Origin of the sequence: Hydrogenophaga sp., from assembly GCF_011390835.1 — a bacterium.
Lineage (GTDB): Bacteria > Pseudomonadota > Gammaproteobacteria > Burkholderiales > Burkholderiaceae_C > Hydrogenophaga.
Genome location: NZ_JAABRQ010000009.1, coordinates 1 through 113312, shown reverse-complemented (window position 1 = coordinate 113312; position 113312 = coordinate 1). Strand labels below are relative to the sequence as shown.

The window sequence follows — 113312 nt, the reverse complement described above, 5'->3', positions numbered from 1 at the left end:
AAGGCGAGGTTCAGCTTACCGGCTTCGTCAACGACCAGAGCCAGATCGACCTGGCCACCCAGCTTGCCGGTGCTGTCGAGGGCGCCAGCAGCGTGAAGAACGAACTCATGATCAAGCAATAGGCCTTATTTCTTACAGGAGCCGTTCATGACTACCTCTCACAAACTCACTCCGGTGAAGACCCTGCGCAGCCAGGCCCGAAAGCACCTTGAAAAGGGCGCGGTGACCGCGGGGTACAACGCCGACCGACCCAAGGTCTTGAAGATGCTCAACGAAGCATTGGCCACCGAGATCGTGTGCGTACTGCGTTACCGCCGCCACCATTTCATGGCGCGCGGTATTCATGGCCAAAGCGTAGGTGCTGAATTTCTCGTGCACTCCAATGAAGAGCAAGGCCACGCTGACCTGCTTGCCGCGCGCATCGTGCAGCTCGGCGGAGAGCCCGACTTCTCGCCCGAAAGCCTGAGCGAACGTAGCCACGCCGAGTACCTGCCCGGCAAGACGCTGCCCGACATGATCCGCGAGAACCTCGTGGCCGAACGAATCGCCATCGACAGCTACCGGGACATGGTGCGCTACCTCGGTGATCATGATCCGACCACCAGCGACCTGCTCAAGAAGATCCTGGCGGTGGAAGAGGAGCACGCGGACGAATTGGCCGATCTGCTGGAAGGTCTGCCAGAGGATGAGGGTGCGCCTTGACTGCGGCTCCTTGATCCCAGGAGCGTGCGTACGAAGCCTGAAAGGGGCATATCGATCGGGTCTCCGCGGTCGGCGGTGTTGGCTGCGCGGGACGGGTGTGCCACTGTTCGATACCGAACAGACGGCATCACGCGAGTGGTGCAAACTATGGGCATGTTGAAAGTGTCTGATCCTGCAGCGTCTGGCGCGCCGCAGAGCGCGGTCGGCAGCGCCGGAGTCCCGCCGGCTGAATCGGGGAATGCCCGAATGAGCCGAGAAACCAACGCTCCGCAGGCTGGCACCGTCGTAGCGGTTCGCGGTAGCGTCGTGGATGTGCGCTTTGAAGGTCCATTGCCGGCTATCCACACCTTGCTGCGCGCTGGCAACGGCGGCCAGGTGGCCATCGAGGTTCTGGCCCAGCGCGACGCCCGGCACGTGCGCGGCATCGCACTGACCCCAACCCAGGGGTTGGCGCGCGGCATGGCTGTCGAGGACACGGGGGCCCCTCTGCAGGCGCCGGTCGGCAAGCCGATCCTGTCACGCATGTTCGACGTCTTCGGCGAGACCATCGACCGAGGGCCGGTGCTGGCTGGCGTGGCGTGGCGCTCGGTGCACCACCAGCCGCCGCCACTGGTACGCCGATCGACGAAATCCGAGGTGTTCGAGACCGGTATCAAGGTCATCGACGTGCTCACGCCGCTGGAGCGCGGTGGCAAGGCGGGCCTGTTCGGTGGCGCCGGCGTCGGCAAGACGGTGTTGCTGACCGAGATGATCCACAACATGATCGGCCATCAGGAGGGCGTGAGCATCTTCTGCGGCATCGGCGAGCGTTCGCGTGAGGGCGAGGAGTTGTATCGCGAGATGGAGGCCGCCGGCGTGCTGCCCCACATGGTGATGATCTTTGCGCAGATGAACGAGCCGCCAGGCGCGCGCTTTCGCGTCGGCCATGCTGCGCTGACGATGGCCGAATACTTTCGCGACGACGAGCACCGCGACGTGCTGCTGCTGGTCGACAACATCTTCCGCTTCATCCAGGCCGGCGCTGAGGTCTCCGGTTTGATGGGCAAGATGCCGTCGCGTCTTGGGTACCAGCCGACCATGGGCACCGAGCTGTCGGCGCTGGAAGAGCGCATCGCCAACACCGACAGCGGCGCCATCACTTCGATCCAGGCGGTGTACGTGCCGGCCGATGACTTCACCGACCCAGCCGCAGTGCACACCTTCTCGCACCTGTCGGCGTCCATCGTGCTGTCGCGCAAGCGCGCCAGCGAAGGCCTGTTTCCTGCCATCGATCCGCTGCAGTCCAGCTCGAAAATGGTCACGCCGGGGATTGTCGGCGAGCGGCACTACGCCCTGGCGCAGGCCATTCGCCGCACGCTGGCCCAATACGCCGAATTGAAGGACATCATTGCGATGCTCGGGCTGGAGCAGCTATCTCCAGACGACCGCAAGGTGGTCGCCCGCGCGCGTCGACTGGAGCGTTTCCTTACCCAGCCTTTCTTCACCACCGAGCAGTTCACCGGCCTGACCGGCAAGCTCGTGAGCCTGGAGGATGCCCTGGACGGCTGCGAACGGATCCTGGACGACGAGTTCAAGGATCTGCCCGAGAGCGCGCTGTACATGATTGGCTCGGTTGATGAAGCCAAGGCCAAGGCAAAGGAGAAAACCAAATCCGAGCCTGAACCGGAGTCCGAGTCCAAATCCGAACCAATGCCACAGCCGGCAAAGGAGGCCGCGCGTGCCGTCGATGACGCTTAAGGTGTTGCTGCCCTTCGAGATCTTCGTCGAAGAGACCGATGTGTCCAGCATCGTCGTGGAAACTCCGCAAGGTTCGTTCGGCCTGCTGCCGCTGCGGCTGGACTGTGTGGCGGCCCTGGTGCCCGGCATCCTGAGTTTTGAAGCCGCTGGCCAGGGCGAAGTGTTCCTGGCTGTGGACGAAGGCGTGATTGTAAAGACCGGCCCGGCGGTCGTGGTGTCGGTGCGGCGTGCGCTGCGCGGCGACGATCTGTCCCGCCTGCGCAAAGCCGTCGAGCAAGAGTTTCTGACACTGGACGCGCAAGAAGAAGAGATGCGCACAGCCATGGACAAGCTGGAGACCGGCTTCATGCAGCGGTTCGCGATGCTAGAGGATCGTTCGTCATGAGTCAGGACCCCAAGCGCACGCCACCGGCCCATGCCCCGGCCGACCCGACGCTGGCCGACCAGGTCGGCGCCAAAGCCACGCGCAAGCTCAAGGCGCGCCGCAGCGGCACGCCAGGGGTCTGGTTTGGCCTCGGTATGATGGGTTTAATCGGCTGGTCGGTGGCGGTGCCCACGCTGCTGGGCGCTGCACTCGGCCTGTGGTTGGACCAGCGCTATCCCGGTGGACGCTCGTGGACGCTGGCGCTGCTGGCGGCGGGGTTGGCCGTCGGTTGCCTGAATGCTTGGCATTGGGTGGCTCGCGAAGACCAGGCGATGCATGACGAACGGGAGGATGCCGATGTCTGACGCTTTCAATTGGGCCGCGACCATTCTGGCAGGCGCTGTCCTGGGGGTGGTCTTCTTCGGCGGGCTGTGGTGGACCGTGCAGCGGGGAGCCACCTCACCCACACCCGCGCGCTGGTTTTTCGGCAGCATCATCCTGCGCACAGCCATCGTCCTGGCCGGGTTTCACTTGGTCGGAGGGGGGCAGATGGTGCGGCTGGGGCTTTGTCTGCTCGGCTTTGTGCTGGCGCGCGCCATCGTTCTTCGTGTCACACGACCGACTCCTGCCGCCGTGACACCGCCGTCGTCGAGGGTACCGCCATGCGCCTGACACCCGATGCCTGGATCTTCTGGCAATACGGCTTCATCAAACTGAACGCCACCATTGTGTTCACCTGGGCACTGATGGCGGTGCTGGTGGTGGGCGCCGCGCTCATCACGCGCCGCCTCACCACCGGTCATGAGCGCTCTCGCTGGCAGAACCTGCTGGAGATTGTGGTGACCGCGATCCTGGGGCAAATCGAAGACGTTGGCCTGAAGGAGCCGAAACGCTACCTCGGGTTTCTCGGCACGCTGTTCCTGTTCGTCGCTGCGGCGGCGCTGGCCACCGTGGTGCCCGGCTACGAGCCGCCGACCGCGTCGCTGTCGACAACGGTGGCGCTGGCATTGTGCGTGCTGGTGGCGGTGCCGCTGTTCGGCATCTCTGGCCAGGGTCTGGGTGCCTACCTGAAGTCGTATATGAAGCCCACGCCGATCATGCTGCCTTTCAATCTGATCAGCGAAGCCTCGCGCACGCTGGCGTTGGCCGTGCGCCTGTTCGGCAACATGATGAGCGGCGCCATGATCATCGCCATTCTTCTGTCGATCACGCCCTTCGTCTTCCCCATCGTCATGACGGTGCTGGGTTTGCTCACCGGCATGGTGCAGGCCTACATCTTCACCATCCTGGCAGCGGTGTACATCGCCGCTGCGACCCGCAGTGCCGGCGGCAGCAAGCCCAAGCCTTCCCCGACGGACGCGAACTGATTCGCGCTGTCGTCATCGATTCATCACTTTAAGGACTCCCCATGGACTCTCTCACCTTGATCGCCGTCGCGTCCATCGTCATGGCCGGCCTGACCACCGGCTTCGGCACGATGGGGCCGGCATTGGCCGAAGGCAGGGCCGTGGCGGTGGCGCTCACGTCGCTGGCCCAGCAGCCCGATGCGTCGGCCACCATCACCCGCACTCTGTTCGTCGGCCTGGCGATGATCGAGTCGACGGCCATTTACTGCTTCGTGGTGTCGATGATCCTGATTTTCTCCAACCCGTTCTGGAATGCGGCGATCGAAGCGGCTACCCAGGCGGCGGGGAAGTAGGCCGTGCTCATCGACTGGTTTACCGTCGGTGCGCAGCTGCTGAACTTCATCATCCTGGTGTGGTTGATGAAGCGCTTCCTGTATCAGCCCGTGTTGGACGCCATTGCCGCCCGGGAGCAAAAGATTGCAGCGCAACTGGCGGATGCTGCCGCGACCAAGGCCGAGGCTCATGAACGGCAGGAGGAGTTCGAGAAGAAGAACCAGGCCTTCGACGAACAGCGCGCAGACCTGCTGCGCAAGGCCAAGGAGGAGGCGAAGGCCGAACGCGATCGCCTGCAACTCGCAGCCAGCGAGCAAGCGGATGCTGCGAGCGCCCAGCGCGCGAAGGCGCTGCTGGCCGACGCGCAGCACCTGCATGGCGAGATCACTCGCCAAACGCAGCAGCAGGTGTTCGACATTTCGCGTCGGGTGCTCGGTGACCTCGCGGGGGTCGACTTGGAGCAGCGGGCTTGCGAGGTCTTCATCGAGCGCCTGCAGGCCGTCGAGGGCCCCGACCTGGCCACGCTCGGCGCGGCCCTCAGGGGAGTGTCGGATGCCGAGCCCGCCTTGCTGCGCAGCGCCTTCGAGCTGGCGCAACCGCAGCGCGAGGCGATCCACACGGCCCTGGAAGCCTGCTTCGGGCAGCCGGTCCCTCTGAAGTTTGAAGCCACACCCGAACTCGTCAGCGGCATCGAACTCAGCGCAAAGGGCCAAAAGCTGGCCTGGAGCATTTCGGACTACCTCCTGGCCCTGTCATCTGACCTGGAAGAGCGGCTCGGCGTGAAGGAGGCCGCATGATGAGCAACGTGCCGGCGCCCGCCTCGCTGAAAAGTGTGGTTCAGGAGGCATTCGCCGGCATTGCTGATCGTGTACAAGCCTTCAAGCCAAAACTGATGGTTCGCGAGGTGGGCACGGTCGCCAGCGTGTCCACCGGCATCGCACGGGTTCATGGCTTGCCCGGCCTGGGCTTCGAGGAGTTGCTGTTGTTCCCGGGCGGCCTGTCGGGCATCGCTTTCAATCTCGATGAGGACGGCGTTGACGTCGTGCTTCTCGGCGACCACGCGCACCTGCACGCCGGCCAGGACGTGCAACGCACCGGCCGCGTGATGGACGTCGTGGTGGGCGATGCGCTGCTGGGCCGTGTGATCGACCCGCTGGGCCGGCCACTGGACGGCCTCGGACGTGTGGCCACGCGTGAGCGCCTGCCCATCGAGCGCCCGGCGGCGCCCATCATGGACCGCGCCCCGGTGACCGAGCCGCTGCAGACCGGTCTGAAGGTCATCGATGCCCTGATTCCCATTGGCCGTGGCCAACGCGAACTGATCCTGGGCGACCGCCAGACCGGCAAGACGGCGATCGCCGTCGACACCATCTTCAACCAGCGCGGCAAGGACGTGCTGTGCGTGTACTGCGCCATCGGTCAGCGCGCCTCGGCGGTGGCCAAGGCGGTGGCCAAGCTGCGCGAGAAAGGTGCGCTGGAATACACCGTGGTGGTGGTGGCCGAAGGCAACGACGCGCCGGGCCTGGCGTACATCGCACCCTATGCCGCCACCAGCATCGCCGAGCACTTCATGGAAGCGGGCCGCGACGTGCTGATCGTCTACGACGACCTCACCCACCACGCGCGCGCCTACCGCGAACTCTCCTTGCTGCTGCGCCGCCCGCCCGGGCGCGAGGCCTTTCCGGGCGACATCTTCTACATCCACTCGCGCATGCTAGAGCGCGCCACCCACCTGAATCAGGCGCGTGGCGGCGGCTCCATGACCGCGCTGCCCATCATCGAGACCGAGGCACAGAATATCTCGGCCTACATCCCGACCAACCTCATCTCCATCACCGACGGCCAGATCGTGCTGTCGCCGTCTTTGTTTGAGCTGGGCGTGTTGCCCGCCATCGACGTTGGCACCTCGGTCTCGCGCGTGGGCGGCAAGGCGCAGCGCGCGGCCTACCGCGCGGTGGCGGGAGACCTCAAGCTGGCTTACGCGCAGTTCGAAGAACTCGAGACCTTTGCGCGCTTCGGCGCCCGGCTCGACGACGACACACGCCAGTCCATCAAGCACGGCAAGCGCATCCGCGCCTGCCTGGGCCAGGCTGAGCTGTCGCCGGTGTCGGTGCCGGCGCAGATCGCCATCCTGCTGGCGCTGAATGCGGCGCTGTTCGACGACGTGCCACTGGAGCGCATGACCACTGCCCAGCAGGCCGTGCAGGACGCAGCCAACGCGCTGCCCGACGACCTGGTCGAGCGACTGACCGAGGCCGAGCAGCTGACCGACGCCGATCGCGAGCAGGTCACTGCGGCCGCTCGCCGGGCGATCGAACCGTTCCTCGCCCCGACACCAGCTTGAGCCGGGTCAGCCGTCCAGACCGAACCATCCCCAAGGAGAAACACGATGAAGATCCAACTTAATACCGATGTCCACACTGACGGCACCGAGGCCTTGGCCGCTCAGGTGAGCGCCACGGTCGAGCAGGCGCTGGCGCGCTTCGACGAATACGTCACGCGTGTGGAAGTTCATCTGAGCGACGCGAGCGGCAGCAAGAGTGGGCAGCGCGACCACCGCTGCATGTTGGAGGCCCGTCTGAAAGATCGGCAGCCGGTGGCAGTGACCGACCAGGCCGCTTCGCTGGATCAGGCGGTGCACGGCGCGGCGCAGAAGCTGGCGCACCTGCTGAACAGCACGCTCGGGCGGTTGCACGAGCATCGCGAAAGAACGTCCGGTCTGCCCTTGTCTGGAACGGAACCCCCTCAGAGCGAATGACCACCACGACCACCGCCTTGCGCCGCCAGATCGGAAGCGCGAGGGATCTCAAGTCCGTGGTGAGCACCATGAAAGCCTCCGCTGCGTCGGCCATCGGGCAGTACGAGCGATCGGTGGCCGCACTCGCCGACTACGCACGCACGGTCGAACTCGGCTTGAGCGTGTGCCTGCGCACGGTCAATGCCAGCGGGTCGGCCACGCAAGCCCCCTCGAGGTCCGCCGATGACCGCGCGGTGCACGCGGTTGTCTTCGGCTCCGATCAGGGCCTGGTGGGCCGGTTCAACGAGGCGGTGGTCGAGCACGCGGTGGCGCATCTGGCGTCAATGCCGGGCGGGGCGCAGGCCCATGCGCAGACGAACACGCCAACGAATGCGCGCATCTGGGCGGTCGGCGAGCGGGTGCAGGCGCGCTTGCTCGACGCCGGCCTGCCGCCTGTGGGTTCTTTTCCAGTGCCGGGGTCGGTGCAGCTGATCACGGGACTCGTCGGGCAGATTCTGCTGAGGGTCCAGATGGCAGACAGCGAAACGGTGAGCGAACCCGCGGGCGGAACCCTCATGCTTTTCTACAACCGGCCAACCGATGTTGGCCACGAGCCGGTTAGCCAGCGGTTGTTGCCGCTGGACGAAAGCTGGCAGCGCGGTCTGGCGCGCCAGCCCTGGCCCACGACACAGCTGCCCGAGGTGCTGGGCGTGGGCCGTCAGGCGCTGCGGGCCTTCATCCGTGAGCACCTGTTTGTCTCGCTGTTTCGCGCCTGCGCCGAATCCCTGGCGAGCGAAAACGCGAGCCGCCTGGCCGCCATGCAGCGCGCCGATCGCAACATCGGCGAGCTGCTCACAGAGCTGAACGCCGAGTTCCACCGCCTGCGCCAGAGCGGCATCGACGAAGAACTGTTCGACGTCATTGCCGGCTTCGACGCCCTGACGCCCCAATCGTTACCCCAATCGTCGCCCCAGTAGCGAGCTTGGTTCGGTGGCGCACAGACGAAAGGCCGTCACGGGAGCACATTGCGTCATCGCCTACCTCCCGGATTTGTCAGGCTTCGGTCACCAAGTCCAGGGCTTGGCAAGCTTGATCTGGGTCAATGTCACGGCTGAGCAGCGGCCCAAGATGAAATGAGTTGCCAATGGCGATCTGTGTTCACGAAAACGCCCTTTGGCAGCCCAACCAGGAGACAACACCATGAGCCAAAAGCCCATCTCGGCCGGCGAAGCGCCGGCACCTGAACCGGTCAAGGACCGATTCCCCACCGCCTACACCATCCTGTTCGCGCTCATCGCCGTCATGGCCGCGCTCACCTGGGTGCTGCCTGCAGGTCAGTACGAGCGCGCGGCCAACGAGGCGCTGGGCAAGGATGCCCCGGTGCCCGGCACCTACCAGGTGGTGGAGGCCGCGCACCAGGGCGTGTTCGACGTGCTGATGGCTCCCATCACCGGCTTCTACAACCAGAGCACCGGTATGGCTAACGCCATCGATGTCTCGCTGTTCGTGCTCATCATCGGCGGCTTCCTTGGGGTGGTCACCGCCACCGGCTCCATCAACACCGGCATTGCGCGCGTGATGGTGCGCATGAAAGGGCGAGAAAAGTGGATGATCCCGGTGCTCATGCTGCTGTTTGCCGCGGGCGGCACCACCTACGGCATGGCCGAGGAAACGCTGGCGTTTTACGTGCTGCTGATACCGCTGATGATCGCGGTGGGCTACGACGCGCTGACCGGTGTGGCGGTGATCATGGTGGGCGCCGGTGTGGGCGTGCTCGGCTCCACCATCAACCCGTTTTCCACCGCCATTGCGTCCAACGCGGCCGGCATTCCGTTCACCGAGGGCATGGTGTTGCGCCTCATCATCCTGGCGCTGGGCTGGCTGATCTGCGTCGCTTACGTGATGCGCTACGCCGAGCGGGTGCGCAAAGACCCGAGCAAGTCGCTGGTGGCCGAGCTCAAAGCCTCCAACGAGGCGCACTTTCTGCGCGACCAGGAAAGCCACCAGGAGGCCGTGCTCAGTGGCAAACAAAAAATCATTCTGGTGTTGTTCGGCGCCACCTTTGTCGCGATGGTGTGGGGTGTGGCCACGCAGGGCTGGTGGATGGCGGAGATGTCGGCCTTGTTTCTGGCTTCTGCCATCGTGATCGGTGTGGTGGCCTGGATGGGCGAGAAACCCTTCACCAGTGCCTTCGTCGATGGCGCGCGCGATCTGCTGGGCGTGGCGCTGGTGATCGGCCTGGCGCGCGGCATCGTGGTCATCATGGACCAGGGCAGGATCACCGACACCATCCTGCACAGCTTCGAAGGCTGGATCACCGGCATGCCAGCCGTGGCCTATGTGAATGCGCTGTTTGTCACCGAGGGTCTGATGAGCCTGCTGGTGCCCTCGACCTCGGGCCTGGCGGTGCTCAGCATGCCGATCCTTGCGCCGCTGTCCGACTTTGCCGGTGTGCCGCGCCACCTCGCGGTGACCGCGTTCCAGACCTCGATCGGCATCACCAACCTGGTCACGCCCACCTACGCGGTGGTGGTGGGGGGGCTGGCGATCGGCCGGGTGCCGTACCAGCGCTGGGTGCGTTTCATATGGCCCCTGATGCTGATGCTGGCGCTGCTCAGCATGGCCTCGTTGAGTGCGGCGGTGCTGCTGTGAACGCGCCGACCAAGCCGGTGGCCAGCCCCAAGCAACTGGGCGCTTATTCCGAGGTGGGCAAGCTGCGGAGGGTGCTGGTGTCTGCGCCAGGTCTGGCGCACGAGCGCCTCACACCCGCCAACTGCGACGCCTTGTTGTTCGATGACGTGTTCTGGGTCCAGCAGGCGCGCACCGACCATTTCGACTTTGTCTCCAAGATGGAGGACCGCGGTGTCGAAGTCCTGGAAATGGGCCAACTGCTCGGCGAGACCCTGGCCATCCCGGCGGCGCGCGACTGGGTGCTGGACCGCAAGCTCACGCCCGATGTCGTGGGCGTGGGCATGCTCGACGAGCTGCGGGGCTGGATGCAGGCGCTGCCGCCTGAAGAGCTGTCCCAGTTTCTCATTGGTGGCGTGGCAGTGCACGACCTGCCGTTCAAGGCCGGTGGCATGTTCGGTCCTTACCTGGGCGCAGACGGCTTCGTGCTTCCACCCTTGCCCAACATGCTGTTCACCCGCGACACCAGCGCCTGGATCTTTGGCGGCGTCACCCTCAACCCCATGCACTGGCCCGCTCGTCGGCAGGAAACCCTGCTCACCGCAGCGGTCTATCGCCACCACCCCACTTTTGCGCAGGCCGACTTCACCGTCTGGTGGGGCGACCCCGATGTGAACCACGGGCCCGCCACGCTGGAGGGCGGCGACATCATGCCCATCGGCCAGGGAGTGGTGCTGGTTGGCATGGGCGAGCGCAGCACGCCGCAGGCGGTGGGTCAGCTGGCTCAGGCGCTGTTCAAGGCGGGGGCTGCCACACGCGTGGTGGCCTGCCAGATGCCTAAGTCGCGCTCAGCCATGCACCTGGACACCGTCTTCTCGTTCTGCGACCGTGACACCGTGACCAGCTTCGTGGAGGTCGCGGCGCAGATCGTCTGCTACAGCCTGTATCCGACGGACAAGGGCGGCGTCGAGTACCGCCGCGAGGAGAAGCCGCTGTTCGACGTGGTCGCGAATTGTCTCGGCCTGAAGAGGCTGCGCGTCATCCCCACCGGGGGTGACAGCTACGAGCAGGCGCGCGAGCAGTGGGACGACGGCAACAACGTGATTGCGCTGGAGCCTGGCGTGGTGGTCGGCTACGACCGCAACACCCACACCAACACCCAGCTGCGCAAGGCCGGCATCGAGGTCATCACCATTCGCGGCAGCGAGCTGGGTCGTGGACGGGGCGGTGGCCATTGCATGACCTGCCCGCTCTGGCGCGAAGCCTTGGCGACCTGATTTCCCCCATACAACGAACCAGGAAAAATGGATGAGTTTCAATCTAAAAAACCGCAGCCTGCTGACCCTGCGCGACTACTCGGCGGCTGAAATCAGCTTCCTGCTCAAGCTCGCCGCCGACCTCAAGACCGCCAAGTACGCTGGCACCGAACAGCGCACGCTACAAGGCAAGGAAATCGCGCTGATCTTTGAAAAGGATTCCACGCGCACCCGCGTCGGCTTCGAGGTCGCGGCGCACGACCAGGGCGCCACCGTGACCTACCTCGGCCCGTCCGGCAGCCACATCGGCCACAAAGAGTCGATCAAGGACACGGCGCGGGTGCTGGGCCGTGTGTACGACGCCATCGAGTACCGCGGCTTTGGTCAGAACGTGGTGGACACGCTGGCCAAGTGGTCGGGCGTGCCGGTCTATAACGGCCTCACCGACCAGTTCCACCCGACCCAGATCCTGGCCGACTTGCTCACCATGCGCGAGCACAGCGAGAAGCCGCTGCGCGAGATCGCGTTCTGTTTTTTGGGCGACGCGGGCAACAACATGGGCGACTCGCTGCTGATTGGTGCTGCCAAGATGGGCATGGACGTGCGCCTATGCGGACCGAAGTCGCTGTGGCCGGTCAAGGCCATCGTCGCCGAGGCCAAGGCGCTCGCCAAAGACAGTGGCGCGCGCATTTTGCTCACCGAAGATGTCGCTGAAGGCGTGAAGGGTTGCGATTTTCTGTACACCGATGTCTGGGTCTCCATGGGCACGCCAGACTCGGTCTGGGCCGAGCGCATCAAGTTGCTGCTGCCTTACCAGGTCAATGCCAAGACGATGAAGAAGACCGGCAACCCGCGCGTGCGTTTCATGCACTGCCTGCCGGCCTTTCACAACACCGAGACCGAGGTCGGCAAGCAGATCGAGAAGGCCCACGGCATCACGGCCATGGAAGTCACTGAAGAGGTGTTTGAGAGCCCGGCTTCCATCGTCTTCGACCAAGCGGAGAACCGCATGCACACCATCAAGGCGGTGCTGGTGGCCACTCTAGGGAATTGAGATGTCACTTGTGGTGGTCGCTCTGGGGGGCAACGCGCTGCTGCGCCGCGGTGAGCCGGTGAGTGCGCAGGCGCAGCGAGACAACATCCGGCTTGCGGCGCGGTCGCTGGCGCAGTTGCTGGTGGATGGTCATCGCTTGGTCGTGACCCACGGCAACGGACCGCAGGTGGGCTTGCTCGCGTTGCAGGGTGAGTCCATGGGCAAGCGGGCCTTTCCGCTCGATGTGCTGGGCGCAGAGACCGACGGCATGATCGGCTATGTGTTGCAGCAGGAGCTGGACAACGCCTACGAGCCAGCAGCGCGGTTCGCCACGTTGCTGACGCAAATCGAGGTGGACCCCCAGGACCCTGCGTTCGCCCAACCGAGCAAACCGGTGGGGTCGGTTTACAGCGAGGCCGACGCCCAACGCCTGGCCAGCGAGCGCGGCTGGAGTGTTGCGCCCGACGGCAAAGACTGGCGCCGCGTGGTGCCTTCGCCCCGGCCATTGCGCATTCTGGAGATCGAGGTGATCCGCATGCTGGTGGAGCAGGGCGTGATCGTGATTTGCGCCGGGGGCGGTGGTATTCCGGTGGCGCAGCGCCCCGACGGCACCCACGTGGGCGTGGAAGCGGTGATCGACAAGGACCACGCCAGTGGCCTGCTCGCTGCCGAGCTGAAAGCCGATGCGTTCCTGATGTTGACCGACGTTGCGGCGGTGTTCACCGGCTGGGGCACGCCGGCGCAGCAGGCACTGGGTGACGTGACGCCGCAGGCGCTGGCTGAAATGGACTTTGTGGCTGGATCAATGGGCCCGAAAGTGCAGGCCGCTTGTGATTTCGTGAACCGCACCGGTGGCATGGCCGGCATCGGCACGCTCGAGGACGCGGCAGACATCCTGGCCCACCGTGCCGGAACGCGGGTAATACCAGCGTGATGTTCCCGAACCAGGCTCACCGCCAGCGGATGCTGGCCAGAAGTAAGGGCAGTTGAGTGCGCCAGCGCACAGACGGGCCGCTCAGCTGGCCTTACTGTCAAACCAATGGCTCGGTGTTTGAACCCACTTTGCCATGCCGTGCAGCCGAATGGTTGCCCAGCCCGTTCCACCCTCGTCACAGAAAGCCTCTCATGAAAAGCACCACCAAACGATTCTCCATCCTCTTGCTCGCCGCTGCCGCGCTCACCAGCGTGGTGGGCTGCGCCTCCACCGCCACCCAGGAAAGCACCGGGCAGTACATGGACGACACCGCCATCACCACGAAGGTGAAGGCTGCCATCTTCAACGACGCGTCGCTGAAATCGGCCGAGATCAATGTCGAGACCTTCAAGGGTGTCGTCCAGCTCAGTGGCTTCGTCAACTCCGCTGCCGACATTCAACGCGCCGTCGCGGTCGTTCAAGGTGTGAGCGGTGTGCGCTCGGTCAAGAACGACATGCGCGTGAAGTGAGCGGCAGCCTGCATTTCCCTTCCCGTTTCCATTTCGAAGGACCTTCCATGAACACACACAAACTCATCATTTCCCGCGGCTTGGCCGTGATCGCCACCACGACCCTGGCCCTCGGCCTGGGTGCCTGCGGCAACATGTCGGCCCAAGACCAGAACACCGCTATCGGCGCTGGCGTTGGCGCTGTGGGCGGCGCCGTGCTGACCGGTGGCAGCACGATCGGTACCGTGGGTGGCGCTGCCGTCGGCGGCCTCATCGGCAACCAGATCGAAACCGACAAGAAGTGAGCGGTAGCGCCACTGTTCCCCAACCCATAGGAAAGAGCACCATGAACGACACCGTCAAGAACCTGGGCGACGACGCCTCCTCGCTGGCCCATGAGGCGGCACTGGGTGCGGAACACGCGATCCGGTCTACGCAGCGGGTAGCTCAACAGGGCATGGACCGCATGACAGCAGGGCTGGGCGATGCCCGTGCACAGACCACCACGGCCCTCAATCAGCTGGCTCACGACACGGAGTCGCTGGCCCACCGAGGCATGGAGGCGGTGCGCAACGGCTCCCACCAGCTGCAGGAGAAGTCGGCGCACATGCGGGACGCCACCACCAGCTACATCCAGCATGAGCCGGTCAAATCGATGCTGATGGCTGCTGCCGTGGGCGCGGCGCTCATGGGTCTGGTGGCACTCTTCAGCCGCCACGGCGGATCAGGTCGCTGAAGCTCGGGCCTGCCCCATGATCCACCCGGTCTTTCGCCTGGCGGCTTCGCAGCCGCTGTTGCTGGCCGAGCACGCCGCTGCGTATGCGGACCTCGTATCCGAGGAGCTGAGCGCGCGCAGCGCGCAGCTGAAAAGAACGCTGGCGTACCAGGTGGCGGGCGTGGCCTGCCTGCTGGTGGCGGCTGTGCTGGTGGGCGTGGCAATTTTGCTGTGGGCATCCTGGCCCATGGTGGAAATTCGTGCGCCGTGGCTGTATGTGCTGACGCCTGCGCTTCCCATGGGACTGGGCCTGGTTTTCCTGTGGATGGCGCAGAACCGCGAGGTCCGCAAACCGTTTGCGAGTCTGCGGCTGCAACTGGCCGAAGACGCTGCGCTGTTGAAAGCGACGGCAAGCCCATGAACAACTCCCCCACCTTTCAGGCGGACACAGATGCGCCAGCGGTGTTGAGTCCGGCCTGTGTGCGTCTCAAAGAAAACCGAGCGCTGGTGACCGACTGGCTGGCGCAGGATCGCGCAGATCTTGCCCACCCACTGCTGGGGCGCTGGGCCATCCACACGGCGCTTCCGGTGATCGAAGGCCTGCTGCGCCACCCCCTCCAGCAACCAGCGGCGGCCCTCGCGCTGGGCGCGCTGGCCCGGACCTGGACACGGCCGCGACCGGCTGGAGAAGTCCAACCCCAGGAATCAGGCGTGCTGGGCAAGGTGGTCACCGCCGTCAAGCATTACCCCAAGACCACCCTGACCGTGGCCGCGCTCGCGGGTGCGGCCTGGTGGTGGAGCCGCTCACGGCCTCAGGCTTCATCCTTCAACTGAACTCAAGGAATCCTCATGCTCTACACCATTGCCGTTGTCTTGCTCATCCTCTGGCTGGTCGGTCTGGTTACCGCCACCACCATGGGTGGTTTCATCCACATCCTGCTGGTCGTCGCCATCGTCATGGTGTTGCTCCGCGTGATCAGCGGTCGCAGTCCGCTCTAGATCTCGATTCACGAGGACCATCCGCCGGGCAGTGATCTCGCTGCACCGGGCACGTCTGATGCTGGGTCGCGCAGTGCTTGCAGATCCACCATTGCTTCTCGGGGCAGAGAGGAACTCAGCCGGCAGGCGATCTGCCCACAGCGCTGCCATTTCCCGGTGCACTGTGCGCGAGCGAACAGACGCCAGCTGCTCAGACGGGCACCATGCTTGCATCTCCTGACCATGCCCGTGGGTTGTTCCTGTCCGTGCCCGGTTCTGCCGCAGGTAACAGCATGCTGGCCGGACTCTCATGGCGCATAGGTGGGGAGATTTGTTTTGATTTTTTACAGATGGAGAATGGTATGAAAAACACTTTGATTTCGACAGCCCTGGCCGTTGCTGTTGGCCTGACGTTTGGCTCTGTGGCTCTGGCCGCAGGACCAGGCAACGCAGGGGGTTCAGGGGCCGCTTCGGGCGGCGCGAGCGGCGCAGGGGCTGAGAGTGGCGCCATGGTCCAGAGCAAGGAGGGCGTTCAAGCAAAGGCAAAGGTTCAAGCGCAACTGAAGGTGCAAGACGAGCTGATCACCCGCACCCGGGACCAGCTCCGCATTCAGGATCAGCTGCTCACCCGAACCCGGGATCAGCTGAAAACCCAGGACCGCTTGCTGACCCAGGTTCGGGATCAGTTGAAAGCCCACGATCCATTGCAAACGCAAACGCATGACCAGCTGCAGGATCAGGAGAAGATTCACCTCCAGACCCTGGACCAGTTGAAGGTCCAGGACCAGATGCTGTTGAAGACGCGAGATCTGTTGAAAGATCAGGAGCAAATCGAGCTGAAAACCAAGGATCAGCTGAAGCTCATCTGAGCGCATTCATCAAACTGCGGCACTTTGCCGGTACCGGGCACTTGGCTTGGTACCGGCAAATGCATTGGCATGCATGCAGTGCGTGACCATTGTGGAATAGCCTCTCTTCGAATCCAGGAGCAAATGCACATCTCCAAGGAGGTGACCATGGCACCTACCCAAGAAGAACAGGTCTGGCGCAAGTGCCCACCGCTGTGGGCTGCACATCAGCGCAGCGCTGGTGGCGCAGCCGCCTGCTCAGTTGCGCGGCTCGCCCTCGGCGTTGACCGTGATGGTGCGGCCAGGAGGCGATGTCATCTGCGCGCGGTGCGTGATGCCACGGAACTGGTAGGTCACGTCCCAGTACGCGGGTTCGCTGCTTACCGGCTCGTTTGCGCAGCGCTGCACGTCCTGCGTGGCCACCGGGTTGCCGTAGCGGTCGCGGCCCACGTTGGAACCGATTGCTGCGCCAGCCAGCACACCGCCAACGGTCGCCAGATCCTGGCCCGTGCCGCCTCCGATCTGGTGACCCAGGATGCCGCCGATGACACCCCCAATGATGGCGCCGGGTACATTGCTCACCGGTCGTGGTGGCGGCACCGCTTCGCGCTCGATCCAGCAGCGCTGCTCGGTTTGGCCCATGACGGCATACACCGACAGCACAGCGGCCTCGTAAAGCGGTTCGCTGTTGCGGCGACGGTACTCACGCGGGTACGGGTTGGGGGATGTGTAAACAGGTGCCGACACTTGGGTCGCTGGCTGCTCATACACCGGGTACGGCACAGCACAGCCAGCCAGGCCAATCGCGGCCATAGCCACCAGCAAGGATGTGGATGGCCTGAGGACCAGACGAGTTGCTTGATGGGTCATGGGATGTCTCTGTTTGGAAAAAATGTGACGGTAAGCCGCGGCACGGTCGAGGTCTGTTCGCTGACGCACATTGCACCGAAACCAGGACCCGATCGACCGGCCTGAGCGTTCGACATCGCACAGACTGGTTCGCAGTCTTTCCCCACCATGCCCACATCACGCCGGTTCTCACAGTGCGCGCAGTGTGCGGGAGCACCAGCGTTTGATCAGGCGCATCAAATTGCGAATCAAGAGGTATCAGCGGATGCAATCAGTCAGGCAGACCCGTCGCTCGATCGGTCGCGCGAGCAGCAGTGGCAGCCCGGGATGTAAGACGCATGCTCGCCCGCCAGCACGACGCGCCCGTCCACCGCGCACAGGTTGGTGTGGTGCTCTGCAAGCGTGGTCCCTCGGTCCAGACGCCATAGCAACCGCGCATCCACGGCACGCGGTGCCAGCCAATCGCCACCCCGTTCTGGAACGCTTGCCTGTACTGCGGGTGCAGTTGCGAGCCGAATTCCACCGCCGCGCGAATGCGGTCTTTCGGCGCCATGGCGTTGAATTCGTAGGCGTGGGTGCTCTCGGAGCCACCGCCACCCAAGGTGTCCGTTGTGCGGGCTGGCGATCAACACGACGCAAATGCGCAGCGCTCTCGGCAATGCTGACTGCGGTACCCCTCGCCATTCCGGGCAGGCCGAAGGGTCGAGCAGTCAGCGATGCCATCAAACGGCCAATGCTTCCTTGGTCAAGTGCCAGGCCTGCGACAGTTTGGCGCCACGCGCGTGGTAAGCGATCTTGACGTGTTTCACACGTTCTTCAATCCGCGCCTTCATGTCGCCCTTGGCCTGGGTCAGCTGCACCTTGAGCGCCTCGACCTTGGCATCGGCCTCCTGCTTGAGCGCATCCACACGCTGCTGGCCGCGCTGCACGGCAGCATCCAGGCTGCCCTTGGCCGCCGCGATCTTGGCGTGCAACTTCTCCTTCGCCGCACCGCCGGCATCCGACGCCTCGGACTCAAGTTCCTTGATTTCGGCCTGGAAGGCCGCGATGTCGTGGTCAAACTGGACTTCGGACACTTCGGTGCGCGAGCGCCGCAAAAGCCGGCCACCCGCAGCTTCCAATGCGGTATCAACAGGAATGACCCACTCCTCTTCAATTTCAGCCAGCAACGCCACCTTACCCGGCAGCAAAAGCGTCTCGGCTTCTTCGATGAAATCCAAGCCCACGCCTGCCACCCAGAAGTCGCGCATGGCACCCACCACTGTGCCCGTCATGGCACCAACCGCCAGGCCCATCGGCCCACCCAGCAAGCCGATCAGGCTGCCCACCGCCAGCCCCACGCCCGTGCCAATGGGCCCTGAGTCGGCAGACTGCTTCAGGCTGACTTTGCCATTCGCATCCTTGGCTATCACACCGGTTGCGTAGACGGTGATCTCACCCTGGGCGTGCAATTTGTGCAGGGCCTGAAGTCCGGTATTGGCAGCCGTTTCGTTGTCGAAGACGGCGATCAAAAGCTTGTTCATAAGAAATCCTGTTCTGTGTTTTGGGGCGTGTGGGGTGAGGTCATCTCACCCTCAGTCGGTGGCTGAATCGATCGACTTGCGCACACGTTCGGTGGCAGCACCCACGCTGGCTTCGAATTCTTTCCAGCGCACGGCCGTCGCCTTTTTCATCTCGGCCAGCTTGGATTCAGCCGCCTTCACATCGCCCTGAAGGGTTGTGATCTGCTGGTCGATCTTGGCCTTGGCATCGGTGGCAGCCGAGCTTCCCTTCTTCTCCAGCTCAGCCACCTTGGCTTTGCCTGCCTTGATATCCGCTTCAGCGTTCGCCACGAACCGGTCGCGCTCAGCAGTGTCCGAGGCGTAGGTGAACTGCGGCATCGCTTTGATCATGTCTTTGGTGGCACCGGCCATCACCAGCTTGCCCGCTTCGTTCTTGATTTGCGTCACGGGAATGGCCACATCGTGGCGACCGATCCCGATGAAGCCACCCGCACCCACGATGACGAACGACACGTCGCGCTCAGGCGAGATGATCAGGTCGTCCACCTTGCCGACCTTCTCGCCCGCATCGTTGTAGATGGTCTTGCCCAGCAGCGTCTTCTTGACGCTCCAGCCCATGGCGAGTTGGGTCATTGCCGTCACGGTCACGTTCTCAATGGTGGTGCCGCCTGCCACCTGCGCCCAGGCAGGGCTCGCGCCACCAAGCGCTGCGGCAAGGGCCAGCGTGGTCAGGGGAATTTGAAAGGCTGTTTTTTTCATGGTTGAAAGTTCTCCCAAAGGGAAGCCGTCGGGTCGTCGAAGGCAGACGGGAGCCCTGATGGACTCCTTTGGTGGTTGTAGGCTTTTGGAGGAGCGGGGACTGTTCGCCAGCGCACGCAGTGCGTGTTGAACATGGGCGGCGCGCAGGCTTCGTTTGAGCTGGCCGGTCTGTGCCTGTGCGACCGCCAATCGACGCCACTAAACCCTGCCTAAGGCGCTGGCGCAGCCTCGCTCTGAAGGCCCACGACGACTGGCACGCATTCAGCGTTGGTGCGTAACAAATGATTACGTCACGTCACGCTGCTGCTTGATATTTGTCATCCACTGACAACACACGCTGGGTAGCATGGCTTGGTGCCCTACCGAACAGACCGCCACCCTTGGGTGGTGGTGCGCGCTGCAATTCGTCGGCGATCGAGCTAGAAGGCCCCTTTTTTGTGAACCAGCGAGGATGCGATGACCCATGCCCATGCCCTTTCACACACCAGGCGGTCGGCCGGTAGGCGCCCTGAGTTCACGCTGCACAACGGCGGCAAGGCTGTCGCTGGCGCTCGGCGCAACCACCTGCTGGCCTGCCTGCCTGAGCCAGTCTGGCAACGCTGGAAGCCGCTGCTGGAAGCGGTTGACCTGCCGCTGGGGCAGGTGCTGTGCGAGCCTGGCGAACGGCTGACCCATGTGTTGTTCCCGGCCACCGCGATCGTGTCGTTGATGTACCTGACCGAAAACGGCAGCACGGCCGAGATCGCGGTGATTGGCGACGAAGGCATGGTGGGCACCTGGCTGACGATGGGTGGAGACTGCACGCCGTCGCGGCATGTCGTGTGCAGCGCTGGGCGCGGTTTCCGCCTGAGCACCAGCGTGCTGCTGGAGGAGTTCAACCGGTCGACAGCGGTGATGCATCTGGTGCTTCGCTACACCCAGGCATTGCTCACCCAGATCTCCCAAATGGCCGTCTGCAACCGCCACCACTCGCTCGAAGAACGGCTCTGCCAATGGCTGCTGCTGCGCCTGGACCGCCTGGAATCAAGCCACATCACGGTCACGCAAGAACTGATTGCCAGCATGCTGGGCGTGCGCCGCGAAGGCGTGACGCAAGCCGCAGGTCATTTGCAGAAAGCCGGTCTCATCACTTACCACCGTGGCCACATCGAGGTACTGGATCGTAAGGGCCTGGAAGCGCGCAGCTGCGAGTGCTACCGCGTCGTGAAGAACGAGTACGACCGGCTGCTGCCAGCACAGACTGCCACCTGATGCCAACGGTTCCGCTTCGCGCCGACATCGTTGTCGGGCTAGGCTTTGGCAAGCTCACGGCTCATGCGTGCGCCGCCATCGCCTGAACCTGAGGCAGGACAAAGGAGGTCGCGCCTTCAGCAGACGACAAGGCTTGGGCAGCCTTCAAGACAGCAGCGCTCTCACTTGCCAGGCAGTCAACCGGCTGGTGGCCATTCAGTTGTGCACTGGGCGTGGCGAACCAGGTGGCCACCGTCCAGCCTGACCACAGGGGTGGCAACTCGGCCCTCACGGTCTGCGCGGTTGCCGCCAGCGACAGATCGGCCATGTTGAACTGGAACATCGGTATCCAGAAGCTGCCGCGCCATTCGAAGCCAAACACCTGGCCCGTGTGCACCAGCTTGGCCAGGCTGACCACCTCGCCCACTTGGTGGTCCGCCAGCAAGCGGGCAAGGATATCGCCGGGTGCCGTGCCACCGCTGGTGCAGAAGGCCTCCAGCAGGGCGATGAATCCGGTGCCGTTGGGGGTGATGTTGGTCATGGCTGGGTCCAGGTGGTGGGCGAAGAGGTGCAGAGACCCCGATCCCCGCGTTGATCGCGCAGACGGTGGGTCACATTAGCCGCGAGAAGCACCTCGGACCGTGCGCCAGCGCACCCAAGTGTGAAGACGCTGGTGGACGAGATGAAGGTCAAGCTTGGCCAGTTCGGCTTCAGCGTTTCCTCAGCTCAGGTCGGCCGGTGGGCACGCGGCTGATGATCGGGATGGCGGTACTCGGGCAAGAACAGCAACAGCAAGGCGGCCAGCCCCGCACACAGGGGCACCACCATCAGCGCCCTGCGGATATCGCCGCCGCTCAAATCTGCCAGATAGCCCACCAGCGGCTGGAAGATCATCGCGCCGGCAATCCCGATCGTGTTGGTGAACGCGACCACGGTGCCAGTCAACCCGCTCGCCTGGCCCTCTTTGGCCATGGCGAAAGTCAGCATCTGGGAGCCACCAAAAAACCCGGCGGCAAGAAGCAGGCCCGCTTCCAGCCAGAGGGGTCCGGGCAGATAGAGCGCGCCAGCGTAGGCCAGCGCCGTGAACAGCGCGCCGGCGAACAGCAACCACTTGCGATGGCCGAGCCGGTCCGAGAGCCAGCCTGCAAACACGCTGCCCGCCGCGATGCCCCAGAAAATCAGCGACACCAATGCCTCGGCCGTGACCGCCGAGACATGGCGGCTGCTGATCAGCTCGGTGGTTCCCCACAGGCCGCCATAGACATTGACCGGCACGTAGTAAAGCATGCCGATGAGCGCAATCACCCAGGTACGGCGGCTGCCGATCACCGCGCGCAGGCTCTGCCTGAAATGCGTGGCTACCGGACTGATCGCACCGGTAGCCGGGGATGGTGGGTCGTGCAGGAAGAACAGCGCCAGCAGAAAAAGCACCATGCCAGCCCCAGCGGTGGCAACAAACACGGGGCGCCATCCCGCACTGGCGATCAGGTTTGACAGCACCACGCCACCGATGGCGGCACCCAGCATGCCCACCGCGTTGACGGTGCTGGACAGCAGCGCAAAACGCTCTGGTGCAAACCAGTGGTTGACCAGCCACAGCGCGGCAACGAACGCGAACGAGGCGCCAAAACCGGTCAGCATCCGCCCCAACGCGGCGAGCATCGCGTTGCCGGTGGCCGCGAAAAGCAGCACGCCGGCCGCACAGCAGAAGATTCCGAGCAGCACATAGCGCCGGGCGCCGTAACGGTCCATCAACAGCCCGGCCAGGATCTGCATCGGCGCATAGACCCAGAAAAACAGGCTGGACACGGTGCCAAAGCGCGCATCCGACAGCCGATAAAACTGCTTGATCGAGCCAGCCGCCAGGCTGGGCTCGACCCGTGTCACGAACTCGTACAGAAAAAACACCGATGCGATGGCAAAGGCAACCCATGCGGCCTTCGGTGGCTGTCCACGCCTTGGGTGGTCGCGCCAGCCCGCCGCGTTGATTTTCACGCGGTATCGACTGGCTGCTGCATCGGCTCAGTGTTTTGCTTCTGCGAAGAGAGCTTGGGCATGGGCAAATCCTTTTCACACGCACAGGCGGTGCAACTGCATTGCGCCACAGGGGGGCGAACCGCGTCGGTATTGCACCGCACAGACGGCGGGCGCTCAGGGCCACACAGTGGATCCTCAGATTGTTTGAAAAACTGGAGCTGGTGATGAAAAAGAATGTGGGTTCGGTGGACAGCGCCACGCGCGTCGTCACGGGGGTGGTGCTGATCGGCGCCAGCCTGTTGAGGTTCATTGGTGCGTGGGGTTGGTTGGGCTTGATTCCCTTGGCCACCGGCGTGTCTCGGGTCTGCCCTGCCTACCTCCTGTCCGGCTTCAGCACCCGCGCCACAAAGCCCGGCCAGACGCCGCCCTGAGCCATGCAGACCTCTCTTGACTGCGTGCCGTGTTTGCTGCGCCAGAGCCTCGAGGCGACCCGCGCGGTGACCGCCGATGTTGGCGTCCAAGAGCACGTCATCCGGGAGGTGCTGCGCATGCTGGCCGAGCTGGAACTCAACCAGCCACCGCCCCTACTGGCTCAGGCGGTCCATCGCCGGCTGCGCGAGCTCACCGGGGCAGATGACCCCTACCAAAGAGCAAAAACACGATTCAACCGGCTGGCCATGGATGCGCTGCCCGAGCTTCGTGAGCGGGTGCGTCACGCCGAAGACCCGCTGCTCGCTGCGGCCCAGTTTGCGGTGGCTGCCAACGCGATCGACATGGGGATCTCGTCGGCCATCACCGACGAGGCGGTCCGCGAGGCGCTGCGCGGAACGCTCGGGGAGCCGGTTCATGGCGAATGGCGTGAGTTCGTCGATGCTGCGGCCGAGGCAAAGAACATCCTCTACCTCACGGACAACGCCGGCGAGATTGCAGTCGACCGCCTGGTGATCGAGGTGCTCGGCCCGGAGCGGGTCACCGTGGCCGTTCGTGGGGCACCGGTGCTCAACGATGCGACGGTGGTCGATGCCAGAGAAGTTGGGATGGTCGAGCTCACGCAGGTCATCGACAACGGCTCCGACGCGCCTGGGACGCTGATCGATGACTGCAGCAGCGAATTTCTTCAGCACTTTGACCGCGCGGACCTGATCATCGCCAAAGGCCAGGGCAACTTCGAGTCACTCAGTGGCACGGCGGCCAACGTCGCCTTCTGGTTCAAAGTGAAGTGCGAGGTGGTGTCTCGCCAGATCGGCCTGCCGGTTGGCGCTCATGCGCTGCTTTCGCCAGGCCACAAAGGGACGGGCCAATGACCGACCTTGGAAATAACAAGCAAAGCGCACTGCTTCTGCCGGTGGGCGATGGGGTCACGCATCCAACCCACGACGAGGAACCCCTGCTGCAGGTCTCGGACCTGAAGGTCACGATCGATGGCCAGGTGCTGCTGGAGAAACTGTCCTTCACAGTGAAGCGGGGCGAGGTCTTCACCATCCTAGGCCCGAATGGAGCGGGAAAAACGGTGTTGCTTCGCGCTCTGCTCGGCGTCTTGTCGCATCAAGGGTCGATCACATGGAAGCACGGGACGCGCATCGGCTACGTGCCGCAGCGGCTGCCCTACATCCGAGACATCCCGCTCACGGTGCAGGATTTCTTTGCGCTGAAGCGCGGTGCGGGGCCGGACGTCGAGGGCATGCTCCGTACCGTGGGACTCGGGGCGGAGATGGCAAAGAAACTGATCGGCGACCTCTCTTCCGGGCAGTTCCAGCGCGTCCTCATTGCCTGGGCGCTGGCTGGTGATCCCGACGTTCTTTTGTTTGACGAGCCCACCACGGGTGTCGACATCGGCGGCGAGGAAACGGTCTATGCCCTGCTTTCCAAACTCCATCAAGAGCGAAATCTGGCCATGTTGATCATCACGCACGACCTCGCGGTGGTGCATCGGCTCTCGACCACGGTGTTGTGCCTCAACAGACAACCGATCTGCCAGGGTCCGCCCCTCTCGACGCTGACCCCGGAGAACCTCAAGCGCCTTTACGGGACCGAGGTCAAGTTCTACGAACACAAGCACGGTTAGCCCATGAGTGCCTTTCTCCTCAGCCTGATTTCTGCCGCCTTCATCGGCGCCGCCGCAGCCTACCTGGGCTCGCTGATGCTGAGCCGGCGGATGGCGCTGGTGGCTGGTCCTTTGGGGCACCTGACGCTGCCGGGCATTGCGCTGGCATTGATCTGGGGTTTTGATGTTTCGCTCGGCGCGTTCCCGTTCGTCATCCTGGGCGTGGTCCTGATCTGGCTGATCGAAATGAAAACGAAGCTGCCAATGGAGGCTGTGACAGCGGTTGTGTTCGCCTCGGGCGTGGCGATCGCGTTTTTGTTTTTGCCGATCGCGCAGGCCGAGGCGGCGCTGGTGGGCGACATCACCAAGGCGGGCGTGGCTGACACCGTGCTATCGGTCGTTGCATCGCTCGCCATCATCACCACGGTGAAGCTCACCCACAAGAAACTGATTCTCGGCAACATTTCAGAGGATCTCGCGGCCTCCGAGCGGATCAACGTCAAGCGGTACAACCTGATCTACCTGTTCATGATCGCCGTCATCGTGGCGCTCGGGGTGAAGATGGTCGGCGGTCTGTTGACCGCGGCGTTGGTGGCCATCCCTGCGGCAGCGGCAAGAAATGTCGGCAGGAGCCTGCAGCAGTACACCCTCGGCGCGATGGCCATCGGCATCGCGTCTGCAGTCATCGGCGTGGTGTTGTCCCACGCCACAGGTTGGCCAGCAGGCCCTTTGATCGTGCTGATGAGCACGGCCATTTTTCTCGTCACGCTGCCCTTTGCCCGATGAGGTTTGGGCAACTCATTGAGGCAGCGCAAGGCAAGCAAATGGAGCTTGCCCATAAGCTGGTCTGTTCACCGTGTTGAAACATCAGGAGGTCTACCATGCGCCGAATTTATTTCCTCGTTCCTACCGTCGCCACCGCCCGTGCCATCGTCGATGAACTGCTGCTCAAGCGCATCGAGGAGCACCGCATTCATGTGATTGCGCGCAAGGACACGCCGCTTGAAAATCTGCCGGCAGCGCGGCTCGCGCAGAGCTCCGACATCGTGACAGCCCTGCAGCGAGGCGCCGCCGCCGGCGGGTTGACCGGCCTGCTCGCTGGGCTGGCGGCGGTCGCGTTTCCACCCGCAGGGCTGGTGCTCGGCGGGGGCGCGGCATTGGGGATGACGCTGTTCGGCGCAGGTTTCGGCGCCTGGATGTCGGGCATGGTCGGCGTGGGCATGCCCAACAGCCACATCGAGCAATACCAGGCAGCGATTGAATCTGGCGAGCTGCTGATGATGATCGACGTGCCTCGGGACCGGGTCGAGGCGATTGAGAGCCTGGTCACTGGCCACCATCCGGAAGTCGAGCTCGAAGGGGTCGATCCGAACATTCCGATCTTTCCCTGAGCCATCGCAGCCGCAGCAGCCCTTGTTCCGTTCACCCGAGCACGGGCTGGTTCGGGATTTCACTTCGGCAAAGGAGAACGCCATGAACGAGCTGACACCCGCAGAGGTCCAGGCGCTGCACGAGGCCCTGGACGACGAATACCACTCCTGGACGACCTACGACCAGGTGATCACCGATTTCGGTGAACTGCGGCCCTTCGCCAACATCCGCGCTGCAGAAGCGCGCCACATCGGGGCGCTGACCGGCCTGTTCGTTCGCTACGGCTTGCCGCTGCCTGCGAACACCTGGCCCGGCAGGGCCCCGCGCTACGCCAGCATGCAGGCCGCTTGCGAAGCGGCGGTTGCCGCCGAGATTGCCAACGGCGAGATGTATGAACGGCTGCTCACCATGACCAAGCGTTCGGACATTCTCAACGTCTTGCGCAATCTTCAGGCGGCCTCGCAGCAACGGCACCTGCCTGCCTTTCAACGCTGCACGCAAGGTGCCGGTGCCGGTGGCGGTGGCGGTGGCGGTGGCCGTGGCCGTGGCCGTGGCGGGGGAGGGCATCGCCATGGCCCAGGCGCGCAGTCATGAGCCATGTTGAGCGGCGTGCACCGACACGGCGCGGCCTGCCAGCTGAGCGCTGATGATTGATCGCCTGGCAGTCTTGCCGCAGTACCTCTTGCCCAAAAGGGCGCTGACGGCTCTGGCGGGCCGACTTGCCGCCTCGCACAGCCGGAGGTGGACGAGATGGGTGATCCCCTGGTTCATCGCGCGCTACGGCGTGAACATGGCCGAAGCGGCCAACCCCGATCCAGCGGGCTACGCCAGCTTCAACGACTTCTTCACCCGCGCGTTGCGCTCAGGTGCTCGGCCGCTGGCGCAGGCCGACTGCGTCAGCCCGGTGGACGGCGCCGTCATCCAGTGCGGTCCGATCAACGGCGACCAGATCCTGCAGGCCAAGGGCCACCGCTACAGCACCCGCTCGCTGGTTGGCGGCGATGCCGGGCTTGCCGCGCTGTTCGAGGGTGGCCAGGCCGTGACCCTGTACCTGAGCCCGCGCGACTACCACCGCATCCACATGCCCTGCGCGGGGCGCCTGCTGCGCATGATCCACGTACCGGGCGACCTGTTCTCGGTCAATCTGGCCACGGTGCGCGGCGTGCCCGGGCTGTTCGCGCGCAACGAGCGTGTGGTCTGCGTTTTCGAGTCGGACCGCGGCCCGTTCGTGCTGACCCTGGTCGGCGCCACCATTGTTGGCAGCATCGCCACCGTCTGGCATGGCGTGGTGAACCCGCCGCGCCCGGGCGTGTTGCGCGAGTGGCGCTACGACGATCAGGCCATCGTGCTGCGCCCGGGCGACGAGGTGGGTCGCTTCCTGCTTGGCTCAACCGTGGTCATGCTGTTCCCGGCCAACACGCTGCAGCTCCAGGCCGACTGGGTGCCGGGACGCAGCGTGCGCATGGGCGAGGCCATGGCCGGTGGCTCGGCGAATCCCTCGGCGCAATGAAGGGCGCCAGGCCCGCCGTTAGGGCCGGGGCAAGCACCGTCAGGAGCCATCCGGACGCGCGCTGCCCCAGGTGATGTAGCCCGCGAAGCGCGGCGTTGCGTGCAGATAAGCGTTGTGCAACTCGTCGATCTGGAAGCCGGCGGCTCGAATCAAGGGCGCGATCTCACGGTTCAGGTTGCAGCCGCCGGCCAGTGGGCGCCAGATGCCGTTCAGCCGGTCTTGCCAGCGCCGTACGTCGGCGTCAGGGGACGCGCCGTGCTCGCAGAACAGCAACCGCCCGTCGCGCCGCAGCACCCGCCGCATCTGTGCCAGTGCCGCTTCGACATCGGGAATGGTGCACAGCGTGAACGTCACAACCACCGTGTCGACGCTGCGGTCGGGCAGCGGCAGGGCTTCGCCGGGCAGATCGAGCATGCGCACGTCGAGCCCCGACGACGCCACACTCGGTGCGGCCAGCGCACGCATCTGCAGCGACGGCTCCAAGGCCCAGATCCACTCGACCCGGGACGGATCGTAAAAGGGCAGATTCAAGCCCGAGCCGAAACCGATCTCGAGCACCCGGCCGCGCGCCGCAGGCACCACCAGCCCGCGCTGGTGGCAGATGGCTGAGCTGCCGCAGACGCAGTTGACCAGGCGGGGTAGCAGGTAGCGCTGATAGGGGTTCATTGCTGCGACGTGAGGATCCTGAATGGGTGGCTCGGGCTGGCGCAGCTCAACCCAACTGGCGCGACAGGTGCACATACATCGGGCACTCGAAGAGTGCCCCGCCAGCATCAAAGTGCCGCTCGAAGGCCCTGCGCACCCTTGTATTTTCAGCGTATGTTGTCTGGCCCATGCGCCCCCGCCCGTCTGGCCAGCCGGCGAAACACGGCGGGCAACCGGTCGGGCAGATCCTCGGCCAGCAGGCCTGGGCCGAAGTGGGCGGCTGCAGCGCCGTGCAGCCACACGGCAGCGGCGGCGGCGAGAAACGGTTCCATGCCTTGCGCGAGCAGGCCCAGCACCATACCGGCCAGCACGTCACCCGTGCCAGCGGTGGCCAGGTTCGGCGGCGCGTTGGCGTTGACGATGGCACGGCCATCGGGCGCGGCAATCACGGTGTCGCTGCCCTTGAGCACGACGATGGCACCGCTGGCGCGGGCGGCGGAGCGGCTGCGGGCCAGCTTGTCGCTGGGTGCATCGACCGCGCCTGGGTTGGTGCCTGGAAACAGGCGCGCGAATTCACCTTCGTGCGGGGTCAGCACGCAGGCGCCTTGGATAGCGCGAAACAGCGAGGAGGGTTCGCTCTTGAAGGCCGCGAGCGCATCGGCGTCGAGCACGGTCGCGCGGCTAGCATGCAGCATGGCCAGCACGCGAGCGCGGGTGTCGGGCCCCGCGCCTGCGCCAGGGCCGATCAGCAAGCCGGTGATGCGGTCATCGGCCAGCAGCTTGTCAAGGTCTCGGGGCACAGCGACCGGGCTCACCATGATGCTGGTCAGCGCAGCGGCGTAGACCGGGAGCGCGGCATCGCTTCGGCTCGCGTCCACCGCCACGGTGGTGAGACCTGCGCCCACGCGGGCCGCCGCGTGAGCGGCCATGCGCGCCGCGCCGGTGGTGGGCCAGCCGCCCCAAACCAGCGCGTGTCCCCGGGTGTATTTGTTGCCTTCCGGATGCAACAAGGGCAGCGCAGCGGTCCAGAGCAACGGATCGTTCTCGAAGGCGTCGGGCCGAATTCCATCGAACACCGACTCAGGCGTGCCGATGTCGGCCACGACAAGTTCACCGCACAGACGGCGGCCCGGCTGAATCAGGTGGCCGGGTTTTTTGCGAAAAAACGTGACGGTGAGCGCGCAAGGCACGGCGCCTGCGTTGGCGCCGGTGTCGCCCATCAGGCCGCTGGGTACGTCCACCGCAACGATCGTGGTGTTTTTCTGCGAAGCAGCGACCAGCGTTTGCGCCGCAGCGCCTTCCAGCGCCCGGCTCAGGCCCGCGCCGAAGATCGCATCAACCACCAGCGCCGCGCCGTCCAGCGCCGCTGGCGTCAAGGCCTCGACTGGCCCCTGCCACAGCGCGGCATGCTGAGCCGCCGCGCCTTTCAACTGTTCGCACGGCACCAGCGAGGCCACGCGCACCGGCCAGCCGCTCTGCGCCAGACACAGCGCGGCCACAAAACCGTCGCCGCCGTTGTTGCCCGGACCGCACAGCACCAGCGCCGGGCGCGGGCTCCAGCGTTGCACGATGGCCTGCGCCACCGCTCGCCCGGCGTTTTCCATCAACCGCATCTCGCTGATGCCCGATGCCACCGTGAGCCGGTCCGCCTCGCCCATCTGCGCGGCGGTGAGCAAGGCCGCGCTGCTGTTCAGCATGTCACCCATGCTCAGGCCTGCGCGTCGGCCTTCGATTTAGGAAAGTCAGCGGCCCGCGCCACATCCTCCACCGCCGCGAAGTCTTTGCGCAGATGGTCGAGCCTGGCCATGGCCCCTTCGAAGGCGTCGTTGCCGAGCAGCAGGTGGTGCGGCGGCTTGCCCGAGGCCACGGCTTCCAAGATGGCTTTGGCAGCGCGCACCGGGTCGCCCGGCTGGTGGCCGGAAGACGCGCGCACAGCGGATCGCACCGCGCCGGCTGTGGCTGCGTAGTCGTCGATCTGGTGTTTGCTCTCGTTGGCCGATCGCCCGGCCCAGTCGGTGCGAAAGCCGCTGGGCTCAACCACCATGACATGCAAGCCCAGTGGCTCCACTTCCAGCCGCAACGCGGCGGACAAGCCTTCAACCGCGAACTTGGTCGCGTTGTAGTAACCCAGCGCCGGGAACCCGCGCAGGCCGCCCAACGAAGACAGGTTGACGATGCAGCCCGCACGGCGCTGGCGCATGCTGGGCAACACGGCCCAGATCATCCGGCCGGTGCCGAAAACGTTGACGTCAAACAACTTGCGTACCTCGTCTTCCTCGCTTTCTTCAACTGCGGCAAAGTAGCCGATGCCGGAGTTGTTGACGAGCACATCGATGCGCCCAAACCGCGCCTCGGTGGCCTTGATCGCGGCGGCTGCTTGATCGGCCTTGGTGACATCCAACGGCAGCACCAGCACATGGTCGGTCGCGCCAAAGCCTTCCAGCTTCGATGGATCGCGCGCGGTCACCACCGTGCGAAAGCCGCGCGCAATCGCCTGCTTGGCCAGCTCCAGACCGAAACCAGTGGAGCAACCGGTGATGAACCAGACGGGCGGCTCAGTGGCGAGCGCGTGGGCGGATGCGGTGTTCATTTCATTTCCTTTTTTGAATCGGGCTGGCGTGCTGAATTTGCAACTATGCCCATTGCATCACTGTTGCTGCATGCGCCGGGCCCGTCTGTCTGCCAGCGCACATGAGACGCATGGCCGCGCCCATCGGTACCTTCGATTGGGAATGCCCAGCGCGGTGGAGGCAAGGCTTGCTGGTTGGGTCAATTGTTGTCCACCGCACAGACCGCGAATGGCGACTCCCCTACCTTCGGCGTTGCCATGCACTGGGTGCCACGCTCGTGGCGGGTCCAACGTTGCGATGGAACACGCCACGATACAACTGGCTGCAACTTCCCCGCAGCCACCACAGCGCCTCTAGAAGGAAAGCACCACCATGTCGCAAAACACCACCGTCAACCGCCGCATCGTTCTGAACGCCAGGCCGCACGGCGCGCCGACCGCTTCAGACTTCTGCATCGAAAACGGCCCCGTGCCCAAGCCCGAAGATGGCCCGCTCTTGTTGCGCACGCTGTACCTGTCGCTTGACCCCTACATGCGCGGTCGCATGAGTGATGGGCCTTCATATGCGGCACCAGTGGCCATCGGCAACGTGATGGTCGGCGGCACGGTGTCGCGGGTCGAAGCGTCACGGCTGAACAACTTCAAGGTGGGCGACTTGGTGCTGGGCTACACCGGCTGGCAGGACTACGCGCTGTCCGACGGCCAGGGACTCACCACGCTGTACCCGGAAGATCCGCATCCGTCGCGCGCCTTGGGCGTGCTGGGCATGCCGGGCTTCACCGCCTACATGGGCTTGCTGGACATCGGCAAGCCGGTGGCTGGTGAAACTGTCGTCGTCGCCGCAGCCAGCGGCCCGGTCGGTTCAGTGGTGGGACAGATCGCGAAGATGTTGGGCTGTTATGTGGTGGGCATCGCCGGTGGTGACACGAAGTGCCGCTACGTGATCGACGAACTGGGTTTCGACTTCTGCGTCGATCATCACGCAGACGACCTGCCAGGACACTTGGCCGCTGCCTGCCCGAAGGGCATCGACGTGTACTTTGAGAACGTCGGCGGTGCGGTGTTCGATGCGGTGCTGCCGCTGCTCAATACCAAGGCACGGGTGCCCGTGTGCGGCCTGGTTGCGTCGTACAACGCCACTGAATTGCCGCCGGGGCCGGACCGGCTGGGCTTGTTGGTCGGCACCTTGCTGCGCCAACGCATCAAGATGCAGGGTTTCATCGTGTTCGACGATTACGGTCCGCGCTGGAGCGAGTTCGAAGGCGCCATGCGCAAGTGGGTGCGGGAAGACAAGATCCAGGTCCGCGAGGACATCGTCTTTGGTCTGGAGAACGCACCCGAGGCCTTCATCGGCCTGCTCGAAGGCAAGAACTTCGGCAAGCTGGTGATTCAGCTGGCACACGAATAAATGCCGCCCAGCCGCCGGCGGCTGCTCGCGCCAACTCGCCGAGCGACGCTCAGGGCGGGATAGCCTGCGCCATGAAGGTGGCCAGCGCCGGCAACCACTGCGCCACCGCCTGGTTGGCAGCGCTGGCGCCGCCTACGGCGTCTTCGCTGGGGGTATCCACAGCGATGTCGAACAAGCGCACACCCAACACCTGTCGCGTGGCCGTGTCGATCAGCACGGCACGCACGCTGAGCTGAACCCGGCTCGGCGTGTGCGTGAAGTCCTGCTGCAAGCGCAGCAGTTCGGTCTCTAACCGGAACGCGCCAGTGGCCAGCGTGGGCGCGGGCACCACGGCTTGGAAGGCGCCGCTGCCCTGTGCAGCGCGCACGATCAGCGGCGCCAGCATCTGCGTCGGCTTGTCGGCCCACTGGTGATATGCGTAGTAGGCGATCTGCTGGCCACGCCGGGTGTACGCCAGGTCGCGTGTGTCATAGGCGGCCGCGGCGCGCGGCGTCTCGACGATCAAGGTCTTCGCGCCAGGCCGTATCGGCACCGCTGGGGATGTGCCGGCCGGACCACCGTCCAGCAACAGCAACGTGGGTTGGGTCGGCGGCTTGGGCAACAGACCCGAGGCGCAGCCCACCAACAGCGTCAGGCACAGCACCGCCGTGGCGCACAGCGCGCTGCGCCAAGCGACGGTTAACTGGCAGCCGTCGGGCTGGGCGGCAGGAAGACGAAGCAGCGTCATGGCGGGGCACTTTCTCCGGGGCCGGGGGGTCGGGTCGGGCGGCCGATCAGCAAGCTGCTGGGCTGGCGCTCGGTCTGTTCACTCAAGTGGCGCAGCGATTCGCTCAGCCGACTGAGATCGGCCATCAAGCGGGCCAGGTCGGGCAGTGTTTCGGTCTGCAGCTGCTGCACGCCGCTGGCTGCACCGGCCACCGCCACGTCCGCCGTTTCACTGGTCTGGCCCACCGCCTGCGCCGCGCGATCAACCGCGCTGGCGGCGCTGGCCAGGCGGGCCAGCAGCGGGTCGAGCTGCGCACTGGCCTGCGCAGCCCGCTGGGCGGTGCGCGCCGCGTCGTCAATGCCGGCGGTGATGGTGTCCTTCTGCGCAGCCAGCGTGTGCATCAGCACAGCCAGGTCGGCCAGCGTCTGCTTCAGCGCGGCTCGGTTCTCGGCATCGAACACCGCATTCAGGTTGCCACTCATGCGGTCCAACCCGGCCAACGCGGTGCCAAGCAGGTTTTCGAGCCGCGCGCTGAGCGAGGGCTTGGAGCGGATGATGGGCTCTGGCTGTTCGGCACTGGGCCGCAGCGGCGCCGCAGCTGGGCTGCCGCCACTGAGCTCAACATAGGCGATGCCGGTGAGACCCTGGGTCTTGAGTACCGCCTCGCTGTCTTGCTTGATGGGCGTTCCGCGCTCGATCAGGAGATGCAGGCGCACCTGGCGCGAGTCTTGTGGATCGATCTCGATGCGGCTGACCTTGCCCACATCGACACCGAGAAACTTGACCGGCGCGTTGATGCTCAGGCCAGCCACCGATTCGGCAAAGATCGACGCATAGGGATCGACCTTTTTCTGCCCGCCCAGGCCAACCGCCAGCCACAGCACGCAGGCCACCAGCGCCGCGCCCAGCACCAGCACGAAGGCCCCCACCAGCGTGTAGTTCACCTTGTCTTCCACGCGGCCTCCTTGGGGGTGGGTGCGTTTTCCGCTTCGTTTGAAGGGGCAGTCGCAGGGCGATGGCGGCGCCGATCGACGAAATAAGCCTGAACGATGGGATGTTTTTCGTGCGCCAGCTCCTCCATGGTGCCGGTGGCGAGCACATGGCCCTCACCGAGCACAGCCACCCGGTCGGCCACCTGCCAGAGCAGGTCACGGTCGTGGGTGATCATCACCACCGTTTGGCCGGTCTCGCGGTGGGTGTTGAGGATGAGGTCGCTCACGCCGGCCGCGCTGGCCGGATCCAGGCCCGAGGTGGGTTCGTCGAGGAACAACAGCTCGGGGTCGAGCGCCATCGCGCGGGCCAGGCTGGCGCGCTTGAGCATGCCGCCACTGAGCTGGTCGGGCAGCTTCAGGCCGGCATCGGGTGGCAGCCCAGTCAAGGCCAACTTGCCGTCGGCCAGGCCATCGATCAGCGCATCGTCGAGCTGGCTGTGTTCGCGCAGCGGCAGGCCCACGTTCTCGCGCACGGTCAGCGAGCTGAACAAGCCGCCGTGCTGGAACATCACGCCCCAGCGCAGGCGCAGGCCACGCGCCTGCGCCGCATCGAGCGTGGCGATGTCCTGGCCGAACAGGCTGATGCGCCCGGCCGTGGGCCGCTGAAGCAGGATCATCTCGCGCAGCAGCACCGACTTGCCCGAGCCGCTGCCGCCCACAATCGCCAGGATTTCGCCCTGCTGCACGGTGAGGTTGAGGTTTTCGTGCACGGTGTGGCTGCCAAACCGCGTGCTCAGGCCCTGCACCTCGATCACGGGCGATGAAACAGGGTTCTGGATGGCGGCCATGCTAGAGATCGAGCATGTTGAAAACGACCGAAAACAGCGCGTCGACAACGATCACCAGAAAGATCGCCTGCACCACGCTGAGCGTGGTCTGGCGGCCCACGCTGTCGGCGCCGCCCTCGGTGCGAAAGCCCTGGAAGCAACCGACCATGACGATGATGGCCGCGAACACGAACGACTTGCCGATACCGATCAGCAGCGTGCTGCCTTGCATCTCGCGGCCGAAGCGGTCGGCAAACTCGACCCAGCCGATGCCGAGCAGCGAGTTCGCCATCACCATGCCGCCGAACACGCCGGTGATGTCGGCAAACAGGGTGAGCAGCGGCATGGCCACCAGAAGCGCCAGCAGCTTGGGCAGCACCAGCAAATCGATCGGGTCGATGGCCAGCGTGCGCATCGCGTCGACCTCCTCGGTGACCACCATGGTGCCGATCTGCGCGGCATAGGCCGAGCCCGAGCGCCCGGCGATGATGATGGCCGTCATCAGCGGCGCAAACTCGCGCAGCATCGCGTAGCCCACCAGGTCGACGACGAAAATATTGGCGCCGTAGTGCCGCAACTGGTCGGCGCCTTGGTAGGCCACCACCACGCCAATCAGGAAGGCGGTCAGGCCGACGATGGGCAGTGCGTCGAAGCCGGCGATCTGGATGTGGCGCAGCATGGTGCGCCAGCGCAGCCGGCCCGGCTGCTTGGCAACGCCCAGCGCGCAGACGGCGACCTGGCCCATGAACACCAGCATCGCCTGCGCCTGGCGCGCGCTGGCCACCGCACGGCGACCGGTGCGTTCCAGCAGCGCCGGCGCCGGGGCTGGCAGCGGCGCGTCGTGCACCGCAGACGCGCGCACCACCATAGCCTGCAAGCGCGGCGGCCAACGCTCGAAGCGCGGCGCTTCAGCGTCAGCGGCCTGGCCAAGCCAGCGTTGCAGCACCCAGGCACCAGCGCTGTCCATCGCGATCAGGCCGGAGCCGTCGAGCACCGCCGCGCCCGTGCCGCGCGGCTTGGCGTCGATCTGCTGCGGCAAGGCGCCGAGACCGCGCAGCGTCCAGTCACCCGCCAGCAGCCAGGGACCGGCTTCGCTGGGCGTCAGGGTGGCTGGCTCTACCCGGTTCATGGCAATTCCATGGCGGGTAGAGGCGCCCGGCGCGTTCAGACCTGGCTTTTGAAGTAGCTGAACGAGTGGACGAAGGCATCGCGCACCTTCTCCATCTCGGCGGTCATCTTGTCCCACGAATCTTCGCCAGCGGCCTTCATCTCGGCGAACTTGGCGCTGGCCAGCTGGGACTCCTTGCGTGCCTTGGCCAGTTCTGCCTGGTAGGTTTGCATCACCTCTTGGTTAGCCTTCGCGGCCTTGGCCTCAAGCTGGTCGATCTTGCTGTTCAGCTCATCAAGCTGGTGCTTCATGCGGGTGGTGTACTCGGCTCGGGCGTTGGTGGTCATGGTGTGTTTCCTTGGGGTGGCTGGCGTTAAGCCCAATAGCCTTGTCGGCAGTAGGCGTCGTGCAGCCGCTTTTCGTCGTCGCGGCCAATGTCGGACGGCTCGACGAAGCCGGGGCTGTTTTTGACCTGTTCGCGCTTCAGGCTGACCTGCACGGTGCCGGAGGCCCAATCGATGCTGTCGATCCACTGGGTTGCAATCAACACATGCTTGCCGCCTGGCCACCAGTTGCGGGTCTCCACCACCAGATAGCGGATGGCCCACGAGACGTCGTCGAAGACGAAGTCCTGCACATGGCCGATGCTGCCGTCGCTGGCCTGGATGTCGTAGCCCTTCACGCCTGCGCTGCTGCGCAGATGGCTGACAGCGCCACGCTGATCGCGCTCGCGCATGGCGTTGGCGACTTCGATGTCTGTCGGCGTTGGCACATAGGGTGGCATCAAAGGGAGGGCTTCCCAGCCCCAAAGCCCACTGCCCTCCCAATAGTTGGGATAACTGTAGTAGCTCACGAAGTCGTGTTCGTGTTGGCGTGAAACTGGCTGCTGGGTGTCGATGTCGGGGCTCGCCTTGACCTGCGCCCGGGTCAGCGCTACGTCGATGTTGGTGCCGCTGTCGACCGGCTGCTTCACCGCGCAGGGCGATATCAAAACCTCACGCCCAGACAGCCAGTTGCCGGTGTTCACCACGAGGTAGCGAATGGTCCAGGCGTTGTCGTCGAAGAAGGCGGCTTTGAAGTGACCCACCAAGCCGTCGGTTGCGGTGACGGTACTGCCGCTGAGACGGCCCAGGCTGTTGAACATGATCGCGTTCCCAAAATGAGTGCAGCGGGCCGATGCGGCTGAAGAAAGGCATGAAAAAAAGCATCAAAAGACCTTGTCTGCGCAGCCACTAGCCTACCAAGCCAAGCGCTGAAAGCAGCTTAGTCGGCAGTGCAAAAGCTGTCTGTTCGCCAGCGCACAAATGGGGGCTTGCAACGCGTCCATGGCAGTACAGGCGCTGCAGGCTGGCTCATACAACCTGCCTGTCAGAAGACGCAACGGGTGGGTGGCCCGCCGGCTTCAGCCAGGCGAACAAGGCGATGGCGATCGTCGACAAGCCAGCGGCCAGAGAGAACACCAGCGACGGTGAGCTTGCCCAGAGCAGGCCCGCCACCAGCGACGCCGGCAGATAGAGCAAGCCGGTGACCAAGTTGTAGATGCCGACCGCGCTGGCGCGGCGCTCGGGCTCGATGTCGGCGATGAAGGCTTTGCTCTGCGCCTCGTCGATGGCGTAGAAAAAACCGTAAGCCACGAACGCGGCAACGATGGCCCAACGGCTGCTGGCAAAGACGAGCCAGACGTTGATCAAGCCGTAGGTGCCATAGCCCAGCATCACGATGGTGCTGCGGCCGATGCGGTCGCCCAACAGGCCCACCAGCGGCGCGGAGACGACGCAGGTCGCGTTGAACAGCGCATACAGCAGCACGATCTGCGTGACGCTGAACCCCAGGCTGTGGGCGCGCAGCAGCAGAAAGCCCAGGCTGAAATAGGCCAGTGCGAAGGTACCCGCCGGCACAAGAAATCGCTTGAAACCGGGGCTGAGCTCGGCCCAGTTGCGGGGCACGCTCTCGCGCGGGTGCGGCGCACCGGGCTGGTCCTTCATCATCGACAGCAGCACGATGCTGAACACGGCCGGCACAAAGGCGACCCAGAACAGCACGCGGTAGGTGCCTGGCGATTCGCCCAGCCAGGTCAGCAGCCCGTAGGCGACCAGCGGGCCGAGTACGGCGCCGGCCTTGTCCAGCGCCTTGTGCACACCAAAGGCATAGCCACGCGTCTGCTGCCGGGCGATAGACGACAACCACGCGTCCCGCGGCGGCCCTCGAAATCCCTTGCCCAGCCGCTCGATCACGCGAAACAGGCCCAAGCCCAGCACCGAACTCGTGACCAGCAGAATCAGCTTGGCCAGCGTCGAGAAGCCGTAGCCCGCCAGGGCGTAAACCTTGCGCTTGCCGCTGCGGTCGGACAACCAGCCCGCCAGGTAGTTAAGCGAAGAAGCCGAGAAGTCCGCCAAACCCTCGATCAGGCCCAGCAGGGCACTGGACGCACCGGCCACTGTGGTGAAGAAGACCGCAAAGACCGAGAAGATCATCTCCGAACTGAGGTCGGTCAGCAGGCTGACGAAGCCGAGCTTCAGGACGTCGGGTGGCAGCTTGTCCGGCTGTGGCAGATCGGGTGGATTCATTGTTTGGCGACCAAGCAGCAGTGGATGGGGGTCGGGGTTGGCCTGCCGCCTGGCAGGGCGCGGATCACCCAGGTTGATCACGCGTTGACCGCGATGCGGTGGCGGGAATTGCACACGCACAACAGCGCTCGGGCGCCAGCACAGGCTAGCGGTCGATGCAGCGCCAGTCTGTTCGCCAGTGAACCATGGCCTGCGTTTTTGGCGCCCACGCCCCCCAGCTGTGATGTGTTTTCACACGCGCGAGCCCTTGGATGTGCGTTACCGAACAGAACCTTTGGCGCGCGACAGGTAAGGTGCCTCCATCGGACTTTGCCCGCCTGCGCAGATGCCCCCGTGAACCCGACAGGCACACCGATGGCGGTCCTCACTACACCAGGATTCACGATGACGAACAGCAGTTTTCTCGGCGGCGAACGGGCCGCGAAGCCCGCACCGGGCAAAGACATTGATGCCCTGGGTCCCAGCGACAGCAGCGACAGTGGAAGCGATGTGCAAGGCGAATTCAGCGTGCGCGGCAAAGGCGATCACGCGGACGAACTCGGCTCGCTGGTCGTCAACACGGCCAACGACAGCGATTCCTATGGTACCGGTGAGCGGGCCAGCGCAACCGGGCGAGACGTGCCCGATGGCGCGGACATCATGCCGGACCATGTGGTGGGTTCTGCCAGTGAGGTGAACCCCAGCGCCGACCAGGCGAGGGCCCAAGCGCAGCTCGATCAACTTGCCGCCACGCCCACCGACCCGGCAGATCTTCCGAGCAACGAATCTTGAGGTTGCCCCCTGTGCGAAGCCTGCCGCGTTAGACACCCAGCCGACGCGGCGCGCCACTGCCCAGGTCACCGGAGAGATCCATGGAAATCAGAACACGCAGCGCCCGCATCACCGACCCGATTCCCTTCCTGGCCGAACCCGGACGAGAGAAGAGCATTCCGGTCGGGCCGTGTTTGATTGAAGCGGTGGACGGACGGCCGTCGGTCGACATCATCTGGGGCGCGCGAGGCCAGAACTGCGCGACATTGCCCATCGCAGAGGTCCAGGCCGCCCAGAGCCAGGGGCATCTGGTTTTGCTGGACTGACCCAGGCGTCAAACCAGATCGGCGGCGGTGCGGGTGTCCAAACAAGCGCAGACGCACAGACCCTCTGCGCGCACGCAACTGGCCATGCTCGTCGTCACTTCAACCACCTTGAATGGCCAGCAAGCGCATGTCTGACTCTGAACGCCTCGTGCTCCTGACCCTGCTGTCGCCGCTGCTTTGGCTGCAGGCCCGACATGTGCGGCGCATCACGCCGCGCATGCCGGAGCCGCCAGGCCAACGCGCCGGCACCGCTGGCCGTGGCTCGCTGGTTCGCCTGCTGGTGGCGGGCGACTCGGGTGCCGCAGGCGTGGGCGCTCTGAACCAGGACGAGGCACTGTGTGGCCAACTTGTGCAGCGCCTGAGTCGCCATCACACGGTGGAGTGGTGCGTGTTGGCGGTCAACGGACTGGACTCGCCGGGGCTTCTCAGATTGCTGCAGGATGCACCGTGCGCCCGCTTCGATGTGGTGGTGCTGTCGATCGGCGCCAATGACGCAACTGGCCTTTGTGCGCCTCTGCATTGGGCCAGGTGGCAGGCCCGCCTGGCCGAACTCATCGCGTTGCGTTTCTCGCCGACGCTGCTGGTGCACAGCGCCGTGCCACCCATGCATGCCTGCATGGCGCTGCCGCAACCGCTGCGCTGGTTCATGGGCCACTGGGCGAAGCAGATGAACCAGAGCCTGGCTGGATTGCTGATCGACGAAGTGGGACGCACCATGCATTGCCATCCGGAAACGACGACCAGCGAAGGCATGGCGGTGGATGGCATCCATCCAAGCGCTGTGGGCTATGCGGCCTGGGCCGACGACTTGAGCCGGTGCATCCTGACCGCCCGCGCGCCCGGCACCACGCTGTCGGCGTGAACCGCGGCAACGCACCCACAGCGCTGAGCCTTCATCCGCTCCAGCAACGCCTGCCTGGTCGCAGGTTCGCGTGCATGGGTGTCGTCCCCGCCGGCTGTCGTGGTCCTCGTCTGCAACGCTGTGCGCTGCCGCACAGACGAAGGGTCCAAGCGCCAGCGAAACTGCACGATCACCCATGCCCGCATGCGGGCTGTCATCTCAGCCGGGAAGCGTGTTGCACGTCGATGTTGCTGAAGCGGGCGCAGCCCATCGCAGGCGTGCATCCCGCCGAATCCGGCTCTGCCACCAAGCCTGAGACACCACCGAAGGAAGCCACATGAACCCCACACACACCACCGACACACTCACCGCTGCCAGTCTGGCCGAGCTCGCCGCGTTCCAGGGTCGGCCCTGCCTGTCGCTGTATCAGCCGACCCACCGACGCCATCCGGAGAACCAGCAGGACCCGATCCGGTTCCGCCACCTTGTGAAGGCGCTGGAGACGTCCCTGCAAGGACAGCACACGGCCGATGCCGTCAAAGCGTTGGTCGAGCCGTTTGATGCCCTGGCACAAGACCGCGACTTCTGGAATCACACGCAGGACGGCCTGGCTGTGCTGGGCGCACCGGGTCTGTTTCGCGTGTTTTTGCTGCAGCGACCAGTGGCCGAGCTGGCCTTGGTGGCCGACAGCTTTCACACCAAACCGCTGCGCCAGGTGCTGCAGTCGGACGGACGCTATCAGGTGTTGGCGCTGAGCCTGCACAAGGTACAGCTGTACGAAGGCGATCGAAACGCGCTCCACGCCGTGGCGCTGGCACCGGGCGTGCCACGGACCATGTCCGAGGCCTTGGGCGACGAGCTCACCGAACCACACAGCAGCGTCTCGTCGTATGGTGGCATTGGCGGCGGCCACATGGCCATGCACCACGGCCAGGGCGGCAAGAAAGACCAGATCGAAGGCGACGCCGAGCGTTTCTTCCGCGCGGTGGACCGTGCCGTGCTGGAAAAGCATTCGAAGCCATCAGGCCTGCCCCTGATGCTGGCGGCCTTGCCCGAACACCATCAGCTGTTCCACAAGGTGAGCCACAACCCGTTGCTGATGGCCAGCGGCCTGATGGCCGACCCGCAGGGGCTCACGCCCGACGAGCTGTGCCAGCGCGCCTGGGACGTGGCGGCGCCGCAGCAGGAGGCCCAGCAGGCTGCATGGAGCCGTGCCTACGCCGCCGCCGCAGCCAAGGGGCTGGGCAGCGAGAACCTGGCTCAGGTGGCCCATGCCGCGGTGGCCGGTCGCGTGGCGACGCTGCTGATCGAGGCCGAGCGCCAGGTGGCCGGGCGCATTGACGCATCGACCGGGCGCATCGACGCCTCCGATCTCGACAAGCCGCGTGTGGGTGACGTGCTCGACGACCTCGGCACGCTGGTCGAAAAGCTGGGCGGGGAGGTGCATGTCCTCTCGGCCGATCGCATGCCCTGCCGCACCGGTGTGGCGGCGAGCTTTCGTCACTGATCACCCTCTCGATCCAAGACCCAAAAGGAAAAGCTCATGAAAATCCAACTCAACACCGATGTCAACATCGATGGCACCGAGGCCCTGGCCGCTCAGGTGAGCGCGACGGTTGAGCAAGCACTGGCGCGCTTCAGCGCCCACATCACCCGGGTGGAAGTGCACCTGAGCGACGAGAACGCTGGCAAGAGCGGGCAGCACGACCAGCGTTGCCTGCTGGAGGCCCGCCTCGAAGGCCGCCAGCCAGTGGCCGTGACCGAGCATGCCCCGACATCGCAGCGGGCGGTGCATGGCGCCGCGCACAAGCTGGCCCATTTGCTGGACAGCACGCTCGGACGGCTGCACGACCATCGCGAAAAGACGTCTGGCCTGCCCATGTCCGGGACCGACCCCAAGAACCGGAGCGACAGCCCCGTGGAGTGACCGCTTGGATCCTCGGCGCGGGGCGACCTCGAGTCCGATGTCCACGCGATGCCCGCATCTGCTGCGTCAATTTGGTGAGCCAATCGTCGGGTCACCCTAAAGGAATCCACATGCCACTATCTTCAGAGACCCACGATCGTCTGACTGTTCTGAATACATTCGGAACCGACCCCGGATCGTTGAGCGCAGGTACCTATGTTCCGAAAGGCTTCCCGAAGAACGGTCCACTCGTTGTCGTGATGCATGGCTCCACCCAGTCGGCGGAGAGTTACGACAGCGGATCAGGCTGGTCTGCTCTCGCCGACGAATGCGGGGTAGCGCTCCTGTTTCCGGAGCAAAGAAAGACCAACAACGCCATGGGCAGCTTCAACTGGTTCAAGCGTGGCGACAGCCGCCGTGGCGGCGGCGAACCGCTCTCCATTCGGCACATGATCCGACAGGTCGTTGATGACCACGCCATCGACACGTCGCGCGTCTTCATCACGGGGCTGTCCTCAGGGGGCGCCATGACGTCTGTGATGCTGGCGACCTATCCGGAGGTGTTCGCAGGAGGCGCGATCATCGCCGGCCTGCCCTACCGCACCGCGGACACCCTGATGCAGGCAATTTTTCGCATGAAGGGATATGGCGGCCCGTCGGACCGCAAGCTCAATGCGCTTGTGCGCGGAGCCTCGAAGTTCACCGGCCGCTGGCCGACGATCTCGGTCTGGCATGGCGGTAGCGATATGACCGTCCACAGCTCCAATGCCGATTCCATCGTCCGGCAGTGGCAGAGGATCCACAAGGTCGAAGGACCACCGACACGGGTGGAGAAGGTCGACGGCTTTCCCCGGAAGGTTTGGTGCGACGCGGACGGACGGCAAGTGATTGACGAATACATCATCGCGGGAATGGGCCACGGCACGCCGATCAGTGCAGGGGGAGACGAGGGCCTGGGGGAAGAAGGCAGGTACATGCTGGAGGTTGGCATTTCCTCGACCCGCCACATCGCGGATTCCTGGGGACTGACGCAGTAGGGGAGCAATGGCCAGAGGTGCTCCGCCAGCGCCAGCGTTCGATGACCACCATACCAAGGAGATTTTGATGAGCAGTGAACAACACGAGCACAAGCCAGCGGATGCCGGCGCCAACGCAAACTCAGACGGCGCGTCGGATCACGAGGATCTGTATGACCGGTATGCCCAGCGGGCGAGCGAACTCTTTCACGCTGGCCAGGACAAGAGTCGCGAAGCGATGGAAAAAGCCTTGGACGCAGCGCGGCAGCAGCTATCGGCAGCCAGCGAATTTTCTGCCGAACAAGGAGAGAATTTCAAGCAATACATGCGACGCGATCTGGCGCAGACGGAGCGGGACATGCGCGCTTTGAGTCAGGAATCCAAGGAGCATCTGCACCCGGCGCGCTTGGGCGCGGGGGCGGTGTCATCGCTTGCACGCATGCTGGATACCGCTGGCTCAGCCATGCAATCGTGGTCGCGTCAGGCGGAGGACACCTTGCACTTTGGTACCGGAGACATCACCACCGCGGGCACCTTGACTTGCGTTGCATGTGGCCAGACCTTGCAACTCAAGCGCACCAGCCGCGTGCCGCCTTGCCCGTCATGCAGGGGGACGCAGTTTCGCAAGGGCTATTGATGTGATGTGATCGACCGCCGAAACCTGCGTCGGCGCTGCGTCGTATCTGCGATTCGCAACCATTCGTGTGACGCCTTCGCGCGCTGGGATCTCTTTGCGTTTATGTGCGCTGGCGAACTGAACGTTTGAGCCGAAAAGCGCAATCTGAAAATTGGTGAATGGCTTTAGACATGCGATTCGCTTCTTCAAACCACACGAAAGGTCATCTCATGAACAGCATCGTCTACATCGTCGGCGCAGTCGTCATCATCGTCGCTCTGTTGTCGTTTCTCGGACTGCGCTAAAGCGTCAAACGGATTGGAAGCCGTGATGTTGCGCGACGAGGCGGAACTCGCAAAAGCCGAAATCCCCGAGAAAGTGCTTGAGGTCGGAACCGGTCGAAGAGACGTCTGGCCTGCCCTTGTCCGGGGCGCAGGCCGCGCGGCCCTGACGACCAGCCGCCGCTCGGCCACCGGCGGCACCTGCACACCGTGACATACGCCGACCTGCTTGCCGCATGGTGGGGTCTCGTCAAAGAGGTGGCCACTTCCTGGGTAGACAACTATGTGCCGAGCATGGGTGCGGCGCTGGCCTACTACACCATGTTTTCGCTGGCACCCCTGTTGCTGATCGTGGTGTCGGTGGCCGGGCTGGTGTTCGGTGAAGACGCCGCCCGAGGCGAGATCCAGGCGCAGTTGCAGGACCTGATGGGGGAGCAGGGGGCCGGCGCGGTGCAAGGCCTGCTGGCCAGCGTGCGTGAGCCGGCCGAGGGGCTCACGGCCACGGCCATGGGGCTGGTGCTGCTGTTGGTTGGCGCAACCACCGTGTTTGCCGAGTTGCAGAACGCGCTTGACCGGATCTGGCGGGTACCAGGACGGCTCCGCAAGAGCGGCTGGATTTCGCTCGTGCGTGCCCGCCTGATGGCGCTCGGCATGATCCTCGCGGTGGGTTTCTTGCTCATCGTGTCACTGGTCGCCAGTGCGATGCTCGCTGCCGTGAGCCGTCGCGTGGACCCTCTCTTCGGCAGCTGGCAAACCTTGCTCGAAGTGGGCAATGCCCTGGGTGGCTTCCTGCTCGTGGCCTTCATGTTCGGCCTGATCTACAGGTTCATGCCACGCCAGCGCGTGATGCTGACTGACGTATGGCTCGGCGCCTTGCTGGCGGCGCTGCTGTTCACCGGGGGCAAGGTGGTTATTGGCGCCTACATCGGTCGCAGCGGGGTCGCGTCTGGCTTTGGCGCGGCCGGCTCGCTGGTGGTGGTGTTGCTGTGGGTGTACTTTTCAGCGCAGATCCTGTTGATGGGCGCAGCGTTCACCTGCGTCTATGCCCGGACTTTCGGATCCCGAAAGACCGCGCCGTCGGATCGCGAGCCAGGCAGCGGGGGCTGACGCGTTCTGATCGGGGGATTCGGTGGCGCCAGAAACTGGCATGGCCCCACCCGCCTGAGTTGCCTCACTTCGTCAGCTGCCTGCGAATCGCCTGCAGTTCTCGCTTGCGCGCTGCGCTCACCACGGGGTAGCTCATCTTCAAGTCTTCCAGTGCCTTGAGCACGATCTGCGACACGATCAGCCGCGCGTTGTCCTTGTCGTCGGCCGGAACGATGAACCATGGCGAGTCTGCCGTGCTGGTGGCGCTCAGCGCGTGGCCATAGGCTTGCATGTAGGCGTCCCAGAACTCGCGCTCGGCGATGTCGGCCGCGCTGAACTTCCAGTTCTTGTCGGGCTCGTCGATGCGCGCCAGCAGCCGCTGGCGCTGCTCCTCTTTCGACAGGTGCAGAAACACCTTGATGATGCGCGTGCCGTTGGCGTGCAGGTGTTGCTCGAGGTCGACGATGGAGCGGTAGCGGCCGTGCCACACCGATTCGTCGTCCGCAGTGTCGGGCAGGCGTTCGGCGTCCAGCAGACTGCGGTGCACGCGAACGATCAAGACCTCCTCGTAGTACGAGCGGTTGAAGATGCCGATGCGCCCGCGCTCCGGCAAATCGCGCGTGGCGCGCCAGAGAAAATCGTGCTTCAGCTCGCGCGCGCTCGGGTGCTGGAAGCTGAACACCTGGCAGCCTTGCGGGTTGACGCCCGACATCACGTGGCGGATGGCGCCGTCCTTGCCCGCGGTGTCCATGGCCTGGAACACCAGTAGCAAGGCGTGGCGGTTCGACGCGTAGAGCAGGCGCTGCTGGTCGCTCAACGCATCGACCTGGTCCTCCAGCAGCTTGCGATACGCCTTCTTCGACTTGCAAATGGGTTTAACGTTGGTCGCCCAGAGGCCCAGATCGACCTCGGCGGCCTCGGGAACGCGGAAGGTGTCGGTATCGATTTTCATGGGCTGGCCTGGTTGGGGGGTTGATTGAGCGCTGCATCTACCGTGGCCTGCGCCTCGGTCAGGATGCGCTGGAGGTGGTCTGGGCCCTGGAAGCTTTCGGCATAAATCTTGTAAATGTCCTCGGTGCCCGAGGGTCGTGCCGCGTACCAGCCGCTCTTCGCCACCACCTTGATGCCGCTGATGGGCGCACCGTTGCCGGTTGCATGGTTGAGCACGCTGGTGATCTTCTCGCCGGCGAGCTCGGACGCGGTGATGGCGCTCGGCGACAGCGCGGCCAGCCGCTTCTTTTGCGTGACGTTCGCCGCTGCTTCGATGCGGTCTGCGACCGGGCGGCCCATGCCGTCGGCGAGTTCAAGGTAGAGCGCGCCCGGGTCTCGCCCGCAGCGCGCGGTGATCTCGGCCGCGAGCAGGCCAGCGATGAGACCGTCTTTGTCGGTGGTCCAGGCCGTGCCGTCGCGTCGCAGAAAAGCCGCACCGGCGCTTTCCTCGCCGGCGAAGCCCAGGCTGCTGTCCAGCAGCCCCGGCGAGAACCACTTGAAGCCGACCGGCACCTCGAAGCATTTGCGGCCCAGTCGCGCCGCCACGCGGTCGATCACCTGCGTGCTGACCACGGTCTTGCCGATGGCGGCGCTCGCGGGCCACTGCGGCCGATGTCCGAACAGGTAGTCAATCGCCACCGCAAGAAAGTGGTTCGGCGGCAGCAGCCCGGCGCTGGGGGTGACGATGCCGTGGCGGTCGTGGTCGGTGTCGCAGGCCAGGGCGATGTCGAAATGGTCCTTGATGGCGATCAGCCGCTGCATCGCGAAGGGCGATGACGGGTCCATGCGGATCTGGCCGTCCCAGTCCAGCGGCATGAAGGCGAAGCGCGGGTCGACTTCAACGCTCACCACCGTCAGGTCGATCTTCCAGCGCTCGGCAATCGCCCCCCAGTAGTGCACCCCGGCGCCGCCCAGCGGGTCGACGCCGATGCGGACCTGGGCGGCGCGGATGGCGTCCATGTCGATCACGTGATCGAGGTCCTCGACGTAGTTGCCCATGAAGTCGTGGTGGTGCGTGGTCGCTGCCTTCAGGGCTTGGGCATGGGGCATGCGGCGCACGCCTTGCAGACCGGCTTCGAGAAAGCTGTTCGCCGCCGCCTGGATCGCGTCGGCCACCGCCTGGCCGGCGGGGCCGCCGTGCGGCGGGTTGTATTTGAAGCCGCCGTCGCGCGGCGGGTTGTGCGACGGGGTCACGACGATGCCGTCAGCAACCGTGCCGGTACCGCTGCGGTTGTGCTTGACGAGGGCATGCGAGATGGCGGGTGTGGGCGTGAACGGGCTGCCTGAGGCGAGCACCACATCCACGCCGTTGGCAGCCAACACTTCGAGTGCCGTGGCGCAGGCGGGTGCCGACAGCGCGTGGGTGTCGATCCCCATGAAGAGCGGGCCGCTGATGCCCTGGCCTTTGCGGTGGTCGCAGATGGCCTGCGTGATGGCGAGCACATGCCATTCGTTGAACGAGACATCAAGCGCCGATCCTCGGTGGCCTGAGGTGCCAAAGGCCACGCGCTGCGCCGGTACGCCCGGATCGGGTCGCTCGGAGAAGTAGGCTGCCACGAGCTTGTCAACATCGATGAGCTCGGACTTCCGCGCCGGCTGGCCGGCGAGCGGGCTGAGGCGGGTGCTCACAACGAGGCCCCTGCGCCATGCCGTTGCAGTTGTCGCCGCGCGGCGGCGAGCACGTGGGCCAGGTCGAAGCCGAAATGCGCTTGCACCGCCCGGCCCGGCGCCGACAGCCCAAAACCACGCAACGCGATGATCTCGCCGTGCCGGCCGACATAGCGGTCCCAACCCAGCGCAGAGGCCGCTTCAACCGAGACCCGCGCCTTCACCGCTGCTGGAAGCACATGAGTCTGATAGGCCTCGTCCTGAAGCTCGAACAGGTCCCATGAAGGCATGCTGACCACGCGCGCCTTCACGCCCTCCAGCGTCAGCTGCTCGTAGGCCGCGATGCACAGGGCCACCTCGCTGCCGCTGGCCAGCAACAGCAGGTCGGGCCACCCGTCGACGGCATCGGCCAGCACGTAGGCACCGCGTGCCACGCCAGCGGCGCTCGCATAGCGCTCGCGGTCCAGCGTGGGCAGCGCCTGGCGCGACAGCACCAGGCTGGCGGGCTGATGGCGAAGCGCCATCACCACGCGCCAGGCCTCAACCACCTCGTTGGCATCCGCCGGGCGCAGCGTCACCATGTCGGGCATGGCGCGGAACGAGGCGAGCTGCTCGATGGGTTGGTGGGTGGGGCCGTCCTCGCCCATGGCGATCGAGTCGTGTGTCCAGACATAAATCACCGGCAAGCCCATCATCGCGCTCAGGCGGATCGCGCCGCGAGCGTAGTCGCTGAAGACAAAAAAACTGGCGGCGAAGGGGCGCAGGCCTGACAGCGCCATGCCACTGGCCGCCGCGCACATGACGTGTTCACGAACACCAAAATGAAAGTTGCGCCCGGCGTGAGATTCGGGCTCGAAGGCGCCGGCGAAATCGGCTGTGAGCCTGGTCTTGGTCGACGGCCCCAGATCGGCCGCACCGCCCAGCAGCCAGGGCACCCGCGCTGCGACGGCGTTGAGCACCTGGCCCGAAGCGTCGCGCGTTGCCAGGCCCTTGGCATCGGTTTTGAAGACCGGCAGCCCGGCGTCCCAGCCTTCGGGCACCTGTCGTTGCTGCATCTGGTCGATCTGCTCGGCGAGGTCGGGATACTGCGCGCGGTAGGCGGCGAAGCGGGTGCGCCAAGCGTTGTGTGTACTGGTGCCGCGTTGACCGAAGAGGGCGTCGAAATGTCCGCGCACGCCGTCGGGCACGGCGAAGCTCGCGTCGGGGTCGAAGCCGTAGAACTGTTTGGCCGCGCGCGCCTCGTCCACGCCCAGCGGCTCGCCGTGGGCCGCGGCGCTGTCCTGCTTGTGCGGCGCGCCGTAGCCGATGTGGCTGTGCACGATGATGAGGGTTGGTTGCTCACGGGTGTTCTCGAATGTCCTCAGTGCGAGCGCTGTGGTCTCGATGTTGTTGGCGTCAAGCACTTGCAGCACCTGCCACCCGCAAGCCGTGAAGCGCGCGCTGACGTTTTCGGTGAAGGTGATGTTGGTCGAGCCTTCGATGCTGATCTGGTTGCTGTCGTAGATCCAGCACAACCGGTCGAGCTTCAGGTGCCCGGCGAGCGAGGCCGCTTCGGCGCTGATGCCCTCCATCATGTCGCCGTCGCCGGCCAGTGCAAAGACCCGGTGCTCGAACAGCGCGAAGCCTGGCCGGTTGTAGGTGGCGGCCAGCCAGGCCTGCGCGATCGCCATGCCCAAGCTGGTGGCCAAGCCCTGGCCCAGTGGGCCTGTGGTGGTCTCCACGCCGGTGGCCCAGCCGTGTTCCGGGTGGCCGGTGCAGCGGCTGCCGGCCTGGCGAAAACTCTTCAAATCGGCCATGGTCACGGCTAGGCCTTCGCGCTCAGGCGCCAGGCGTGTCGCGGCCTTCACGCCGCACAGGTGCAGCAGCCCGTACAACAAGGCCGACGCATGTCCGACCGACAGCACGAAGCGGTCGCGGTCGGGCCAGGCAGCGTCTTCGGGGTCGAAGCGCAGGAAGCGCTGCCACAGGCAGTAGGCCGTGGGTGCCGCGCCCATCGGCGTGCCGGGGTGGCCGGAGTGGGCCTTTTCCACTTGGTCAATGGCCATCGTGCGCAGCGTGTTGATACAGCGCTGGTCTAATTTTTGCTGTTCGCTGGCGGTCATGGAAGTGCTGCCTGCGATGCGCATTTCTCCCGGATGCGCGTCAGCAAGGCATGCCACGATTGGGCGAACGCATCGACGCCTTCGCGCTGCAGGCGCGCAGCCAGGGCATTCACGTCCACACCCTCGCGGGTGAATTCTTCGATCAGGACCTCGGCATAACCGCCGTCCAGGCGCATGGGCTTGTCAATCTCACCGTGGTCGGCGAAGGCCACCAGCGTCTTCTCGGGCAGGGTGTTGATGGTGTCGGGTGCTGCGAGTGCCTGCACGTACAGCGTGTCGGGCGCCGCGGGGTCTTTGGTGCCGGTGCTGGCCCACAGCAGGCGCTGGGTTGGCGCGCCCGCGGCGGCCAGCCGCTGCCAGCGTTCCGAGGCCTGCAACTCGCCGTGCGCCTTGTAGGTGCGCATGGCGATCGCGATGCCCAGCCGGTTGTGCAGCGCAGGCGCGACCTCCAGCTTCACCCCCACATCCCAGCGGCTGACAAAGAGCGACAGCACCGAGGCCACGTTCGGACTGAGACCGGCCGCCAGCCGGCGCTCGATGCCGCGCAGGTATGCCTCGGCGGCGGCGAGCACATGTTCGCGCGAAAACAGCAGCGTGACGTTGACCGGCACGCCGTCGAAGATCACCTCCTCGATGGCCTCGATGCCCGCGGGCGTGCCCGGGATCTTGATGAACAGGTTGGGCTTGCCGGCCTTCGCGTGCAGCCGCTTCGCCGCCTGGATGGTGTGGATCGCATCATCGGCCAGCAGTGGCGAGACTTCGAGCGACACCCAGCCATCCACACCGTGGCTGGCGTCGAAAGTCGGGCGGAACAGGTCGGCGGCCTCGCTCAGGTCCTCGAGGGCGAGTGCGAAGAACAGCGCTTCGTCTGTCAATCCCGCGTCGTGCAAGGCGCGGATGCTGGCGTCGTAGCTGTCGTCGCTGCCGATGGCGTGTTCGAAGATGGTGGGATTCGAGGTCAGGCCGGTCACCGACAGGTGCTGGATGTAGTGGGCCAGGGTGCCGCTTTTCAGCAGGCCGCGCGTGATGTTGTCGAGCCAGAGGCTCTGGCCGAGTTGCTGCAGGGCGGTGGTGGCGTGGTTCATGGGAAAGGTATTTGGTTGGTGGTGCTTCGGGGTGGCGGTCTCGGATGGCTGGTGCGGACCTTCATGGCCTGTGCGTTGGCGCCGGACCCGGCACGGGTTTCTCGGCGTGGCCACCAAATTCATGCCGCATGGCCGACTGAACGCGGTTGGCGAAGTCGGCCTGGCCGCGCGAGGCGAAACGGGCATAGAGCGCGGCACTCAGCACGGGCACAGGCACGGCCTCGTCGATGGCCGCCTGCACCGCCCAGCGGCCCTCGCCGGAGTCGGAGACCCGGCCCTCGAAGCTGGCCAGCGCGGGGTCGGTCGCGAGGGCTTCGGCCGTCAGGTCCAGCAGCCACGAGCCGATCACGCTGCCGCGTCGCCAGACCTCGGCGATCTCGGGCAGGTCCATCTGGTATTCGTAATGCGCGGGCTCGCGCAAGGGCGCTGTTTCGGCGTCGACGGCGTGGGCCTGAAGCCCGGCGTTCGCGTGGTGCAGGATGTTCAACCCCTCGGCATAGGCGGCCATCAAGCCGTACTCGATGCCGTTGTGCACCATCTTCACGAAGTGACCCGCACCATGCGGCCCGCAGTGCAGCCAGCCCTGATCGGCGGTGCCAAGACCGGTGCGCCGGCCCGGGGTCGGTGCGGCCGTGCCTGTGCCTGGGGCCAGCGTGGTGAACACGGGCTGGAGCCGCTGCACCACAGGTTGGGCGCCGCCGATCATCAGACAGTAGCCGCGCTCCAGGCCGGCCACGCCGCCGCTGGTGCCCACATCCACATGGGCAATGCTCAGAGAGGCCAGCGCCGCGGCGCGACGCAGGTCGTCGTAGTGGTGTGAGTTGCCGCCGTCGATGATGGTGTCGCCGGCTTGCAGCAGAGGCCTCAGCTGATCCAGGACGACATCGACGGCCGCCGCTGGCACCATCAGCCAGATCACACGGGGTGCGGTCAGCCCTTGGACGAAGGACGGCAGCGAGGGCGCACCAGTCGCTCCCAGCGCCACCAGATGCGCGACGCTTTCGGGTGCCTGGTCATGGACCACGCAATCATGGCCACCGCGCAAGAGGCGTTTGACCATGCTGGCGCCCATACGGCCCAGGCCGATCATGCCGATCTGCATACTTGATGCTCCTTTCCTGTGGTCTCGTCCCAGACACAAAGACAAAGGCGAATTCAATGGACGGGTTCACGAAGAACGCCATTTCAAGCATGCATCCTCAAAAGACCGGCGTCTGTTCGCTGCCGCACCCTTAAGCACGCATCAGGGGCTGTGTTCCCCAGCGCACAGACCAGCGGACCTGTCGACCCCAGTATGGAGGGATGCCAGACGAACAAAGCCACGCCTCGCTCCAACGCCTGGACGCCTATTGGCGAGCCGCCAACTACCTGTCGGTCGGTCAGATATTCCTGTGGGACAACCCGCTGCTGAAGCGGCCGCTGACCTTGAGCGACGTGAAGCCCATGTTGCTCGGACACTGGGGCACCACCCCTGGCCAGAATTTCATCTATGCGCACCTGAACCGCGCCATCCTGGCCCACGACCTGGACATGATCTTTGTCAGTGGCCCCGGCCATGGCGGCCCGGCGGTGGTCGCCAACACCTACCTCGAAGGCAGCTACAGCGAGGTCTACCCTGAGATCAGCCGCGACGAAGCCGGGCTGAAAAAACTGTTCCGGCAGTTCTCGTTTCCCGGTGGCATACCGAGCCATGTCTCGCCCGAGTGCCCGGGTTCGATCCATGAGGGCGGCGAACTTGGGTACTCGCTGAGCCATTCATTCGGCGCCGTCTTCGACAACCCCGACCTGATCGTCGCCTGCGTGGTCGGTGATGGCGAGGCCGAGACCGGGCCGCTGGCCACCGCCTGGCATTCCAACAAGTTTCTCGACCCGGCGACCGACGGCGCCGTGCTGCCGATCCTGCACCTGAACGGCTACAAGATCGCCAACCCCACGGTGCTGGCGCGCATCACGCACGAGGAGCTCGAGCAGTTTTTTCGCGGCTGCGGCTGGACGCCGATTTTTGTGGAGGGGCACGAGCCCGGGCCCATGCACGAGCGCATGGCCGAGGCGCTGGACCAGGCGGTGCGGGAGATCCAGCGCATCCAGCGGCATGCGCGCGAGCAGGGGCACACCGAGCGCCCGCGCTGGCCCATGATCGTGCTGAACTCACCCAAGGGCTGGACCGGGCCGAAGCAGGTGGACGGTGAGCCTTGCGAAGGCAATTTCCGTTCGCATCAGGTGCCGCTGCACCCGGCCGAACACCCTGATCACCTCAAGTTGCTGGACGACTGGCTGCGCAGCTACCGGCCACAAGAACTTTTCGACGAGCATGGCCGACTGAAGTCAGAGCTCGCAGCGCTGGCACCCAGCGGCCACCGGCGCATGGGGGCCAATCCCCATGCCAACGGCGGCCTGCTGCTGCGCGACCTGCACCTGCCCGATTACCGCGCGTACGCGGCAGACGTGCCCACACCCGGCACCCCTGGCATGGGCGACACCCGCGTGCTAGGGCCCTTCTTGCGCGATGTCGCCAGCCAGAACGAAGCTGAGCGCAACTTCCGCGTCTTCGGACCCGACGAAACCGTGTCCAACGGGCTGGCCGCGATGTTCGAAGCGACCAACCGCCAATGGGATGCCGCCACCGCGCCGAGCGACCAGTGGCTCGCGCCGCAAGGGCGGGTGATGGAAATGCTGAGCGAGCACCAGTGCGAAGGCTGGCTGGAGGGCTATCTGCTGACCGGGCGGCATGGCCTGTTCAACTGCTACGAAGCCTTCATCCACATCATCGACTCGATGTTCAACCAGCACGCCAAGTGGCTCAAGGTGAGCGCCGGGCTGCCCTGGCGACCCAAGATCGCCTCGCTCAACTACCTGCTGGCCTCGCACGTCTGGCGCCAGGACCACAATGGCTTCACCCATCAGGACCCGGGCTTCATCGACCATGTGGTCAACAAGAAGGCCGAGGTGGTGCGCGTCTACCTGCCACCTGATGCCAACTGCCTGCTGTCGGTGATGGACCACTGCCTGCGCAGCCGCCACTACGTGAATGTGGTGGTCGCCGGCAAGCACCCGGCGCCGCAGTGGTTGACCATGGACGCAGCGGTGGCGCATTGCGCTGCGGGCATCGGCATCTGGGACTGGGCGGGCAACGAGCTGGCCGCAGGCGCGGTGGAGGACGATCCCGACGTGGTCATGGCCTGCTGCGGCGACGTGCCCACGCTCGAGACGCTGGCTGCGGTGCAGATCTTGCGCGCAGAACTGCCCGAGCTTCGCGTGCGCGTGGTCAATGTCGTCGACCTGATGAGGCTGCAGCCCGAAATCGAGCATCCGCACGGGCTCAGTGACGCGGCCTTCGATGCGCTGTTCACCCGCGATAAGCCGGTGATTTTTGCGTTCCACGCCTACCCCTGGCTGATCCACCGGCTGACCTACCGGCGAACCAACCACGCCAATTTCCATGTGCGCGGCTACAAGGAAGAGGGCACGATAACCACGCCGTTCGACATGACAGTCCTGAACGACCTGGACCGCTTCCACCTGGTGATGGACACCATCGACCGGCTGCCGCAAACCGGCTCGGCAGGCACCGCGCTGCAGGGCAGGCTGGCCGCCAAGCTCGTTGAACACGCGCACCACATCCGGGCGCACGGGCAGGACATGCCCGAAATCCGCAACTGGCGCTGGAACGCCACGACATGAAAGCAAGCCACCATGCCCAGCATTGAAAGACGGGAACTCGAGGCGCACCGCGCCCAACTGGAAATCGACGTCACCGAACTGGTTGACAAGTACCTCACCATTGCCGAGTGGGACGTGCCCGACATCGATGAGCCGCTGGCACACCGGCTCATCATCGCGGCCATCAGGCGGGCGCTGGACCAGGTTGAAAAAGCCTTGCCGAACGACCCGCCCACATGATCAATGCCCTGACCGTCACTGCGCAGGCGCTGATGGAGCCTAGCAAGGGCTTGCTGGCCATGGACGAAAGCGTGGGCACTTGCAACCGGCGCCTGGCCGAGTGCGGCATCGCGCAGACCGAGGAGTTCCGTCGCCGTTACCGCGAGTTGCTCGTGACAGCACCCGGCCTGTCGCCATTCATCAGTGGTGCGATCCTGTTAGACGAAACCTTGCGCCAGAACACCCGCGATGGCGTGCTGCTGGCGGATGTGCTGCGCGCCGCAGGCATCCTGGTCGGGATCAAGGTGGACGCTGGTACGACCGCCCTGGCAGACCACCCTGGCGAGCGCGTCACCGAGGGCCTGGACGGCTTGCGAGAACGCCTGGCTCGCTTTGCAACGCTTGGCGTGTGCTTCGCCAAGTGGCGTGCGGTGCTGGTCATTGCAGACGGCCTGCCCACCCAGGCCTGCATCCAGGTCAACGCACACGCCCTGGCCCGCTATGCATCCCTGTGCCAGGAGGCGCAAATCGTGCCCGTCGTCGAGCCCGAGGTGCTGATGGACGGCGGGCACACGCTGACGCGCTGCGCTGAGGTGACCACCGAAGTGCTCCACCAGGTGTTCGAACAGCTTCACGAACAGGGCGTGGCGCTGGAGGCCATGATCCTGAAGCCCAACATGGTGCTGCCGGGCCTGTCTTGTGGCGAACCCGCGTCGCTGGCTGAAGTTGCCGAGGCCACGCTGAGCTGCCTGCGGCGCACCGTGCCGGCCGCCGTGGTGGGGGTGGCCTTTCTCTCCGGTGGCCAGCCGGCCACTCTGGCCACAGCGCGGCTCAATGCCATGCACCAGCCCAACCAGACCTCCGGTTCCCCTGCGTTTGAATTGCCCTGGCCGCTCAGCTTTTCGTTCGGGCGGGCACTGCAGCAGCCGGCCTTGGGTCTCTGGGCGGGAAAGGACGGTAACCGCGTCATCGCCCAGAACGCCTTGCTGCACCGCGCACGCTGCAATGCCGCTGCGGTGCAGGGCGCGTACAGCGATGCGATGGACGAAGAAGCAAGAGCGGCATGACGGCCTGCCTGGTTCGCCACGGCGAAACCGTCTGGTCGCTGACCGGCCAGCACACCGGTGTGACCGATATCGGGCTCACAGCGCATGGCGAAGGTGAATCACGCGCCTTGGCACCCCGGCTGCGAAGCTGGGCGTGCGCGCGAGTGCTGGTCAGCCCGCGCCAGCGCGCACGCCAGACCTGCGAACTCGCCGGTCTGGGTGCATCGAGCGAGATTGAGCCCGATCTGGCCGAGTGGGATTACGGCGATTTCGAAGGCCGGCGCTCGGTGGACATTCGCCGCGAGAGACCGGAGTGGAACATCTGGCGCGACGGCTGCCCGGGTGGCGAGTCGCCTGACGACGTCAGCGCGCGAGCCGACCGACTCATCCAGCGCCTCTGCGCGATGCAAGAAGCCGTGGTGCTGTTTTCTCACGGCCAGTTCGGCGCAGCGCTGGCCGTGCGCTGGATTGGCTTGGCCTTGGTCGAAGGCCAGCACTTCCCGCTGCACACAGCGTCGGTGAGCCTGCTGGGCATCGACCCGCATCACCCGGAACGGCGCACCATCGGCTTGTGGAATGAGGTGCCATGTTGCCAACCCAATCACTTGCCAGGCGCCAGCGCACCGTTGCGCTGACAGTGGACGCGGGGTTCCCGATGGACGGCGCAGCCTGTGACCGGTCGCACCAGTGTACGGATTCCAAAGCAGGCGTTGCCGAGCGTGCGCGGGGCTCACATAGGCCTGGCCGCAAACACGCAGTTGGCGCTCGCAGCCCGCACGGGGGAGAGTGCCGGACTGGCTTTGTTTTGAATCGAGAGCAAAGGGAGCGATTCGGTCAGGAAATCGCCTCACGACGTCCCGACTGACGGTTGGCCTGGCCGACTCCCTGTCTTGAGTACCCCGCGCTGGCACCACAACCGCGCCGCCCGAGCCCAATGTTCGACAGCGCACAGACCTGAAACGCCCGTTGCCTTACAAAGACACATAGGTTTCTGACCTCTGTTATCTACCCATGCACAAGGTGCGCATCATGTCCAACATCTCTTCCCAGGCACCCTGCTGGGACACCTCATCATTCGGTCATCCGGCCGATGTCTCGCCCCTGGAGCGCTCGGCGCTGGGCGAACACCTGAGCCAGTGCGGCGCGCTGCGTGGCCGGCTCCACACATTGCGGACCGGGGCTGACGGCCTGCACGGCCTGTTGACCGGGCATGTGGTCACCACGGCAATGGTGGCCATGCTGTTGGTGGGCGGTGTTTCGCTGATGCGCTAGCGCATGGCGGATGCACGCGGGCTGGGGCGCTGGTCATGGGTCCCGAATCGGCTCGAACGCGTGCTGGACGCCTCGAACGGCCCGGCGCTGGAGCCGATCCGCTCCGAGCTGTTTGGCCGGACACGTTTTGAACAACACGGTCGTAGCCTGGGTACCTCCCACCGTGCGGACCTGGCCCGCTTTGGCCGGGCTACGTTTTACCCGCGCCTGCAGAACAATGTGCGCACCTTGCGGTCCGCCTACGAGTTCATCGCGCTGGCGTCACACGACTGGCAAGAGGTCAGCCCCGCGGCCGAGTGGCTGCTCGACAACTTCCACCTGATCGAGGCCCAGCTGCGGGAGATCCGCGAAGGCTTGCCACTGAGCTACTACCGAACGCTGCCCGTGCTGCAGGACGCGCCGCTGGTCGGCCTGCCCCGCATCTACGGCGTGGCCTGGGCTTTTGTGGCGCACACCGACAGCGCCTTCGACGAAACGCTGCTGGTGCAGTTTCTGAATGCCTACCAGGACGCACGCGAGCTGACCCAGGGCGAGCTCTGGGCCCTGCCCACCACCTTGCGCGTGGTGCTGGTGGAAAACCTGCGTCGCCTGGCCGATCGCATCGCCAGCCACAAGGCCGCGCGCGAACTCGCCAGCCTGTGCGCCAGCCGCATTGACACGCTGCCCCTGGGCGACTTGGTGACCATGCGCGAGTTGATGGTGCGGCGTCGCGCGGGCGAGGTGTTTGTGTTGCAGCTGGCCCAGAGCCTGGCCGGACATGCACAGGTCGCCGGCGACACGCCACTGGCTCGGGCGCGCGACTGGCTGCAGCAGGAAGTGCCCGATCTGGCCACCCTGCAGGCCCAGCAACACGCGGCCCAGGCGGCCGACCACCTGAGCGTGGGCAACGCGATCACCGCGCTGCGCCTGATCGGTGCTGCCGACTGGGCCGACGCTGTGGCCCACACCAGTCGGGTTGTCCGCGCGATGCTGGGCTCGTCGGTGTTCCAAGCGGAAGACGACGCCAGCCGCAACACCACGCTGCACGGCATCGAGCGCCTGTCTGCGCAGAGCGGCAAGGGGGAGGCCCTGGTGGCGCAGCGGCTGCTGCAGCTGATGAGCGAGGGCAGCGGCCACAGCGCGCTGGCCTCGCACTGGTTGCAGGGCGATGGGCGCGCGGCGCTGGAACAGGCACTGGGCCTGAAACGCCGACGTGCTGGTCTGTGGAGGCCGGCGCCTGGCCTTTCGCGAACCGCTGCCTACCTCGGTGCGATGCTGCTGGGCTCGCTGCTGCTGGTGGCCTGGTTGTTGTACCGCCCGGGCTGGCTCGCAGCCAGCTGGCCCACGCAGCTGGGCACGGTGCTGGTGGGTCTGCTGATGTTGCTGCCCGCCTCCGAGGCGGTGGTGGCCCTGGTCAACCGCCTGATCAGCGAATCGGTCAAGCCCTCGCATCTGCCACGCTTGTTGCTGCCTGATGGCATACCGCCCGAAGCCCGAGTCATGGTGGTGGTGCCGGCCATGCTGAGCCACCGCGATTCGATCAGCCAATTGGTGCACCGGCTGCAACTTCACCACCTGGCCAACACCGAGGCCTGCGCCCAGTTCGCCTTGCTGAGCGATTGGACCGACGCAGACACCGAGCACCATGCCGACGACGATTCCCTGCTGTCTCACGCACAGGCGCAGCTGGCTGCGCTCAATGCCCGCTACCCCGAAGCCCCTGGCCAGCCGCCGCGCTTCCTGCTGCTGCACCGCGGCCGCAGCGCCAGCGCCACGCAGCGGCGCTGGCTCGGCTGGGAGCGCAAGCGTGGCAAGCTGGAGCAGCTGGTCGCCGCGCTCGCCACCGGTACGCCAGGTCCGTTTTTTGATCTCGGCGAAGTCTCGCGCATGGCACCGAACACGCGCTACATCCTCACGCTCGACAGCGACACGCAGCTGCCGCCCGGGCGCCTGCGGGCGCTGGTTGGCGTGGCCGAACACCCGAACAACCGGCCCCAGCTGGACAGCGTCGATCAGCGCGTTGTGAGGGGCTACGGCATCTTGCAGCCGCGCGTCGTGCCCCCCTTGGCCGGCGATGGCCCGCGCAGCCTCTGGCAATGGCTGTTTGACGGCCAGCGCGGCATCGATCCCTACAGCGCCATGAGCTCCGATGTGTACCAGGACCTGTTTGGCGAGGGCAGCTTCACCGGCAAAGGCCTGCTGCACGTGGCCACCCTGCACGCTGTGTTGGGCGATCGCCTGCCGAGCGACCAGGTGCTCAGCCACGACCTGCTCGAAGGCGCGCTGGTTCGCTGCGCCGTGGTGACCGACGTGACCCTGATCGAGCCCGATCCCACCCACGCCGACGCCGCTGCCGCGCGCCTGCACCGCTGGGCTCGCGGCGACTGGCAGTTGCTGCCGTTCCTGCTGCGCCATCGCCACTGGCCGCTGGGCGCCATCAACCGCTGGAAGCTGCTGGACAACCTGCGCCGCTCGCTGGTGGCGCCGGCCTCGCTGCTGCTGATCGGCCTGGCCATGCTCGGCCTGGGCGTGTCGCTGCCCGTGGCCTTGGGGCTCACCCTGGCCGCCTACAGCGCCGGCCCGCTCCTGGGCGCTCTGGCCGCCTGTGTGCCGGGCCACTGGCGGCTGCTGGGCGCGCGTTTTTTCGTGGCTGGCTCGCTGGATCTGCTGCGCGCCGTGGGCGGAGGCTTCTGGCACCTGGCGCTGCTGCAGCAGCAGGCACTGATGTCGCTCGACGCTGTGCTGCGCACGCTGCACCGGCTGGCGGTGAGCCGGCTGCACCTGCTCGAATGGACCACCGCAGAGGCCGCTCAGGCTGGCCTGGCCACCCGCCTGCCCGCCACCCTTGGGCGCCACCGCATCGAGCCCGTCGGTGCGCTGCTGTGGCTGGTGGGCCTGTGGCTGCTCACGCCGCCTGCGCCCGGTGCACTCACGCTCACCGTGCTCGTGCTCTGGGCGCTGGCACCGCTGCTGGTCTGGGCGAGCAACACACCATGGCCCAGCCGCAGCAAGGCGTTGCGGCCCGCTGACCGGGTATTGCTGGACGGTGTGGCGCGCGACACCTGGCGCCTGTTCGAGCGCTGCGTGAACCCCCAGAACCACCACCTGCCGCCTGACAACCTGCAGCTCTTTCCGTACGAGATCGAAGCCCATCGCACCTCGCCCACCAACATCGGGCTCTACCTGCTGAGCGCGGCCTGCGCGCGCCGGTTTGGCTGGATCGGCACGCAGGACCTGCTGGCGCGCCTGGATGCCACCTGCACCACCTTGCAGCAAATGGAGCGCCACCGGGGTCATTTCCTGAACTGGTACGACACCGAGACCCTGCAGCCGCTGCCGCCGCGCTATGTGTCCACGGTGGACAGCGGCAACCTCAGCGCCCACCTGCTCACGGTGGCTCAGGCCTGCCGCGAGCTGGCGCAGGATCCACACGAAGCCTCAGCCAACCTGCAGGCCATTGCGAGGTCTCGCGAGCGCCTGCAGCCCCATCTGCCACTGCTCCAGTCGGTGCTTCACCAGCCGCTGCACCAGACGGCGCTTGGGCAGTTGCTGGATGCCACACCACCCGAGTCGGTCGATGCCACCGCCTGCGCCGCGTTCCTCGCTCTGCTGCTGCAAGCGCAGGCTGAGCTCGAAGGGCTGCAACCCGCGCGCAACCCGGCCATTGTCAGCCACCCCACCACACCCAAGGACGAATTGCGCTGGCTGCTGGCCGACCACCTGGCCACCCTGCGCTCAGGGGGGCTGGACGTCGCAGCCCGAGGGGCGGGCAGCTGTGAGCGCACCCAACAACGCCTGCAGGCCGCGGCCGAGCAGCTCGAAGCCATGGCCTGGGAAGCCGATTTCCACTTCCTCTACCACCCCAAGCGCCACCTGCTGCACATCGGCTACCGGGTCGACCATCAGCAGCTCGACACCAGCTTCTACGACCTGCTGGCCTCCGAATCGCGCACCACCAGCCTGCTCGCCATCGCCAAGGGCGAGCTGCCGGTGCGCCACTGGGCGGCGCTGGGCCGGCCCTTTTTTGCCAGCGGGCGGCGCGCCGTGTTGCGCTCCTGGTCGGGTTCGATGTTCGAGTACCTGATGCCCACCCTGGTGGTGCAGCCGCCGCGTGACAGCGCGCTGTTCGAAGCCGGTCGCTCGGCGCTGCGGGAGCAGATCGCCTTCGTGCGCGGTAGCGCCATGCCCTGGGGCATTTCGGAGAGCGCCTACGCCGGGCAAGACCACACCCTGGCCTACCAGTACGCGCCGCAGGGCGTGCCAAGGCTGGCGATGCGGCGAACGCCAGCGGCCGAGCAGGTCATCGCGCCCTACGCCACGGCGCTGGCCACCCAGGTGGACGCGGCGCTGGCGTGTAACAACCTGCGGGCCTTGAGTGCGCTGTCTGCCCGCGGGCGCTACGGATTCATCGAAGCGCTGGACTTCACGCAGGCACGGCAGATCCATGGTGAGCCCTTCACCCTGGTCAACACTTTCATGGCACATCACCAGGGCATGAGCATCGTGGCGCTGGCCAATGTGCTGTGCGGCGGGGTGGCGCAGCGCTGGGGCATGTCGCATCCGCGCATCGAAGCCGTGTGTTCGCTGCTGCACGAGCGCGCGCCGCGCGAGCTGCCGGCCCTGCACCGCTTGCAGACCCAGCCCTTGCCAGCCCTGCCGCGGCACGCGTCCGAGCACGTCCGCATGCTCACGCCCGGCGCGCAGGCGCTGGAGCCCACGCACCTGCTGTCCAACGGGCGCTACAGCGTCACGCTGCGCTCCCACGGCGCGGGCTGGAGCCGCTGGGGCCAGACTGGCATCACCCGCTGGCGCGACGATGCGATGCGCGACGCCAGTGGGGCCTTCATCTACCTGCGTCTGGGTGGCAGCGGCGCGGCGGTGTCGGTCACGCGCCACCCGGCGCCCGATCCCGACGCCAGCTACCAGTGCCGCTTCCACACCGACCGCGTGTGTTTCGACGCGACCTGGCCCGAGCTGAAGGTCACCACCACGGTCTGGGTCAGCCCGGAAGACGACATCGAGCTGCGCAAGGTGTTGCTGGTCAACCGAAGCAGTGAAGCCATCGAGCTGGAGCTGATCTCGGCGCTGGACATCACGCTGGCCAGCCACGCCGCCGACGAGGCACATCCGGCGTTTTCCAACCTGTTCGTCAAGACCGACTGGTTGCCCGAACAGCAGGCACTGCGCTGCGTGCGCACCCCCCGCTTGCAGACCGAAGGCACGCTGCAGGCGGCGCATTTTGTGGCCAGCGCCGAAGGCAAGGTGCTGGGGTTGCGCTGCCAGACCGACCGGGCGCAGTGGCTGGGCCGGCTGCACACGCCGGCACAACCGCTGGCCGCGCTGAAAGCCGTGCCGCTGGTGCCGACCGCTCTCGACACCGGGCTCGACCCGGTGGCGGTTCTCGGTGTGCGGGTGTTGATCGCGCCGGGGGCTCAGGCCAGCGTCACCTTTGCCACCGCCGCCAGCGACGACGCCGCCACCCTGCTGGCGGTGATCGACAAGTACCGTCAGCCGAGCTACGTGGAACGCTCTTCGCTGATGTCGGCCACGCTGGCGGGCATTGCCGCGCAGCCGCACCGCCCGCGTGTCGACTACCTGCCCGCGATGCAGGCCCTCACCACTGCGCTGGTGCTGACCCTGCCGCAGGCGCATGCGACGCCATCGGGATCGGCTGACGCCGGCGCGCTGCACAGTGACCGGCGAACGCTGTGGCCGCTGGGCATCTCGGGTGACCGGCCCCTGCTGCTGGTGCATGCCGGGATGCCCAAGGGCCTGGGCCTGCTGTGCGTGCTGGCGCTGGTGCTGCGCGAGTGGTCGCGCGCGGGCGTGGCTTGCGATGTGGTGGTGCTCAGCCGCGAACTGCACTCTTACGAGATGCCGCTGCAGCGCGCGCTCGCCCTGCTGCGCGAACAACACGCCATCGACCAGCAGGCTCACCCGATTCAAGCTGCCACCGGCCTGCACCTGTTGCGCGTCGACGAGCTCTCGCCCGAGCAGATCACCACCTTGCACAGTCTGGCCCGCGTGCAGTTGCAAGCCGACGGCCAGGCGCTGCTGCACCAGGTGCGCGCCTGGTGCGACCGCTTTGATACCGCCGGGACGCACCTCGGGAACGGCGGGGTACCGGCGCACGATCCGGTGCCACTGCGCCTGAGCGAGACCGAGGCCTTGCCCAGCCACGGCGATTTCCTGCACGAACGCAGCGCCTTCGCATTCGAAGCGGGCGCCGGCCTGGCCACGCCCATGCCCTGGACCAACGTGCTCGCCAACCCCGGCTTCGGGACGATCTTGTCCGAGACTGGCGCCGGCAACACCTGGGCGCTCAACAGCCGCCTGAACCAGCTCACTGCCTGGGCCAACGACCCGGTGGCCGACCCGCCATCCGAATGGTTCTTGCTGCAAGATCGCCGCACCCGCGAGGTCTGGAGCACGGCACCGTCGGCCTGGGGGGCTGAGGCCACCCGCTACCAGGTGGTTCACAGCCAGGGCCTCACCACCATTCGCCACCAGCGTGGGTCGCTGGCGGTCCTGGTCAGCTGGTGCGTCGACGCCGACAACGCGGTCAAGCAGGTGCGCATCCAGCTGACCAACCACGGCGCGGGCAAGGCGCACCTGCGCCTCGTCGGGCTGGTGGAGTGGATGATGGGAGAGAAGCGAGGCGACCGCGCCACCTTGCTGACCCAGCCGCAGGAGGGAGGTCCGCCCGGTGGCGACTTGCTTGGCCTGCTGTGCACCCAGACCGAGCATGCGGCCGGCTTTGGGGGCGGCACCGCGTTTTTCTGTGAGGCGCAAGCTGCTGCCGGTGACGCCGGCAGTCTGGACTGGACTTGCGACCGCAGCGCCTTCTTTGACGCGGGTGGCCAGCTGGCGCTGCCGCAGCGCCTGGGCCAGCGAAGTGGCTTTGGCCTGGACCCTTGCGCCGCGCTCTCGCGTCCGCTCACGCTGCGCCCGGGCGCCAGCCTGGAGCAGGTGTTTTTAATCGGGTATGCGGGCGATGCCAACGCCGCGCGGACACTCATGCACCAGGCCAGCCAGGTCGACGCTGGCGAACGCGAGCGCGCTGTCCAGGCGCGTTGGGACAGCCTGCTGGGCGCCACCCAGGTCCAGACGCCCGACCCCTTGTTCGACGCCCTGGTCAACCGCTGGTTGCTCTACCAGACCGTGTCCTCGCGCCTGTGGGCCAAGGCCGGCTTCTACCAGGCTGGCGGCGCCACCGGCTACCGCGATCAGCTGCAGGACACCATGGCGCTGGTGTGGGCGCAGCCCGCCATGCTGCGCGCGCAGATCGTCTTGTGTGCCTCGCGCCAGTTTGAAGAAGGCGACGTGCAGCACTGGTGGCACAGCCCAGGTGGCGCCGGTGTGCGCACCCATTTTTCGGACGACCTGCTGTGGCTGCCTTTCGCCACCGCGCACTACCTGCAGGCCACCGGCGACACGGCGCTGCTGGACGAAGCGGTGAGCTTTCTCGACAGCCCTCCGGTGCCCGAGGGCTCGGAAGATCGCTATGACTCACCTGCCATCAGCGCCCAGCAGGCCAGCGTGTACGAGCACGGGGCGCGCGCCATCGACCGCAGCCTGCCGGTGGGTGCGCACGGCCTGCCCCTGATGGGGGGCGGCGACTGGAACGACGGCATGAACCGGGTGGGCAGCGAGGGCAGGGGCGAGTCGGTCTGGCTGGCCTGGTTTCTGTGCCGCATCGTGAGCGATTGGCTGCCGCTGGCGCGTGCGCGCGGCGAGCTGAGCCGGGTCCGCCGGTGGGAAGTGGCGTTCGCCGGCTGGCTGGAGGCTCTCGATACCAAGGCCTGGGATGGCGCCTGGTTCAAGCGCGCTTTCTTTGACGATGGCAGCCCGCTGGGCTCGGCCAGCCAGCCCGAAGCGCGCATCGACCTGATCGCGCAGGCCTGGGCTGTGTTGTCGGATCAGACCTCTGACGAGCGCCAGCGCATGGCGATGGACGCCGTAGAGACCCAGCTCGTGGACGCCGAGAACGGTTTGATCCGCCTGCTGGATCCACCGCTTCAGCACGCCAGCCCCAGCGCAGGCTACATCCAGGCCTATCCACCCGGCGTGCGGGAAAACGGCGGCCAGTACGCCCATGCCGGCGTCTGGGCCTTGATGGCCGCCGCGCAGGTGGCGCTGCACGAGCATGGCAACACCTTCGTCCGCAACACGCCCTACCGGTACTTCACCTACCTGAGCCCGGCTCACCGCGCAGCGCACCCGCAGTGGCGCTCGGCCTACGGTCTCGAGCCCTATGCGCTTGCGGCCGATGTGTACAGCGCGCCACCGTACACCGGGCGAGGTGGATGGAGCTGGTACACCGGCTCGGCGGGCTGGCTGCACCGCGCCGCGCTGGAATCCATCCTGGGCTTGCAGCTGCAGGCAGAAGAACTGTGGTTCACGCCCTGCCTGCCAGCGCACTGGCCAAAAGCTGAGATCACGCTGCGGCGCGACGGGCGTTCAATGCATTTTGTGCTGGTGCGCGGCGACCCCGCGGCCGAGCTGGCCTCGAAACCCCACGCCCAGCTGCTGCAGGAGGGTGAGCGCCTGCGCTGGAAAGACCTGTCGCCTGACAGCTGCTTGGTGGTGCCTCTGAAAGGCTGACTCCCGTTCGAACTCAAGACGGTACTTTGTCGGACCGCTTTGTCGTGCTACAGCACTGTCTGCGGCGGTTCTTCGCGTTTCGCCATGATTTCGAAATGGGGTGAGGCCTGCGCACCCAGCCGGCGCTGCTCAGCCTTGGCGGCGCACCACCCGGATATGCACCAGGGCGGGTTTCTTTTTCCCGCTGGTGTGCAACAGCCGGTCCCAAAGACCGGTGGTCACGCCAAAGCAACAGGGCTGCTGCAAGTGGTGGTGGCGCGCATGGGCGTATTTGCGCTGCGCCAGCCAGCGGCTGCGCAAGCGCCAGTGGTGCAGGGCATGGTGGGTGATGGCGTAGCCCAGGTAGCCCATGAGCACGCCGAGCGTGAGGGCGCTGCCACGCCACAGTCCCATGGCGCCTGCGGCAGGAAGCCACACCAGCAGACCGATCAGCGATGCGCTCAACACGGTGGGCGCACAGATCAGCGCCAACGGGCGCTGGTGGTGCTGCCGGTGCCAGCCCTTGAACGGGGGCAGGCCGTGCAGCACAAAGCGGTGCAGTGCGTATTCGACCGGACTCCAGGCCAGCCATCCCAGCACCACCAGCGCCGAGAGCCCCAGCGACATGCCGCTGGGGGCACGCAGGACCAGCCAGCCGCCCAGCGCGAGCACGGCGCTGCCATAGAGGAAAAAGTCCGCGCGGTAGGCGGTGGTGCTGTGTTCGATCGACAACAAAGGCATGCAAAGTCCTTGGGGCCAAGGCAAAACCCCAATGCTGGCCACTGCGCAGCGGCGCGTCTGTGCGCTGACGTACACGCCGCCGGTCGTCAGGTATGTACGCCAGCGTACATACGGCGCACACTGACTTGGGTAGGCTACAACCTGTCACACACACGTTTCGCAGGGCGAAAACGCCGCGACCCAAAGGCTTCACTTGAACATCACCGTCGACCAAACAACCAACCATTTGCTGTCCTCCATGCCACCTGCGGTGTGGCAGCGTATCGCACCCAGGCTGGAAGCCGTGGACCTGCCGCTGGGCTTGGTGCTGTACGAATCGGGCGCCAAGATGAGCCATGTCTACTTCCCCACCAGCGCCATCATTTCGCTCCTGTATGTGCTGGAAGACGGCGCCTCGGCCGAGATCGCGGTGGTGGGCAACGAAGGGCTGGTGGGCATTGCGCTCTTCATGGGCGGCGAAACCACGCCCAGCCGCGCCGTGGTTCAGAGCGCGGGCAAGGGCTACCGCCTGCGCGCAGCCGACATCAAGGAAGAATTCAACCGCTCCGGCCCGGTGCTGCACCTGTTGCTGCGCTTCACCCAGGCGCTCATCACGCAGATGTCCCAGACGGCGGTGTGCAACCGCCACCATTCGCTGGACCAGCAGCTGTGCCGCTGGCTGCTGCTGAGCCTGGACCGCCTGAGCGGCAACGAGCTGGTGATGACGCAGGAACTGATCGCCAACATGCTGGGCGTGCGCCGCGAGGGCGTCACCGAAGCGGCGCTCAAGCTGCAAAAGCTGGGTCTCATCAAGTACGTTCGGGGGCACATCAACGTGCTCGACCGCCCTGGGCTGGAAGCCCGCGTCTGCGAGTGTTATGCCGTGGTGAAATCGGAGTACGGCCGGCTGCTGCCCCCCGAAATGGCGGTCTAGCGCCGGGCAACGTGCGCTACCGAACAGACCTCACGGGTGTGGGCGGCGATAAAGACACCCTGCGGTGGTGCATGGTGCACAACCCTGAACCTGGGCCTTGAGATGATCACCGTCGCCAACCGAGCCACCCCCCGGCCACTCACGCTGGAGCAGCAGGAAAACGCCATGACCAGCGAGGGTGCGCCGCCGGAGGGCCAGATGCCCGAGCCGGTGCCGCCCGCCGCACCCCAGTCGCCCACGCCGACCCAGCGCTCGACCCTGCACCTGCACCCCGCTTCACACGCAGAGCCGGCCAAAGGAAAGGCCTGAGCCCAGCGCGAGCCAGCGGATGCGCCCCCAAACCAACCAGCAGACGCGCGACGCGCTGCACCAGCTGCGACGCGACCACGAGCTGATCCGCAAGCTGTTGCGCGAACACGAACGCCTGTGCCAGGGTCCAGGCTGTTGCCCCGCCGTCAAGGCCGATGTCGTGGAGCGCCTCTGCGATGCGCTCTGCCTGTGTGCCCAGATGGAGGAAGAAATCTTTTACCCCACGTTGCGCCAGGTGCTCGATGGTGAAGTGCTCGCCAGAACCACCTTGTGTGATCACGGCCGCTTGCGCCAGCTGATCGCGCGGCTGGACGAAATGGAACCGGGCGACCCCGGCTACGACGGCGCGGTGGACGACATTGCCGACTGTGTGCTGCCGAGCATGGACGATGCGCAGGCGGTGCTGTTTGTGGAGCTGCGGCTGGCTGGCCTGAACGCGGTCGCGCTCGGTGAGCAGATGGCGCAGCGCCGCCGCACGCAACTTCGGCAGGATTTCACCCGCGTGGGTCTGCCAGCCGGCGATGCCCCCGAGGCGGTGGGTGGCTGGCCAGCAGCGTGTCGCCTGGTGCAGATGTAGGCCGCGCGCTTGCCAAAAAAGGGCATGCTGCCAAGGCTGGCAGCGGGCCCATCAATGGTCAGCACCTCACAAGGAGGGCGACCAGGCAAACACCGCTAGGCGGGCGCTGGATCTATCTGGTACACGATTCGAAGAGGGCGCGGGGTGGGTTGCAGGGCGGCGACCTCTTCACGCGGCCAGGCTGCTCAATCCCATCGGAATGAAGGCGCTGCGCCGCTGCTGCGCCTGCAGGCGCGCAGATGGCGTCCCCAGATCGTCTTGCGAGCGGCGGGTGCTGCGCGAATGGACCTTGAGGCCGTCCATGTCGAGGATTTCCACGTTTCGGCCGTCCACGTGGATGAAGTGCGCGATGGCCAGCGCGGTGAACGATCGGCTGACCGTCTCGTGCGCCACGCCGAGCGCTCGGGCGATGTCGCGCCGACCCATGAGCAGGTGAAAGCGCCGAGGCGACTGACCAGCTGCAGCCATCTGGCACGACATCTGGAGCAGAAAGCGCGCGAGTCGAACTTCTGCCAACACGGCCGACATCACATCCAGCAGTGCGGTGGTGCGGGTGAGTGCCCGGCTGCCAGCGCGCTGCAGTTCCAGCCCGAACGCCGGCACCGCCCGGCTCAGATCAAGCAGATCGCTCTTGTGAACCACGTAGACGGCAGAGTCTTCCAGCGCGATGGCGGCAGTGGGGTAGGTGTCCATGCACAAGGCGTCAAAGCCCACAATGTCCTTGCACCCGGCGAAAGCCTGCACCTGTTCGTGGCCTTCTTCGTCGGTACGGGAAATCTTGAAGGTGCCCGTGCGCACAAAATACAGTGCCTCGCTGGGCGCACCCATGTGGATCAGGTGATCGCCCGCCGGCACCTGGCGCAGCCTCAGCACCATTTGGCTTGCCGCATTCGCCTCGTCTGGCGTGATCAGGGTATCGATTCCCAGCATGCACAGCAGGTCGGCCAGGGTACCGTGTCCGAGCGGCGCACATGGGCTGAGCCCCGCCGGCGTGGCAGACATGGTGGGAACGCCGATGCCCGCACGGACACTGGGGAGTCCCACGATGCGGAAGGTGTGGCGGTTGTTCATGGGGCCTTTCTTGCGTCGTCAACACACAGCGCAAAGCGCTCAGCTGCTTGTAGGCGTGACGCGAGGAGGGGTCTGTGCGCCACCGAACATGGGTCGCCAGTCTGAGGATGCGGGCCTCTTCCTGGTCAGCACCCCGTGAGGGGTGCTGAGGCAAGGCAACAGCGGGTCAGCGGGTGCCCGTGACTTCCACTTCCACGCGTCGATCGGGCTGCAAGCAGGTGATCAGCTGGGCGCGGGGCAGTTTGTCCGAACAGTCTTCGAGCTTGGTCACCGGCGCCGACTCACCCATGCCCACGGCACTGATCTTGGTCGGGTCCAGCTTGCCGCTGACGACCAGGTAATCCTTCACCGAATTGGCGCGTTCGCCCGACAAGGTCTGGTTGTAGTCGGTAGACCCTTTGCGGTCGGTGTAGCCTTCGACCTTGATCGACTCGTAGGTGGTGCCGTTCAGCTTGTTGGTGAAATCGTCCAGCGAGGCCTTGCCTTCGGGGCGAACGGTGGCCTTGTCAAAGCCAAACAGCGTGTCAGCTGAGAAGCTCACGCGCTGAACCGCAGGTACCACAGCCACCGGAGCAGGGGGCGGCGCCACCGCGACCACCGCAGGGGCCATGGCGACTGGCGCAGGGGCTGGCGCCACATAGGCAGGTGCGGCGGCCATGCGCCGCTCTGGCTTGCGACCAAACGGGAACACCAGGCTCACGCTGGTGACGTCCACATTCTGGATATGCCCCACGGCGTTGTCGACACGGTAACGCTCAACCTCACCACGCACCCAGACCGATGGGCTGATCTCGTACTGCACGCCCAAACCGTATTTCACGTTGGTGCTGTTGCTTTTGCTGCTACCCACCACGCCCGCGCCGGCGCCGGAACCACTGAAGCTGCTCTTGGACCAACCTTGCTGGATACCGATGCGTGCCAGCGCAGAGAAGCGTTCGGTCAGGGGCAGGGTGCCCACCAGATCCAGGTTCAGGCCCTGCACCTTGCTCTCTCCGGCCAGGGTTCCCGCAGGGGAGGTCACCGCGTTGAAGCTGTTGTGGCCCAGATTGAAATACCCACCTTCCACCGCGATGTTGCGGTTGAACTGGTAGCCACCAAACAGCTTGTATGCCGTGTCTTTCTGGTCGGTGCTGGTGCTGGCAGCGCTCACGCCGGGCAGCAGGCCCGCGGTGATGCCGGCCGCATCTGTGTCGGTGTTCGACTGGCCGGCGGTGATGCCGTAGTAGTAAAAGCTGCTGTCTTGCGCGAGGGCAGGAACAGCCATGACTGCGCCGAGACTGGCGAGTCCCAACATGTGAAGAGCGTGGTATTTTTTCATGAGGTCTTTCTTGCGTCATCGACGCATTGCGCGAAATGCACTGCCCGTTTGTAAAAGTGTCGCGGACGGTCGTCCGTACGCTGCCGCACATGTGCAAATTCACCACAGGTGGGGCGTTCGCCTTGTGCGCTCGCACACAGTCAGACAGCGCAGAGCGCTCCAGACCGGTGAGAGAGCGGTTCACGCTTGAAGGTGCAGGTTTCGTTTCAGAGGCGACCCCTTGGGGTGCCACTGAACGATTCAAGAAAGTGCCTCGATCGCCCCGGCCGAAAACCTGCTGATCCAGCAACTGCCCAAGGTCACCCGCAAGCGACTGCTGGAGCAGTGCGAACCTTTTTTACTGATGCTCTCGACGGAACTGAGCGCGCGCTCATTCGCTGAGCCACGCCTACTTTCCCAGGACGGGTTTCACTCGCTGGTGGTCAGCCTCGGGTGAGCCAAGCCGTGGCTCACTTCAGCCAGGCTTCGTCGGCCTTGGCTTCCCATTCCTTGAGCTGCTTCTCGGCCGCATCCTTGGCGATGCCGTAGCGCTCCTGGATCTTGCCGGCAAGCTTGTCGCGATGGCCCGCCACCACCTGCAGGTCATCGTCGGTCAACTTGCCCCATTGGGACCTGAGCTGTCCGGTGAGCTGTTTCCAGTTGCCTTGAATCGTTTCCCAGTTCATGTGAGTCCTTTGGTTGGGGTGAACAACAGCGTTCACCTTGCCGCCCTTTTTAGACCCGCCAGGAGTCTGCGTCTGTTCGCTGTCGAACGTAAGCTGCTGCTGCCGGGCGGCATTGGAGCGCCATCTTTCTGTCGCGTGGCCTATGTGCTGCAGCGCACCGACGCCACCGCCCAATGCCTGCATGCTGTGGCCGTGGGATTCAACGCCTTTGTCCATGACCACCGGTCTTCCCGGTCGCTGTGTACCATCCGCGCTGAACCCCCACCCCAACTTCTATTGACCTGCACGCATCCGCTGGTGAAAGCATTCGGCATTTCCTGAGCGCGAATGAACGCCGCTGCGACCGACCGCAGTCAGTTCCAGCTCGATACGCGCACCCGGTGATCCGGTACCTCCCAGCGCACGGCATCCTGCTGGGTGGCTGCGTTGGCTAGAGTCCCGGGAGTTCAGGCAACCACACCAAACAGGGCACCAGCACCTGCGGTGACTGCCATCGCCACAGCACCCCAGACTGCGACACGCCACGTGCCGGTGCACACCCGGGCTCCACCCGCTTTGGCCGAAATGGCACCCAGACCAGCGAGAAAGGCCAAGGACGACAGCGACACGCCGAGGATCAGATGCGCGGACGGAGCCAGGGCGACGACGGCAATCGGCAGCACCGCGCCGACCGCGAAGCTGCCGGCAGAAGCCCAGGCCGCCTGGATCGGACGCGCTGCGGTTGTTTCGGAGAGTCCAAGTTCGTCACGGGCGTGCGCACCGAGCGCGTCATGGGCCATCAACTTGCCGGCTACCTGATCGGCCAACGCTGGGTCCAGCCCCCGACCGACGTAGATGCCAGAAAGCTCGCGCTGTTCACCCGCCGGGTCCTGTTTCAGCTCGGCGCGCTCGCGCGCCAGGTCGGCTTTTTCGGTGTCCGCCTGGGAATGGACCGAGACGAATTCCCCCGCCGCCATCGACATGGCGCCCGCGATCAGTCCCGAGACGCTGGTCAGCAGGATGGTCCGGTGGTCGGCGCCCGCTGCAGCCACGCCAAGCACCAGGCTTGCGGTTGACACGATGCCGTCGTTCGCACCGAGAACAGCGGCGCGCAGCCAGCCGATGCGGTCGCTGCGGTGGTGTTCGGTGTGGCGGCGCATGGTGGGGCTCAGCGGTTCACGGCGGCTTGCCGCGTGCATGGGCGGTGACTATCGCTGCACCGTGATCGGATCCAGGCGCACTGCACCGACTGGCGCACATTCCTTTGAGCACTCGGATCCATGCGCCACGATCGACTTGCCGCTGTCCGCGTCGACTTGCGCTGATGCATCCAGGGATGCCCGCAGAGCACTCCGATTCAACATCATCGAGCGCCTGCCGCTGCGCGTTGAGAATCATCCGGTCTGACGAGGCTTCTTCAACTTCGGGCACATCCCAGCCAAAGATCCAGCGGTCGTTCTTGACCAGGTCCTTTGGGTCTGAAGAGAGTTGGCCCCTCGCCAGCTGTTCGATCTTGTCCATACAGCGCTTCTCATTGGGTGGTGCCACGCAGTCATGGACCGCGGGCGTCGGATCGGACAGATTGTCGAGAAGGTGAGTCCGTCGGTCTGTTCGCCAGCGCACGCAACGGCTGGCCCCCTCGGCCGCGCAAGACGACACCAGATGGGGCACCTGGGTCTATGCTCGCAACAATGAACGATCGAATCAACCACATCCTGCAGCAAATGGCCGCACTCGAAGCGGACCTGCGCACCGCAGTTCACGATCAGGAGAGCCGGATGTTCTTCCAGATCAAGGGCAAACGCGTCGAGTTCGAGCGCTCGGTCGGGCAAGCCCATCGCAAGCTGAAGACCAACTTCTTTCGCTGGCTGGTGACCAACCGGCCACAGAATCTGATCACCGGCCCGCTTATCTATGGCATGGTGATCCCGCTGCTCATGCTCGATGCCTGCGTGAGCTTCTACCAGTGGACCTGCTTCCCGATCTACGGCATCAAAAAGGTCCGGCGCGGCGACTACCTGGTGTTTGACCGGCGCCACCTCGGCTACCTCAACTTCATCGAGAAGTTCCACTGCACCTACTGCGAATACGGCAACGGACTGATGGGCTACATGGCCGAGATCCTGGCCCGCACCGAACAGTACTTTTGCCCCATCAAGCATGCCCACAAGATTCTCGGCACGCATTCGCGCTACAACCGTTTTCTCGACTACGGCGAAGCTGATGCCTACGAGGCGAAGCTGGAGGCGTTTCGGGTGGCGCTGGGCCAGGAGAAGTGATGGCCGTGGTCGCACGGAGAGAGCTTGATCATCCGCACTGTGACCGAACCCAAGACATGCGGCGTGCGTCCCTGGTGCCGAATCCATGTACTGCTGTCGGTGAAGGGCCTGCGCATCCCATCACGTATCGGGCGGCGTGAGCAGGGCGGCGAGTAGCTGCAGGCGTTCGCCTCGCCGGCCAAGAGCCTCAGTTCGGCACCGGTGATCACGAGTGCGCTGCGCCTGCGAATCCAGGGTCTTCGGGCGAACTGAGCGATTGGTCCTGAAGAGGATGTCGGTGCGCGAAATCGGACCACCGGTTTACGGAGCCCCGAGAGGGTTCATTCGGCGAGGTTGGGGAAGCAGCACCTCACCTGGTCGGCAGGCGCAGGGCATGGCTTGACCAGGACGACGCGATCAGCCAGCCATGCCGATGTTCGCCAACGCACAGACAGGCTTCCTGAAGCACACGAACATGCGCTTGGGTTCATCTGTCAATGACTCATCCATCAAAGGATCCTCACATGCATCAGCGAACCAGACTTCCTTTCCTTGCCGCCGGGATTATCCTCACGTTGTCGGTGATGGGCTGTGGCAAGGGGCCCGAGACAGCGGCGGTGGCGCCCGTTGCCGCGGCGGACATTGGCCAGGTTTCGGACACCGACGTGACCCATCATGTCCATACGGCCTTTCTGCAGAGTGAGTTGCTCAAGGGTTTTGATATCACCGTTGTGACGCTCAAGGGCGATGTGCGCTTGAGCGGCGTGCTCGACAACCAGGCGCAGATCGATGAGGCGATCAAGCTTGCGCGCGCCTCGGACGGTGCCCACACCATTCACGACGAATTCACCATCAAGAAGTGAGGGTTTGCATGTGCAAGCAATCGATCCGCTGTCTTGCGGCCACTGCCTGCTGTGCGTCGAATTTGGTCGGTACCCCGAGTTCTGTGCAGGTATTGCCCAAATCGCAAGACCAGGCTCCTCAGAAGCTTTCCCCAGCCTCATAGCATGAGGGGCTGTTGCTGCATTGACATCGGCCCAGCCCGCGACCTCACTGGAGCATCCTGCCTTTGTCGCACCGAGTTGCGCGGCAGAGAAAACGGCTCATGTCCCTGTTGCCGCTGGCCCCTGTGCTGACCCAAGATTCGATTCCATTGGTGGTGACGCAGTCTCGGTGGGTCTGGATGCAACACAGAGGGGGATGATGCATGGCTTCAGGCCAGCTCCCAGCAAGGGAGCCACCGAGTCGGCGGTCAGACGATTTCATCAGCCGAACTGCCCCAACTGGAGCGGTCGGGCACAGGAGCTGCACGATGGCACAGGTCTGGGTGTTACCTCCTGGGCGATGAACAGAGGATGAACGCGCCATTCAGCTTGCATGCAGGGCGCTTTTTCCACAATGCCATTCAACAGGAAAGCAGAAACCTCATGCGCATCAAAGCTGGAACTGGAATCGGGCTGCTGGGCAGCACCCCGGGTAGGGCCCGTCCTCTCGCCGCCCGGTCAGAGGAGGCTTGTCCACACGCTGTGATCCCTGGCGGCATGGGTCAGATGCCCGTGCGGCCCTCTGGAGCCTGCATCGAGAACCGCTTTTCATGCATTCACCCGATTCAAGGGATCCCCTATGAAACACCCCACTTTTCTGCGCCGCGGCCTGCTGGTTCTGTCACTGAGCCTGGCCACACTGCCTGTGTGGGCCGATGACGATTGCGATGCGCCGCTGAATCGCTGGCAGTCGCGCGATGCCGTGCGGCAGATGGCAGCCGCACAGGGCTGGCAGATCCAGCGCCTGAAGATCGACGATGGCTGCTACGAAATTCGCGGCACGGATGCCCAAGGCCGCGCCTTCAAAGCCAAGATCGACCCGGAAACCCTGACGGTCTTGAAGATCAAGCAAGACGACCGCCAGCGAGCGCGGGAGCGCGATCGCAATGACAACGGTGCCGCGCAGCAGGCCCAACCAACACAACCGGACGGCGCCGACGCGCCATCGCCTTTGTTGACCCCAGGTACCGCGCCGCGCGGCCAGACCGAATAAACACCCTTTCCACAGGAGCATCACCATGTCCAAACCACTTTTGACCCTATTGGCCACCGCTTGCGCGCTGGCTCTTCCCGCCCTGGCGCACAGCCGCCCGATCACGCTGACCGCCCAGCTCAAGAGCTACGGCGGCGACGGCGCCTATCTTGCGGCCTACCTGACCGATGCCAAAGGCGCCTATGTGCGCACGCTGTGGGTGGCCGGCGGTAAGGCGAAGTACCACAAGCACTTGTCTGACTGGAGCCGCCTTTCGGCCGGTGACGCCAAGCGCCTGGACGGTGTCACCGGCGCCAGCGTCGGCGCCGGGCGCACGCTCAAGGTCACAGCCGATCTGGCGGATGCACTCATTGACGCAGGCTATGAAATCCGCATCGACGCCGCAGCAGAAGACATGCGCGACAGCCCCTCGGAAGTCCGCGTGCCGCTGTCCAAAGCGAATGTCGGCAAGCCGCAGGCCGGTAAGCAATACATCCAGTCCGTGACCTTCCAGCTCCAGTGAAGAGACTTGCATGAGCTGGAAAGCGATCCATCGCTGGGTGGGCCTGACCGTTGGCACCCTGGCCGTGGTGCTGGGCGTCACCGGCGCCATCCTGGCGATCGACCCGGTGCAGCAGGTCTGGCAGGCACCCGCCGCACCGGGCGATTTGCCCTTGGCCACGCTGGTGGAGCGCGTGACGCGCACAGTGCCTGGAATACAGGAAATTCGCCATCTGCCTTCGGGTGCCATCGTGGTCTTCAGCTTTGCCGGCGATCAGCCGCAGGCGTCCTACGTGGACCCGGCCAATGGCCAAGTGCTGGGTGCGTGGCAACCCTCGGCGCTGCCGCGCTGGGTGAAGAACTTGCACCGCTCGCTGCTGTTGGGCGACGTTGGGCGCTGGGGTGCAGCGGGCATTGCGCTGGCCATGGGTTTGTTGTGCGCCTCCGCCATGGTGCTGTTGCTGCGGCGCATGGGTGGCTGGCGGCGGCTGGCGGCGCGGGTGCGTGGCTCGCTGGCGCAACGCATCCACGTGGTGGCGGGCCGTGTGGTGCTCGCCGTGCTGTTCCTGACATCGCTCACGGCGCTGACCATGAGCGCCTCAACCCTGGGCCTGGTGGCGCTGGACAGCCGGGCCGAACCCGACGTGCTTTCGGTGGTGACTGGCCAGCCCGACTTGCCTGGCGCGCGGCTGGCCGCGGTGCAGGGCCTTGCTGTACAAAATTTGCACAAGCTGAATTTTCCCGGTGCCACCGATCCGGAAGACACCTGGAAGGTCGCCACTGCCCAGGGTCAAGGTTGGATCGACCGGTACTCGGGCCAGATGCTGGCCTGGCAGGATGCGACTTTTGCGCAGCGCGTGAACGACTGGGCAGTGGTGCTGCACACGGGCGAAGGGGCCTGGCCCTGGGCCGTGGTGCTCGGACTCGTGGGCACCAGCGTGTTGCTGTTCTGGCTGTCGGGCCTGGTCATCTGGTGGCAAGCGAGCCGGCAGGCGCCACACATCACAGGCAACCGTCCGCTGGCCCAGGCTGATGTGCTCATCTTCGTGGCCAGCGAAGGCGGCAGCACCTGGGGTTTTGCCCAAACGCTGCAAGACGCGCTGAGCCAATGCGGCCACCGCGTTCACACCTGCCCGCTGGAGCGTTTCCAAACCACGGCCGCCACGCGGCAGGTGTTTGTGCTGGCCGCCACCTATGGCGAAGGCCAGGCCCCGGCTCATGCCAGCCATGCCCTGGAGCAGATCGCCAAACTCAAAGCGAGCGCCGTGCCGGTGACCGTGCTGGGCTTTGGCGACCGGCAGTTTCCGGCCTTCTGCGCCTTTGCCGAGGCGCTGAATCAAACGCTGCGCGCAAAGGGCTGGCCTGAGCTGCTGCCGCTTGAGTGCATCCACCAGCAATCGGGCCAGCAGTTTGCGCGCTGGGGCGTGGCACTGGCACAGGCGTTGAGCGAACCCCTGGTGCTGGAGCACGTACCGCTCATGCCACCCGCTACCGCGCTCACCCTCGTGTCACGCCAGGACTTTCCTGCCTTGCCCGGATCGGCATTGCAGGCCGCGGCGATCCTGCGCTTTTCGTGGCCGGCGCAGGGCCTGGGCGCGCGCCTTCGTGGGCTCGGTCTGGCGCGCTTTGTGGCTGGCGATCTCGCCGGTATCGTGCCACCGGGTTCGGCCGTGCCGCGTTACTACTCGCTGGCGTCAGGCTGGGAAGATGGGTTTTTGGAAATCTGCGTGCGTCAGATGCCCGACGGCCTGTGTTCGACGAACTTGCTGGGCCTGCAGCTTGGTGACTTTGCTGCCGCCTTCATCCGGCCCAACCCCGGTTTCGCCCTGCCGCGAACGCGGCGGCCCGTGCTGCTGATAGGGGCGGGCACGGGCGTTGCTCCCCTGGCCGGCTTCATTCGGCGCAACGACAGACGGAGCCCCATGCATTTGTACTTTGGCGGGCGCGACCCGGCGCGGGATTTTTACTTCGGCTCCGAGATTCAGCGCTGGCTCAGCGAGGGGCGCTTGGCGACCTTGCAGACGGTTTTCTCCCGCGTGCCGGACGGCGGTGGCTATGTGCAGGACGCCCTGCGCCGCGACGCAGAGCAATTGCGTGAGTGGGTGACGCAGGGCGCCATCGTGCGTGTCTGTGGAAGCCGTGCCATGGCGCAGGGCGTGGCCGAGGCGCTGGACATGGTGCTGGCGCCACTGCAATTGAGCGTGTCACTGCTCAAAGCAAAGGAACGTTATGCCGAAGATGTCTTCTGAGCTCGCTGCGCCCTGCAAGCGAACCACCCTGCACGGTCCGACCATGGGGACACGCTGGTCGGCCAGTGTGGACGCTGACCACACCATAAATCTGACGGCCTTGCGCCAGGACCTCGCCTCTGCGGTGGAGCTGGTGGACGCGCAGATGTCACCCTGGAAACCAGAGAGCGACCTCATGCGCCTGAACCGCGCGCCCGTGGACGACTGGGTTGACCTGCCCGCTGAAACGCTGGAGGTACTGGCCTGTGCGCTTGATGTACACCGCCTGAGCGCGGGGGCATTCGATCCGTGTGTTGGGGCGCTGGTCGATGCCTGGGGGTTTGGCGCGGTGCGCGATGCACCCGACGCCGACGCGATCTGCATCGCACGCCAGACAGCGTTGCGTCCAGCGCACGGCTGCCTTGAGCTGGACAGGCAAGCAGGTCGGGCCCGCAAGTCTGTTCCCCTGCAACTTGATCTGTGCGGCATTGCCAAGGGCTATGCGGTTGACCGTATGGCCACCGTTCTGCAGCGCCACGGCGTGCAGCATGCGCTGGCAGCGCTCGATGGAGAGTTGCGCGCCGTGGGCTCTCAGGCCAGCGGCGTTCCCTGGGCTGTGGCCCTCGAACGCCCCGAGTCCGCTCGCCGCGCGGTACAAGGGGTCATCGAACTGGAGAGTCTGGCGGTGGCCACCTCGGGCGACTACCGACGCTATCTCGAGGTAGGTGAAGCGCGCCTGGCTCACACCATGGACGCGCGCCGGGGTGCGCCTGTCAACAACGCCGTGGCATCTGTCACTGTGTTGGCGCGTACCTGCATGCAGGCGGACGCCTGGGCCACGGCCTTGCTGGTGGCAGGCCCTGACGAAGGTCTGGCCATGGCACAGCGCATGGGCTTGGATGTGCTGTTCCTGCTACGCCGCCCACAGGGGCTAGTGGAAATGGGGCTGGGGCGGTTCAGCGTCTCTACCGCGCCGGGAAGCCCCAAGCCACAGCTGAATTGATGCCATCGAAATACCTGTGAGAAGCAACGAGTGGGCAATTCCGGGCCATCGCTCCTTCAGGCGAGCCTTGGAATACGCTCACGCTTGTTGGGCAAGTGTGGCTGGCGCATCGGATGCATGACCTTCGTATGCTCACTGACCAAGCGGTGAAAGCGAGCGCCGGGCCCAGAGCCCCCTTAGCAATTTTCGTCCTTCGCTGAACCACAGCACCCCGCTGGCCATCGCCACACACACGGCCCACTGGCCCGCCGAGAGCGGCACGGTACCGAAAGCCAGGTTGAGGAAAGGCAGGTGCACGACGGCAGCCTGCAGCGCGGTCGACAACGCCACCGCCGCCCACAGCCAGCGGTTTGAGAACGCTGCCCGGAACGCGGAGGCGGATTCCGAGCGCGCGTTGAAGCAATTGAACAGCTGCGTGAGCACCAGCACCGTGAAAGCGGCGGTGCGCGCACCTTCCAGGTTGTGCGGACCAGCACCCAGCCAGGCATCTACTGGTTCGATCAGGCCGCCAGGCAGAAACAGATCCAGCGTCAGCAAGGTCAGCACCGCCATCACGACGCCAGCCTCCAGCACGCCCAGCCCCATGCGGGCATCGATAATGCGCTGGCTGCGCGGGCGCGGCTTGCGTGCCATGACGTCGTCGGCGATCGGGTCCACGCCCATGGCCAGCGCGGGCCCGGTATCGGTGATCAGGTTGATCCACAGGATCTGCGTGGCCAGCAGCGGCAGCACGACCGCGCCTCCCGAGCCGGTGGCGGTGGCCTCCAGGCCGATGACACCCGCCCCCAGGACGCCGACGAACACGGTCAGCACCTCAGCCAGGTTCGATGACAGCAGGTAGCGCAGGAACTTGCGGATGTTGTCGAGCACGCCTCGCCCTTCGCGCACCGCCAGCACGATGGTGGCAAAGTGATCGTCGGCCAGGATCATGCGCGCCGCTTCCTTGGTCACCTCGGTGCCCGCCACACCCATGGCCACGCCGATGTCGGCAGCCTTGAGCGCCGGGGCGTCGTTGACGCCGTCGCCTGTCATGGCCACCACCTTGCCGCTGGCCTGCAGCGCTTGCACGATGCGCAGCTTGTGTTTGGGCGCGACGCGTGCAAACACCGAGGTCTTTGGCACCGCCGCGGCAAAGGCAGCTTCGTCCAGCTTGTCGAGCTCGATGCCCGTGAGCACCGGCGCACCGCTGTCGACGATGCCCAGGTCAGCCGCAATGCGCACCGCCGTGCGCGGGTGGTCGCCGGTGATCATGATCACTCGGATACCGGCCTGGCGCGCCTCCTCGATGGCCACGGCCGCTTCCTTGCGGGGCGGGTCGATGATGCCAACGGTGCCCAGGTATTCCAGATCCTGCTCCAGCGCGGCGGCCTCTTTCGCATCGGTCGGGATCTGCGCGTCGGGGGCCAGCGTGCGGCGCGCCACTGCCAGCGTGCGCAGCGCGTCATCGGTCATCGCGCCGATGTCTTTCAGCACCTGCGCACGCAGTTTCTCATCAAGAGCGACCGTGTCTTCGCTGCTGCGAGCCTGGGTGCAGTGCGCCAGCAGAACATCCGGCGCGCCCTTGGTGAAGAGTACGTGCGCGTCGCCTTCGGCATGGTCCACCACCAGCACCGACATCATCTTGCGTTGCGAGGTGAAAGGAATCTCACCGATGCGCTCGAAGCTTTCCTTCGTCTCAGGCGCGGCTTCGCCGTTCTCCAGCGCAACCAGCTTGTGTTCGGCCACCAGGAATGCGGCCTCGGTCGGGTCGCCCTGGATCACCCAGGTGCCACTGTCGTCTTGCCGCAGTTGCGCATTGCTGGCGAGGCTGCCTCCGCTCAGCACCGCCCGCAGTTCATCGCGCAAGGGGCCATCGGGCAACTCGGCACCAGCCTGCTCGGCGCGGCCATCGGGGGCGTAGCCCACGCCGGTGATGTCGGTGCGGCCCGAGGCTGTCATGACACGCTGCACCGTCATTTCGCCTCGGGTGAGCGTGCCGGTTTTGTCCGAGGCAATGACTGAAGCCGATCCCAGTGTCTCCACCGAGGCCAGCTTCTTCACAATGGCGTGGTGGCGCGCCATGCGACGCACACCCATGGCCAGCACCACCGACAAGATGGCCGGCAGACCCTCGGGAATGGCAGCCACGGCCAGGGAAACGCCCAGCAACAGCACCGTGATGACATCAGATGCGCCATGAAGGTCCGACATCAGCAGGATGGTGGTCACCACCAAGGAGGCAATGATCAAGGCAGCGATGCCCAGCGTCTTGCCCAGATGGGCGATCTCAGTTTGCAGCGGCGTCGGCGCATCGGGCGTGGTATCCAGCAGGGTGGCGATGCCGCCCATCTCGGTCTGCATGCCCGTGGCGGTGACGACAGCGCGCCCGGTACCCTGCGCGACGGCCGTGCCCTTGAACACCATGTTCAGTCGGTCGCCCAGTGCTGCAGGCTCGGACAGCCGCGCCGCATCCTTCAGCACCGCCTCGCTCTCGCCGGTCAGCGGCGCCTCCAGCAGCTTCAGCGCGGCCGCTTGCGCCAGACGCGCATCCGCGCCCACAGCGTCGCCCTCGGCCAGCACGAGCACATCACCCTTGACGAGTTCAGCGCTGGGCACACGGGCCACGACGCCATCGCGCAGCACGGCTGCCGTGGCGGTGGTCATCTTGGCCAGCGCCGCCACCGCCTGTGCCGCCTTGGATTCCTGCAGCCAACCCAGCACGGCGTTGAGCAGCACCACGCAGGCGATGACGATGGCATCCAGCGGCCAGCCGGCGGCGCCCTCACGGCCGCGACCTTCAAACCACCAGGCCGCCAGTGCCACCGCTGCCGCGCCGCCCAACAAGTAGACCAGCGGGTCCTGCAACTGCGCCAGCGCCCGGCGCCAGGCGGGCTCCGGTGGCGTCGAGCGAAGTTCGTTGGGACCGTCCGCACGCAGCCGCGTGGCGGCCTCTTCGGCGCTGAGGCCGCGGTCCAGGTCGGTCCCAACCGCCGAAGCCAGGTCGGCGATGGCCATCAGGGACGGGTTGCCCGCTGATGCGGCAGGGGGTGTCAGTTCAGGCATCGTTCCGGTTCAGAGCATCGCAGGTGGGCGGTTGGGCCTCGTCTGTCCAGTACCCGGATCGCCCGTGGTTCTGGTACACGGCGATTTCCATTTCGCGGGTAAGTGGCATCTTGGCGTCGTACCAAAGCGCCTGCTTCAGCGCGTCACGCGACATCTTGACCGTGATGCATCGCTCCACACAGTCCACGTGCTGTACCCACGCCGGTGCCAGCAGCACGTCGTGGCCGAGCCACCAGCTGTTGTTGCTCACCAATAGGTAGCGGATGCTCCAGTTGGCATCATCGACGAGCATGTCCCGTACCTGGCCAACCTCGCCATCCGTGGCCTGGATGTGGTAGCCCACCATGGCCTTGCCGCTGCGAAGTTGCGGGACGGTGTGGTGCTCGCCAGGTACCGTTCTGAACGGTGCGGTGTCTGGGGCCTCCCGCGTGGCTGTCGCCGGGCCACCGCCAACCTCACCGGGCAAGCCGGTCGCTCGATGCTCCTCGCCATTCCAGCCGCCCAGGCCCTTCCAGCCATGGGGGCGGCTGTCGACGCCGATTCGCCCGGTTTCTTGCGGCTGAGTGAGGGTCATGGCTGGGTCGATGTCGGGGCGCTTTTCGAACTGAGCCCGCCCCAGCGGGGTCGGCAGCCACTTGTCGGTCCAATCGGGCTTGCCGGCGGCCATCGGGGAGATCAGCACCTGGTGGCCAGACAGCCACGATCCCGTCTTGACGACGAGGTGGCGAATCGCCCAGGCCGCGTCGTCGAAGCAGAGGTCTTTCACCTCACCGATGGGGCCGCCGCTGGTGCTGTCAGTCGCCACGATGGCGAGGCTCAGCAGGTCTTGGGTGATGCAAAGCATGTTGGTCGGCTTCTTCATGAATTTCGATCGCAGCGTATGCGTCAGGGGCAAGGCCAGTGAACGCGCGGCAAACAAACGGCCCAGGTACCAGCAGGCAAAAAACAGGAACCTGCATGATGCGCGAATGAAGGAAGCCTGTCTGTTCGCTGACGCACATGCCCACCCACCACGGTTCTGGGCAGGCTGAGCCCCCTGTGTGCGCTAGCAGACAGTCAGCACCCGAGGTGCGTACCACACTGGCAAATATGCGGTCCATGCGCGAGTGTGAAAGCCGTCTTTCAGATGCCACCCGTTTGGGTGTTGCTGAATGTCCAAGGAAAACGTGCCGATGGCCCAAGCCGAAAACCTGCTGATTCAGCAACTGCCCAAGGTCGCCCGCAAGCGACTGCTGGACCAATGCGAACCGTTTGAACTGGTGCTCTCGACGGAACTGAGCGTGCGCGGGCAACCGCTGAGCCACGCCTACTTTCCCAGGACGGGCTTCATCTCGCTGGTGGTCGATGTGGACACCCACCCGGCGCTGGAGGTGGGCATGGCGGGGCGTGAAACCATGTTGGGCGCCGAGCTGGTGCTGGGACTGTCGAAGACACCCTGGCGCGCCCTGGTGCAGGGGCCAGGCCACAGCTGGCGCATCCCAGCCAAGGCCTTGCGCAAAGAATGCACCGCGAACCCGCCGCTGCAGCAGGTAATGCAGACCAGCCTGCTGGTGCGGCTGCACCAGCAGACGCTGGCCGCGGCGTGCGAGCGCTTTCACATGCTCGGTCCGCGCCTGGCCCGTTGGCTGCTGATGAGCCTGGACCGCGCCGAGGCCGACAGTTTTCACGTGACCCAGGAGTTCATGGCGCTCCTGCTCGGTGTGCGGCGTGTGGGCGTGACAGAAGCCGCCAGCAAGTTTCAGACGGGTGGTTTGATCGTCTACCACCGAGGCGAAATCACGGTGCTGGATCGGTCGGGACTGGAGGCAGAGGCTTGCAGCTGCTACGCAGCCGACCGCCAGCTGTACGCTGAACTGAGCGCAGCCGAGCCCTGAGCAAGCGAGCCTGTCCGTACCAGGTGGACGCGTGCTGAGTGCGTCTGTCGCCAAGCGCTTTCGCTCCGGGTGAGCAAGCGATCTGGCATCCAGGGCCATCAGCCCAACGCAGAGCGGAGCAGCGGCGCCATCCGTGCTTGAGCGCTGCTGTGTGCGTTATCGAACGGAACCATGACCCCATATCAGGTACCTTGACTTTGTAGATATTCGAAGCCACCCATCAACTGGATCACCGTGACCAACGACCCTATCTCAGCGACACCATGCAAGTTCTTCTGAACAGCGAGACCCGCATCGATGGGAGTCAGGCCATGTCCGACCACCTGGAGTCGATCGTGGCGGAAGTGCTGGGTCACTACGGCGCTCGTATTGCCCAGGTCGAGGCCCGCTTGACCGACTCCTGTGGCGCCGCCGGAATAGGGCGGGACGAAGTGAACTGCACCCTCGAAGCACGTCCGGTCGGGCGCGGTTCCGTGGTCGTCAAAGACCGCGCGAAGACGGCGCATCAGGCGATGCACAGCGCCCTGCTCAAGCTGGTTCGTGCGCTGGCCAAAGGGTTCTGAGCGCGCGAAAGGCAAATGGACCAGAGCGAACCGCCTGGACCAACTGGTGAAAACGAAAGGCAAATCATGAACGAAAAACCCCCCTCACGCATGTCCGCTGAGGGCACGGCTTACGGATTCAGTTGCGAACTGAAGGATCGAGACTTCGACAGCGCCATCACACGTGTTACCGAGGCTCTGAAGGGAGAGGGATTCGGCGTGCTGTCCGACATCGATGTGCAGGCCACGATGAAGACCAAGCTCGGCATCGACGGGCTTCCCTATCGCATTCTCGGCGCATGCAATCCACCGCTGGCGCACCAGGCACTGCAAGCCGAGCCAGACATCGGTCTGTTGCTGCCGTGCAATGTGGTGGTGCGCGAGGACGCAGACGGCCAGCAGATCGTCAGCTTCATGGACCCCATGGTCATCATGCAAATGACGGGCAACGCCGAGGTGGCCAAGGTCGCACAAGAGGTGCATGAGCGCCTACAACGCGTGAAGGCTTCTTTGGTCGCTTCAACGGCACAAGCCCAAGGTTGACTGCGATCACATGTTTGACCACGGCGGCTATTACATGGGAGGAGCGCACGGCTTCTGGTGGGTCCTGTGGCTAGTGCTGATCGGTTTCCTCGTGTTCTATCTCCTGACTCGCCTGAGCTCTCGCCGGCAGAACGCGCATCGCAAGCCGCTGGATGTGCTGAAGCAGCGGCTGGCCGCTGGAGAACTGTCAACCGAAGCGTACGAAAAGAGAAGGTCGCTGCTTGATCGGGACGATGCGGTGCCCTGAGGTCGGGCGCGAGCAATGTTGTCAGTCGCCTGGCTTGACCTTTACATGAGGGGAAGGCCAATCTTGAGTCAGCAGGGGATTGGCCCCAAGAAGGGCCGCAGGGCAAGGATGGCGCCATCCTGCACAGGGCGGCCTGCTGAATCAGAAAAGGAGCGACTCGATGGACACGGATTCAAAAAATGACAACGATCATCAAGCAGATCTCCCTCAGCCAGAGGGAGGAGTCGAGCTGACATCTGAAAGTCCATTAAAAGACTCCGTCTGTGGCATGACCGTGACAACGGCATCGCAGCATCACTTGACCTACGAGGGCCGATCCTTCTATTTCTGCAGCGGCAAGTGCCAGTCGACGTTCGAAGCGTCGCCCGAGACCTACGCCAACCTGCACGCGGACACGAAAGAGGAGGGGGCACCGGCGCCCCCCGAGGTCGGCCAGGCGGGCGCCACCTTCACCTGCCCGATGCACCCAGAGATCCGTCAGGATCACCCGGGCAGCTGCCCGAAGTGCGGCATGGCGCTGGAGCCGGAGATGCCCGTGCTGGCAGACGACGAGTACCCCGAACTCGCCGACTTCAAGCGGCGCTTCTGGTGGACATTGCCCTTCACCATCTCGGTCGTGGTCCTGGCCATGGCAGGCCACGGCTTTTCGGCCTTCCAGGGCCTGTTCGGCAGCGTCGACCAGAACTGGATCGAGTTTGGTCTGACGTTGCCGGTCGCGCTGTGGGCTGGGTGGCCCTTTTACAAACGTGGCGCGAAGTCGGTAGTCAACCGCAGCCCCAACATGTGGACACTGATCGGTCTGGGCACCGGCGTGGCTTTCGTCTACAGCGTGGTGGCCACCGTGGCGCCTCAGTTGTTTCCAGCGGCGTTCGTCGTCCAGGGGCGTGTGGCGGTGTACTTTGAGGCCGCTGCAGCGATCATTTCGCTGACGCTGTTCGGCCAGATACTGGAACTGAAGGCGCGCTCGAAGACCTCGGCTGCGATCAAGTCGCTGCTTGGCCTGGCGCCCAAGACAGCTCGTCGCATCAACGCCGACGGCACCGAAGAGGATGTACCGCTGTCGCATGTTCACGAGGGTGACCGGCTTCGTGTGCGACCCGGCGAGAAGGTGCCGGTGGACGGTGTAGTGGAGGAGGGCAGCAGCGCGCTCGACGAGTCCATGCTGACGGGGGAGCCGCTGCCAGTCACCAGGCGCGAAGGCGACAAGATCATCGGCGCCACGATGAACACCAGCGGCGCGCTGGTGATGCGATCTGAACACGTGGGCTCGGCCACGGTGCTGTCGCAGATCGTTCAGATGGTGGCTCAGGCTCAGCGCTCGCGCGCGCCCATGCAGCGCATGGCTGACGCGGTGGCAGGCTACTTCGTCGTCACGGTGGTGTCCGTTTCTCTCCTGACCTTCTTCGCCTGGGGCTTCTTCGGACCAGAACCGAGCTGGGTGTTCGGCCTGATCAATGCGGTCTCCGTGCTGATCATCGCCTGCCCCTGTGCACTGGGGCTGGCCACGCCCATGTCCATCATGGTAGCCACCGGCAGGGGGGCGAAGAACGGCGTGCTGTTCCGTGACGCCGCTGCCATTGAAAACCTACGCAAGGTCGACACCCTGATCGTCGACAAGACCGGCACGCTGACAGAAGGACGACCCACCTTCGAGCGCGCCGTGTCGACCCAGGGGTTTGACGATCAGGAGGTGCTGCGCCTGGCGGCCAGCCTGGATCAGGGCAGCGAGCACCCGCTGGCCGCTGCCATCGTCGCGGCAGCCAGGGAGCAAGACCTGACACTGTCCAAGCCAGAGGCATTCGACTCCAAATCGGGCATTGGCGTGCAAGGACAGGTCGATGGCAAGTCGCTGGCGCTGGGCAACACCGCACTGATGGATCAGCTTGGCGTATCGGCTGACGATCTGAAGACCCGGGCCGAAGAAATGCGCAGTGAGGGTGCGAGCGTGATGTACCTCGCGGTTGATGCTCAGCTGGCGGGGCTGCTGGCGGTGTCCGACCCGATCAAGGCCACGACAGCCGATGCGCTAAAGACTTTGCACGACGCCGGCTTGAGCGTGGTGATGGCAACCGGGGATGGCCTGACGACAGCCAGAGCTGTTGGCAAACGGCTGGGCATTGAGGAAGTGCACGGCGAAGTCAAGCCGGCTGATAAGCTGAAGTTGGTCGAGAGGCTGCAGGCGGAAGGCCGTGTGGTTGCGATGGCCGGCGATGGCATCAACGACGCGCCGGCTTTGGCCAGGGCCGACGTTGGCATCGCCATGGGAACTGGCACGGACGTGGCGATGAACAGCGCCCAGCTCACGCTGATCAAGGGCGATTTGCGCGGCATCGCTGTCGCGCGCGCGTTGTCCGTGGCGACGGTGGCCAATATGAAGCAGAACCTGACCTTCGCCTTCGTCTACAACGCTTTTGGTGTGCCGCTGGCGGCCGGGGTGCTTTACGCCTTCACCGGCTGGCTGCTCTCTCCAATGTTTGCCGCGCTGGCCATGAGCCTGAGCTCGGTATCGGTGATCACCAACGCGCTGCGACTGCGCAACCAAGAAATTCGGGCAAACTGACTCCGCAGCCCTGCCGTAGGAATCGGCAAGTGGCCTCTGCATGCCGACTGGTGGGGGGCTTCGCCAGGGCCTATCCTTGACGCTGGCGCAGGAGTTTTCCCCGCACTTTGCATCCGGATTGCAGTCCAGCCAGTCGTCGATCGAGCTCGGAGAGCTACTGACTTGAGCTAGTCTTTCGAATCGCCAGAGCTGCGGGTCTCAGTCACGATGGAGCGGGCCACGCGCCCCACCGTCAAGCCTTGCACCAGGATCGAGAACACCACAACGCAATACGTCAGGGACAGCACCACGCTGCGCTCCGGGCCAGCGGGAATCGACAGCGCAAGCGCCACCGAAATCCCTCCGCGCAGACCGCCCCAGGTGATCAGCTTCCAGGAGCTGGTTGGCAGTTTGAAGAATCGGTGCAACGCACGCACCGGCAGCCCAACGGTGAGGGTGCGCGCCAGCAGCGTGACCAGCATGGCCACGGCAGCACCCACGAAGATGCCAGCCGAGAAACTGACCAGCAACACCTCCATGCCGATGAGCACGAACAGCACCGCGTTCAGGATCTCGTCGAGCAATTCCCAGAACATGTCCACATAGCGCCGCGTGGTGTCTGACATGGCTTTGGCGCGACCGTGATTTCCGACCACCAGGCCCACCACCACCATGGCCAGGGGTCCTGACAGGTGCAAGCGCCGCGCCAGCGCGTACCCGCCGGTCACGGCAGCCAGCGTCAGCAACACCTCGACCTGGTAGTTGTCGATGCTGCGCAGCAAAAGGAAAGTGACATGGCCCAGGACCAGGCCGAAGACGATGCCACCACCGGCTTCGAGTATCAAAAGCTCGGCGGTATGCGCCAGCGAGGGGGTCGCCCCGCTCACCAACATGCCCAGCAGCAGCGAGAACACGACGACTCCGACGCCATCGTTGAAGAGCGATTCGCCAGCGATGACCAGCTCCAGGTCCTTGGGTGCGCCTGCAGACTTGAGGATGCCCATCACCGCGATGGGATCGGTTGGCGAGATCAACGCGCCAAACAGCAGGCAATACAGCAGCGGCAGTTGCAGTCCGACCAGGGGCAGCGTGAGCCACACACCATAGCCCACGGCCAGTGTGGACAGCACGGTACCCAGCAGGGCGAGCGCGCCGATCTGTAGCCGGTACGTCTTGAGTTCGCTGAGGTCGACATGCAGCGCGCCTGCAAAGAGCAGGAGCGACAGCATGCCCTGCATGAGCACTTCGCTGAAGTTGATCGAAGAAGCAGCTCCTCTTCCAGGCGCAGCGGCATGCTCGTGATGCACAGTTTGCTCAGTGCGACGATGCCCAGCGAGCAGGCGAGCGCAGTGGCCAAGACGCCGATGGCGGTGGGAAGACCAACAAATCGTTGGTTCAGATAGGCCAGCATGGCCGTGATGACCAAGCAGAAGGCAGCGACATCGAGCATGGACAAGTATCAACGCTGGCCCGCTTCGCGTGTCGGTCATTTGCCACTCAGGCGCCGGGTCGTCGCCAGCCTAGGCAGAGGGGCCAAAAGGACGGACACTTCCTCATGCTCAATCGACTTCGCGCCTTCGCCGACTCGACCCGCTCCAGCCTCTGGTTCTGGCCGATCCTGATGACGACACTTGGCATTTTCCTGGCTCAGGCCTTGATCCTGCTGGATCAGTCGGCGTGGATCCAGCGCCAGCAGCTGCTGTCAACGGCATCGGACGCCCTGGGGGTGAAGTGGCTCTTCGGCCTGGGCGCCGAAGGTGCCCGGTCTCTGCTGACCACCATCGCTGGCTCGATGATCTCCATCGCTGCCACCGTGTTCTCCATCACTATTGTTGCGCTGTCATTGGCCGCCGGCCAGCTGGGGCCGCGTCTGTTGCGCACGTTCATGCGCGACCGCGGCACCCAGCTGTCACTCGGCATGTTCATCGCGACGTTTGCGTTTTGCATCGTCGTGTTGGGGGTGGTGCACAGCGGCGACGCAAAGCCCTTCGTTCCTAGTGCCTCGGTGACAGCCGCGCTCGTCCTGGCACTGGGCAGTCTGGCGGTACTGATCTATTTCATTCACCACGTGGCCAAGTCGATCCAGGCTCCCGAGGTGATCGCCGTGGTCGGTGCCGATCTTGATAGCGCCGTCGAGGAGCTCTATCCGCTGCCGCATTCTTCGTCTGGCAAAGCCCCCAACCTGAGCGTTTCTCCGCAGATGGGTGGCGAGGCTTGCTCGATCGTGCGTTCGCCAGAGTCGGGCTATGTGCAGCACATCGACTTGGACGCTCTGGTCGAATTCGCCACCGAGGCCGACTCGGTTGTGGTTCTTGCGCGCCGTCCCGGCGACTATGTCATCAGCGGTACGGTCATTGCCACGATCTGGTCGCAGACGAAGCTTGACGCCGAGAAGGGCAGGCGCGTTTGCGAGGCATTCAGCTTTGGCCGGGTACGAACACCAGTGCAGGACATGCAGAACCTCATCAACCAACTCGTCGAGATTGCCCAGCGCGCGCTGTCACCCGGCATCAACGACCCAAGTACCGCCGAAGCTTGCATCGACCGCCTGGCCTCAGCGCTGGGTAACGTGGCCGGCCGGCAGCTGCCATTGGGGCACCTGGACGACGCTTTGGGCCGAACGCGGTTGATTGTCTCGCGTCCAGACACTTTCAAGTCGCTGCTGGACGCTGCATTCGATCCGATTCGCAATTACAGCGGTGGCAGCCTGCAGGCGTGCTTGAAGATGGCCAGCGCGATTGCCGATCTGGCCCAGCTGGCACAGGGGCAGGAACAACGCCAGGCGCTGCTCGACCAGGCCGAGATGATCAGGCGCCTCACACAGACCTTGACCGAACCGCGCGACCGCCATCAGCTTGAAGCGGCCTGCAACACCGCCATGTTCGCGCTGAACGCACCTTCCAGGGATTGAGCTCTTGAACTGCCATCCGATTGCGGGGATGCGAGAGGGATGTTGATGCGGCCCAGGATAGTCCGGTGATTCAATTGACCGGGTCGCCCACTTCAGTTGGTTGGTCGGGTCCGCAAGCTCGCGCTCTCCGACCTTGGAGTCTCTGCGAAAACCTGTTTCATTCGGGAGTAGCGGATTCCAACCGAAAGATTCCCCGATCTAGAGGAGCACAACCTACAGCCACCCTCAACGTCAGTCAGAAAGCTGCAATGGCGGTTTGATCGGTTTTCGGCACGGAACAGAACAGCTGACTGTTGGTCGGAGGATGGCCATTAAAGCTGAAATGGCCCTGGGCAAGCGTGGAGTCGGTGCCTTTGGAAGCGTCATCGATCGGAGTGCGCTGGGCCTGGATCGGATGTACGTTTAGGCGAAGCGCTAGACGGTTGGCAAGGTGTCATGCGGGTAAGCGCGCCGCAATGCTCTTGACGAGGCTCCGCAGCCACTCCTGAATCGGATCGAGCTGGCTGCGCTCATGCCACACGAGGTGAGGGGTGACCTGAACATCGAAGGGCAGCGGGTGCACGCGCACGCCGGGCGTTTTGCCAAGACCCTCGGCGATGCGCATCGGCAGCGTTGCGATCAAGTCGGTCGAGGCGACGATGTGAGGCAAGCCTGCTGCTGTGGGCAGCACCAGGGCGATATGCCGCTTCAGACCGCGCGCAGCCAACATCGCATCCACAACGCTGGAACCTTGTCCGTCAGGCGATACGTGTACACGCCCCGCGTCAACCACGTGGGAGGCGCTTGCAAAAACGTCAGATGTGAATGGACGGTCCCAAAAGTGTTCCCCGATCAAAGTGACCAGATGGTCCTGCCATAGGGGCGCGGAATGAAAACCGGCCGGCACGGCACGCGCCGCAGAAAACGCCAGATCGATCCTTCCTGAGGACAGCTCATTGAATATGCTGGCGCAGTCAAGCGCGCAGAAATGCAGGCTCACCCCGGGCGCCTGTTGGCGCAACTCCTTCACCAAGCTGGGTATCAAGGCCGTGTGGTACAGGTCGATGCTGGCAACGCGAAGTCGAGCTTGCGAGCGCGAGGGGTCGAACACATTGCTCACCAGCGTGCTCGAAATGCCATTCAGCGCGATGCTGATCGGACCGGCCAGTTCGCGCGCGCGCTGCGTGGGCTGCATCGCGCGATCGCAGCGGATGAACAACGGATCCGAAAAAACATGCCTGAGTCGGTTCAGCGCCTTGCTCACCGCAGGCTGGCTCAAGCCATGGCGTTCTCCCACCTTTGTCAGGTTCTTCTCGACCATGAGCGCGTCGAAGATCACCAGGAGGTTCAGGTCAACCGATCGAAGATTCCTCTCGGCAATGTGTTCCATATCGTCTTTTCATTTCTCAAGTCAACGGGCGCTCGCTAAATTCAGCATCGCCAAATAAACAAGCAGCGTTCTAAGCAAGCATCAAGCCCGACTTGGCCATCGAAGAAGTCACTGTGAGCACATATTTCGCCTTCGCTAGAGAGCTAGCGCGCGCCCTTTTGGTGCGCCAGCACCATCACGCCCGCAATCGTGCGTCTTCTCATCTCGGCCGGCGCATTGGTGCGTCGCGCTCAAGCGGGTGTCCGGGTGGCGGCGAACGAGCCGTGCTGCGGCCGCGGGGTCACCGGTCGCTGCGGAGCGTGAGGCAGCCTGCGTGCCATCGAGGCGATCTGCCGCACAGCGACGGTGGCTGGTACGCAAGTTGCTGAGCATATTGAAGGTCAGCTTCAGTGCCGACATGGCCTCAACCCAGATAGGTCTCTGCCTTCATGGCGTTGCTGATGCACGTCTTCAAGGTCAGGCCAGGCTGGGCGCCCGTCGGGGCTTGCCAAGCAATCGCGTCGCTTGTGCCTACCGCTGACCTGAATCTCCCCTTTTATCAACCACGACAGAAAGTTTTCATCATGAGAATCGCGCTTCGCCCCAACCTTCTCGCTGGCGCTGCTCTGGCGCTGATGGCTGTGACAGCCCAAGCCCAGAGTTCGGTTCAACTGTATGGGTTGGTGGATCTGAGCGTAGGCTCGACCAAGGTACCGGGCGGTAGCTCCATCACTGGCGTTGACAGCGGCAAGATGACCACCAGTTACTACGGTTTCAGCGGCACCGAAGATCTGGGTGGCGGGCTGTCGGCGCAGTTCCGTCTTGAGGCGTTCCTCCGTGCTGACACCGGGGATGCTGGGCGCTTCCCGGGAGACGCTTACTTTGCGCGCACCTCGTCGGTCGGCTTGTCACACAAAAGCTTCGGTGCTGTGAACCTGGGGCGCAATACGACGCAGCTCTTCGTCTCCACGCTGATCTTCAACGCCCTCGGCGACTCCTTTGGTTATTCGCCCAGCATCCGCCACTACTTCACGAGTGGCGCAGGATCGGCCACCGGCGACACGGGTTGGAATGATTCCATCGCCTACTCGAGCCCCAGCCTTTCAGGCTTTCGGTTCGGCGCTGCCGTGGCAGCCAAGGAGAGCGCCACAGCTGTGGGCAACGGCGGAAACTGGAGCGTTGGCCTGAGCTATTTCAGCAAGACCCTCGCGGCCAGCCTGGTTCACCAGGACGTGAAAAAAGATGGCGCTGCGCCGGTGAACGACACCCAGACCACGCAGCTGGGCGTTTCCTACGACTTCGGCGTCGCCAAGGCGTTCTTCCAGTACGGCGAGGTGGAGAACACCACCACCACCAACAAGACCGACATCCTTGGTGTGGGTGTTCGGCTGCCGCTGGGGGCGGGCGCAGTTGTCGCGCAGTACGGCACCCTTGATCCCAGCCAGGCACTTGAACGCAAAACCCTTTCGCTAGGCTATCTGCACAACCTGTCCCGTCGTACCGAGTTGTACGGCGTGGTCATGAGCGACAAGCTGGAGGGCCTGTCCAGCGGTGGTGGTTATTCGCTGGGCATCCGTCATCGGTTCTGAGCGCTGGTTCGTGCGGTGTTGATTCATTGGCACCGCTGAGCCAGAGGCTGGCACCCATAGCCGTACTTGGTACGTTGGTTGCTGAGTACCTAGATGTATACAAGCTGAAACGCCCTGAAAAGAATGTGTTTCCTTCTGACCATCGCTGAATGGCAGTCTGCTTACCGAAATGGTGCAGGCCGCGCACCATGTTTGGTTGGTCTGGAGCGGTCGCGCTGGTTTGGCAAGGCGATGGAAGGCCGCGCGCCGCGGGTTGTCTGTCGCCTTCAAGTCGCTGTCGGGATCCAGCCCGTGCCGAGGCGATCGAGGGCGCGAGGTGTCCAGCCTGGTGCTTCACCGGTCTTCCCCGCCTTGCAAAAAAATGAGAGCGCGGGGTCGGCCGAATATTTTTCGGGTAGTGGGGCGCGCCCATCGATAAAACCCCACAGCCTTTGGCGGGAATACCGTCTCCACCGCAGTTCGACGCCGTCGAATCTGTCGTTGGACTACACGTACATGGATTCCGTTGTGGAGCCTATGCACTCGAACGCGCCTTTGACATCAGCCACTTCGGTGGATGGCGCGCCTACCTCAGCAGCCCTTTAAGGAGCAAGACCCATGGACCGCCGCGACTTTATTGCCACTACCTCCGCCCTTGGCGCTCTTCCCCTGGCAGCGCATGCGCAGTCACGTCCAAAAGACGTGCTGGTTGTCGCCAACGCGTTTGGCCCCAACTCGCTGGACATCCACACCCTGGGCGCCAACCGGCCCTCCTATGGCGTGAGCTGGCTGGTCTACGACCGGCTGATGAGCTACGGCAAGAAAACCCTGCCCGACGGCCGCGTCACCTACGACCGCGATAAATTGGTGCCTGAACTGGCCGAGAGCTGGAAGATTGCGCCCGATGGCATGTCAGTGACCTTCAAGCTGCGCAAAAACGCCAAGTTTCATGACGGCACACCCGTGACCGCGAAAGACGTCAAGTGGAGCTACGACCGCGCCATCGCAGCAGGCGGCTTCCCTACCTTCCAGATGAAAGCCGGTTCGTTGGAAAAGCCCGAGCAGTTTGTGGTTGTGGATGACCACACTTTCCGAGTCGACTTCATTCGCGCAGACAAGCTGACCATGAACAACATGGCCGTGGTCGTGCCCTGCATCTTCAACAGCGAGCTGGTGAAGAAAAACGCCACCGCAGCCGACCCCTGGGGTCTGGCATGGACACGCAACAACACCGCTGGCGGTGGTGCCTACAAGGTCGAGGCATTCCGCCCCGGGCAGGAGATCATCTATACGCGCTACGACGACTGGAAGAGCGGTCCCATGCCCGCGCTGCGGCGCATCGTGCAGCGAGATGTACCCAATGCGGGCAACCGTCGCGCCCTGCTGCTGCGGGGTGACATCGACATGACATACGACCTGCCGCCCAAGGACTTCGCCGAACTGGCGGTTGATGGCAGCCCCGTCAAGGTGGTGGGTACGGCGATCGAGAACTCGATCATTTACCTGGGCATGAACACCACCAAGCCGCCCTTCAACAACCCCAAGGTGCGTCAGGCCGTGGCCTATGTGCTGCCTTACGACAAGATGAGCGAGAACGCTCTCTACGGGCGCGGCATCAAGATGTATGGCGGCAAGAGCCCAGTCACCAGCATCAAGTGGCCTCAACCGACGCCGTACAACACCGATCTCGCCAAGGCCAAGGCCTTGATGGCGGAAGCCGGTTACGCGGAGGGCTTCGAGACCACGCTCAGTTTCGACCTGGGCGGTGCCACGATTGGTGAGCCCATGGCCATTCTGGCGCAGGAGGCTCTGGCTTCGATCGGGATCAAGGCGCAACTGAACAAGATCCCTGGTGCAACCTGGCGCGCGGCACTGTTGAAGAAAGACATGCCCATGATCATCAACCGCTTCGGCGGCTGGCTGGATTTCCCGGAGTACTTCTTCTTCTGGTGTTACCACGGGCAAAACGCGCTGTTCAACACCATGAGCTACCAGAACGCGAAGCTCGACAGGGAGATCACCAACGCCCGTTTCGCGGAAAGCAAGCCTATTTACGACGCCTCGGTGAAGGAGATGATCCAGATCGCGATGGACGAAGTGCCGAGGGTTCCCCTGTTTCAGCCTACGCAGGATGTGGCGATGCAGAAGAACGTCAATGGCTTCATGTACTGGTTCCATCTGCAGCCAGACTACCGCCAGCTGAGCAAGGCCTGAGGTGAGCGGCATGAACGAGGCAGACATGCAAGCCTTTGTGGATGCCCAGTGCGCCTGCCTTGGGCTGATACTCGCGCCAGAGCATCGGCCCGGTGTGCTGCGGTACCTGCACCTGGTCGCCGGCATGGCACCTAAGGTGATGGACTTTCCTCTGACGCCTGCTGACGAGTCGGGCAATGTATTTATCCCCGTGCCCACGCAGGAGCGTCAGCCATGAGCGCTATCGAAGCGGTGAGGGCAAGCCTTGCGCGCATCGAGGCCACCGATGGCCGTGTCAACGCTTTCACCAGCGTGCTGGCTGAGCGGGCGTTGGCTCGAGCCGCTCTGGTCGACAGTGGCCAGATCGGCGGCCCGCTCGCCGGTGTGCCGTTTGCCGTGAAGAACCTGTTCGATGTGGAAGGCCTGTCGACACTGGCTGGCTCGAAAATCGAGCGCGAGGCGCCACCCGCCTCCCGCGATGCGTTCCTTATCCGCCAGCTGGAAGCCGCGGGTGCGGTGCTGGTGGGTGCGCTCAACATGGATGAGTACGCCTATGGGTTCACCACCGAGAATTCGCACTACGGTCCCACCCGAAACCCCCACGATCTGACCCGACTCAGTGGGGGATCTTCTGGCGGGTCGGCGGCTGCAGTGGCGGCAGGGCAGGTTCCCTTGTCGCTGGGATCGGACACCAACGGCTCTATCCGTGTGCCGGCCTCACTGTGTGGCGTGTTCGGGCTCAAGCCCACCTTCGGCCGACTGTCGCGGGCGGGCAGCTACCCGTTTGTGGCGAGCCTGGATCACTTGGGTCCGTTTGCCCGGACGGTTGCCGAGCTCGCCGCTGCCTACGACGCCCTGCAAGGCAGGGATGCAGACGACCCGGCTCAAGGTGATCGGCCCACAGCGCCGTGCGTTGATCTGCTGACCAGAGGCGCCGAGGGACTGCGCATCGGCGTGCTGGGGGGCTGGTTCCAGAAAATGGCCCTGCCGCCCGCGCTGCTGGCGGTGGAGCGCGCAGCGGCGGCGCTGGGTGCAGAGCAGGTGGTCGAGTGGCCTGAGGTGGATCGTGCCCGAACGGCCGCATTCCTGATCACCAATGCCGAAGGAGCCAGCCTTCATCTGCCCGACTTGAAGACGCGCGCCCAGGACTTTGAGCCGCTCTCGCGAGACCGTTTCCTGGCCGGTGCGATGTTGCCGGCTGCGTGGGTGAATCAATCCCACCGCGTCAGGCACTGGTTTGCGCGCAAGGTCGCCGACAGCTTCGCTGATGTGGACGTTGTGCTGGCACCTGCCACGCCGTGCACCGCGCCAGTTATTGGTACCGAATGGCTGGATATCGCGGGCATGAAGCTGCCGGCGCGCGCCAGCATGGGCTTGCTCACGCAACCCGTTTCCTGCATCGGTCTGCCGGTGGTGAGCGTGCCGATCTGGGGCACCGATCCGGATGCGCCCCACCTGCCGATCGGCGTTCAGGTGATTGCCGCCCCGTGGCGCGAAGACCTGTGTCTTCGTGTCGCCCAACAACTGCAGGCCTCGGGCGTTGCCCATGCGCCCATCGCCAAGGAGCTCTGACGTGGAGATCAATCTGCCGCCAGTGCATGAAGAGGTGTCTGCCGCCTTCGCACGCTATGAAGACGCACTGATTCACAACAAGGTCGAGGTGCTTGATGAGTTGTTCTGGGACAGCCCGCACACGGTGCGCTATGGCGTGACCGAAAACCTCTACGGTGCGGCCGAGATCCTGGCGTTCCGAAAGTCGCGGCCTTCCACCATGCTCAAGCGCGCCCTGCAGCGCACCGTGATCACCACCTTTGGCCACGACCACGCCACCGCCATGACCGAGTTTCGCCGCGAAGGCGGTAGCAAGATCGGTCGTCAGAGCCAGAGCTGGGTGCGCCAGCCCGAGGGCTGGCGGGTGGTGGCTGCTCACGTGAGCCTGCTTGACGCACCCGCTACATGATCCATGTTGTCCTCAAGCGCCTGTTGGCGGCGCTGCCCAACCTGATTGGGGTGGTCATCATCACCTTCCTGTTGACACGGGCCATACCGGGTGACCCTGCCGCCTATTTCGCCGGCGGCTCGGCCACGCAGGAGGCGGTGGACCAGGTGCGAGCACAGCTCGGCCTGGACAAGCCCCTGATCGAGCAGTTTTTTACCTACGTGGGCAACTTGTTGCGCGGTGATCTGGGGCTGTCCCTCACCACCGGCCAGCCGGTCTTGCAGGAACTGCTGCAGCGCCTGCCGGCTTCGCTGGAAGTGGTGTTGATGGCGCTGGCATTGGCTTGCGCAGTGGCACTGCCCATGGGCGTGATGGCTGCGACACGCCCAGGTTCCTGGTTTGACCAGCTTTCGCGGGTGTTGATCACGGCTGGCGTGTCCTTGCCCACCTTCTTCACCGGCCTGCTGCTGGCCTATGTTTTCTACTTCCTCCTGGGCTGGGCACCTTCGCCACTCGGCCGGCTGGACCCGATCTGGTCGCCACCGCCGACCGTGACCGGACTCTACGTCATTGATGCTGCGCTCACCGGTGACGGTGCGCTTTGGTGGGCTTGCGTCAAGCAGCTCATCCTGCCTGTGGTCACGATGGCGCTGTTCGTGCTGGCGCCCATCGCGCGTATGACGCGGGCATCAATGATCGCAGTGCTGTCGTCCGACTTCATACGCACCGCGCGCGCCAGCGGTCTTTCAGACACCACGGTGCTGGTGCGCTATGCCTTGCGCAACGCGCTGCTGCCGGTGATCACGACGCTAGGCATGGTGTTCGGCTTCATGATCGGTTCGTCGGTCATTATCGAGAAGGTTTTTGGCTGGCCTGGCGTGGGCAGCTACGCCATCGATGCCCTGACGGCCAGTGACTATGCGCCGGTTCAAGGCTTCGTGCTGACCATGGGCCTGCTCTTTGTAGCCCTGAACCTGCTGGTGGACCTGCTGTATGTGCTGGTCGACCCTCGCGTGACCATCGAATCATGAGACTCGCGATATGAGTACCAGCAGCACGCAAGACGGCACCTTGAGCCACATCCGGCACGTGTTGTCGGAGAACCCAGTCACCATGCTGGCCGCCGCACTGTTCGTGGGCTTTGTCCTGACGGCGCTGCTGGGGCCGTCACTGGTGCCTTACGACCCCTTGGCCAGCAACGTTGGACCAGCGCTGCAGCCGCCCTCGGCGAACCACTGGTTCGGCACCGACTCGCTGGGCCGCGACATTTTCTCCCGTGTGGTGGTTGCCACGCGGCTGGACCTGGGCATCGCGTTCAGCGCGGTATTTGTGTCGTTCATCATTGGCATGCCACTGGGCCTTGCCGCTGGGTTCTTTGGTGGCTGGTGGGACCGAGTGATCAGCAGGGGTGCCGACACCATCATGGCCTTCCCCCTGTTTGTGCTGGCCATGGGTATCGTTGCGGCTTTGGGCAATACCGTGGGCAACATCATCCTGGCCACGATCGTCATCAACCTGCCGTTTTACATCCGCGTCGCACGCGCAGAGGCCAATGTGCGGCGGAGCGCCGGATGGGTGGAGGCAGCGCGGCTGTCGGGCAATGGCGACATGCGCATTCTCGCGATGCACTTGTTCCCCAACGCCTTGCCTCCCGCCATGGTTCAGGTCAGTCTAAACATGGGCTGGGCCATTCTGAACGCGGCGGGTCTCAGCTTTATTGGGCTGGGCGTGCGACCACCCGAGCCCGAATGGGGCATCCTGGTGGCCGAAGGTGCTCAGTTCATCGTGAGCGGTGAGTGGTGGGTCAGCCTATTCCCTGGCTTGGTGCTGATGCTGGCCGTGTTCACCTTCAACCTGCTGGGCGACGCGCTGCGGGATATATTCGACCCGAGGAGAAGAACATGAAGCGCCGAGGACCGACGCTCGCTGATCAGCTGTCACCAACATCGCTCGAATCGAGAGCCCAATGAACGCGCAGCCTCCATTGCTCGACGTCCGTAACTTCGGTCTCGAGTTCCGCACCCGCAGTGGCGCCGTGCATGCCTTGCAGGGTGTCGACCTCAGCTTGCGCAAGGGTGAGATCGTTGGTCTGGTTGGCGAAAGCGGTTCGGGGAAAAGCGTGCTCAGCTATGCGCTGCTGGGTATCAGCGACCGTGCTGCGCGCGTCACCAGTGGCAGCGCTGTGTTTGGGGGCATGGATCTGCTGAAGGCCAGCGAGTCTGCATTAGCCGACCTTCGCGGAAGGGAAATCTCCATGATTTTCCAGAGCCCACGCACGGCGCTCAACCCCATTCGGCCGGTTGGGCAGCAGATCGCCGATGTGTTGCGTCGCCATGCCGCCACCGGCGGTACCGACCTGCGCACCAGCCTGCAGCAGCGCAGCGTACAGGCGCTGCGCGACGTGGCCATCGCCGACCCCGAGCGGCGGCTCGCTGCGTATCCTTTCGAGTTGTCGGGTGGCATGTGCCAGCGGGTCATGATCGCGCTGGCGTTGGCCTGCAAGCCTAGCCTTCTGATTGCCGACGAGCCCACCACCGGCTTGGATGTCACCACGCAGGCTGCCGTGATGGACCTCATCACCGAGCTGGCGCGCAGCCGCCAGATGGCCACGCTGTTCATTACCCACGACCTGGCGCTGGCGGCCGACTACTGCGATCGTATCGTCGTCATGCACGCCGGTCACGCCGTGGAGATGGCATCGACCGAAGCGCTCTTTGCTAGACCCCGTCACCCCTACACGGCGCGCTTGATGAGTTCGACCCCCGGCGAACACAGCACCATCGACAGCCTGGAGCCGGTAGCGGGCCAGTTGCCCGACCTGCGGCGTAACGATTTGCCTGGCTGCCGCTTTGCCGGGCGCTGCGATCGGGCCACCGAGCGCTGCCTGAGCGAGCAGCCTCGGCTGGCGGGCGGTGATATGCACGCAGTCGCCTGCTGGCACCCGCTGGACCTGATGATGCCGCCGGCGGCGCGGGTCAACGCGGCCGATCAGGAGGTACAAGGTGTCTGAGCCCCTGCTGAAGGTTGAACGGTTGCACAAGCGTTTTCCGGTGGCGGGTAAGCGCGGAGCGCTTTTGCATGCGGTGGACGACGTGTCGCTGAGCATCGGTGTCGGCGAGAGCCTAGGGCTGGTAGGTGAGTCGGGCTGTGGCAAGTCCACCCTGGTGCGGCTGCTGGCGCGGCTGCTGGACCCCACCGAGGGGCGCATCGTGTTCGAAGGCGAGGACTTGGCGAGCACGCCAGCCTTGCGCTTCGCGCGCACCGCAGCCCGTGCCCGCATCCAGATGGTGTTCCAGGATCCGACCGACAGCCTGAACCCGCGCTACACCGCACACGACACCATCGCCGAGCCGCTCGCGCTGCTGATGGGCCAGCGCGCCAGCGCCGCCGACCGGCGTGTTCACGAAGTGGCCGATCAGGTGGGCCTGCCAAGTGAACTGTTGTCGCGCTACCCGCACCAGCTTTCGGGCGGCCAGAAGGCACGTGTGGGCATTGCGCGGGCGCTGGCGGTGCAGCCACGACTGCTGATTCTGGACGAGCCCACAGCGGCGTTGGACGTGTCGGTGCAGGCGGTGGTGTTGCAACTGCTGGACCGGCTGCGGCGCGAACTGTCCCTGAGTTATCTGTTTGTCTCCCATGACCTCAATGTGGTGCGCCTGCTGACCGATCGCGTGGCGGTGATGTACCTGGGCAAGCTGGTGGAGACCGGTCCGTCCGAAGCCTTGTTTCGCGCACCTCGCCACCCCTACACCCAAGCGCTGGTGTCTTCGATTCCTGGCCAGGGGTCACGCATCCGACTCAGTGGCGAAGTGACCAGCCCTATCGATCCGTCACCGCAGGTCTGCCGCTTCCACGGCCGCTGCCCCGAAGGTGAGGACCGCTGCATGCGCCAGACACCGCCAGTGGTCCTCTTGCCGGGCGAACGCATGGTGGTCTGCCATCTTGCTACATGATGGCGGGATGCGCGCTGTCACGCTGTCCTCCGGTCCGCCAGGACACAACCGGACCAGTCTGGCCGAAAAGGCCTACGCGGCGCTGAAAGGCGAGCTGCACAACTTCAGCTGGGTGCCGGGTGACCGGCTGTCGGAAGGAGAGCTGGGTCAGCGCCTCGGGGTCAGCCGCACACCGGTGCGAGAAGCCCTGTTTCGGCTACGAACCGAAGGCCTTGTGGATGTTGAGTCCAAGCTGGGCTGGTACGTCAAGCCCATCGACTTTGAGCGCCTGGACCAGCTCTACGACCCTCGCATCGTTCTGGAACTCGCCAGCGTCGACAGGCTGGTTGTGCGGCGTGATGACACGCCCGAGCTCGCCACGCTCAAATCCATTTGGCTAGTGCCGGTGGCAGAGCGCCAGTCGGACCCGCAGCGCATGGGCGAGCTCGATGAAGCCTTTCACGCCTCTTTGGTTAAGGCAAGCGGCAATCTTGAGCTCTCACGCGTTCACCAAGATGTCACCGAACGCATTCGCGTGGTTCGGAGGCTGGATTTCACCCGGCCCGACCGCATCGATGCGACCTACTCGGAGCACGGCAAGATTCTCCGGGCGATCATCCAGCGTAAAGGTGACCAAGCCAAGCTGATGCTGCGAAGTCACATCGAACAGAGCAAGGCCGAAGTCAGAAAAATTACGCTGCACACCTTGCACGAGGCAAAATTGCGCAGCTCGATTTCGATCCTTGCGTCCAGGTAAAGGCGGGCAGGTCGCTTTCACCATGCAACCCGGCGCCTGACGAACGCTCTATTTATCCTAGAACAGGAGCCGCAGCTCCAGGCCAGCAGAGTCAGTTTGCGTTCTTCGAATACAACTGTTTGGCCGCGCATTTGGCGCCTTCCCCAGCTGGTATGGGCGAAAGACCGCCATCGTCAGATCCAGTCGGCCATGAGTGGACACTCTACAGTTGACATCGTTTGTCCGGTCGGGATACTACCTGCCTATCTCACAGGCACGCACTGCCATTCAGTCTTCTTCCCGTCTCCAGCAGCTCAACAATCGTGCATGCACACTGGGGAGCGAGCGGTGGTAAGCATGACTTCAAACAACGCAATGAGGTGGGCATGGTCACGAACGCAAGCGCTGAACGCGCCGAGCTAAATGCAACGCTGAGTTTGCAGCGTAAGGCCGCAATCGCACGTGGCGGCGCATTCGATCATGCAGGCCGTGTGCGGGTGGAGCGCATGGCAGATTTCGATATGAGCCGAACAATCTTCGGTGGTCTTGAGGGGATTCCACGCAAGATCATGGATGAGAAGCTGGCGAAGGAATCGGTATGGGACCACGCTGCCGAAGCTGATATCGAGGCCTCATATGCCGAGGCTGAGTCGGCTCACCCCCCACCGAAAATCGATGAACAATTGATCAACTTCATGATTAACGAGTGCGACTTCAGTATGGAGCATGCCGATGGCACATTCCTCGAGCACCTCGTGTTTTGCCACCACTACGCAGCCCGCCACTATCCCCAACATTCGCCCAATGTGGCCCTGCTCCATTCGATTTTGGGCACTGCAACGAACACGTTCGCCATGGACGCGGGCAAGATACCGAAACTAAAGGCGCTGCTGACGGATTTCGAAGCGATCCAAGTTGAGACGTTCCCGTCGATCTTGCGGCTGCTTTACAACAACGACCTACTTGAAGAGGTTGAAGGAAACATGCACCGCGTCGGCAAACTCAAGGCGCTGCGCTTCCATCGAGTGATTGACAATGAACCTCTCACAATCGATGCAGACAACTTCTGGATCAACCTGAACTACCACCTGATGCACTTCGTGGACTTCGTGCCCGCTGCGAACTGGTCGACGCATCGGTCCGATCCGCTTCTCCAGATGTTCGAAAGACTGTCGAACTTGTTGGACCACGCAGGTCAGCGGCAGGCCAAGGTAGAAGTTGCCTTTCCCAAGGCAAAGACCGCTTCGGTTGGCGAAGTCCGCACACTGTTCGGCCGAATCAGCGGTCTACTACCCCCAGCGGTCAAACTCACGCTCGCCCGCAAATCAATTCGTCAATATTCCAAGATGGCTGGCCACAACCTGGCCTACCAACTCGAGTGGGCGGGCTGACTTTTGCCTATTCCACACCAAGCTCGCGGAGGCTGGAAGGCAGATACGGCTTTGCCCTTCTTCAGTTCAAGGCATCCGTGAAGCGGCCATGCCACCTGGGGGTGATCGTGCAAATGCTCCACTTGGAGCTTGCCTGGAAATGCGGCCGTCAATTGAGAATTGGGGCCCATCGTTGACGACTTGTGATCGACATAGGATCGGATGAGGACTTCGAGCTTTAACGGACGGCAGTTCAATGAGGTGAATGCCCGGCGGGGCGATGCCAATGTTCATGAGCGACTTTTACCAGCAGTGAAACCGGCATCCAGTAAGCGGTCTCGTGTTGATGTCCAGTCACCGCCCCACTCCAGTTGTTTCATCCGGACAGTCGACCAGCCGTTACAGGTCGAGATCGCCAGTTCATCCTTGGCTTAAACAGCCGTTCCCGCGACCTTGTCAGGCTGGCCCCGGCCGAGTGGCCGGTTTTGGTTGCCCGAGCTGCGCATGAATGAAGAAGTGAACGACACTCGCACACATGACCACGTGATAGCGCCTTTGTGGGCTTTCGTCGTGTGTTCGGGTGCAGGTTCGCCCGAGCGGACAGTGTGCGGTGGCGAACAGACAACCGAAAGCTATCGGCGCATGCTGAGTTAAATGTAGCCTACGTGTCGATGGATCGCCAATGGGCTCCGAAGGACGGTTGCTATGACCCCAATTTCGCGTGGCGGTTCTGCTCAGGAACGTTAGAGATAAATCCAATCTAGACCTTGGAGACCTCACGGATTGAGTCGGGCACTGCGTTACTTTTCGTTCGCAAGTAGAGCACTCGATGGTTAAAGGATCATCGGCAACAACTCCGAGAACTCCCGGGCGCAGCAACACCTTGGCGAACACGCAACAGGTTATGTCCGGTTGTTGGCAGATGACCACGGACCAAATATGAAGAACATAAAGGGCAAAAAATGAGAACTCGCTACCTGATCATCGCGATGTCGGTGACCCTTATCCAGGGATGCTATACCGCACCCCCTTACCAACCATCCAGCTATGCCGCGGTCGGCCTTGGGTATTCTGGTCTGAACATCGGCATCAATTATTCGACGTACCCAGATCTTGTCCAGATACCGGGTTATCCCGTCTACTACGACCCCCGGGTGAGTTTCAATTTCTTCTTTTACGACGGCCTGTACTGGGTGTTCCAGGATGACATCTGGTATGCAAGCGGCTGGTACAACGGTCCGTGGGACAGGGTGGATTACTACGATCTGCCGGTATTTATACTGCGCGTCCCGGTTCGCTACTACCGCCAGCCGCCGCCGTATTTTCGCGGCTGGATTGCCGACTTGCCGCCCCGTTGGGGGGATCACTGGGGTCGTAACTGGGAACAGCGGCGAAGAGGGTGGGACCGTTGGGACCGGAGTTCCGCCCTGCCTCCTGCACCGTTGCCAACCTACCAGCGGAATTATTCCGGCGACCGCTATCCCCGTGCGGTAGAGCAACAGCATGAGATCCGGTCCGAGAATTACCGCTACCGGCCACGTGATCCTGATGCGCAGAAATATTTTCAGCCGCGGGTGCAGCAAAACCCGCAACGCGAGCAGGAGCAGCAGCGCCAGCAAGACCAGCGAGAGCTGCAGCGCCAGCAGGAGCAGCAACGCCAGCAGGATCTACAGCGCCAGAAAGACCAGCAACGCCAGCAGGATCTGCAGCGCCAGAAAGAGCAGCAACGCCAGCAGGATCTGCAGCGCCAGAAAGACCAGCAAAGCCAGCAGGATCTACAGCGCCAGAAAGACCAGCAACGCCAGCAACAACAGAGGCAGCAACAAGATCTGAAGCGGCAACAATCCCAACCTGAACCGAAGGGCAAGGTAAAAGAACAGAAGGCTGCACCAAAAGACCAGGTTCAAAAGGACAAGGATGCCCGGCAAGAGGAAGAGTGGAAGAAAAAAGAGGACGAGGAGCGCAATCGGAATCGCTAGTCGTTGCAGCGGGCAATTCCAAGCAGGCAGCACTAGCGTGACCCCTATGGGGTGGTCAGGCTCGACAGCTGGGCGAAACGCAAGATGTCGATTCGTGCGCTGCGTTGTGTGAAGGAAGTGCTGAGGAGTCATGACGACTCTCCCGGGTTCTGGACGTTTCAAAACTGGCGCTAGGGTTGCTTTCCTGCAGTGCCGAATAGCGCGAAAGGGAAGCAATGAAGACGTCAAGATTCGTTGAAAATCAGAACGCGCACCCGCTGAGGTTGGCCGATTCAGGTACGCCGGTCTTTGATACAAGCCGCCAGATCGGGGTGTCCGAGGCGGCGTACTGTGCGTGGAAGAAGAGGCTCGGGTGTCGTCGTCTCAGAGCTTGAGCCGGGCCAGGATTGCCTTGCAATGCTAGTTAGATTAAGCGCCGTGCTCGCCTTCCATCCGTATCGCGGGGATCGGTGCCAGCGCCAGATTGAGGTTGATTCTGGGCAAGGCTACCGCAGCCTACAAGCAGAAGGGTTGTGATGGCGGCAAGCCGCCAGCTGCGTTGCAACAGCCCCCGCATGTGCTAACGGCAATTTTGTTGCAGTCCAGCCATAAGGCAGTCGCTATTCAACTTCTTCTCCGCTTTCGCCATGCGGCACCAGTAACTTGATGCCGTCGTCTGAGAGCTCCATCAGCTACCCCAGCAATTTCCCGCAAAGCCCGCCCGCAGTCGCTGACGGGCTTGGGTTTTCGCGCTTCACCGGCCGAGGAGTCGGCGCATCAGTTAACCATTACCAGTTTGCCCTTGACCGAGCGCGAGCCCATGACGGCGAACGCCTTGGGCAGCTCTTTCATGGGCAGGGTCTGATCGATCTGCGGTTTGATCTGGCCTTTCAGATACATGCTGGCGAGGGTCTGCATCATCTGCGCGTTGGCTTGCGGTTCGCGGCGCGCAAAGTCGCCCCAGAACACACCCATGATGCTGGCGCCTTTGAGCAAGGTGAGGTTGAGTGGCAGGCTGGGGATGGGGCCGCTGGCAAATCCCACCACCATGTAGCGCCCACGCCAGCCGATGGAGCGGAACGCGGGCTCAGCGAAGTCGCCGCCCACCGGGTCGTAGATCACGTCCGGGCCTTTGCCGTCGGTCAGCCGCTTGATTTCCTCCCGCAGGCCTTTGGCCGGCGTGTGCACGCTGTAGTTGATGGTCTCGTCGGCACCCAAGGTCTTGCAAAGCGCGCATTTTTCATCGCTGGACGCCGCGGCGATCACGCGCGCACCCGCCGCTTTGGCCAGCTGGATCGCCGAGGTACCGACACCGCCGGCGGCGCCGAGGATGAGCACCGTTTCGCCCGCCTTGAGCGCGGCCCGGTCCATGAGCGCGTGCCACGATGTGGCGTAGATCATGATGAAGGCCGCGGCGTCCACCGGCGGGAAACCGGCGGGCAGCGGCATGCACAGCGCCGCCGGGGCGATGGTGTGGGTGGCAAAGCCACCGGTGCCGCTCAGACAGGCCACGCTCTGACCGACCTGCAGGTGCTTCACGCCGTCACCCACCGCACGCACCACGCCGGCGTATTCGGAACCCGGCACAAAAGGCAGGGGCGGCTTCATCTGGTATTTGTTCTGAACGATGAGCAGGTCCGGAAAGTTGAGGCTTGCGGCCTGGATTTCGATCAGCACTTCGCCTGCCTTGGGCTCGGGCGTGGGCAGCTCGGTCCAGGTCAGGGCATCGACGCCGACAGGGTTTTCGCACAGCCAGGCATGCATGGTGTTTCCTCTTGATGAAATGGTTTCGGGGTATCGGTCCATGATAGGGATCGTCAGGCCCTGGGAGCAGCGGGACAACCCGCTGCGCTGTCGCTGGTGCGACGACGAGACGGCCAAGCCCCACCGCGCCGTTCTCCCAGGGCAAGCGACCTAGAATCAAGGGCATGAAGATCCTCATCTCCAACGACGACGGCTATCAGGCCCCAGGCATCGTGGCCTTGTACGAGGGCCTGAAGGGTTTACCAGGTGTTTCGGTGGAGGTGGTGGCACCCGAGCACAACAACAGCGCCAAGTCCAATGCGCTCACGCTGCATTCGCCGCTGTATGTGCACACGGCGCCCAATGGCTTCCGTTATGTGAACGGAACGCCGGCCGATTGTGTGCACATCGCCCTGACCGGTCTGCTCGGTTACCGGCCTGATCTGGTGGTCTCGGGCATCAACAACGGTGCCAACATGGGCGACGACACGATTTACTCCGGTACGGTCGGCGCGGCCATGGAGGGCTACCTGTTCGGCATCCCGGCGATCGCTTTTTCGCAAACCGAAAAGGGCTGGGCCCACCTGGATGCGGCGGGCCAGATGGCGGCCAAGCTGGTGGCGCAGTTGCTGCCTTCGCTGCCAGAGGCGGCCGAGCGCGCGCTGCCGTGGCTGCTGAACGTGAACATACCCAACGTGCCGGCTGAGGGCTTGCGTGGCTTCAAGGTGGCGCGACTGGGTCGCCGCCATTCGGCCGAGCAGGTGATCTCGCAGACCAATCCTCGTGGCGACACGATGTACTGGATCGGCAGTGCAGGGGCTGTGAAAGACGACACCGAGGGCACCGACTTCCACGCCACTGCCCAGTGTTACGCCACCATCACCCCGCTGCAGGTCGATCTGACCGACCACGAACGCCTGCCGTACTGGGCGCCCACCGCGGCCCAGCTGTCTGCCGAGCTCAAGCATCCGGCGGCGTCGGCCCCGGGCACGCCCGCATGAAGCCGCCCATCCCGGCAGGCACGCGTCCCAGGCCCGGGTTCCCTGCGTCTTTGTCGCCGGGTGGGCACAACGCTCAGGGCTCCCCCGCCGCGAGAACCACGGTGGCGCGAGCTGCGCCTTCGACCTCCGCGGCGCGGCCGCTGACCACAGGTATCGGCATGGATTCCCAGGCGGTGCGCACGGCCATGGTGCGCAAGCTCGAGGCCCAGGGCGTATCGAATCTGGCGGTGCTGGCGGCCATGCGGGCGGTGGAGCGCCACCGGTTTGTGGACTCGGCCCTGGTCAACCAGGCCTATGAAGACACAAGTTTGCCTATTGGATTGGGTCAAACGATATCCAAACCCAATGTGGTCGCTCGAATGGCTGAGTTGCTGTGCCATGGGCACACGGAGAAGCTGGGGCGGGTGCTTGAAATCGGCACCGGCTGTGGCTACCAGGCCGCTGTGCTGAGCCATTTGTCACGCGAGGTCTACAGCATTGAGCGGCTGCGCGGCCTGCACGAGCGGGCGCGAGAAAACCTGCGCATGCTGCGCATTGCCAACCTGCACCTGCTGTTGGGCGATGGCATGCTGGGCTATCCGCGCGGCGCGCCGTATTCGGCCATCATCGCGGCCGCAGGGGGGGAAGACGTGCCAGACGCCTGGGTCGACCAGCTCGCCGTGGGCGGGCGCCTAGTGGCCCCCGCTGCCACCGGGCCTGGGCGTCAGAATCTGGTGGTGATCGACAAGACCGCCCAGGGCGTGAGCCGAACGGTGCTCGAAGCTGTGCACTTTGTGCCTCTAAAATCGGGTATTGCGTGAGTCAGCCAGGTCCAGGACCTGCCCGGCTTGCCTCACCACATCCTGTGACCGGCCCACTGAGCGGGTCCGCACCTTAGATGAGAGTCCTCATGAATACAACGCTTCCAGTGACCGTAGCCCGCGGCCTCCTGCACCAGCATTCCAACACCAACCGCCTGTTGATCTCCGGTTTGTTGGCTGCACTGCTGGTCACGGCCGGCTGCTCGACCCGTCGCCTGGCCCAGCCCGCTCCTGTCGAAGACCGGACCGGCGCGGCTGGCACGCTGGACATCAAGCAGCCGCCCGGTGCCGAAAACGCCGGCAAGCCTGGCTATTACACCGTGCGACCGGGAGACACCCTGTTCCGCATCGCCCTCGACAGCGGCCAGAACTGGCGCGACGTGCAGGCCTGGAACAACCTGCCCAACGCCAACGCGCTTGAAGTGGGCCAGGTCTTGCGCGTGGCGCCGCCGGTCGTCAGCCCGATGACTGGCGCTGCGCCGGTCACGGCTGCCACATCGGCGGTCGGTGGCACCGGGGTCACCGCCAACGCCGTCACCAGCACCGGGGTGGTGTCGCGCCCGCTGGGCACTTCGACGGCTGTCGCGGCGGCTCCGGTCCCGGCGCCTTCGACCGCGCCAGAGTCGGCCGGCGCTGACGACGTGAGTTTTGTCTGGCCGGCTCAGGGCACGGTCATCGCCGGTTTCGACGAGGCCAAGAACAAAGGTGTGGCCATCGCCGGGCGCGTGGGTGATCCGGTGATCGCTGCCGCAGATGGGCGCGTGGTCTATGCTGGCGCTGGCCTGCGGGGCTATGGCAACCTCATCATCCTGAAGCACAACAACACCTTTCTGACCGCCTACGCCCACAACCAGGCGCTGCTGGTGCGCGAGGATCAGGCGGTGCGCCAGGGCCAGAAGATCGCCGAGATGGGCAGCAGCGATGCCGATCGCGTCAAGCTGCACTTCGAGGTTCGCCGCCTGGGCAAGCCGGTCGATCCCATGGGCTACCTGCCCAAGCGCTGAATCCCTGGCGTTGTTGGCACTGGCCTGCCACTGAAAGCCCGCCATGGCCTGGCCCGTGCTGGTGTTCGACATCGAGTCCATCCCAGACGTGGTCGGTCTGCGCGCTTTGCGGGGAGAACCCGCAGAGTCCAGCGACGAGCAGGTCTACGCCGCCTGGCTGGCCGAGCGCAAGGAAAAAGGCCAGAGCGATTTCATGCCCTTGCACCTGCAGCGCGTGCTGGTTATCAGCTGCGTGTTCCGCAATGCCGAGGGCTTGCGCATCCACTCGTTTGTGGACCGCGACGGGCAGAGCGAAGGCAAGGTGGTGCAGAGCTTTTTTCACGCTGTGGAGAAACACGCCCCGCAGCTGGTGAGCTGGAATGGCAGCGGATTTGATCTGCCGGTGTTGCATTACCGGGGCCTGCGCCACGGCGTGGAGGCCAACAAGTACTGGGACCTCGGCGAAGACGACCGCGAGTTCAAGTGGAACAACTACATCAGCCGCTACCACATGCGCCATCTCGACCTGATGGACCTGCTCGCGATGTACAGCCCGAAGAACAACGCCCCGCTCGATGCCATGGCCAAGCTGTGCGGCTTTCCCGGCAAGCTCGGCATGGACGGCTCGCAGGTGTACTCGCAGTACCTCGCCGGACAGACGGAAGACGTGCGGCGCTACTGTGAGACCGATGTGATGAACACCTACCTGGTGTATTGCCGCTTCCAAAAGATGCGTGGCGGGCTCACCGAGGCCGAGTACAACCAGGAAATCGCCTACGTGAAAGAGACCCTGGGCAATCTCGCGCCCACCGACAGCCACTGGGACGAGTACCTCCAGGCCTGGGCCTGAAGCGGAGCCAACACGTTCCGCCGCTTGGCGGGTCGTGGGGAGCTGGCGCCTGAGACAATCGGAGCATGAGCGCCTCCGAATTCCACGAAAACAGCCTGGCCACCACGGCCAGCCCCAATCCGCATCCACCAGGCGGCAGCGAGCTGCCCGACGGTTGGCTGGCGGTCGAATCCATGGACATCGATGCCCAGGGCATCGCCCGACGGCCGGACGGCAAGGTCGTCTTCATCGAAGGTGCCTTGCCGGGTGAGCTGGTCAGCACCAGCGTGCACCGCAAGAAAATCAGCTGGGAAGCGGGCGTGGTCACCGCGGTGCACCGCGAATCTTCGCAGCGGGTGCGCCCGGGTTGCCCCCATTTCGGCTTGCACGCGGGTGCCTGTGGCGGCTGCAAGATGCAGCACCTGCATCCCGCGGCTCAGGTAGCGGTGAAGCAGCGCGTACTCGAAGACAACCTCTGGCACCTGGGGAAGGTCAAGCCTGAGATGTTGCTGCGGCCGATCGAGGGGCCGGCCTGGGGCTACCGTTACCGGGCGCGGCTATCGGTTCGCCATGTGCACAAGAAGGGTGAGGTGCTGATTGGCTTTCACGAGCGCAAGAGCCGCTATGTGGCCGACATGCAGACCTGTGCGGTGCTGCCACCGGTCGTCAGTGCGTTGCTCATGCCCTTGCGCGGGCTGATCTTCGGCATGGATGCGCGCGAAACCTGTCCGCAGATCGAGCTGGCCTGTGGCGATTCGGTGATCGCGATGGTGCTGCGCCACCTGGAGCCCTTGAGCGAAGACGATCTGGCGCGCCTGCGGGCTTTTGGCGCCTTGCATGGTGTGCAGTGGTGGCTGCAGTCCAAAGGGCCGGACACGGTCAAGCTGCTGGACGAAGGCGGTCCGTCCCTGTCGTATGACTTGCCCGAGTTCGGCATCACCATGCCGTTCAAGCCGACCGATTTCACCCAGGTGAACCCGCACATCAACCGGGTGCTGGTGGCGCGCGCTTTGCGGCTGCTGGATGCGCAGGCCCACGAGCGCGTGATCGACTGGTTCTGTGGTCTGGGCAACTTCACCCTGCCGATCGCGTCGCAGGCCGGCGAGGTGCTGGGCATCGAAGGCAGCGAGGCGCTGGTGGCGCGCTCGCGCGACAACCTGGCGCTGAACCAGGCTGGCCGGCATGCGCCGCTTGCCCCGACGCAGTTCGCGGCGCGCAACCTGTTTGACATGACACCCGAGCTGCTGGTGGCCGACGGTGTGGCGCACAAATGGCTGGTGGACCCCCCTCGTGAAGGGGCGTTTGCGTTGGCCAAGGCGGTGGCTGAGCTGCACCAGCACCCCGAGTTGCGCGGCAACTGGAGCGCGCCGCAGCGCATCGTTTACGTGAGCTGCAACCCGGCCACGCTGGCGCGCGATGCGGGCTTGCTGGTGCACCAGGGCGGTTACCGCTGCACGGCGGCGGGTGTGGTCAACATGTTTCCGCACACTGCACACGTGGAGAGCATGGCGGTGTTTGAGCGCGACGACTCGTCGCCTGGCTGATGCATGAATGATTCTTGGCCCGGGCGATCGCCCGCAGCGGGCTTGCGCTCAGGAGCGCCGGGATTTGGCCTCGGTGCGGGCACCGTCTTCACCAGCAGGCGCGGCATCCGCACCGGATTCGGTTTTGGACGCACCATCGCCGGAAGGTAGGCCCACCAACTGGTTGTCGCGCATGTACTGGTCCATCTCCTTCCAGCCCTCGAAGACGGCGGCCTTGCCCGCTTTGCTGTTGCCGGCAAAACAGTCCTCAATGCCCCGCAGCGCGTAGCGGCAGGCGCTGCCAATGGCGCGGGCCTCGGCTTCCCGCTTGGCGTTGATCTGGGTTGCGGTTTCGATGCCCAGGGCGTCACACCCGACCAGCGTGCTGGTGGCGGCGATCAGACCGAGGGTAACGACGAGGTGGCGCATGGTGATTCCAGTGGAGTTGGAGTCTGTTTCGGCAGTTTTCTGGCGAACTTGATGCCCGGATGGCGTCTGCCCAGCGTCACAAGGCGAAAAAAAGGGACCCGTAGGTCAAGCCCCTCGCTTAACCTGTTGATGGCCCCCTTGGCCTGATTTGAACCCCGACTGGGCCCCTCCGACAGGACGGGGCCCTTTCTTTTTCTACATGCCTAGGAGTTCA

The 113312-nt window shown here is 64.7% G+C and carries 111 protein-coding genes (1 of these 111 running past the window's edge); 79 read left to right on the top strand and 32 right to left on the bottom strand.

Going from position 1 to position 113312, the window contains the following annotated elements:
* From GPT34_RS07590 to GPT34_RS07480, 23 genes are all read left to right on the top strand, one after another.
* Positions 1-122, top strand: the final stretch of a protein-coding gene (locus tag GPT34_RS07590; RefSeq protein ID WP_291010711.1) for a BON domain-containing protein. The gene continues 463 nt to the left of window position 1, outside the view; the window shows 122 of its 585 coding nt (coding positions 464-585); its start codon lies beyond the left edge, outside the window; its stop codon occupies positions 120-122.
* A 25-nt stretch (positions 123-147) separates the two neighbouring features.
* On the top strand, positions 148-702 hold the full coding sequence (locus GPT34_RS07585) for a ferritin-like domain-containing protein (RefSeq protein WP_291010710.1): 555 nt from the start codon (positions 148-150) through the stop codon (positions 700-702).
* A gap of 246 nt (positions 703-948) precedes the next feature.
* Positions 949-2439 (top strand): F0F1 ATP synthase subunit beta, encoded by a 1491-nt coding sequence (gene atpD / locus GPT34_RS07580; protein ID WP_291010709.1) that lies wholly within the window; start codon positions 949-951, stop codon positions 2437-2439.
* Positions 2429-2824 carry a F0F1 ATP synthase subunit epsilon gene (locus tag GPT34_RS07575; protein WP_291010724.1) on the top strand — a complete coding sequence of 132 codons (396 nt, stop codon included), beginning with the start codon at positions 2429-2431 and terminating at the stop codon, positions 2822-2824. The genes atpD and GPT34_RS07575 overlap by 11 nt, the downstream gene beginning before the upstream one ends.
* The gene (locus tag GPT34_RS07570; protein WP_291010708.1) at positions 2821-3168 is read left to right on the top strand and encodes an AtpZ/AtpI family protein; all 348 of its coding nucleotides are present in this window, start codon (positions 2821-2823) and stop codon (positions 3166-3168) included. Before GPT34_RS07575 ends, GPT34_RS07570 begins: the two co-directional genes overlap by 4 nt.
* Positions 3161-3475: an ATP synthase subunit I gene (locus GPT34_RS07565; RefSeq protein ID WP_291010707.1), complete on the top strand. Its 315-nt coding sequence runs from the start codon at positions 3161-3163 to the stop codon at positions 3473-3475. The genes GPT34_RS07570 and GPT34_RS07565 overlap by 8 nt, the downstream gene beginning before the upstream one ends.
* Positions 3466-4170 (top strand): F0F1 ATP synthase subunit A, encoded by a 705-nt coding sequence (locus tag GPT34_RS07560; RefSeq protein ID WP_291010705.1) that lies wholly within the window; start codon positions 3466-3468, stop codon positions 4168-4170. Before GPT34_RS07565 ends, GPT34_RS07560 begins: the two co-directional genes overlap by 10 nt.
* Before the next feature lie 41 nt (positions 4171-4211).
* Positions 4212-4502 (top strand): F0F1 ATP synthase subunit C, encoded by a 291-nt coding sequence (locus GPT34_RS07555; RefSeq protein ID WP_291010703.1) that lies wholly within the window; start codon positions 4212-4214, stop codon positions 4500-4502.
* A gap of 3 nt (positions 4503-4505) precedes the next feature.
* Complete coding sequence (locus GPT34_RS07550; RefSeq protein WP_291010702.1) at positions 4506-5279, top strand: F0F1 ATP synthase subunit B; 774 nt, start codon at positions 4506-4508, stop codon at positions 5277-5279.
* Positions 5276-6826, top strand: a complete 1551-nt coding sequence (locus GPT34_RS07545; protein ID WP_291010701.1) for an alternate F1F0 ATPase, F1 subunit alpha — start codon at positions 5276-5278, stop codon at positions 6824-6826. Before GPT34_RS07550 ends, GPT34_RS07545 begins: the two co-directional genes overlap by 4 nt.
* A gap of 45 nt (positions 6827-6871) precedes the next feature.
* Positions 6872-7240, top strand: coding sequence for an HPF/RaiA family ribosome-associated protein (locus GPT34_RS07540; RefSeq protein WP_291010700.1), 369 nt, complete (start codon positions 6872-6874; stop codon positions 7238-7240).
* Positions 7237-8196 (top strand): F0F1 ATP synthase subunit gamma, encoded by a 960-nt coding sequence (locus GPT34_RS07535; protein ID WP_291010699.1) that lies wholly within the window; start codon positions 7237-7239, stop codon positions 8194-8196. Before GPT34_RS07540 ends, GPT34_RS07535 begins: the two co-directional genes overlap by 4 nt.
* A gap of 223 nt (positions 8197-8419) precedes the next feature.
* Entirely contained in the window at positions 8420-9871 is a 1452-nt protein-coding gene (locus tag GPT34_RS07530; protein WP_291010698.1) for a YfcC family protein, read from the top strand.
* Entirely contained in the window at positions 9868-11124 is a 1257-nt protein-coding gene (gene arcA / locus GPT34_RS07525) for an arginine deiminase (protein ID WP_291010697.1), read from the top strand. Before GPT34_RS07530 ends, arcA begins: the two co-directional genes overlap by 4 nt.
* A 31-nt stretch (positions 11125-11155) precedes the next feature.
* Positions 11156-12157 (top strand): ornithine carbamoyltransferase, encoded by a 1002-nt coding sequence (gene argF, locus GPT34_RS07520; protein WP_291010696.1) that lies wholly within the window; start codon positions 11156-11158, stop codon positions 12155-12157.
* Between the two features lies 1 nt (position 12158).
* Positions 12159-13070, top strand: coding sequence for a carbamate kinase (arcC, locus tag GPT34_RS07515; protein ID WP_291010695.1), 912 nt, complete (start codon positions 12159-12161; stop codon positions 13068-13070).
* Positions 13071-13261: 191 nt separating this feature from the next.
* Positions 13262-13579 (top strand): BON domain-containing protein, encoded by a 318-nt coding sequence (locus GPT34_RS07510; RefSeq protein WP_291010694.1) that lies wholly within the window; start codon positions 13262-13264, stop codon positions 13577-13579.
* Positions 13580-13626: 47 nt separating this feature from the next.
* Positions 13627-13863, top strand: a complete 237-nt coding sequence (locus GPT34_RS07505) for a glycine zipper 2TM domain-containing protein (protein WP_291010692.1) — start codon at positions 13627-13629, stop codon at positions 13861-13863.
* Positions 13864-13904: 41 nt separating this feature from the next.
* Positions 13905-14294, top strand: a complete 390-nt coding sequence (locus tag GPT34_RS07500) for a hypothetical protein (protein WP_291010690.1) — start codon at positions 13905-13907, stop codon at positions 14292-14294.
* 16 nt (positions 14295-14310) lie between these two features.
* Positions 14311-14694, top strand: a complete 384-nt coding sequence (locus GPT34_RS07495; protein WP_291010688.1) for a hypothetical protein — start codon at positions 14311-14313, stop codon at positions 14692-14694.
* Complete coding sequence (locus GPT34_RS07490) at positions 14691-15107, top strand: hypothetical protein (protein WP_291010687.1); 417 nt, start codon at positions 14691-14693, stop codon at positions 15105-15107. The genes GPT34_RS07495 and GPT34_RS07490 overlap by 4 nt, the downstream gene beginning before the upstream one ends.
* 15 nt (positions 15108-15122) lie before the next feature.
* Entirely contained in the window at positions 15123-15272 is a 150-nt protein-coding gene (locus GPT34_RS07485) for a lmo0937 family membrane protein (protein WP_291010686.1), read from the top strand.
* Positions 15273-15475: 203 nt separating this feature from the next.
* Entirely contained in the window at positions 15476-16120 is a 645-nt protein-coding gene (locus GPT34_RS07480; protein ID WP_291010684.1) for a hypothetical protein, read from the top strand.
* Positions 16121-16357: 237 nt separating this feature from the next.
* Here the strand turns inward: GPT34_RS07480 and GPT34_RS07475 are convergent, their stop codons facing one another.
* The 3 genes from GPT34_RS07475 to GPT34_RS07465 all read right to left on the bottom strand — a co-directional run bounded on the left by GPT34_RS07475 (position 16358) and on the right by GPT34_RS07465 (position 19209).
* Complete coding sequence (locus GPT34_RS07475; RefSeq protein WP_291010683.1) at positions 16358-16969, bottom strand: glycine zipper 2TM domain-containing protein; 612 nt, start codon at positions 16967-16969, stop codon at positions 16358-16360.
* Between the two features lie 701 nt (positions 16970-17670).
* Positions 17671-18471, bottom strand: coding sequence for a DUF1269 domain-containing protein (locus GPT34_RS07470; protein ID WP_291010682.1), 801 nt, complete (start codon positions 18469-18471; stop codon positions 17671-17673).
* A gap of 51 nt (positions 18472-18522) precedes the next feature.
* Positions 18523-19209 carry a PRC-barrel domain-containing protein gene (locus GPT34_RS07465; protein ID WP_291010680.1) on the bottom strand — a complete coding sequence of 229 codons (687 nt, stop codon included), beginning with the start codon at positions 19207-19209 and terminating at the stop codon, positions 18523-18525.
* A 456-nt stretch (positions 19210-19665) separates the two neighbouring features.
* Here GPT34_RS07465 and GPT34_RS07460 point away from each other — a divergent pair, with 456 nt between their 5' ends.
* Positions 19666-20460, top strand: a complete 795-nt coding sequence (locus GPT34_RS07460) for a Crp/Fnr family transcriptional regulator (RefSeq protein WP_291010679.1) — start codon at positions 19666-19668, stop codon at positions 20458-20460.
* Between the two features lie 61 nt (positions 20461-20521).
* Here GPT34_RS07460 and GPT34_RS07455 read toward each other — a convergent pair whose 3' ends face one another.
* Positions 20522-20980, bottom strand: coding sequence for a hypothetical protein (locus GPT34_RS07455; RefSeq protein WP_291010678.1), 459 nt, complete (start codon positions 20978-20980; stop codon positions 20522-20524).
* A 185-nt stretch (positions 20981-21165) separates the two neighbouring features.
* On the bottom strand, positions 21166-22434 hold the full coding sequence (locus GPT34_RS07450) for an MFS transporter (RefSeq protein WP_291010677.1): 1269 nt from the start codon (positions 22432-22434) through the stop codon (positions 21166-21168).
* A 182-nt stretch (positions 22435-22616) separates the two neighbouring features.
* Here GPT34_RS07450 and GPT34_RS07445 point away from each other — a divergent pair, with 182 nt between their 5' ends.
* From GPT34_RS07445 to asd, 7 genes are all read left to right on the top strand, one after another.
* A complete protein-coding gene (locus tag GPT34_RS07445; RefSeq protein WP_363356556.1) occupies positions 22617-22847 on the top strand; it encodes a DUF2892 domain-containing protein in 231 nt (76 codons plus the stop codon).
* Between the two features lie 3 nt (positions 22848-22850).
* Positions 22851-23720, top strand: a complete 870-nt coding sequence (locus tag GPT34_RS07440) for an ARMT1-like domain-containing protein (protein WP_291010676.1) — start codon at positions 22851-22853, stop codon at positions 23718-23720.
* Positions 23717-24481 (top strand): metal ABC transporter ATP-binding protein, encoded by a 765-nt coding sequence (locus GPT34_RS07435; RefSeq protein WP_291010674.1) that lies wholly within the window; start codon positions 23717-23719, stop codon positions 24479-24481. Before GPT34_RS07440 ends, GPT34_RS07435 begins: the two co-directional genes overlap by 4 nt.
* A 3-nt stretch (positions 24482-24484) precedes the next feature.
* Complete coding sequence (locus tag GPT34_RS07430) at positions 24485-25246, top strand: metal ABC transporter permease (protein WP_291010673.1); 762 nt, start codon at positions 24485-24487, stop codon at positions 25244-25246.
* Between the two features lie 95 nt (positions 25247-25341).
* Positions 25342-25851, top strand: coding sequence for a DUF1269 domain-containing protein (locus GPT34_RS07425; protein ID WP_291010672.1), 510 nt, complete (start codon positions 25342-25344; stop codon positions 25849-25851).
* 82 nt (positions 25852-25933) lie between these two features.
* Positions 25934-26425: a hypothetical protein gene (locus tag GPT34_RS07420; protein ID WP_291010671.1), complete on the top strand. Its 492-nt coding sequence runs from the start codon at positions 25934-25936 to the stop codon at positions 26423-26425.
* A gap of 52 nt (positions 26426-26477) precedes the next feature.
* Positions 26478-27341, top strand: a complete 864-nt coding sequence (gene asd, locus GPT34_RS07415; protein ID WP_291010670.1) for an archaetidylserine decarboxylase — start codon at positions 26478-26480, stop codon at positions 27339-27341.
* Positions 27342-27380: 39 nt separating this feature from the next.
* Here the strand turns inward: asd and GPT34_RS07410 are convergent, their stop codons facing one another.
* The 3 genes from GPT34_RS07410 to GPT34_RS07400 form a co-directional block, all read right to left on the bottom strand.
* Complete coding sequence (locus GPT34_RS07410; RefSeq protein ID WP_291010669.1) at positions 27381-28007, bottom strand: class I SAM-dependent methyltransferase; 627 nt, start codon at positions 28005-28007, stop codon at positions 27381-27383.
* Between the two features lie 146 nt (positions 28008-28153).
* Entirely contained in the window at positions 28154-29692 is a 1539-nt protein-coding gene (locus tag GPT34_RS07405; protein ID WP_291010668.1) for an NAD(P)H-hydrate dehydratase, read from the bottom strand.
* Positions 29693-29694: 2 nt separating this feature from the next.
* Complete coding sequence (locus tag GPT34_RS07400) at positions 29695-30576, bottom strand: oxidoreductase (protein WP_291010667.1); 882 nt, start codon at positions 30574-30576, stop codon at positions 29695-29697.
* 352 nt (positions 30577-30928) lie between these two features.
* Between GPT34_RS07400 and GPT34_RS07395 the strand changes: the two genes are divergently transcribed.
* Positions 30929-31963, top strand: coding sequence for an NADP-dependent oxidoreductase (locus tag GPT34_RS07395; protein ID WP_291010666.1), 1035 nt, complete (start codon positions 30929-30931; stop codon positions 31961-31963).
* A gap of 49 nt (positions 31964-32012) precedes the next feature.
* Here GPT34_RS07395 and GPT34_RS07390 read toward each other — a convergent pair whose 3' ends face one another.
* From GPT34_RS07390 to GPT34_RS07360, 7 genes are all read right to left on the bottom strand, one after another.
* Positions 32013-32690: an ABC-type transport auxiliary lipoprotein family protein gene (locus GPT34_RS07390; RefSeq protein WP_291010665.1), complete on the bottom strand. Its 678-nt coding sequence runs from the start codon at positions 32688-32690 to the stop codon at positions 32013-32015.
* The gene (locus GPT34_RS07385) at positions 32687-33625 is read right to left on the bottom strand and encodes an MlaD family protein (RefSeq protein WP_291010664.1); all 939 of its coding nucleotides are present in this window, start codon (positions 33623-33625) and stop codon (positions 32687-32689) included. The genes GPT34_RS07390 and GPT34_RS07385 overlap by 4 nt, the downstream gene beginning before the upstream one ends.
* Positions 33610-34449 (bottom strand): ABC transporter ATP-binding protein, encoded by an 840-nt coding sequence (locus tag GPT34_RS07380; protein WP_291010663.1) that lies wholly within the window; start codon positions 34447-34449, stop codon positions 33610-33612. The genes GPT34_RS07385 and GPT34_RS07380 overlap by 16 nt, the downstream gene beginning before the upstream one ends.
* A 1-nt stretch (position 34450) precedes the next feature.
* The gene (locus GPT34_RS07375; protein ID WP_291010662.1) at positions 34451-35557 is read right to left on the bottom strand and encodes an MlaE family lipid ABC transporter permease subunit; all 1107 of its coding nucleotides are present in this window, start codon (positions 35555-35557) and stop codon (positions 34451-34453) included.
* A 35-nt stretch (positions 35558-35592) separates the two neighbouring features.
* Positions 35593-35883: a hypothetical protein gene (locus tag GPT34_RS07370; RefSeq protein WP_291010660.1), complete on the bottom strand. Its 291-nt coding sequence runs from the start codon at positions 35881-35883 to the stop codon at positions 35593-35595.
* 26 nt (positions 35884-35909) lie between these two features.
* A complete protein-coding gene (locus tag GPT34_RS07365; protein ID WP_291010658.1) occupies positions 35910-36680 on the bottom strand; it encodes a PRC-barrel domain-containing protein in 771 nt (256 codons plus the stop codon).
* Positions 36681-36888: 208 nt separating this feature from the next.
* The gene (locus GPT34_RS07360) at positions 36889-38103 is read right to left on the bottom strand and encodes an MFS transporter (RefSeq protein ID WP_291010656.1); all 1215 of its coding nucleotides are present in this window, start codon (positions 38101-38103) and stop codon (positions 36889-36891) included.
* Positions 38104-38487: 384 nt separating this feature from the next.
* On the opposite strand from GPT34_RS07360, the gene GPT34_RS07355 reads away from it, so the two are divergent.
* From GPT34_RS07355 to GPT34_RS07320, 8 genes are all read left to right on the top strand, one after another.
* Complete coding sequence (locus GPT34_RS07355) at positions 38488-38874, top strand: hypothetical protein (RefSeq protein WP_291010654.1); 387 nt, start codon at positions 38488-38490, stop codon at positions 38872-38874.
* 80 nt (positions 38875-38954) lie between these two features.
* Positions 38955-39179: a hypothetical protein gene (locus GPT34_RS07350; protein WP_291010652.1), complete on the top strand. Its 225-nt coding sequence runs from the start codon at positions 38955-38957 to the stop codon at positions 39177-39179.
* A 127-nt stretch (positions 39180-39306) separates the two neighbouring features.
* A complete protein-coding gene (locus GPT34_RS07345; protein ID WP_291010650.1) occupies positions 39307-40041 on the top strand; it encodes an SGNH/GDSL hydrolase family protein in 735 nt (244 codons plus the stop codon).
* A 316-nt stretch (positions 40042-40357) separates the two neighbouring features.
* Positions 40358-41527, top strand: coding sequence for a hypothetical protein (locus tag GPT34_RS07340; RefSeq protein WP_291010648.1), 1170 nt, complete (start codon positions 40358-40360; stop codon positions 41525-41527).
* 36 nt (positions 41528-41563) lie between these two features.
* Positions 41564-41947, top strand: coding sequence for an HPF/RaiA family ribosome-associated protein (locus tag GPT34_RS07335; RefSeq protein ID WP_291010646.1), 384 nt, complete (start codon positions 41564-41566; stop codon positions 41945-41947).
* 110 nt (positions 41948-42057) lie between these two features.
* The gene (locus tag GPT34_RS07330) at positions 42058-42963 is read left to right on the top strand and encodes a PHB depolymerase family esterase (RefSeq protein WP_291010643.1); all 906 of its coding nucleotides are present in this window, start codon (positions 42058-42060) and stop codon (positions 42961-42963) included.
* 67 nt (positions 42964-43030) lie between these two features.
* On the top strand, positions 43031-43579 hold the full coding sequence (locus GPT34_RS07325; RefSeq protein WP_291010641.1) for a hypothetical protein: 549 nt from the start codon (positions 43031-43033) through the stop codon (positions 43577-43579).
* Between the two features lie 470 nt (positions 43580-44049).
* Positions 44050-44946 (top strand): YihY/virulence factor BrkB family protein, encoded by an 897-nt coding sequence (locus GPT34_RS07320; protein WP_291010639.1) that lies wholly within the window; start codon positions 44050-44052, stop codon positions 44944-44946.
* Between the two features lie 64 nt (positions 44947-45010).
* On the opposite strand, the gene GPT34_RS07315 is transcribed toward GPT34_RS07320, so the two are convergent.
* From GPT34_RS07315 to gnd, 5 genes are all read right to left on the bottom strand, one after another.
* Positions 45011-45877: an ADP-polyphosphate phosphotransferase gene (locus tag GPT34_RS07315; protein ID WP_291010637.1), complete on the bottom strand. Its 867-nt coding sequence runs from the start codon at positions 45875-45877 to the stop codon at positions 45011-45013.
* Positions 45874-47544 (bottom strand): phosphoglucomutase (alpha-D-glucose-1,6-bisphosphate-dependent), encoded by a 1671-nt coding sequence (pgm, locus tag GPT34_RS07310; protein WP_291010635.1) that lies wholly within the window; start codon positions 47542-47544, stop codon positions 45874-45876. The genes GPT34_RS07315 and pgm overlap by 4 nt, the downstream gene beginning before the upstream one ends.
* Positions 47541-49625, bottom strand: coding sequence for a transketolase (tkt, locus tag GPT34_RS07305; protein WP_291010633.1), 2085 nt, complete (start codon positions 49623-49625; stop codon positions 47541-47543). Before tkt ends, pgm begins: the two co-directional genes overlap by 4 nt.
* Positions 49622-50710, bottom strand: a complete 1089-nt coding sequence (gene tal / locus GPT34_RS07300; RefSeq protein ID WP_291010631.1) for a transaldolase — start codon at positions 50708-50710, stop codon at positions 49622-49624. Before tal ends, tkt begins: the two co-directional genes overlap by 4 nt.
* Before the next feature lie 61 nt (positions 50711-50771).
* On the bottom strand, positions 50772-51812 hold the full coding sequence (gene gnd / locus GPT34_RS07295) for a phosphogluconate dehydrogenase (NAD(+)-dependent, decarboxylating) (protein ID WP_291010629.1): 1041 nt from the start codon (positions 51810-51812) through the stop codon (positions 50772-50774).
* 200 nt (positions 51813-52012) lie between these two features.
* Here gnd and GPT34_RS07290 point away from each other — a divergent pair, with 200 nt between their 5' ends.
* From GPT34_RS07290 to GPT34_RS07265, 6 genes are all read left to right on the top strand, one after another.
* Positions 52013-54391, top strand: a complete 2379-nt coding sequence (locus GPT34_RS07290; protein WP_291010627.1) for a phosphoketolase family protein — start codon at positions 52013-52015, stop codon at positions 54389-54391.
* Between the two features lie 12 nt (positions 54392-54403).
* Positions 54404-54610: a hypothetical protein gene (locus GPT34_RS07285; protein WP_291010625.1), complete on the top strand. Its 207-nt coding sequence runs from the start codon at positions 54404-54406 to the stop codon at positions 54608-54610.
* Complete coding sequence (locus GPT34_RS07280) at positions 54607-55656, top strand: class I fructose-bisphosphate aldolase (protein ID WP_291010623.1); 1050 nt, start codon at positions 54607-54609, stop codon at positions 55654-55656. Before GPT34_RS07285 ends, GPT34_RS07280 begins: the two co-directional genes overlap by 4 nt.
* Positions 55653-56270, top strand: a complete 618-nt coding sequence (locus tag GPT34_RS07275; protein ID WP_291010621.1) for a histidine phosphatase family protein — start codon at positions 55653-55655, stop codon at positions 56268-56270. Before GPT34_RS07280 ends, GPT34_RS07275 begins: the two co-directional genes overlap by 4 nt.
* A 394-nt stretch (positions 56271-56664) precedes the next feature.
* On the top strand, positions 56665-56907 hold the full coding sequence (locus GPT34_RS07270; RefSeq protein WP_291010619.1) for a hypothetical protein: 243 nt from the start codon (positions 56665-56667) through the stop codon (positions 56905-56907).
* 3 nt (positions 56908-56910) lie between these two features.
* Positions 56911-65490, top strand: a complete 8580-nt coding sequence (locus GPT34_RS07265) for a glucoamylase family protein (protein ID WP_291010617.1) — start codon at positions 56911-56913, stop codon at positions 65488-65490.
* A 129-nt stretch (positions 65491-65619) separates the two neighbouring features.
* Here GPT34_RS07265 and GPT34_RS07260 read toward each other — a convergent pair whose 3' ends face one another.
* Complete coding sequence (locus GPT34_RS07260; protein ID WP_291010615.1) at positions 65620-66210, bottom strand: sterol desaturase family protein; 591 nt, start codon at positions 66208-66210, stop codon at positions 65620-65622.
* Positions 66211-66448: 238 nt separating this feature from the next.
* Here GPT34_RS07260 and GPT34_RS07255 point away from each other — a divergent pair, with 238 nt between their 5' ends.
* The 3 genes from GPT34_RS07255 (at position 66449) to GPT34_RS07245 (ending at position 68009) form a co-directional block, all read left to right on the top strand.
* The gene (locus tag GPT34_RS07255; RefSeq protein ID WP_291010721.1) at positions 66449-67123 is read left to right on the top strand and encodes a Crp/Fnr family transcriptional regulator; all 675 of its coding nucleotides are present in this window, start codon (positions 66449-66451) and stop codon (positions 67121-67123) included.
* A 102-nt stretch (positions 67124-67225) separates the two neighbouring features.
* Positions 67226-67432, top strand: a complete 207-nt coding sequence (locus GPT34_RS07250; protein ID WP_291010614.1) for a hypothetical protein — start codon at positions 67226-67228, stop codon at positions 67430-67432.
* 19 nt (positions 67433-67451) lie between these two features.
* Positions 67452-68009 carry a hemerythrin domain-containing protein gene (locus GPT34_RS07245; protein WP_291010612.1) on the top strand — a complete coding sequence of 186 codons (558 nt, stop codon included), beginning with the start codon at positions 67452-67454 and terminating at the stop codon, positions 68007-68009.
* Between the two features lie 168 nt (positions 68010-68177).
* On the opposite strand, the gene GPT34_RS07240 is transcribed toward GPT34_RS07245, so the two are convergent.
* The 5 genes from GPT34_RS07240 to GPT34_RS07220 all read right to left on the bottom strand — a co-directional run bounded on the left by GPT34_RS07240 (position 68178) and on the right by GPT34_RS07220 (position 72563).
* Positions 68178-69080 carry a Crp/Fnr family transcriptional regulator gene (locus GPT34_RS07240; RefSeq protein ID WP_291010610.1) on the bottom strand — a complete coding sequence of 301 codons (903 nt, stop codon included), beginning with the start codon at positions 69078-69080 and terminating at the stop codon, positions 68178-68180.
* Between the two features lie 166 nt (positions 69081-69246).
* The gene (locus GPT34_RS07235; protein WP_291010720.1) at positions 69247-70374 is read right to left on the bottom strand and encodes an OmpA family protein; all 1128 of its coding nucleotides are present in this window, start codon (positions 70372-70374) and stop codon (positions 69247-69249) included.
* A gap of 473 nt (positions 70375-70847) precedes the next feature.
* Entirely contained in the window at positions 70848-71063 is a 216-nt protein-coding gene (locus GPT34_RS07230) for a CsbD family protein (RefSeq protein WP_291010719.1), read from the bottom strand.
* A gap of 446 nt (positions 71064-71509) precedes the next feature.
* Entirely contained in the window at positions 71510-72202 is a 693-nt protein-coding gene (locus GPT34_RS07225) for a VIT family protein (protein ID WP_291010608.1), read from the bottom strand.
* 16 nt (positions 72203-72218) lie between these two features.
* A complete protein-coding gene (locus tag GPT34_RS07220) occupies positions 72219-72563 on the bottom strand; it encodes a hypothetical protein (protein ID WP_291010607.1) in 345 nt (114 codons plus the stop codon).
* A gap of 170 nt (positions 72564-72733) precedes the next feature.
* On the opposite strand from GPT34_RS07220, the gene GPT34_RS07215 reads away from it, so the two are divergent.
* The 6 genes from GPT34_RS07215 to GPT34_RS07190 all read left to right on the top strand — a co-directional run bounded on the left by GPT34_RS07215 (position 72734) and on the right by GPT34_RS07190 (position 79048).
* Positions 72734-73321 (top strand): hypothetical protein, encoded by a 588-nt coding sequence (locus tag GPT34_RS07215; RefSeq protein WP_291010605.1) that lies wholly within the window; start codon positions 72734-72736, stop codon positions 73319-73321.
* A 503-nt stretch (positions 73322-73824) separates the two neighbouring features.
* Positions 73825-74163, top strand: coding sequence for a BON domain-containing protein (locus GPT34_RS07210; RefSeq protein WP_291010603.1), 339 nt, complete (start codon positions 73825-73827; stop codon positions 74161-74163).
* 760 nt (positions 74164-74923) lie between these two features.
* Positions 74924-75337 (top strand): PepSY domain-containing protein, encoded by a 414-nt coding sequence (locus GPT34_RS07205; protein WP_291010601.1) that lies wholly within the window; start codon positions 74924-74926, stop codon positions 75335-75337.
* Positions 75338-75362: 25 nt separating this feature from the next.
* A complete protein-coding gene (locus tag GPT34_RS07200) occupies positions 75363-75839 on the top strand; it encodes a DUF2271 domain-containing protein (protein WP_291010599.1) in 477 nt (158 codons plus the stop codon).
* A 10-nt stretch (positions 75840-75849) separates the two neighbouring features.
* A complete protein-coding gene (locus tag GPT34_RS07195; protein WP_291010598.1) occupies positions 75850-78066 on the top strand; it encodes a PepSY domain-containing protein in 2217 nt (738 codons plus the stop codon).
* A complete protein-coding gene (locus GPT34_RS07190; RefSeq protein ID WP_291010597.1) occupies positions 78047-79048 on the top strand; it encodes an FAD:protein FMN transferase in 1002 nt (333 codons plus the stop codon). The genes GPT34_RS07195 and GPT34_RS07190 overlap by 20 nt, the downstream gene beginning before the upstream one ends.
* A 132-nt stretch (positions 79049-79180) precedes the next feature.
* Here GPT34_RS07190 and GPT34_RS07185 read toward each other — a convergent pair whose 3' ends face one another.
* Positions 79181-82090 (bottom strand): cation-translocating P-type ATPase, encoded by a 2910-nt coding sequence (locus tag GPT34_RS07185; protein ID WP_291010595.1) that lies wholly within the window; start codon positions 82088-82090, stop codon positions 79181-79183.
* Positions 82083-82952 carry a PRC-barrel domain-containing protein gene (locus GPT34_RS07180; protein WP_291010593.1) on the bottom strand — a complete coding sequence of 290 codons (870 nt, stop codon included), beginning with the start codon at positions 82950-82952 and terminating at the stop codon, positions 82083-82085. Before GPT34_RS07180 ends, GPT34_RS07185 begins: the two co-directional genes overlap by 8 nt.
* A gap of 310 nt (positions 82953-83262) precedes the next feature.
* Between GPT34_RS07180 and GPT34_RS07175 the strand changes: the two genes are divergently transcribed.
* From GPT34_RS07175 to GPT34_RS07155, 5 genes are all read left to right on the top strand, one after another.
* On the top strand, positions 83263-83964 hold the full coding sequence (locus tag GPT34_RS07175; protein ID WP_291010591.1) for a Crp/Fnr family transcriptional regulator: 702 nt from the start codon (positions 83263-83265) through the stop codon (positions 83962-83964).
* 263 nt (positions 83965-84227) lie between these two features.
* Positions 84228-84527: a hypothetical protein gene (locus GPT34_RS07170; RefSeq protein WP_291010589.1), complete on the top strand. Its 300-nt coding sequence runs from the start codon at positions 84228-84230 to the stop codon at positions 84525-84527.
* A 90-nt stretch (positions 84528-84617) separates the two neighbouring features.
* Entirely contained in the window at positions 84618-85049 is a 432-nt protein-coding gene (locus GPT34_RS07165) for a DUF302 domain-containing protein (protein WP_363356568.1), read from the top strand.
* Between the two features lie 10 nt (positions 85050-85059).
* Complete coding sequence (locus GPT34_RS07160) at positions 85060-85296, top strand: hypothetical protein (protein WP_291010585.1); 237 nt, start codon at positions 85060-85062, stop codon at positions 85294-85296.
* A gap of 229 nt (positions 85297-85525) precedes the next feature.
* On the top strand, positions 85526-87856 hold the full coding sequence (locus GPT34_RS07155; RefSeq protein ID WP_291010718.1) for a heavy metal translocating P-type ATPase: 2331 nt from the start codon (positions 85526-85528) through the stop codon (positions 87854-87856).
* Between the two features lie 167 nt (positions 87857-88023).
* On the opposite strand, the gene GPT34_RS07150 is transcribed toward GPT34_RS07155, so the two are convergent.
* A complete protein-coding gene (locus tag GPT34_RS07150) occupies positions 88024-89064 on the bottom strand; it encodes a sodium:proton antiporter (RefSeq protein WP_291010584.1) in 1041 nt (346 codons plus the stop codon).
* Positions 89065-89390: 326 nt separating this feature from the next.
* Between GPT34_RS07150 and GPT34_RS07145 the strand changes: the two genes are divergently transcribed.
* Complete coding sequence (locus tag GPT34_RS07145) at positions 89391-90746, top strand: DUF2254 domain-containing protein (protein WP_291010583.1); 1356 nt, start codon at positions 89391-89393, stop codon at positions 90744-90746.
* A 433-nt stretch (positions 90747-91179) separates the two neighbouring features.
* Here GPT34_RS07145 and GPT34_RS07140 read toward each other — a convergent pair whose 3' ends face one another.
* Positions 91180-92115: a LysR family transcriptional regulator gene (locus GPT34_RS07140; RefSeq protein WP_291010582.1), complete on the bottom strand. Its 936-nt coding sequence runs from the start codon at positions 92113-92115 to the stop codon at positions 91180-91182.
* A 428-nt stretch (positions 92116-92543) separates the two neighbouring features.
* On the opposite strand from GPT34_RS07140, the gene GPT34_RS07135 reads away from it, so the two are divergent.
* The 13 genes from GPT34_RS07135 to GPT34_RS17740 all read left to right on the top strand — a co-directional run bounded on the left by GPT34_RS07135 (position 92544) and on the right by GPT34_RS17740 (position 106185).
* Complete coding sequence (locus GPT34_RS07135; RefSeq protein WP_291010580.1) at positions 92544-93683, top strand: porin; 1140 nt, start codon at positions 92544-92546, stop codon at positions 93681-93683.
* A 597-nt stretch (positions 93684-94280) separates the two neighbouring features.
* Positions 94281-95876, top strand: coding sequence for an ABC transporter substrate-binding protein (locus GPT34_RS07130; RefSeq protein WP_291010578.1), 1596 nt, complete (start codon positions 94281-94283; stop codon positions 95874-95876).
* A gap of 10 nt (positions 95877-95886) precedes the next feature.
* Entirely contained in the window at positions 95887-96093 is a 207-nt protein-coding gene (locus GPT34_RS07125) for a DUF4089 domain-containing protein (protein ID WP_291010577.1), read from the top strand.
* Positions 96090-97427: an AtzE family amidohydrolase gene (locus tag GPT34_RS07120; protein WP_291010576.1), complete on the top strand. Its 1338-nt coding sequence runs from the start codon at positions 96090-96092 to the stop codon at positions 97425-97427. Before GPT34_RS07125 ends, GPT34_RS07120 begins: the two co-directional genes overlap by 4 nt.
* Positions 97402-97815, top strand: coding sequence for an oxalurate catabolism protein HpxZ (hpxZ, locus tag GPT34_RS07115; protein WP_291010574.1), 414 nt, complete (start codon positions 97402-97404; stop codon positions 97813-97815). Before GPT34_RS07120 ends, hpxZ begins: the two co-directional genes overlap by 26 nt.
* Positions 97812-98825 carry an ABC transporter permease gene (locus GPT34_RS07110; RefSeq protein ID WP_291010572.1) on the top strand — a complete coding sequence of 338 codons (1014 nt, stop codon included), beginning with the start codon at positions 97812-97814 and terminating at the stop codon, positions 98823-98825. The genes hpxZ and GPT34_RS07110 overlap by 4 nt, the downstream gene beginning before the upstream one ends.
* Positions 98826-98835: 10 nt before the next feature.
* Positions 98836-99699, top strand: coding sequence for an ABC transporter permease (locus GPT34_RS07105; protein WP_291010571.1), 864 nt, complete (start codon positions 98836-98838; stop codon positions 99697-99699).
* Between the two features lie 61 nt (positions 99700-99760).
* Positions 99761-100804, top strand: a complete 1044-nt coding sequence (locus GPT34_RS07100) for an ABC transporter ATP-binding protein (protein WP_291010570.1) — start codon at positions 99761-99763, stop codon at positions 100802-100804.
* On the top strand, positions 100797-101747 hold the full coding sequence (locus GPT34_RS07095; protein WP_291010569.1) for an ABC transporter ATP-binding protein: 951 nt from the start codon (positions 100797-100799) through the stop codon (positions 101745-101747). Before GPT34_RS07100 ends, GPT34_RS07095 begins: the two co-directional genes overlap by 8 nt.
* Before the next feature lie 7 nt (positions 101748-101754).
* Positions 101755-102483, top strand: coding sequence for a GntR family transcriptional regulator (locus GPT34_RS07090; RefSeq protein WP_291010568.1), 729 nt, complete (start codon positions 101755-101757; stop codon positions 102481-102483).
* 365 nt (positions 102484-102848) lie between these two features.
* On the top strand, positions 102849-103853 hold the full coding sequence (locus GPT34_RS07085; protein ID WP_291010567.1) for a hypothetical protein: 1005 nt from the start codon (positions 102849-102851) through the stop codon (positions 103851-103853).
* Between the two features lie 941 nt (positions 103854-104794).
* Complete coding sequence (locus tag GPT34_RS07080; protein ID WP_291010566.1) at positions 104795-105811, top strand: hypothetical protein; 1017 nt, start codon at positions 104795-104797, stop codon at positions 105809-105811.
* A 215-nt stretch (positions 105812-106026) separates the two neighbouring features.
* Complete coding sequence (locus tag GPT34_RS17740) at positions 106027-106185, top strand: transposase (protein WP_363356535.1); 159 nt, start codon at positions 106027-106029, stop codon at positions 106183-106185.
* A 382-nt stretch (positions 106186-106567) separates the two neighbouring features.
* On the opposite strand, the gene GPT34_RS07075 is transcribed toward GPT34_RS17740, so the two are convergent.
* The gene (locus GPT34_RS07075; RefSeq protein WP_291010565.1) at positions 106568-107554 is read right to left on the bottom strand and encodes an NADPH:quinone oxidoreductase family protein; all 987 of its coding nucleotides are present in this window, start codon (positions 107552-107554) and stop codon (positions 106568-106570) included.
* Between the two features lie 164 nt (positions 107555-107718).
* On the opposite strand from GPT34_RS07075, the gene surE reads away from it, so the two are divergent.
* The 5 genes from surE (at position 107719) to rlmD (ending at position 112690) form a co-directional block, all read left to right on the top strand.
* Complete coding sequence (surE, locus tag GPT34_RS07070) at positions 107719-108534, top strand: 5'/3'-nucleotidase SurE (protein WP_291010563.1); 816 nt, start codon at positions 107719-107721, stop codon at positions 108532-108534.
* A 158-nt stretch (positions 108535-108692) separates the two neighbouring features.
* Complete coding sequence (locus tag GPT34_RS07065) at positions 108693-109334, top strand: protein-L-isoaspartate(D-aspartate) O-methyltransferase (protein ID WP_291010561.1); 642 nt, start codon at positions 108693-108695, stop codon at positions 109332-109334.
* 89 nt (positions 109335-109423) lie between these two features.
* A complete protein-coding gene (locus GPT34_RS07060) occupies positions 109424-110338 on the top strand; it encodes a peptidoglycan DD-metalloendopeptidase family protein (RefSeq protein WP_291010559.1) in 915 nt (304 codons plus the stop codon).
* A gap of 43 nt (positions 110339-110381) precedes the next feature.
* Positions 110382-111167 carry a 3'-5' exonuclease gene (locus GPT34_RS07055; RefSeq protein ID WP_291010557.1) on the top strand — a complete coding sequence of 262 codons (786 nt, stop codon included), beginning with the start codon at positions 110382-110384 and terminating at the stop codon, positions 111165-111167.
* Positions 111168-111232: 65 nt separating this feature from the next.
* On the top strand, positions 111233-112690 hold the full coding sequence (gene rlmD, locus GPT34_RS07050) for a 23S rRNA (uracil(1939)-C(5))-methyltransferase RlmD (RefSeq protein ID WP_291010555.1): 1458 nt from the start codon (positions 111233-111235) through the stop codon (positions 112688-112690).
* Positions 112691-112738: 48 nt separating this feature from the next.
* On the opposite strand, the gene GPT34_RS07045 is transcribed toward rlmD, so the two are convergent.
* On the bottom strand, positions 112739-113098 hold the full coding sequence (locus tag GPT34_RS07045; RefSeq protein ID WP_291010554.1) for a hypothetical protein: 360 nt from the start codon (positions 113096-113098) through the stop codon (positions 112739-112741).
* Between the last annotated feature and the right edge of the window lie 214 nt (positions 113099-113312).

Coding starts and splice junctions, on each gene's coding strand:
- GPT34_RS07585 (WP_291010710.1), top strand. CDS start 148: ATGACTACCTCTCACAAACTCACTCCGGTGAAGACCCTGCGCAGCCAG.
- atpD (WP_291010709.1), top strand. CDS start 949: ATGAGCCGAGAAACCAACGCTCCGCAGGCTGGCACCGTCGTAGCGGTT.
- GPT34_RS07575 (WP_291010724.1), top strand. CDS start 2,429: ATGACGCTTAAGGTGTTGCTGCCCTTCGAGATCTTCGTCGAAGAGACC.
- GPT34_RS07570 (WP_291010708.1), top strand. CDS start 2,821: ATGAGTCAGGACCCCAAGCGCACGCCACCGGCCCATGCCCCGGCCGAC.
- GPT34_RS07565 (WP_291010707.1), top strand. CDS start 3,161: ATGTCTGACGCTTTCAATTGGGCCGCGACCATTCTGGCAGGCGCTGTC.
- GPT34_RS07560 (WP_291010705.1), top strand. CDS start 3,466: ATGCGCCTGACACCCGATGCCTGGATCTTCTGGCAATACGGCTTCATC.
- GPT34_RS07555 (WP_291010703.1), top strand. CDS start 4,212: ATGGACTCTCTCACCTTGATCGCCGTCGCGTCCATCGTCATGGCCGGC.
- GPT34_RS07545 (WP_291010701.1), top strand. CDS start 5,276: ATGATGAGCAACGTGCCGGCGCCCGCCTCGCTGAAAAGTGTGGTTCAG.
- GPT34_RS07540 (WP_291010700.1), top strand. CDS start 6,872: ATGAAGATCCAACTTAATACCGATGTCCACACTGACGGCACCGAGGCC.
- GPT34_RS07535 (WP_291010699.1), top strand. CDS start 7,237: ATGACCACCACGACCACCGCCTTGCGCCGCCAGATCGGAAGCGCGAGG.
- GPT34_RS07530 (WP_291010698.1), top strand. CDS start 8,420: ATGAGCCAAAAGCCCATCTCGGCCGGCGAAGCGCCGGCACCTGAACCG.
- argF (WP_291010696.1), top strand. CDS start 11,156: ATGAGTTTCAATCTAAAAAACCGCAGCCTGCTGACCCTGCGCGACTAC.
- arcC (WP_291010695.1), top strand. CDS start 12,159: ATGTCACTTGTGGTGGTCGCTCTGGGGGGCAACGCGCTGCTGCGCCGC.
- GPT34_RS07510 (WP_291010694.1), top strand. CDS start 13,262: ATGAAAAGCACCACCAAACGATTCTCCATCCTCTTGCTCGCCGCTGCC.
- GPT34_RS07505 (WP_291010692.1), top strand. CDS start 13,627: ATGAACACACACAAACTCATCATTTCCCGCGGCTTGGCCGTGATCGCC.
- GPT34_RS07500 (WP_291010690.1), top strand. CDS start 13,905: ATGAACGACACCGTCAAGAACCTGGGCGACGACGCCTCCTCGCTGGCC.
- GPT34_RS07495 (WP_291010688.1), top strand. CDS start 14,311: ATGATCCACCCGGTCTTTCGCCTGGCGGCTTCGCAGCCGCTGTTGCTG.
- GPT34_RS07490 (WP_291010687.1), top strand. CDS start 14,691: ATGAACAACTCCCCCACCTTTCAGGCGGACACAGATGCGCCAGCGGTG.
- GPT34_RS07485 (WP_291010686.1), top strand. CDS start 15,123: ATGCTCTACACCATTGCCGTTGTCTTGCTCATCCTCTGGCTGGTCGGT.
- GPT34_RS07480 (WP_291010684.1), top strand. CDS start 15,476: ATGCTTGCATCTCCTGACCATGCCCGTGGGTTGTTCCTGTCCGTGCCC.
- GPT34_RS07475 (WP_291010683.1), bottom strand. CDS start 16,969: ATGACCCATCAAGCAACTCGTCTGGTCCTCAGGCCATCCACATCCTTG.
- GPT34_RS07470 (WP_291010682.1), bottom strand. CDS start 18,471: ATGAACAAGCTTTTGATCGCCGTCTTCGACAACGAAACGGCTGCCAAT.
- GPT34_RS07465 (WP_291010680.1), bottom strand. CDS start 19,209: ATGAAAAAAACAGCCTTTCAAATTCCCCTGACCACGCTGGCCCTTGCC.
- GPT34_RS07460 (WP_291010679.1), top strand. CDS start 19,666: ATGACCCATGCCCATGCCCTTTCACACACCAGGCGGTCGGCCGGTAGG.
- GPT34_RS07455 (WP_291010678.1), bottom strand. CDS start 20,980: ATGACCAACATCACCCCCAACGGCACCGGATTCATCGCCCTGCTGGAG.
- GPT34_RS07440 (WP_291010676.1), top strand. CDS start 22,851: ATGCAGACCTCTCTTGACTGCGTGCCGTGTTTGCTGCGCCAGAGCCTC.
- GPT34_RS07435 (WP_291010674.1), top strand. CDS start 23,717: ATGACCGACCTTGGAAATAACAAGCAAAGCGCACTGCTTCTGCCGGTG.
- GPT34_RS07430 (WP_291010673.1), top strand. CDS start 24,485: ATGAGTGCCTTTCTCCTCAGCCTGATTTCTGCCGCCTTCATCGGCGCC.
- GPT34_RS07425 (WP_291010672.1), top strand. CDS start 25,342: ATGCGCCGAATTTATTTCCTCGTTCCTACCGTCGCCACCGCCCGTGCC.
- GPT34_RS07420 (WP_291010671.1), top strand. CDS start 25,934: ATGAACGAGCTGACACCCGCAGAGGTCCAGGCGCTGCACGAGGCCCTG.
- asd (WP_291010670.1), top strand. CDS start 26,478: ATGATTGATCGCCTGGCAGTCTTGCCGCAGTACCTCTTGCCCAAAAGG.
- GPT34_RS07410 (WP_291010669.1), bottom strand. CDS start 28,007: ATGAACCCCTATCAGCGCTACCTGCTACCCCGCCTGGTCAACTGCGTC.
- GPT34_RS07405 (WP_291010668.1), bottom strand. CDS start 29,692: ATGGGTGACATGCTGAACAGCAGCGCGGCCTTGCTCACCGCCGCGCAG.
- GPT34_RS07400 (WP_291010667.1), bottom strand. CDS start 30,576: ATGAACACCGCATCCGCCCACGCGCTCGCCACTGAGCCGCCCGTCTGG.
- GPT34_RS07395 (WP_291010666.1), top strand. CDS start 30,929: ATGTCGCAAAACACCACCGTCAACCGCCGCATCGTTCTGAACGCCAGG.
- GPT34_RS07390 (WP_291010665.1), bottom strand. CDS start 32,690: ATGACGCTGCTTCGTCTTCCTGCCGCCCAGCCCGACGGCTGCCAGTTA.
- GPT34_RS07380 (WP_291010663.1), bottom strand. CDS start 34,449: ATGGCCGCCATCCAGAACCCTGTTTCATCGCCCGTGATCGAGGTGCAG.
- GPT34_RS07375 (WP_291010662.1), bottom strand. CDS start 35,557: ATGAACCGGGTAGAGCCAGCCACCCTGACGCCCAGCGAAGCCGGTCCC.
- GPT34_RS07370 (WP_291010660.1), bottom strand. CDS start 35,883: ATGACCACCAACGCCCGAGCCGAGTACACCACCCGCATGAAGCACCAG.
- GPT34_RS07365 (WP_291010658.1), bottom strand. CDS start 36,680: ATGTTCAACAGCCTGGGCCGTCTCAGCGGCAGTACCGTCACCGCAACC.
- GPT34_RS07360 (WP_291010656.1), bottom strand. CDS start 38,103: ATGAATCCACCCGATCTGCCACAGCCGGACAAGCTGCCACCCGACGTC.
- GPT34_RS07355 (WP_291010654.1), top strand. CDS start 38,488: ATGACGAACAGCAGTTTTCTCGGCGGCGAACGGGCCGCGAAGCCCGCA.
- GPT34_RS07350 (WP_291010652.1), top strand. CDS start 38,955: ATGGAAATCAGAACACGCAGCGCCCGCATCACCGACCCGATTCCCTTC.
- GPT34_RS07345 (WP_291010650.1), top strand. CDS start 39,307: ATGTCTGACTCTGAACGCCTCGTGCTCCTGACCCTGCTGTCGCCGCTG.
- GPT34_RS07340 (WP_291010648.1), top strand. CDS start 40,358: ATGAACCCCACACACACCACCGACACACTCACCGCTGCCAGTCTGGCC.
- GPT34_RS07335 (WP_291010646.1), top strand. CDS start 41,564: ATGAAAATCCAACTCAACACCGATGTCAACATCGATGGCACCGAGGCC.
- GPT34_RS07330 (WP_291010643.1), top strand. CDS start 42,058: ATGCCACTATCTTCAGAGACCCACGATCGTCTGACTGTTCTGAATACA.
- GPT34_RS07325 (WP_291010641.1), top strand. CDS start 43,031: ATGAGCAGTGAACAACACGAGCACAAGCCAGCGGATGCCGGCGCCAAC.
- GPT34_RS07315 (WP_291010637.1), bottom strand. CDS start 45,877: ATGAAAATCGATACCGACACCTTCCGCGTTCCCGAGGCCGCCGAGGTC.
- tkt (WP_291010633.1), bottom strand. CDS start 49,625: ATGACCGCCAGCGAACAGCAAAAATTAGACCAGCGCTGTATCAACACG.
- tal (WP_291010631.1), bottom strand. CDS start 50,710: ATGAACCACGCCACCACCGCCCTGCAGCAACTCGGCCAGAGCCTCTGG.
- gnd (WP_291010629.1), bottom strand. CDS start 51,812: ATGCAGATCGGCATGATCGGCCTGGGCCGTATGGGCGCCAGCATGGTC.
- GPT34_RS07290 (WP_291010627.1), top strand. CDS start 52,013: ATGCCAGACGAACAAAGCCACGCCTCGCTCCAACGCCTGGACGCCTAT.
- GPT34_RS07285 (WP_291010625.1), top strand. CDS start 54,404: ATGCCCAGCATTGAAAGACGGGAACTCGAGGCGCACCGCGCCCAACTG.
- GPT34_RS07280 (WP_291010623.1), top strand. CDS start 54,607: ATGATCAATGCCCTGACCGTCACTGCGCAGGCGCTGATGGAGCCTAGC.
- GPT34_RS07275 (WP_291010621.1), top strand. CDS start 55,653: ATGACGGCCTGCCTGGTTCGCCACGGCGAAACCGTCTGGTCGCTGACC.
- GPT34_RS07270 (WP_291010619.1), top strand. CDS start 56,665: ATGTCCAACATCTCTTCCCAGGCACCCTGCTGGGACACCTCATCATTC.
- GPT34_RS07265 (WP_291010617.1), top strand. CDS start 56,911: ATGGCGGATGCACGCGGGCTGGGGCGCTGGTCATGGGTCCCGAATCGG.
- GPT34_RS07260 (WP_291010615.1), bottom strand. CDS start 66,210: ATGCCTTTGTTGTCGATCGAACACAGCACCACCGCCTACCGCGCGGAC.
- GPT34_RS07255 (WP_291010721.1), top strand. CDS start 66,449: ATGCCACCTGCGGTGTGGCAGCGTATCGCACCCAGGCTGGAAGCCGTG.
- GPT34_RS07250 (WP_291010614.1), top strand. CDS start 67,226: ATGATCACCGTCGCCAACCGAGCCACCCCCCGGCCACTCACGCTGGAG.
- GPT34_RS07245 (WP_291010612.1), top strand. CDS start 67,452: ATGCGCCCCCAAACCAACCAGCAGACGCGCGACGCGCTGCACCAGCTG.
- GPT34_RS07240 (WP_291010610.1), bottom strand. CDS start 69,080: ATGAACAACCGCCACACCTTCCGCATCGTGGGACTCCCCAGTGTCCGT.
- GPT34_RS07235 (WP_291010720.1), bottom strand. CDS start 70,374: ATGTTGGGACTCGCCAGTCTCGGCGCAGTCATGGCTGTTCCTGCCCTC.
- GPT34_RS07230 (WP_291010719.1), bottom strand. CDS start 71,063: ATGAACTGGGAAACGATTCAAGGCAACTGGAAACAGCTCACCGGACAG.
- GPT34_RS07225 (WP_291010608.1), bottom strand. CDS start 72,202: ATGCGCCGCCACACCGAACACCACCGCAGCGACCGCATCGGCTGGCTG.
- GPT34_RS07220 (WP_291010607.1), bottom strand. CDS start 72,563: ATGGACAAGATCGAACAGCTGGCGAGGGGCCAACTCTCTTCAGACCCA.
- GPT34_RS07215 (WP_291010605.1), top strand. CDS start 72,734: ATGAACGATCGAATCAACCACATCCTGCAGCAAATGGCCGCACTCGAA.
- GPT34_RS07210 (WP_291010603.1), top strand. CDS start 73,825: ATGCATCAGCGAACCAGACTTCCTTTCCTTGCCGCCGGGATTATCCTC.
- GPT34_RS07205 (WP_291010601.1), top strand. CDS start 74,924: ATGAAACACCCCACTTTTCTGCGCCGCGGCCTGCTGGTTCTGTCACTG.
- GPT34_RS07200 (WP_291010599.1), top strand. CDS start 75,363: ATGTCCAAACCACTTTTGACCCTATTGGCCACCGCTTGCGCGCTGGCT.
- GPT34_RS07195 (WP_291010598.1), top strand. CDS start 75,850: ATGAGCTGGAAAGCGATCCATCGCTGGGTGGGCCTGACCGTTGGCACC.
- GPT34_RS07190 (WP_291010597.1), top strand. CDS start 78,047: ATGCCGAAGATGTCTTCTGAGCTCGCTGCGCCCTGCAAGCGAACCACC.
- GPT34_RS07185 (WP_291010595.1), bottom strand. CDS start 82,090: ATGCCTGAACTGACACCCCCTGCCGCATCAGCGGGCAACCCGTCCCTG.
- GPT34_RS07180 (WP_291010593.1), bottom strand. CDS start 82,952: ATGAAGAAGCCGACCAACATGCTTTGCATCACCCAAGACCTGCTGAGC.
- GPT34_RS07175 (WP_291010591.1), top strand. CDS start 83,263: ATGGCCCAAGCCGAAAACCTGCTGATTCAGCAACTGCCCAAGGTCGCC.
- GPT34_RS07170 (WP_291010589.1), top strand. CDS start 84,228: ATGCAAGTTCTTCTGAACAGCGAGACCCGCATCGATGGGAGTCAGGCC.
- GPT34_RS07165 (WP_363356568.1), top strand. CDS start 84,618: ATGTCCGCTGAGGGCACGGCTTACGGATTCAGTTGCGAACTGAAGGAT.
- GPT34_RS07160 (WP_291010585.1), top strand. CDS start 85,060: ATGTTTGACCACGGCGGCTATTACATGGGAGGAGCGCACGGCTTCTGG.
- GPT34_RS07150 (WP_291010584.1), bottom strand. CDS start 89,064: ATGCTGTCGCTCCTGCTCTTTGCAGGCGCGCTGCATGTCGACCTCAGC.
- GPT34_RS07145 (WP_291010583.1), top strand. CDS start 89,391: ATGCTCAATCGACTTCGCGCCTTCGCCGACTCGACCCGCTCCAGCCTC.
- GPT34_RS07140 (WP_291010582.1), bottom strand. CDS start 92,115: ATGGAACACATTGCCGAGAGGAATCTTCGATCGGTTGACCTGAACCTC.
- GPT34_RS07135 (WP_291010580.1), top strand. CDS start 92,544: ATGGCGTTGCTGATGCACGTCTTCAAGGTCAGGCCAGGCTGGGCGCCC.
- GPT34_RS07130 (WP_291010578.1), top strand. CDS start 94,281: ATGGACCGCCGCGACTTTATTGCCACTACCTCCGCCCTTGGCGCTCTT.
- GPT34_RS07125 (WP_291010577.1), top strand. CDS start 95,887: ATGAACGAGGCAGACATGCAAGCCTTTGTGGATGCCCAGTGCGCCTGC.
- GPT34_RS07120 (WP_291010576.1), top strand. CDS start 96,090: ATGAGCGCTATCGAAGCGGTGAGGGCAAGCCTTGCGCGCATCGAGGCC.
- hpxZ (WP_291010574.1), top strand. CDS start 97,402: ATGCGCCCATCGCCAAGGAGCTCTGACGTGGAGATCAATCTGCCGCCA.
- GPT34_RS07110 (WP_291010572.1), top strand. CDS start 97,812: ATGATCCATGTTGTCCTCAAGCGCCTGTTGGCGGCGCTGCCCAACCTG.
- GPT34_RS07105 (WP_291010571.1), top strand. CDS start 98,836: ATGAGTACCAGCAGCACGCAAGACGGCACCTTGAGCCACATCCGGCAC.
- GPT34_RS07100 (WP_291010570.1), top strand. CDS start 99,761: ATGAACGCGCAGCCTCCATTGCTCGACGTCCGTAACTTCGGTCTCGAG.
- GPT34_RS07090 (WP_291010568.1), top strand. CDS start 101,755: ATGCGCGCTGTCACGCTGTCCTCCGGTCCGCCAGGACACAACCGGACC.
- GPT34_RS07085 (WP_291010567.1), top strand. CDS start 102,849: ATGGTCACGAACGCAAGCGCTGAACGCGCCGAGCTAAATGCAACGCTG.
- GPT34_RS07080 (WP_291010566.1), top strand. CDS start 104,795: ATGAGAACTCGCTACCTGATCATCGCGATGTCGGTGACCCTTATCCAG.
- GPT34_RS17740 (WP_363356535.1), top strand. CDS start 106,027: ATGAAGACGTCAAGATTCGTTGAAAATCAGAACGCGCACCCGCTGAGG.
- GPT34_RS07075 (WP_291010565.1), bottom strand. CDS start 107,554: ATGCATGCCTGGCTGTGCGAAAACCCTGTCGGCGTCGATGCCCTGACC.
- surE (WP_291010563.1), top strand. CDS start 107,719: ATGAAGATCCTCATCTCCAACGACGACGGCTATCAGGCCCCAGGCATC.
- GPT34_RS07065 (WP_291010561.1), top strand. CDS start 108,693: ATGGATTCCCAGGCGGTGCGCACGGCCATGGTGCGCAAGCTCGAGGCC.
- GPT34_RS07060 (WP_291010559.1), top strand. CDS start 109,424: ATGAATACAACGCTTCCAGTGACCGTAGCCCGCGGCCTCCTGCACCAG.
- GPT34_RS07055 (WP_291010557.1), top strand. CDS start 110,382: ATGGCCTGGCCCGTGCTGGTGTTCGACATCGAGTCCATCCCAGACGTG.
- rlmD (WP_291010555.1), top strand. CDS start 111,233: ATGAGCGCCTCCGAATTCCACGAAAACAGCCTGGCCACCACGGCCAGC.
- GPT34_RS07045 (WP_291010554.1), bottom strand. CDS start 113,098: ATGCGCCACCTCGTCGTTACCCTCGGTCTGATCGCCGCCACCAGCACG.